We start from the raw sequence: 108,401 nt of genomic DNA on the forward strand, positions 1-108,401 counted from the left end.
CAGGAATTCGTCCAGAGCCTGGGCCTCTCGCCCGAGGCCGAGGCGCGGCTGCTCGCCCTCACGCCCGGCAAGTACACGGGCATCGCGGACCAGTTGGTGGACCACCTCAAGTAAGCGGCCCCTCGGGCACAAGAAGTACGACGGCGGCGCCAGGTCCTTGAGGGCCCGGCGCTTTCCTTCTGGGTTCGTCGGCCCGGCGGCATCCCAGCTCGCCGCCGGATGCGAAACTGGAGTCATGAAGCTGCTCCTCATCCGCCACGGACAGACCCCTGGCAACGTTCTCGGCCAGCTGGACACCGCCCACCCCGGGCCTGGGCTGACAGAACTGGGCCAACGCCAGGCCGAGGCGATGGCACGGTCACTGGCTAACGAGCCCATCGCTGCCCTGTACGCATCAACCCTCGTGCGGACACAGATCACGGCCGCGCCGTTGTCCCGACTCCACGGGCTTGAGGTTGAAGTCCTGGACGGGCTGCACGAAATCGAAGCCGGGGAACTGGAGAAGCTGACCGACCACGAGTCGCACATGCGCTACATGGGCACGGTGTTCGCGTGGGCAGCCGGTGACCTGGACCGCAGAATGCCGGCGGGCACGGACGGCCACGAGTTTTTCGAGCGGTACGACACCGCCATTAACCGGATTGCCGAGCGCGCGGTCAGCAACGGGGGCTCCGCCGTCGCCGCCGTCGTGAGTCATGGAGCCGCCATCCGCACCTGGACAGGGCTCCGAGCCGCCGGCGCCGACCATGACTTTGCGGCCCGGCATGTCCTGTCCAACACCGGCATCGTGGCCCTGGAAGGGGACCCGGATGCAGGTTGGAAGCTGATCCACTGGGACGGGAGCCCGGTGGGCGGCCTCGCTCTTGCGGATCCGACCGCGGAGGACCCTACCGGAGGCGCCGCATAGCCGCTCGGAAACACTGGACGGCGTGTGGCGGGGCGTCCATGATGAAACCAGGCATGAGGCTTCCCCAGAGGACCACGAAGCGTGGTGCCAGCCCTTGCCGTGGAGGCGCAGTGGAATGTCACGCGAAACCGCGCCGGCCGCCCGGGACGGGGCTGCCGGTCCGTTCGAGGTCAACGAATCCTTCCTCGCGGACTACTACGAGCACATCGCGGCGGAGGACCTTCAGGACTACAGCCCGGAGACCCTGAACCGGCGGGCCCGATACCACGCGGAACTGGCGGGCATCCGCGCTCCCGGACAGTCCGTCGTCGGGGTCCTGAATGAAACCGATGCGAGCATCGTGGTCATGGTCGCCGACGACATGCCCCATCTGGTGCACTCGGTGACGGCCGAGCTGACCAGGGAAAGCGCGTCGATCCGGCTGCTTGTGCACCCAACGTTCCGGGTACGGCGGGACCCTGAAACGCATGCGTTGCTGGACGTCGCGCATGGGCCGTCCAGGGCCGGACTGACAGCGGCGAACGCGGGCCACTCGGAAATCCCGGACGTCCGCCCGGACGAGCCGGGTGGGGACCAAGAGCGGACCACAGAGACCTGGGTGGCCGTGGAAATCGGCAGGCTGCCTGGGGACTCGGGCGCCGAGGAAGTCATCGCGAACCTCCACGGAGTGCTGGCCGATGTGCAGGCAGTCGCCGAAGACCTCCCAGCCATCCATGCCCAGGTGACGGCCGCCGTCGGCTCCGTTGATGGATTCCCCAGCGGCACGGTCCCGGCCCCGGATCAGCTCCGTGAACTGCTGCTCTGGCTGGACAACGGCAACTTCGTGTTCCTCGGGTACAGCGAATATGAGCGCACGACGGCGGGCGCCCGGGAGGCGTTGCGGGTGCGGGCGGGCGCAGGGCTGGGGCTGCTCCGGGAGGACCGGCCGGAAGGCGGGACCGGTCCGGCCTCCGGCGCACCTCACATAGTGGAGTCCGGGGAGGCAAGCCTCCACAGCCCGCGGGCACTCACGCTCGCCACCTCGGATCTGCGTTCCTCGGTCCCCCGGCCCGCCTACCTGGACGAGATCCGCCTTAGGATCTTCGACGATGGCGGAGCCGTGGCCGGAGAGCGGCGCTTTGTGGGCCTGCTCGCCCCGGGCGCCACAGGCCAGTCGGTACGCCGCATTCCGGTGGTTCGGGACAAGGTCCAGGCCGTGCAGGAGCGCCTTGGCTTCGAGCCTGCCTCGCACCAGGGCAAGGAACTGCTGGCGGTGCTGGAGTCGTTTCCCCTCGACGAGCTGTTCCATATGGAACAGCTCGATCTGGCCCAGCTGGCCACGGAGATCCTGCGCCTGCAGCAGCGCCGCCAGACGCGGCTTTTTCTGCGGCCGGACAGCATCGGCCGCTTCATGTCGGTCCTGGTTTTCCTTCCCCGGCGCCGCTACAACACTGCGGTCCGGCTCAGGATCGAGCAGGAACTCAGGCACGCCTTCAAATCCCCGTCCATCGAGTTCGAGGTCCGGCTGGGCGACTCCCCGATGGCCCGGGTGTTCTTCCGGATCCTGCTGGGCCCCGGGACGCCCGCGCCCGACGTCGACCCCCTGGAGCTGGAGCGGCGTGTAGTGGCGGCAAGCCGCTCGTGGACGGAGGGCCTGGACGAGACCCTCCGCGACCGATTCCCCGCAGAGGAGGCGGCTCAGCTCTCGACACTGTGGTCGGGCTCGTTTCCGCCGGGCTACCGTGCAGACCACGACGCCGAGGACGCCGTCCGGGATATCGCGGGCTTCGAGGAATTCGACCTCGACGGGACGGGCGGGCGGGCGCTGGACGACCCCCTCCTGACGGTCTACGTCCGTCCGGAAGCCTCGCGGCCTCTGGCAGAGGATGCACGGATGCGGCTCTACCTGACCAGGGCCCAGAGCCTCACCCAGTTCCTGCCCTTCCTCCACAATCTGGGGCTTGAGGTGCTGGACCAGCGCCCCTTTGAGCTGCGGCGCAGCACCGGCCATGGGCTCTTCCTGTACGACGTCGGGCTGAAGTACCCTGCCGGCATCGATCCTTTGGGGACCGCCGGCCTTCTGGCGGACTCGTTCCGCGCAGCCATGCGGGGAAACACCGAGTCTGACGGTTTCGACGCCCTGGTGATCAGGGAAGGGATCACCTGGCGGCAGGCCGTCATCCTGCGCAGCTACGCCAAGTACCTGCAGCAGCTGGGAACCCTGAATTCCTATGGCTTCATGGCGGACACGCTGCTTTCGAACACGCGGGCCACGCACGCACTGCTGGCGCTGTTCCATGCCAAGTTCGTTCCCGGCATTGATTGGACCCGGCGACTCCGCGACACGGCGGCCACGAGGAAGGAGCTGATGGCCGCGATCGAGGAAATCCCCAGCCTCGACGCCGACCGGCTGCTGCGCACGTTCATGAACCTGGTCGAAGCGACCCTGCGCACCAACTACTTCCTGGACAAGCCCTACCTGAGTTTCAAGCTCAGCCCGGCGGCAATCCCCAACGCACCGCTGCCCCGGCCCAAGTTCGAAATCTGGGTCTATTCGCCGCGGGTGGAAGGCGTGCACCTGCGCTTCGGAACGCTGGCCCGCGGCGGCCTGCGCTGGTCGGACCGCAGCGAGGACTTCCGGACCGAAGTCCTGGGGCTGGTCAAGGCCCAGAACGTCAAGAACTCGGTCATTGTGCCCACCGGGGCCAAGGGCGGCTTCTATCCCAAACGGCTTCCGGACCCTGTGATTGACCGGACCGCATGGATGGCCGCGGGTCAGGAGAGCTACCGGATCTTCATCCGGGGCATGCTCGATCTCACGGACAACCTGCTCAGTTCCGGAAGCGGCAGCACGGTGGTGGCCCCGGCTGGCGTGGTCCGGCACGACGGCGACGATTGCTACCTGGTGGTGGCCGCGGACAAGGGCACGGCGGCCTTTTCGGACACGGCCAACGAGGTGGCCCACGAGTACGGCTTCTGGCTCGACGACGCCTTCGCCTCCGGCGGGTCTGTGGGCTACGACCACAAGGAAATGGGCATCACGGCCCGCGGCGTGTGGGAGTCCGTGAAGCAGCACTTCAGCGAATTGGGCCTGGACACCCAGCACGAGGAATTCACGGTGGCGGGCATCGGCGACATGAGCGGCGACGTGTTCGGCAACGGGATGCTGCTCTCGGAACACATCCGCCTCGTAGCAGCCTTTGACCACCGGCACATCTTCCTGGATCCGACCCCTGACCCGGCGGTCTCCTACACCGAACGCCGGCGGCTGTTCGGGCTGCCACGCTCGTCCTGGGCCGACTACGATGCGTCCCTCATCAGCGACGGCGGCGGCGTCTACTCCCGGCAGGCAAAAACCATCCCGGTCAGCGAGCCCGTCAGGGCCGCCCTCGGCCTCGAGAAAGGGCGGACGTCCATGTCGCCCCAGGAACTCCTGCAGGCCATCCTCCGTGCACCCGTGGACCTGATCTACAACGGCGGCATCGGCACCTACATCAAGGCCTCCACCGAGACGCACGCGGTGGTGGGCGACAAGGCCAACGACGCCATCCGCATCAACGGAAACGAGCTGCGGGTCCGGGTCATTGCTGAAGGCGGGAATCTTGGCATCACCCAGCGGGGCCGGATCGAGGCCGCCTTGGGCGGGGTCATTATGAACACCGACGCGATCGACAACTCCGCCGGCGTGGACTGCTCCGATCACGAGGTCAACATCAAGATCTTCGTGGACACGATGATCGCGGCGGGGCGGATGCAACGGGACGAGCGGACCGGGTTCCTGCGTTCCCTAACCGATGAGGTGGCCCGGCTCGTCCTGAAGGACAACACCGAGCAGAACGCCTTGCTGGTCACCGAACGCCAGCTGGTCCTGAACTGGAGCCCCGGGTTCGAGCGGACCATGGACTGGCTGGAAACCACGGCCGACCTGGACCGGAACCTCGAGGGGCTGCCGAGCGCGACGGCCCTGCACGCCCGCCTGGAGCATGGGGAAGGTCTGACCTCCCCCGAACTGTCCGTGCTGGCCGCCTACGCCAAGATCGAACTGGCCCGGGATCTGAACGCCAGCGACCTCGCCGACGACCCCTGGTTCAAGCAGACCCTGCACGACTACTTCCCGCGCCAGATCGTGGAACGCTTCGGCGCCGAACTGGACAGGCATCCGCTGCGCCGCGAGATCGTGGGGACCGTCATGGCCAACGACATCGTCAATATTGGCGGTATTACCTTTGCCTTCCGCGCCATCGAGGAAACGACGGCCAGCCCCGCCGCCGTCGCCAGGGCCTTTGTGGTCCTGCGGGAGGCCTACGACCTGGATTCGATGGTGGCGGCCCTCGCGGCGCTTCCACCGGGCTACCCCAGCGAGCACGGCAGCGGCATTGCCCTGCACATGCGCCGGCTACTGGACCGGGCCACCCGCTGGTACGTAACCCATGACCACAGGGACCAGCCGATCGCCGAGGCCCTGGCCCGCATCAAGCCGACACTCGACGTGCTGCGGACGAGCACTTCGCACTACCTCCGGAGTTCCGATCTCGACCGAGTACAGGACCGCCAGACGCACTGGGACAGCGTCAATTTGCCGCCGGAGCTCAGCAATCGGGCATCGGACATGCTGGAAAGCTTCGCGCTCCTGGACATCTCGCTGATTTCGGAACAGGTCCAGGAGCCCGTCACCGCGATCATCGACGTGTACTACGCGATCTTCGAGCGCATCGGGGTGGCCCACTTGTTGCTGCGCATCACGGACCTGCCCCGGGCGAACTACTGGGAAGCCCTTGCCCGGGCGGCGCTGCGCGACGATGTCTATTCGGCCGTCGCCGACATGACCACGTCCGTCATGAAGTCCACTCCGCAACAAGCTGCAGGAGTCGATGCGGCGGAACGGGTCGTGGCCTGGGAACGCGGGCACCAGGAGCAGCTGGCCCGGATCAAGGACACGTTTGCTGAAGTGACCAAACCAGGGGACGTGGACATCGCTTCGATCTCCGTCGCCCTGAAGCTGCTGCGAACCTTGGTCCGCCGGTAGCCCGAAGTTCTCCGGACGCTTACGCCAAAGAAACACTCTGGTAACCGTGCCGTCTTAGGCTTGATCTGCATCACCCTTCGGCGAAACGAGGCAGTCATGCAGACCAATCCGCGGCTCAACATCAGGTCCGTCACCTGGGCCAACCCCGTGGGCGCCAATCTGCGCAGGGCCCAGCAGGCGGAACTGGACGCCCGCTTTGGTACGCCTGACCACGAACCAGGGATCCCGCCGTCGGGCGCTGACTGCGCCGTGTTCCTCGTGGCGTACGACAAGGGCTCGGGACAGCCCGTGGGCTGCGGCGGACTCAGGCTCCTGGACAGCGTCACGGCCGAAATCAAGCGTCTCTACGTGCTCCCCTATACGCGCGGTTCGGGCGTGGCCAGCTCCATCCTGGCGGCCCTCGAAGCCGAGGCGCACAAGCAGGGCATCACACGCATCAAGGCCGAAGCAGGCTCGGCGCAGCCGGACGGCCGGAACTTCTACGAGAACTCCGGCTTCGATGCCGTCCCCAACTTTGGCGCTTACGTGGGAGTGGAGCACTCGTACTGCTACGCCAAGGCCATTGACTCGCACAGCGCCGCCCACACTGCCATGGCCTGAGCCAAATCCGGGCGGCCGCCCGTTATACAACAACCGGTACGACGTAACGTGCGCCGCGGCACGCTAACCTCGCCATATGGAATCCACTGACATCACCTTCCGCACGCGCAAATGGATCCGGCCGGAGGACCTGAATGCCAACGGGACCCTTTTCGGCGGAAGCCTGCTGAAATGGATCGACGAGGAAGCGGCGATCTACGCCATCCTCCAGCTTGGCAACGGCCGCGCGGTCACAAAGTACATCTCGGAGATCAACTTCGTGAGCTCCGCCGTGCAGGGAGACCTCGTGGAAATGGGACTGACAGCAACGCGCTTCGGCCGGACGTCACTGACCATGCGCGCCGAAGTCCGCAACATGATCACGCGCCAAAGCATCCTCACCATCGAAGAGATCGTCTTTGTGAACCTCAGCCCGGGCGGCAAGCCCGAGCCCCACGGCTACACCGAAATCACGTATGAGCGGGACCGGATTCCCACGCACCACCTGACCGAGACCCTCATTCAGGACTGACGACGGCGGGACGCGCCAGCCATCCGTGACTGACACATCAGAACCACGTTCCTCAACGTTCACGGCCAGTTAATGAACCGTGCGCTGGATGTTCCCTTGACCGGACAAGACTAATCAGCCGGGCTGTTTATCAAATCGATAGCATTTATCGCCCTTATCTGAACAGTCCGCCTATAGGCTTGCCGGAATATGCTCCGGTTCGTTCCAGTGAAGAAATGAGTCCTGATCGTGCGTAAAGTCCAAACCCTGGCCGCCGCCGTCCTCGCCATCACCCTGCTTGCCGGTTGCGGCGGAGGAACACCCACCCCTGCGGCCTCGGGTGGTTCCTCGTCCGCGCCGGCCGGTGGTTCCGGCGAAACCCTCGTGATCTACACGAACTCCAATGGGGAGGGCCGTGGTGAATGGCTGACTACGGAGGCCGCGAAAGCGGGTTACAAAGTCGAAGTTGTGGGTGCCGGCGGAGCGGACGCCACCAACAAGCTGATCGCCGAAAAGAACAACCCGATTGCTGATGTGGCGTTTGGACTGAACAACATGTACTTCGCACAGATCAAGGCAGCGGACGCCCTTGAGGCCTACAAACCGTCGTGGGCGGGAGAAATTGACCCAGCCCTGGGTGACGGCGAAGCCTATTGGCCGCTGGTAAAACAGGCCATCCTCCTGGGCTACAACTCAGACAAAGTCACCGCAAACGCCGCTCCCAAAGACTGGACGGACCTCTGGACCAGGGACGAATTCAAGGACCGCTACGAGCGGGTCACAGGCATGGGCACAGCCACGGCACAGCTGGTGTTCGCCGGTATCCTCACCCGCTACAAGGACGACTCCGGTGACCTCGGCATCTCCGACGAAGGCTGGAAGCAGGCTGAGCAGTACTTCCAGCACGGCAGCCCCGCGGTGCCCAAGACGGATCTTTTTGCCCGCATAGCCAGCGGCGAAGCGGACATGGGCCAGATGCCGTCGTCGATCATCGCCGAACGTGAGAAGACCTTCAAGGTCAATGTTGAGACCGTGAAGCCGGCCGTCGGCGTTCCCCTCGCCGTCGAGCAGGTTGCCCTCGTCAAGGGAACAGACAAGAAGGAAGAAGCCCAGAAGTTCATCGACTGGTTCGGCAGCGCTGAGGTGCAGGGCGCCTGGGCCAAGCAGTTCAATTCGATGCCCGTGAACAAGAGCGCCGCAGCGCAGGCCAACCCTGACGTGGTGGACTTCTTCGCCGACCTCAAGCAGCAGGACATTGACTGGGCATTCGTCCAGGAAAACATGGGCTCGTGGGTGGAGAAAATCGAACTGGAATACATGCAGTAATCGTCCCCATACTCCCAGTCCCGCTCAGACAGGTTCACTATGATCCGCTTGGACAACATCGAAGTCACGTTCGGCGATTTCACTGCCATCCCCAACCTTGACCTCCATGTCAGGCCGGGAGAATTCTTCACCCTGCTGGGTCCATCCGGCTGCGGCAAAACGACAGCGCTCCGCACGCTGGCAGGGTTCATTGAACCCTCCAAGGGCACCGTGAACGTGGACGGGAAGAACGTCACGAAGCTGCCCAGCGACAAGCGCCAAGTGGGCATGGTGTTCCAGAACTATGCGCTGTTCCCCAGCATGAGCGTGTGGGAAAACATCGCGTTCGGCCTCCGCGTCCGAAGGGAGAAATCAGCTGAAAGCGACCGCCTTGTGCGCGACATCGCGCATCGTGTGGAGCTCAGCGATGAACAGCTGCACAAGAACGTGGCGGAGCTTTCGGGCGGCCAGCAGCAACGCGTGGCAGTTGCCCGTGCCCTGGTGCTCAAGCCCAAGATCCTGCTCCTGGACGAACCGCTGTCCAACCTGGATGCGAAGCTCAGGCACCAGTTGCGCCAGCAGCTCAAGGACCTGCAGAGCGAGTTCGGGATCACCACGGTCTATGTGACACACGACCAAGATGAGGCCCTGGCCATGAGCGACCGGGTGGCCGTCTTCAACAAGGGCGTGGTGGAGCAGGTGGGCACACCCCAGGGCATCTACGACCAGGCGGCCACAGAATTTGTCTGCAATTTCATCGGCGACAGTTCCGCACTCACCCCCGAGTTCATGGCCGAAGTGAACCGGATCTCCGGCGCCGGACTCAGCCTGGCAGCGAACTCCTACATCCGCGTGGAAAAGGCATCCCTGACGCCGCCCGCGGATGGACGCGCCGCCGTCGGCCTGTCCGGGAAAGTGGTGTCACGTACCTACCACGGCCTCCACAGCCGCTATGTTGTGCGCAGCCACGGCGCGGAGATCCGGCTGCTGGTCAAGGAGGACGGCGGTGTGCGCCCGGAAGCCGGCACCGCGACCACCCTTTACGTCCAGCCCGGACACATCCTGCAGTACCACGAGGACAGCGGCAAGGCGCTCGGCAGACTGGACCAGGCAGTATCCCTGCCATGAGCGCTGCGTCCGCCAAAGGTATGGTCCGCTCTCCGTTTGTCCTGGTCGTGGGCGTGATCCTGACCTGGTTCATTGCGGCGTTCCTGGTGTGGCCCAACCTCAACGTCCTGATTGCCACCTTCTTCCCGGACGGCAGCTTCTCCGGCCGCGCCGCCGAAAAGATGTTCTCCTCGCAGCGGGCCATGAAGTCACTGGGCAACAGCTTCCTGCTGGCCGTGGCGCTGTCTGTCACGGTCAATGTTGTGGGGATTTTCATTGTGCTGGTCACGCAGTACTTCAGGATCCGCGGATCACGAATCCTGTTTTTGGGCTACGCCTCCACGTTCATCTACGGCGGGATCGTGCTGGCCGCAGGTTACAAGTTTATTTACGGGGACAAGGGCATCGTCACATCGCTGCTTGTGAGAGTGTTTCCCGCCATGGATCCGGCGTGGTTCTCCGGCTTCTTTGCAGTCCTGGCAGTGATGACGTTCGCCACCACCACCAACCACATGCTGTTCGTAGCCAACGCGCTTAAAGGTGTGGATTACCAGACCATCGAGGCCGCCAAGAACCTCGGCGCGTCCGACTGGACCATTCTGCGCCGGGTTGTCCTTCCCATGCTCAAGCCCACTCTGTTCGCCGTCACCATCCTGTCCTTCCTCACCGGCCTGGGTGCCCTCAGCGCCCCCCAGGTGCTGGGTGGCAGGGATTTCCAGACCATCACTCCCATGATCCTGACGTTCACCAACAGCCCCACGTCCCGGGACCTGGCCGCCCTCCTGGCCGTCATCCTTGGCGTGGCCACCATGCTGATGCTCGCGGTAATGTCACGGCTGGAAAAGGGCGGCACGTACTTCTCGGTCTCCAAGGTTTCGTCGGCCCTGCAGAAACAGCCGATCAGCAACCCGTTGGCCAGCACCGTCGTCCACACCATCGCCTACCTGCTGTTCGCGGTCTACACGCTGCCGGTGGTGCTGATTGTGGTGTACTCGTTCGCCGATGGTGCGGCCATCCAAACCGGGCAGATTTCCTTCGGCAGCCTCACGCTGGACAATTACGCGCGTGTCCTGACACAGCAGTCGGGGCTCCGGCCATTTATCGTCAGCGTCGTTTACAGTGCCCTCGCCGCCATCATCGCGGTGGGCGGGCTGCTGTTTGTGGCCCGGCTGCTGCAAAAGTACAAGAACTGGGTCACCACGGTTTTCGAGTACTTGCTCCACATCCCCTGGATCCTGCCTTCGGCGCTCCTCGCGCTGGGCCTGATCATCAGCTATGACCACCCCAATCCGATGGTGGGCGGTGCGGTGCTCACGGGCACCACAGTGATCCTGCTGATCGCGTTCGTGACCGTCAAGATCCCGTTTACCCTCCGCATGCTTAAGGCATCATTCGCCTCCGTGAACTCATCACTGGAGGAAGCGGCGGCCATCATGGGCGCCAAGACCCTTTACGTGTTCCGCCGCATCCTACTGCCATTGGTGCTCCCGGCCGCTGCCGCCATTGCGGCCCTGAATTTCAACAGCATGCTGGACGACTACGACACCGCCATCTTCCTGGCCCACCCGCTGGTCCAGCCCCTGGGCCTGATCATCAAAGCAAACACCGATGGCGCCGAAGGCGTGGCCGGCGTGGCCAACACGTTCGTGTACACAGTGCTGCTGATGGTCATCACCGGATTGACGATGTACTTGGTCTACGGCCGAACCAGCAGGCGCCGTACCACGCAGAAACGCCCGCGCGGGATCCCGGGGACCGCACTGGTTCCGGGGTCGTCGGTCGACGTTTCGGGCGACAAGGAGCCAGCGGCTCCCATGCGCTGACCGGCTGGCGGAACAGTGCCCGACGGCGGCGGGGCAAGGTCCGCAGGACGGGCGGCAGCCGCGTCCTCAGGACGTACGGCATAAGATCGATAGCCGAACCCATTGAAAGGACCCTCTTGGCCAAGCTCTACTTCCGCTACGGCGCCATGAACTCAGGAAAGTCCACCGGACTCCTGCAGGCCGCCTTCAACTACGAGGAGCGGGGCCAGCGTGTCCTTCTCGCCAAGCCCGATGTGGACACCAAAGGCGATACCGACATTGTGTCCCGGCTGGGCATGACGCGGTCCGTGGACTTCCTGATCTCCGCCACCACGCCCGTGCGTGAGCTCTTCGCCGCCCACGCGGCCGGCGATGACCCCGATGCCCTGCTGGAGCACATGGACCAGAAACCGGTGGCCTGCCTGCTGGTGGACGAGGCCCAGTTCCTGACCCCGGACCAGGTGGATGACCTGTTCCGCATCGCCGTCCTGGACAACGTGCCGGTACTCGCCTACGGCATCAGGACAGACTTCCTGACCCGCGCCTTCCCGGGATCGCGCCGGCTGATGGAGGTCGCCCACACCCTGGAAGAGCTCAAAACCATTTGCCGGTGCGGGCGCAAGGCCATCTTCAACACCCGGCGCGTCGGCAACGAGGTGGTGTTCGACGGCGACCAGGTGGCCATCGACGGCCAGGACGTCTGGTACGAATCCCTCTGCGGTTCCTGCTATCTCGAGGAATCCGGCGGCCGCCTGGGGTCCTGAGTTTGCCGCCGCAGCCTGTTCCCACAATCGGAACGGCAGGGCAACGCCGCCGAAACACCTCCCTGTGATCCTTGAGGCATGAAGCCCACTGCAAGGAAACGTGCCGCGGCTGATTTGAGCTGTGAAGTCTGCGGCCTGATGCCGGAACCCACCAAGACCCGCCTGACCTTGGCCAACGTGGCCGTTATGCTCCCCATCGAACTGCTGGTCCACGCCCTCGTCGTGGAAACGCACCTGCCCTATCTTGCCAAGGTGCTGGTCCTCACGCTCACCGCCACCGTGCTGGTGATCTGGGTGGCGGAGCCCTCCGCCGCCCGGATGCTCCGGGGCTGGCTGCACGCGCCGGCGCTCCGGCACCACCGGAAGCTGGGCAGCGCACCGGCGTTGTGGCGGGCGCGCACGGCGCTCCAGGACCACCCGGGGTCGCTGCAGAAAATCACCCGTGCGCTGGCCCGCCTGGACACCAATATCCTCAGCATCCACGTCCACCCGGTTGCCGGCGGTGTGCTGGACGAGTTTGTGCTTTCGGCGCCGGGGAACCTCAGTGAACGGCACCTGCTGGAGGCACTGCACGACGGCGGCGGCTCGGGTTCGCGCGTCTGGCCCACCACTGCCCTGGCCATGGCTGACGGCCAGACGAAGGCGCTGAGCCTGGCAGCCCGGATCGCCGACGCCCCGGACGAGCTGCCGCTGGCAGTCGCCGAACTGCTTCGCGCCCGCATCCTCACCCCCGCCGAGGCCACCCTGGAAGCGGACGACGCCGGCACCCGCCTGAAGATCCCCACCGCCTGGCACGGACCCATCACCTTCGCCCGTCCCGGCGAACCGTTCACACCCGCCGAGTCAGCCCGCGCGCACCGGCTCGCCGAGCTCGCCGAAATCCTCTCGCACCGCCCGGCGCCCTCCCAAGTGACTGGCATTTAATGTCGTCATTCCCGCGTTTGACGACGTTAAGTGCGAGCTAGTTGGGATGGGTTACATCCGGATGGTCAGCGCGCCGGGCTCAATCGTCATCAGGACGTGCTTGCCGTCGCCTTCGTGGTCGCCGTCGAGCTGGTAATCGTCGTTGTGCTCCAGCGTAATTTCCACGGATTTGCCCTGGTAGTACTCCACGGAGGTGTCTTTACCGCGGCCCTTGCCGATCATGCCGGCGATCACGGAGAGCCAACCCCAGCGTCCATGGTGGGGTGCCAGCACCGCCACGTCCAACAGGCCGTCGTCCATCTTGGCTTCCGGGAAGATCTCCATCCCGCCCTGGACCTTGCCGCAGTTCCCCACCATCACGCTGCGGACCCCGCGGCGCACTACCGTTTTGCCGTCGAGGACGATGGTGGCCTTCACCGGTTTACCCGGCAGGTTGCGGATGCCAGCGTCCACGTAGGCCAGCCAGCCCACCTTGTCCTTGAGGTCCTCATTGGTGTCGGCCATGATGGTGGCGTCGTATCCCACGCCGGCCATGACCAGGAAGACCTGCTCCTTGTCCGGATCATTGCGGACGGCCCGGACCACGTCGATCTTCCGCTCCGTGCCCGCCAGTGCCCCGGCCATGGCCCCGTCAAAGTCCGTGACGTCCATGCCCAGGTTCCGGGCCAGGAGGTTTCCCGTGCCGAACGGAAGCAACCCCAGGGGCACGTCCCCGCCGGAGAGGACCTCAGCCACACACCGCACTGTGCCGTCGCCGCCGGCGGCAATCACGACGTCGGCCCCTTGCTTGAGTGCCTCCTTCGCCTGGCCGACGCCAGGGTCCTCCTTGGTGGTCTCCAGCCAGATGGGATCTCCCCAGCCGTTCTCCGAGCAGTGCTTGGCCGCCAGGGCACGCACGTCGATGTCCACCGGCTTGGCAGGATTGATGATTATGGCCGGGCGCTTGAGGGAAGTGGAGCTATCGGTCATGGTTTCCTTCGCTGACGTGGGAATTGGCCTTGGGGGACAGCGTACTTCGCTACAGCGCCTTCACGGCGCCCAGCACCTTGGCCAGGGAATCCTTGGCGTCGCCGAACAGCAGGGAGGTCTGCGGTTCGTACAGCAGCTCGTTCTCGATCCCCGCGAATCCTGGCCGCATGGAACGCTTCAGGAAGATCACCTGGCGGGCGTCGGCAACTTCCAGGATGGGCATGCCGTAGATCGGCGAGCCGGAGGACGTCTTCGCTGCCGGGTTCACCACATCGTTGGCGCCCACCACCAACGCGACGTCGGCCATGCGGAACTCGGAGTTGATTTCGCCCATCTCCTTGAGCGATTCGTACGGCACGTTCGCCTCGGCCAGGAGCACGTTCATGTGCCCGGGCATGCGGCCGGCCACGGGATGGATGGCGAAGTCCACCTCGATGCCGCGGGCTTCGAGGGCCTGGGCCAGCTCGGCCGCGGTGTGCTGGCCCTGCGCCACCGCCAAGCCATAGCCGGGCACAATGATCACGCGCTGTGCGTAGCCCAGGAGCACCGCCACGTCCTCCGCGGTGGAGGACCTGACGGGACGTTCGCTCACGGCGGTGGATCCCGCCGTCGAACCTCCATTGAAGGCGCCGAAAAGGATGCCGGCCACGCTGCGGCCCATCGCGGCGGCCATGGCCCTGGTGAGGATGGTACCGGAGGCGCCCACCAGCGTGCCTGCCACCACCAGCAGCACGTTGCCCAGCACCACGCCCGACGCCGCCACGGCCAGGCCGGTGAACGCGTTCAGCAGAGAGATGACGATTGGCACGTCAGCGCCGCCCACCGGCAGCACCAGCAGTGCGCCGGCTGCCAGGCCCAGCACCATCAGCAGCACCGCGAGCGCCAGGGAACCGGTCAGGACGACGGCGACGGCGGTGCCCACCGCTGCGAGCAGCACCGCGGCCATCACCGCGGGGAGGCCGGGAAAAACGATGGGCCGGGTGGTCATCAGCTCCTGGAGTTTGGCGAACGTGACCCCTGATCCCGCGAAGGAAACGGCCCCCACCAGGAGGGTGAACACGATGGCCAGCCGGACCCAGGGGTCGGCGGTGTGGCTGAGTTCCAGCAGCGCCACCAGGGCTGCGGCACCGCCGCCCACGCCATTGAACAGGGCCACGAGCTGGGGCATCTGGGTCATCTGCACCCGCCGGGCCACCGGTGCCGCCACCGCGGTCCCCACCGCGATGGCGCCGATGATCCAGGGGATGTTGTCCAGCCGGGCGGAAAGGAACACCGTGACGACGGCGAGCAGCGCCCCGAAGGCACCGATCAGGTTGCCGCGGCGGGCCGTCCGAGGGGAACTGAGGCCGCGGAGCGCCAGGATGAAGAACACCGCGGCGGCGAGGTAGAGGAGCGAGGTCCAGACCGGGTCGAGGAGGGTCACTTTGCCTCCTCCCTGCCGGTGGCTTCCTTAGCCGGGGCTTCCTTTCGGGCGACGTCCTTGCGGGCCCGGAACATGTACAGCATCCGGTCCGTCACCACAAAGCCGCCCACCAGGTTGGCGGTGGCCAGCACCACGGCCAGCAGCGCCACGGCCAGGATCCACGGGTCCGCAGCCTGGCCGGCCACGATGATGGCGCCCACCAGGATGATGCCGTGGATGGCGTTCGCGCCGGACATCAGCGGAGTGTGCAGGGTGCTGGAGACCTTGGAGACCACCTCGAAGCCCACAAACACCGCCAGCACCGTGACCGTCAGCAGGCTCATGCCGTCCATCAGATTCCCCCCTCGTGAATGAGTGCCGCCAAAGCCTCGGCCGTGGGCAGGTGCCGCACCGCGCCGTCGTGCGTGAGGCAGGCGCCTGCGATTACGTCGTCGTCGAAATCAGGGGCCACGGTGCCATCCCGGACCATCAGCGCGAGCAGGTTGGCAACGTTCTTGGCATACAGCCGGGACGCGTCCTGCGCCATCGCGGACGGGGCGTCCTTCAGCCCCACCAGGGTGACGTGGCCCTGCCCGTCCGCGGTGGGCACCAGGATGTCCTCGCCGGGAACGGCGCCCTCCACGTTGCCGCCGGACTCGGCGGCGAGGTCGACGACGACGGAACCGGGGCGCATGCCCTGCACCATTTGGCGGCTCACGAGGAGCGGCGCGCGCCTGCCCGGGACGGCCGCCGTCGTAATCAGGACATCCGCCACGGCGACGTGCGGGGCGAGGAGTTCACGCTGGAGTGCGCCGCGGTCGGCACTGAGTTCGCGGGCGTAGCCGCCCGAGGCCTCCGCCGTTTCCAGATCCAGCTTGATGAACGTGCCGCCCATCGAGGCGACCTCGTCGGCGGAGGCGGGCCGGATGTCGTTGGCAGAGACGCGGGCGCCGAGCCGTTTCGCCGTGCCGATAGCCTGCAGGCCGGCAACCCCGGCGCCGAGCACCAGCACCCGGGCCGGCGGGACGGTGCCGGCTGCGGTCATGTACAGCGGAAAGAAGCGCGGCAGCCGGATGGCCGCCTCCAGCACGCAGCGGTAGCCGGCCACCAGGGCCTGGGAGCTGAGCGCATCCATGGACTGGGCGCGCGAGATGCGCGGCACCAGTTCCAGGGCGAAGGCGGTGACGCCGGCCTCCACGAGCGCCTGCACAGTGGCCAGCTCCGACGACGGCGAGGCCAGGCCAACGGTGACGGCGCCCCTCTTCAGGGCTGCCGCCGTCGGGGGTTCCAGCGGGCGGACGTGGACCAGGACGTTCAGTTCGCCGGGATCCAGGTCCTGGACGACGCGGGCGCCGGCGCCGGCGTAATCGTGGTCTGAGTGGCCGGCGGCGGCACCTGCTCCTGCCTCGATCAGGACGTCCAGGCCCAGCGCCGCCAGCTGCTTGACCGTTTCCGGCGTGGCGGCCACACGCCGCTCACCCTCATGACGTTCCCGCGGTATGCCCAGTTTCAAACCGCCAACTCCCTTACGGACGTAGTTGGCTCGAGTCTATGACCCCTTGCGCGAACTGGCAGCTAATTCCCTCAGATTCGCGTTTTGAGGGTATCTGCTGCCTGTTCGCGCATCGGTGCCGTGCAGTTGGTGCCGAGAGGCTACCGACGGGCGGTCAGGTCCGCCGAGATGAGCTTGGCCGTGGCCACGATTTCGCGGGCCACGGCGGCGAGGTACGCTTCCGGGTCCGGCTGGGCCGCCACCGACTGGGCCTGGAGGGACACGTTCACCGCGGCCACCACCTTGGTTGGCCCGTCGTACACGGGAGCGGCAACGGACATCAGCCCGATCTCAAGCTCCTGATCCAGCAGGCACCAGCCCTGGGCGCGCACGGTGTCCAGCACCGCCAACAGCTCGGGGACAGTGCCCAGCGCGCCCGGCGTCAGCGGTTTGATCTCCGCCGCTGCCAGGTAGTCCTTGAGCCCGGCGGGCGGCAGTACCGCGAGCAGCACCCTCCCCATGGACGTGGCGTAGGCCGGGAAGCGGGTGCCCACGGTGATGCCCACGTTCATGATGCGGCGCGTGGTCACCCGTGCGATGTAGGCGATGTCCGTGCCGTCCAGCACTGCCGCGGACGTGGACTCGCCCAGCTTGAGGGACAGTTCCTCCAGGTGCGGCTGCGCCAGCTGCGGCAGGGACAGCCCGCTGAGGTAGGCGTAGCCGAGCTGCAGGACCTTGGCCGTGAGCGCGAATGTTTTGCCGTCGGTCCGGACGTAGTCCAGCTCCACGAGCGTGTGCAGGAAGCGCCGGGCCGTGGCTCTGGTCAGGTCCGTCCGGGCCGCCACCTCGGTGAGGGTCATGACCGGGTGGTCGGTATCAAAGGCGCGGATCACGGCCAGCCCGCGCGCCAGCGACTGCACGTACTGGTCGCTCGCCTGCGGGGCGGCCCGTGAGTCTGCGGGTGCGTTGGTCATGGTTACCAATCCTATTCGGCGCGAAAGGACACTTGCGGCCCTCCCGACCGGCGCGAAAGGACACTTGCGGCCCTGGAAACGCCGGTCCTCGGGGGCTTAAGTGTCCGTTCGCGCCGGGGTGGGGGTTAGAGCACGACGGCGGCGGCTGATTTGAGCGGGACGGGCACCAGTTCCTGGAGCTCCTCGAAGGTGCAGCCGAACGTCTCGCGGACAGTGACGCCGTCGGGCCCTGTCAGGAAGACCGCCTTGTCGGTGTACACGCGGGTCACGCAGCCGACGCCCGTGAGCGGGTACGAGCACGCTTCCACGATCTTCGAGGCGCCCTCGCGGGTCAGGAGCGTCATCATCACAAACACGTCTTTGGCGCCGGTGGCGAGGTCCATCGCGCCGCCCACGGCGGGGATCGCGTCGGGGGCGCCGGTGTGCCAGTTGGCGAGGTCGCCGGTGGCGGAGACCTGGAACGCGCCGAGCACGCAGATGTCCAGGTGGCCGCCGCGCATGATCGCGAACGAGTCCGCGTGATGGAAGTAGGACGCCCCCGGCAGCTCGGTGACGGGGATCTTACCGGCGTTGATGAGGTCGCCGTCGATCTGGTCCCCGGTGGCAACGGGACCCATGCCCAGCATGCCGTTCTCCGTGTGGAGCGTGATGTTCTGCTCCGGCTTGAGGTAATTGGAGACGAGTGTGGGCTGCCCGATGCCGAGGTTCACAAAGGAGCCCGGCGCGATGTCACGTGCCACGAGTTCGGCGAGTTCGTCGCGGCCCAGGGGCTTGTCGCTGGCCTGGATGCTGGCCTGGCTGTTGGTCTGTGCGCTCATTTCAGGCCACCTTCACGATGCTGTTGACGTAGATTCCGGGGGTGACCACGTTTTCCGGGTCGAGCCCGCCGGTGGGCACGATCTCGGACACCTGGACCACCGTGTGCTTGGCGCCGGCGGCCATGATGGGGCCGAAGTTCCGGGCGGTCTTGCGGTACACGAGGTTCCCCACGCCGTCGGCCTTCAGGGCCTTGATCAGCGCGACGTCCGCGTGGATGGGCGTCTCGAACACCTGGCCGCGGCCGTCGATGATCCGGGTTTCCTTACCCTCGGCCAGCATGGTGCCGTAGCCCGTGGGCGTGAAGAACCCGCCGATGCCTGCTCCGGCAGCACGGATCCGCTCGGCCAGGTTGCCCTGCGGCACCAGCTCCAGCTCGATCTCGCCGGCGTGGAATTTGGCGTCGAAGTGCCAGGAATCGGACTGCCGCGGGAAGGAGCAGATCATCTTCTTCACCCGGCCTTCCTTGATCAGCAGCGCGAGGCCCTGATCGCCCTGGCCGGCGTTGTTGTTCACCACGGTCAGGTCCGTTGCGCCGCAGTCCATCAGCGCGTCGATCAGTTCGAACGGCTGGCCGGCGTTGCCGAACCCGCCGATCATTACGGTGGAGCCGTCCTTGATGCCGGCGACGGCCTCGTTTACGGAGTCAACAAAATTCAGCATGTTCCTTAGCCCTTTCCGGCCGTGACGTTTTCGAGGACGACGGCGAGGCCCTGGCCCACGCCGATGCAGATCGCGGCGACGCCCCAGCGTTCCCCGGAGGCCTGCAGGGATCGGGCGAGGGTGCCCAGGATGCGGGTGCCGGACGCGCCGAGGGGGTGGCCCATGGCGATCGCGCCGCCGTGCCGGTTCACGATTCCGGGGTCGATGCCCCAGGCGTTGATGCAGGCCAAGGACTGCGCGGCGAACGCTTCGTTAAGTTCGACGGCGCCCACCTGGTCCCAGCCGATGCCCGCCTTCGCGAGGGCCTTGTTCGCCGCCTCCACCGGGGCGTAACCGAAGAACTGCGGATCGTTACCGTGCGCGCCGCGGCCGGCGATGCGGGCCAACGGTTCCAGCCCGAGCAGCCCGGCGGCGTTCTCGGACCCGATCCACGCCGCGGAGGCGCCGTCGGACAGTGGGGACGCGTTCCCGGCGGTGACCGTGCCGTTCTCGGTCCGGAACACGGTCTTCAGCCCGGCGAGCTTCTCCGCCGAGGAGCCGGCCCGGATACCCTCGTCCCGGACCAGATCGGTGCCGGGGACCGGGGCCACCAGATTGTCGTAGAAGCCCTCGTCCCACGCGGCGGCGGAGAGGTTGTGCGAGTTCGCGGCGAACTCGTCCTGGGCCTCCCGGGTCACACCGTACTTCTCGCGGAGCCGCTCGGTGGCCTCGCCCAGGGAGATGGTCCACTCCTTCGGCATGGCCTTGTTCACCAGGCGCCAGCCCAGCGTGGTCGAAGCGAGGGTCATGTCCCCGGCCGGGTACGGCTTCTCCGTCTTCGGCAGCACCCACGGGGCCCGGGACATCGACTCGGCGCCGCCCACCAGCATCAACTCGGCGTCGCCGGCGTTGATCTGACGCGAGGCGATGATCGCCGCATCGAGCGACGAGCCGCAGAGCCGGTTCACGGACGTGCCCGGAATCGAGACCGGCAACCCGGCCAGCAGCGTGCCCATCCGGGCGATGTTGCGGTTCTCCTCGCCGGCGCCGTTGGCGTTGCCGAACACGACCTCGTCGATGCGCGCGGGATCGAGCCCCGGGGCGCGCTTCACGGATTCCTTGATCACGTGCGCTGCGAGGTCATCCGGGCGGACACCCGCGAGGCCGGAGCCGAACTTACCGAACGGGGTGCGCACGGCGTCGTACACAAAAGCCTGGTTCAAAATGCTCCTCTAATTCTGTCTGGTTCCCCAACTAGGTCGCAGTTAACGTCGTCATTCGCGCGAATGACGACGTTAACTGCTAGTTAGTTGGGGGTGGGGGCGTTGGGTGGGGTGGGGGCGTCCAGGTCTTGGAAAACCTGCTGGGCGGTCTTGAAAGCTGTGTTGGCCGACGGAACACCGCAGTAGATGGCGGTCTGGAGCAGGATTTCCTTGATCTCGTCCCTGCTCAGGCCGTTGGTGAGGGCCGCCCGGATGTGCATGGCCAGCTCTTCCCAGTGCCCGTGCGCCACCATCGCGGTGATGGTCACGGCCGAGCGCATCTGGCGGGAGATGCCCGGCCGGGTCCAGATGCCACCCCACGCGATCCGCGTGATCATGTCCTGGAAGTCCTCGGTGAACTCGTCCTTGTTGGCATTGGCCCGGTCCACATGCGCGGCGCCCAGCACCTCGCGGCGGACCACCATGCCGCCGTCGTAAATTTCCTGGCTGGTGGCATCCGGCCGGACCACGCCGTTCCGTTCAGCCCCGCTGATATCCGGCGCGCTCACTTGGCTGCTCCGCGCGATTCGCTCCAGGTGATGAGGCTCCGCAGCAGTTCGGCAACGTGGGCGGGTGCCTCGGCGGGGGCAAGGTGCGCCACGCCTTCGAGGGTGACGGCGTTCGCAGTGCCACCCCCGGCGGTGATTCCGGCAACAATTTCTTCCGCGAACGACGGCGGCACAACAGTATCCGCCGCGCCCGCCACCGCCTGCGTGGGGACTGTGATGCTGCCGAGTTCGGGGCGGACGTCGTAGCCGGCCAGGGCTTCGCAGCAGAAAGCGTAGCTGAAGCGGTCGGCGTCACGGAGTGAGTGCAGGAGCCGGCTGCCCAGGTCCGGTTCCCGGTCCATAAATCCGGGGGCAAACCAGCGCTCAGCGGAGCCCTGGATGACCACGGGCGTGCCCTGGCCGCGGACGAGTTCCGCGCGGTCCAGCCAACCTTCGGGCGTGCCGATCTTGGCGCCGGAGCACTGGACTGAAAGGCTCTTGAGGCGTTCGCCGTGCTTGATGCCCAGCTGGAGGCCGGTGGCGCCGCCGAGGGAAACCCCGGCGTAGTGGAAGGCAACGCCTGGGGCGATCGAGTCCACCAGGTCCACCACGGAATCCGCCAGGCCCGCGACGTCGAACGCCTCGGTGGCGGCCGGTGAGACGCCGTGGCCAGGCAGGTCCCAGGCCACCACATCGTAGTCGTTGGCCAGCAGTGCCGCGGTCCCGCTCCACAGGATGGAGGAAGTGCCCAAGGATGGCCCCACTACCAACAGGGGACGTTCGCCGAGGGCCCGTTGGGGCGAAAGCAGAACTGCCTTCAGGGTCGGTTTAGCCACGGTTGGCTCCGTTCTGGGTAGGTGTTGAAAAGTCGGGGTAGGCGGCCAGGATCCGGCGCGAGATCTCGGCTGCCTGGCCCAGGTAGCTGGCGGGCTCCAGGAGTTCGTCGAGCCGCAGATCGGTGAGCACGCCCGCCGGGACGGCCTCGCGGAGCAGCCGGCGGTAGGTGGCACCCTGTTCGGCGGCGGGCGCCTGAAGCGTCCGGTCCACCACGGCTTGCAACTGCTCCTTGCCGGTTCGGCCATCCTTCTCAGCCAGCAGCGGGGCAACTGCGGCGCCCACGCCTTCGGCCAGGAGCAGCGGTAGGGCAAGATCCAGGTGGCGGCGAATGGCGTCGGGGAAAACCTGCAGGCCTTCGGCGAGCTCCCGGAGGTGCCCGGCCGCGCCGAGTGCCAGGCGGAGGAGCTGGCGCAGGGCCGGCCATTCGGTGTGCCAGGCGGCGTCGGGGCGTTCGTCGTTGAAGTTGGCGGCAGCCAGATGCAGCTGGGCCACCAGCTGGGGCGCCTGGAGGGCGGCGCTGCGGATGAGGACCGACAACACCGGGTTCTGCTTCTGCGGCATGGCCGAGGACACGCCGCGTCCGGCGGCGCGCGGTTCCGCGAGTTCGGCCACCTCGGGCCGGCTCAGGAACAGGACGTCCGTGGCGATCTTGCCGGCGGCGTCCAGCACGGAGGCCAGCGAATTGCCGAGGGACGTCACGGGCAGCCGGTTGGTGTGCCAGGGTGCCACGGCTGGCGCGAGACCCAGCTGCTTGGCCAGGGAATCCGCAAGAGTAAAGGGGGTGGCGGACGTGCCGGCGGTCAGCACAGTGCCCGCGGCCAGGGTTCCGGCCGCCCCGCCGAACTGCACCGGGAACTGCACGTTGCCCAGCTGCCGGCCGGCAGCGGCGAGCCCATGGAACCACTGCGCCGCCCGCAGCCCGAAAGTGAACGGAAGCGAGTGCTGGGTCAGGCTCCTGCCCACGCCCAGCGTGTCCGCATGCTTCGCCGACAAGGTGGCGAGCGCCGCCGTCGTGCATTTCAGATCCGCCAGCAGCGCCTCAACGGTGTTGCGCGCGAGCAGCATCAGGGCCGTGTCCAGTACGTCCTGGCTGGTCAGCGTGGTGTGGACCGCCTTCAAGGCACCCACCCGGCCGGCATCCAGCGCGGTGACGTGCTTTCGAAGGTCTGCCAGCAGCGGGATCACCGGGTTGCCGCCACCCTGGGCCCGGAGCGCGATACCTGCTGCGTCGTAGCGTCCCGCCTCGGCGGCGGAGGCCACGACGGCGGCGGAACCGGCAGGCGCCAGGCCCGCCTTCTCCAGCGCGGCGGCCCAGCCGGACTCGACGGCGAGGATCGCCGCCAGCACGGCGCGGTCACCGGTCAGCGCCGTCACGAGGGGCGACGCCGAGACGGGACTCAGCAGGCCGACGTCGCCGTCGGCCGCGCTTCCGAAGTGGCCGGTGCCTTCCATGCCGGCAGCGTCCGTCACTGGAAGTCCAGGAAGACTGTTTCGCCCTCGCCCTGCAGGCGGATGTCCCACGTGAGTCCGCCGTCGGGATCGCGGCGGGCAATGAGGGTACGACGGCGGTCCGGGTCCAGGGAGCTGAGCAGCGGGTCCTTGGCGAGGGCTTCCTCGTTCTCCGGCAGGTATACGCGGGTGAACAGGCGGTTCATCAGGCCGCGGGCAAACACGGCCACGGAGATGAAGGGCGCGGATCCAGGAGCGGTGGGTCCCGGATTCACGGTGGTGAAGGTGTACACGCCGGAGTTACCCACAGCGCTGCGGCCCCACCCGGTGAACGTGTAGCCGTCGCGGACCAGGGAGCCGGTCCGCTGCACGATCTTGCCCTCGGCGTCAGGCTGCCAGATCTCCAGGATGGCGTCCGGGATCGCTTCGCCTGAGCCGTCGTACACGGTCCCCTGGAGGCGGATGGAACCTGCCGAGCCGGGGGCCAGGAGTTCATTGTCCTTCGCGTACGGCAGGGCGTAGCCGTAGAACGGGCCGACGGTCTGGCCGGGGGTGGCAACAAGTTTGGTGGTAGTCACGTTATTCCTCGTCTCCTGCTGCGCCCAGCGCTTCGTTTTCGGTCCAGGTCCGCTTGGACCCTGTCAGTACGATGTCCCAGTTGTAACCGAGCGCCCACTCGGGCTGGGTCAGGTCGTGGTCATAGGTGGCCACGAGGCGGTCACGGGCGTCCTGGTCCACGATGGACTGATAGATGGGGTCCAGCGGGAACAGCTGGTCGCCCGGGAAGTACATCTGGGTGACGATGCGCTGGGTGAACTCCTGGCCGAAGAGCGAGAAGTGGATGTGCGCCGGGCGCCAGGCGTTGAGGTGGTTCTTCCACGGGTAGGCGCCGGGCTTGATGGTGGTGAACCGGTAGGAGCCGTCCGGGCCGGTGATGCAGCGGCCCACGCCGGTGAAGTTAGGGTCCAGCGGTGCCGGGTGCTGGTCGCGCTTGTGGATGTAGCGGCCGGACGAGTTGGCCTGCCAGATCTCCACGAGCTGGCCGGCCACGGGGCGGCCGTCCCCGTCCAGGACCTTGCCGGCCACGATGATCCGCTCACCCTGGGGTTCGCCGTTGTGCTGGATGGTCAGGTCCGCTTCCAGCGCGTGCACGTCCTGGTGGCCGAAGGCCGGCGAGTACAGCTCGATGGTTTCCGGGTCCGCGTGATGCAGGCTCTTGGTGGGGTGCCGGAGGATGCTGCTGCGGTAGGGGGCGTAGTCCAGCCGGGGCTGGGTCTCGGCCGGGGCGCCATCCTTGAGCGCACGCGCGTAGGCATCGCCCATGGCGTTAATCTCTGCACTGAGATCCTGCTGTGTCTCCACTGCGGCCTCCTTTTCTGTGGTTGTTGCTGCTGGTTATTGCTGCTGAGTGGTGTTGGTGGTGCTGTCCTACCGGTGCTGCAGGTGGTCGTACTGCACCGCGTGCCGCACGGGGGCATTCGGAGCGCCGTAGCCGTCGTAGGCGCCGCGGCGTTCCACCATTTCGAAGAACACACTGCCCACGGTGGCGGTGTAGAAGTGCAGGAATTCGCCGTCGGCGTCCCGGTCGTACAGCAGGTTCAGGTCCTGCAGCGTGGCCAGGAAGTCCGGTGCCAGCCCGAAGCGTGCGTCCAGGTCCTCGTAGTAGTTCGCCGGGATCTGCAGGAACTCCAGGCCGCGGGCCTTGCAGTCCGTGGCGGTGGCGACCAGGTCATCCACGGCGAAGGCGATGTGCTCCTGGTACGTCTTCCGCTGGCCGGCGCCGGAACCGTCCTGCTGCGTGAGCGGTGCCAGGTTCAGCACCAGCCGAACCGAGCGGTCGCCCGTGACCATCACCTGCGAGCGGACCAGGCCGGTGGGGCTGGGCACCTCCGCGAACGGCTGCGGCGCCAGGGCGAGGGCGCTGGTGTAGAAGAGAACGGCTTCGTCAAAGTGCTGCCACGGCTGGGCGAGGTTGACGTGGTCGATCACCGCCGCGCCGTTGGCCGCCGGCACGTCCAGCCCCTCGCCGAATTCGCTCGTCCAGGCAGCGGTGCCGTCCGGGCTGCCCTGGCACAGGAAGATCTCCGTGGAGTCCGGGGCGGCGAAGCCCTGGAACACCTCCTCGTTGGCCTGGCTTTTGCGCGGGACCGCGGGGGCCTTCAGCTGCTGGGCCCGGGCGGCGGCAATCACCGGGGAGGCGACGTCGAACCCCAAAGCCGCGATAGCAGGTGACGTATTCCCGGAATTGTCCGCCAGGTTGTCCCCGGACACGGGTGCCGCCTCGTTGACGATCACGCGGGCGTGGCCCATGGTCCACAGCTGCACGTCCTTGGTGCGGTGCCGGCCGTTGAACTCAAAGCCGAGCTGGGCCAGTACGGTTTCCAGTCCCTTGGTGTCGGCGGCCCTGACCTCGGCGAAGTTATAGCCAGCCGGCTCGGCCACCTGCGGGAGTGTGGCCAGTTCCATGGGATAACGACGGCGGGACGCGGCCGGGGTGCCGCCCGCGCCGGTGCCCGTCCCGGCGTCGGAAGCAGCATCCAGCCATTTGGCGCTCTGTTCCTCAAGCCAGATGAGCGAGCGCATGGCATCCACGGCGGTGCGTTCCACGTCCGACTGGCGGAAAACGTCGTTAAAGATCTCCAGCGACACGGGGCCGCTGTACCCCGCCCGGACCACGTGGCCCATGAACTTGGCGAGCTCGAACTGGCCCTCGCCCGGGAAAACCCGGTAGTGCCGGCTCCAGGAGAGGACATCCATGGAGAGCTTGGGGGCGTCGGCCACCTGGACGAAGAAGATCCTGTCCGCGTTGAAGGCCTCGATGGGGGCGGTGTCCCAGTTGCGGGACAGGATGTGGAAGGAGTCCAGGCAGGTGCCCAGGTTGGGGTGGTCCACCGCTTCCACCAGCCTGTGGGCGTGCTCGTAGTCGCTGACGTACTTGCCCCAGGCCAGGGCCTCGTAGGCAACCTTGACGCCATGGTCCCCTGCCAGCGCAGCCAGGTGGCCGAGCTGTTCCACCCGGAGGTCGTCGCTGTCGATGCTGGCGGTGGCCACGTTGGAGCAGACCAGGATGGTGTCCATGCCCAGCCGCGCCATGAGTTTGAATTTGGCTTCGGCACGCCGGAGATTGGCGGCCAGAAGGTCCCCGGACACGCTGTCGAAATCACGGAACGGCTGGTAAAGATCCAGCGTGAGGCCAAGGTCGGCCGCCATCTTGCGGACGTCCTCGGGCGTGAGCGGCGACGTAACCAGGTCCTGTTCGAAGATTTCAATGCCGTCAAAGCCCGCGATGGCGCAGGCCTGCATCTTTTCCTTCAGGGTGCCGGACAGGCAGACCGTCGCGATTCCGGTGCGCATCAGGCAGCCACCTCTTCCTTGGCCACAAGCTCCAGGAAGTGGCTGCGCATGCGGTCCGCGTTGGCTTCGAGTCCCGTGAAGATCCGGAACGAGTCAGCCGCCTGGCCCACGGCCATGCGGCCGCCGTCCAGGACCTCACAGCCTAGGGCGCGGGCGCCGCGGACCAGTTCGGTATCGATCGGGCGGTAGACGATGTCCGCCACCCAGTGCCGGGATTCCAGCAGGTCCAGGTCCAGCGGGACGCCCGGGTGGGCGGCCATGCCTACGGGTGTGCAGTGCACCAGACCGTCGGCCAGCGGCATCAGCTGCGGCAGCTCCGCCGTCGTACGCGCTGTGACGGTGCTGCCCGGGAAGAAGCCGGCCAGCTCTGCGGCGCGTGCCTCGCAGCGGGCGGGGTCAACATCCACCAGGTCCAACGCCTTCACGCCGGCGGTTAGCAGGGCGTAGGCGACGGCGGAACCGGCACCTCCCGCGCCCAGCTGGACGACGCGGTCCAGCCGCGCGCCCGGAAGACCGGAGGCCAGCGCGGCGGCGAAGCCAGAGAAATCGGTGTTGTGACCGATGAACCGGCCGTCCTCGATGACCACCGTGTTGACGGCACCGAGCCTGCGGGCATCCGGCGAGACCTCGTCCAGGTGCGACAGCACAAGCTGCTTGCACGGATGGGTGATGTTCAGGCCGTTGAAGCCGAGGCTGCGGGCACTCTTGAGCAGGTCCCCCACAGCCTCACCGGGCAGTCCGAGCTCCAGCAGGTCGATGGGGCGGTAGAGGTAGCGCAGGCCCTGCACATCGCCTTCGCGTTCGTGCATGGGGGGAGTGAGTGACGGCATCACGCCGTCGCCGACCAGTCCCACAAGGTAGGACTCAGTTCGATTGCTCATCCGGGCAGCTCCTTCGATACGGCACCCGGCGGGCGGCGGTGCTCGAGGCGGCCGCGGCGGGTCGGGTGATAGGGATTACAGTACAACACTTGTTCACTTCTCGCACGCTTGTTCTACATACGAACAAATTCACCGCTGCGGCAGGCGGGCGGACAGCTCGGCCGCCGCCTCCTGCAGCAGGGGCACGTGGGCCAGCAGGGCTTCCAAGCTGAGGCGGAAGACCGGGACGGCCGTGGCCAGGGAGGCGAAGGCGTGGCCCTGCGAATTGAGCAGCGGCACAGCCACCGCCCGCATGCCGTTTTCATTCTCCTCATCCATCACCGCATACCCCTGGCGGCGGACCTTCTGGATCTCCGCGCGGAAGGCAGCCCGGTCCGTGATGGTGTGCTCGGTGAGCGGCTCCAGCTCAAGCTCCTCGAGCAGGGCTTCACGCTCCGCATCCTCGGCAAAAGCCACCAGGGCCTTGCCCACGGCAGTCGCGTGCAGGGCGCCCAGGTGCCCGGGGTCGCTCGTGACGCGGAACATCTGGGGGCCGTCCACCTTGTTGACCGTGAGGTGGTGATGGCCGTCGCGGACGCTGAGGATGGTGGCCTCCCCCGTCTGCTCGGTCATGCGACGTAGGACCGGTAGCGCCGTGCCGGCAAATCCGTGATGGTTGGAGACGCGCTGCCCCAGCTGGAAGATGCGCAGGCCCAGATGGTAGCGGCGGCCGTCCGGCTCATAGTCCACAAATCCGTCCCGCGTCAGGGATCCCAGCAGGCGGTAGGTGGTACTGAAGGGGAGGTCGGCGCGGCGCGAGATCTCCGCGGCGCTGGCGCCGCGCGGCTCGTCCCCCAGCAGGACCAGCAGGCCCAGGGCCTTGCCCACCATGTCCGTGCGGTCGCCCTTGGGCGCCTTTGGCTCAGCGGCGACGTCATCGGGCGCTGTGGTTTGATTCACACTCATATGACGATGTTGCCACATCGTGGGAACTATTTCTAGATGGTGATTATTTTCTTGACAAGTGACAGTGCTCACAGCCATCATTGCTATATCGCACAAGTAGCTCCCACCATGTGGCTACTGGACAACGTCGTCACATCTAAGGAACTCCATGAGCCAGACACTTCCGACCGCCGGGCCGGGCACCGTTGCCCCGGCCGGGACGCCCAAGAAAGCAGCCCTCGCCAGCTTCCTGGGCAGCGCCGTCGAATACTACGACTTCTTCATCTTCGGTTCCGCCGCCGCCCTGATCTTCCCCACCGTGTTCTTCCCGGACGCCGGGGCCAATGCGGCCGTTATGTCCTTCGCCACCTTCGGCTTCGCGTATGTGGCACGGCCGGTGGGCGCCGTCATCCTGGGCCACTTCGGTGACCGGGTGGGCCGGCGGAAGGTCCTGATGTTCACGCTGCTGCTGATGGGCGCCTCCACGTTCCTCATCGGCTGCCTGCCCGACTTCAACACCGTGGGCTGGTGGGCTCCGGCACTGCTGGTGCTGGCAAGGCTTTGCCAGGGCCTCTCCGCCGCAGGTGAGCAGGCCGGGGCGTCATCCATGACGCTGGAACACGCGCCGGACAACCGCCGCTCGTTCTTCACCTCGTGGACCCTCACGGGCACCCAGGGCGGCCAGATCCTCGCCGCCCTCGTGTTCATCCCCGTCCTTGCCCTCCCGGACGAGATCAAGTACGGCATCGGCTGGCGCATTCCGTTCTGGCTCAGCGCCGTGGTGGTGCTGGTGGCATTCTTCATCCGGCGCACCCTGCACGAACCGCCGGCTTTCGAGGAAGCCCAGAAAACCGCCCAGATCTCCAAGCTTCCGGTCGCCGATCTCCTCAAGGACCACTGGCGCGACGTGCTCCGCGTGGTTTGCTGTGCCTTCATCGCCGCCGTCTCCACCGTGTTCGGCACCCTCGCCATCAGCTACGCCAAGACCGTCGCCGGTGTTGACGGCACCACCACGCTGTGGCTGGTGGTCGGCGCCAACCTGGTGGCACTCGGCACCCAGCCGCTCTTCGGCATGCTCGCCGACAAGATCGGCCGCAAACCGGTCTTCATCTACGGTGCCGTGGCCAGCGCCATCCTGACCCCAGCGTTCCTGCTCAGCCTGGAATCCGGCAGCGTTCCGCTGATGTTCCTCGCCGCCATCGGCTTCTTCTCCTGCGGTTACGCAGCATCAAACGCCGTCTGGCCGTCCTTCTACGCCGAGATGTTCAGCACCAAGGTCCGCTTCTCCGGCCTGGCCATCGGCACGCAGCTCGGGTTCCTGATGGCAGGTTTCGCCCCGGCCATCGTGGCAGCGATGGGCGGCATCAGGCCCGGCGGCTGGGTCCAGATCAGCATCTTCACCGCCGTCATCTGCGGCATCGCGGCCATCTCCGCCCTGACGGCCAAGGAAACCTTCAACGTCCCCACCAAGCAGCTCGGCCTGAAGTGACGCACTAGCCCAATTTTGAGACCGGAAAGCCCGCCATTCCCTCGAGTGGCGGGCTTTCCTGGTGAAGAATGGGCCACTCCGGCAGCAAGAAGTACGACGGCGATGTGTGGCTTGGGTGCCTAGGGCCGGCCGGTCTCCAGGACCGACGCCAGGTCGAAGCTGACCGGCTCCTCCAGCTGGGCGTAGGTGCAGGACTCGGGATCCCGGTCCGGCCGCCAGCGGTTGAACTGGGCCGTGTGCCGGAACCGGTCGCCCTCCATGTGGTCGTACCTGACCTCCACCACCAACTCCGGCTTCAGCGGAATGAAGGACAGGTCCTTGCCCGCGCTCCACCGGCTGCCCTCCGCGTTCCGCGGGGTCCGATCGCCTTCCTCCTGCTTGGCCCAGGCCCAGGGATGTCCGTCGAAGTCCGTGACCAGCGCCTGGAGTTCCTCGAACAGCTCCTGCCGGCGCTTCATCGGGAAGGCGCCGATCACGCCCACGCTGGCCAGGCCGCCGTCGTCCTTGTACAGGCCAAGCAACAGCGAGCCGATGGCGTCCGGTCCGCTTTTGTGAACGCGGTAGCCGGCCACCACACAATCCGCCGTGCGTTCGTGCTTGACCTTGAACATCACGCGTTTGTCCGGCTGGTAGCTTCCCTCCAGCGGCTTGGCCACAATCCCGTCCAGGCCGGCGCCCTCGAACTGCTGGAACCACTGCTCGGCAGTGGCCTTGTCCTGGGTCGCCGCCGTGACGTGGACGGGAGCCTTGCTGCCCGCAAGCGCCTGCTCCAGGGCGGCCCGACGCTCGGCGAAGGGCCGGCCGGTGTAGTCATCGTCGCCCAGGGCCAGCAGGTCAAAGGCCACAAACTTGGCGGGCGTCTGTTTGGCGAGAAGCTTCACCCGGCTGGCGGCGGGGTGGATGCGCTGCTGCAGGGCGTCGAAGTCCAGCCGGTCACCGGATGCCCCCACCAGGACAATCTCGCCGTCCAGCACGCAGCGGGGCGGCAGGTTCTCCTTCAGCCCCTCGACGAGTTCCGGAAAGTACCGGGTCATGGGCTTTTCGTTGCGGCTACCGATCTCCAGCTCATCGCCGTCACGGAAAATGATGGACCGGAACCCGTCCCACTTGGGCTCATAGCTGAGGGCCCCGTCGGGCATTCCGCTCACGGCCTTGGCAAGCATGGGCGGGACGGGAGGCATCACGGGAAGTTGCATAGTGCCCATTCTTGCCCGGGAGGTCCCCCGGCGGTAGGCCTGATCCGGTAAAACCCCAGTTGGGAGCCCGCTCCTGCCTGCACCACGGGTGCGGCGCATGATGCTGCTGTGAAAAGATCAAGCATGCGCCCCATGCAACACTCCAGTAAGCTCCAGAACGTCCGGTATGAGCTCCGCGGGCCCATCCTCCAGGCTGCCAAGAAAATGGAGGCCGAGGGGCACCGGATCCTCAAGATGAACCTGGGTGACACGGCACCGTTCGGCATGGAAGCGCCGGAGTCGGTGGTGGTGGACATGATCCACCACCTGCGGGGCGCCCAGGGTTACAGCGATTCCAAGGGGATTTTCTCCGCGAGGACGGCCATCTCGCAGTACTACCAGACTCGCGGCCTGATGCAGATCGGCGTCGAGGACATCTTCATCGGCAACGGTGTCAGCGAGCTCATCTCCATGTGCCTGCAGGCCTTTATGGAAAACGGCGACGAAATCCTGGTTCCTGCACCCGACTACCCCCTGTGGACGGCAGCCGTGACCCTGACTGGCGGCAAGCCGGTGCACTATCTCTGCGACGAGGCCGAGGACTGGTGGCCGGACATGGCCGACGTCGAGGCTAAGATCACCAGCCGCACCAAAGGGATCGTGATCATCAACCCGAACAACCCCACGGGTGCGGTGTACCCCCGGTACATCCTGGAGCAGTTCGCGGCCCTGGCCCGGAAACACAACCTGGTCCTGTTCTCCGACGAGATCTACGAAAAGGTGCTCTACGAGGACGCCCAGCACATCCACACGGCTTCGGTGGCAGAAGATGTGTGCTGCCTGACCTTCAGCGGCCTGTCCAAGGCCTACCGCATGCCCGGGTACCGGTCAGGCTGGGTGGCCATCACCGGTCCGCTGGCCGCCACCGCCGGATACCGTGAAGGACTGGAGCTGCTCGCCTCCCTGCGCCTGTGCCCCAATGTGCCCGCCCAGCACGCGATCCAGACCTGCCTGGGCGGCTACCAGAGCATCGAGGCCCTGGTGAAGCCCGGCGGCAGGCTGCGCGAACAGCGCGACCTCGCGTACAGGCTCCTGACGGCAATTCCCGGCGTAACGTGCGTGCCCGCCGCGGGGGCCATGTATCTGTTCCCCCGTCTGGACCCGGAACTCTACCCTGTCACGAGCGACGAACAGTTTGTCCTTGACCTCCTTCAGGACCAGAAGATCCTGGTCTCCCACGGCACCGCTTTCAACTGGCCGGCACCGGACCATTTCCGTTTTGTGATCCTTCCATCGGTCTTGGACATCGAAGAAGCCGTACGCAGGATCGCCGCGTTCCTGGCCATGTACCGCAGCCGTGTTGCGGCCTGACCTCCCGTCGGGCAACCGCCGGCACCGGAAACCGGCACGGCCCGGAGAACTAACCGGCACCTAACGTTGAGGAAACCAGGGCGCAACATTGCCCGGCCACACTGGAAGTGCCGGCATTCGCAGGCACCAGCTCCAGCCAGGAGGCCCCCATGTTGAAGGAAGCCAAAGCCCATGTAACAAGAGTCCGCGCCCTGGACCAGCTCCACCGCGGCGACGAAATCGAGGCCCGCCTCTCCGTAGGCCCCAGCTACGACGACGTGGTCATCCGCCGTGGCCTGGTCCAGGAGACGGCCCCGGGAATCGGCGTTGTCTGGATCATGGACCATCACACCGGCTCGCGGAAAGCGATCAATACGGACGAATGCAGCGTCTGGCGGATTGCCTGACCCCGTTTCGGGCCAGCGGGCGCAGTCAGTCAGAACTGCCCGCCGGACCGCTCACGAGAGTTCTCGGCCTTAACCTCCGGCCACCGACTGGATGACCAGCACCTCCTGCCCGGGCGACACCTCGGTTTCCAGGCCCTGGAGCCGGCGCACCTCGTCGCCGGCCACGTAGATGTTCACGTACCGGCGAAGAGCTCCGGTTTCGTCCCGCAGCCGCCTGGCCAGCACTGGGTAACCCCCGGTCACCGAATCCAGCAGGCTTCCCACCGTCACCGTCCCGTCGGCGGGCGCAGTCAGGATGGACTGCCCGCCGGCCAGGGGCTGGAGGATGCTGGGTAGTACCACGCTGATGTCAGGCACCGCGGGCTGCCGCCGTTTCCGGAACCGCCAGTCCAGCCGCGGAGACCACGGCGGCGCGGACACACAGGACGTCGGGGAGATGGCTGACAACCTCCACAAACGTCTCCCCTTCATCCGCGCTGGCGTACACCGTGCCGCCGCGCGTTCCGAAGTAGACGCCGGCCGGCTCGGATGCATCCACGCCCGCGGCGTCGCGGAGGACGCTGTTATACTCCCCCTTGGGCAGGCCGGTATCCAGGCGCTTCCAGGTGGCCCCGGCGTCGTCCGTTCGGTGCACGGCAAGCTTCCCTTCGGGCGGGATCCGCTCGCCGTCGGCCTTGAGCGGCACAACCCAGGCGGTTCCTTCCCGCCGTGGGTGCGTCAGCATCACAAAACCGAAGTCGGCAGGAAGTCCCTCGGCGATGGAGTTCCAGTTTTCGCCGTTGTCATCTGTGCGGTAGACGCCGTGATGGTTCTGCGCGTAAAGCCGTCCTTCCACTGCAGCATCCGCCGCGATCTTGTGAACGCATTGGCCGAACTCAGGATTGGGGTCCGGCATGAAGTAGGCCGAAATACCCTTGTTGCGGGGCTCCCAGGACGCACCGCCGTCGAGCGAGCGGTACACACCGCCGGTGCTCATGGCGACGTGGACGTTGTCCCCGGCCGGGTTCACCACGATCGAGTGGGCGGCGGCGCCGCCGTAGCCCGCACCCCATTCGCTGCGATGAGGATGGTCCCAGAGCCCGCGGTTGAGTTCGAAATGCTCTCCGCCATCGGTGGATTTCCAGACCGAGATCGGTTCGGCCCCTGCCCACACCACTCCTGGCCGCGACTCTGCATCCGGGTAGATCTGCCAGATGCGCTCCACTGCCGCGCCGGTGTCTTCGGGAAACGTTATGGCGCCCTGTTCGGGTTCGGTCCAGGTGGCGCCCAGGTCATCGGAATGGGCCACGGTAGGGCCCCAGTGCTCGGACCTGACGCCCACCATGATCCGTGTACGGCCGTCCCGCGTGTCGATCCCGATGCTGGGGATTTCGCTCATCAAAAAATGCGGGCCGGAGAAGGACCATTTCTTTCGGTCCTGGCTGGTGGCCAGCCAGAGGCCTTTTTTGGTCCCGATCGCTAAGACAATGTTCTCTGCGGTTGCCATGCACCCCATGCAACCACCCCGGCCGGAGGGCCGCAACGCTTTTCTTCGCTATGTGGACTGGCCCGGCGTGGCCGGACCGCGCCCTGTCAGTCGACGAATTCGGACTGCGTCTCGATGAAATCCCAGTCCGCTTCGGTGAGCACGGCCACCGGGGTATCCGGATGCGGCCCGCCGGCTTCGGCGATGCCCTGCAGCACCGGCAGCGGCAGTTCCTCCGCACGGAGGTTTTCCCGCAGCCACTCCTTGGTTTGCAGGTTCAGATCCAGCCACCACATGTAAATTTCCATGCCGGTCACGCACCTTTCGTATGCTCCAACGTTAGGCTCCGCCCTGTCCACGTTCAAGGGTGGCCACAATCCGGCAGCGCTCCCGGTTCCGCGTACACGCAGGTAACGCCGCAGGTCAACGGGGTAGAAAGATGAGTACCCGCTACTCGCGACGACACCCCTCCGCCGCCCCTAGCCTGAAGTCACAAAAGCAAGCTGACCATGCTGTTGGGGCATTCGGGGCCGCCGCTACCCCTCGCTGACATGGTCCTTTTCTGACAAGTCTGGGGAGAAAACAATGAAACGTACCTTTGCAACACTGGGGGTTGTGGGGCTGGTATTGCTCAGCCTCCCGGCCCCGGCCAGCGCGAATGAAAAAATTGACATTTGCCATAACGGCAAGATGAACGGCGTCAATTACACCGCTGCCTCACTGACTGGCCACAGCGGTCACAGCGGCGACATCATCCCACCCAACGAGTTTCTGCCCGCCGGCTTGAACTGGACCGTTCAAGGGATGGCGGACTTTGCCAACCTCTGCGAATCCGTGACCCTCCCACCTGTGGTTGACCCACCGGTTGACCCACCGGTTGACCCACCGGTGGATCCTCCAGTTGACCCCCCGGTCGACCCACCCGTCGATCCCCCGGTAGACCCACCGGTCGACCCGCCGGCAGCGGTGACCGAGGCCGCCGGCGCGGTCACTCCGGCAGCGAAGTCGCCCGCCCCGAAGGCAGCAGCCGCAAAGGCGCCCGCCGCGGCAGCAGCCGCTGTCAGCAAGGGCACCAACCAGGGCTTCAACGCACAAACCGCCGCGGGCGGAACAGATGAAAGTACTACCTGGCTGGCCGGTCTGGGCGTCCTGCTGGGTGCGGGCGCTGTGGTTGCAGTGCGTCGCAAGTCCCGGACGGAATCGCCGACGGCGGGCTAACGCCGCCAGCGCATCCGGGGGCTGTTACCGAGGGCGTCCCGCCAAATCCTGGCGGGACGCCCTCGGCGCAATTTCAAGCCGTCGCACCCACCACCTTCTGAACGCATAGGCTCCTGAACGCAAAGGAACATCATGGCCAAGCACTCCGGCACTCACGGCGTCCTCGGTGGCGTCCTGCGTGTCCTGGACGGCCTGCGCGTCCGGGGGTGGAATCGTGGAGATCTGGCAATCCTGCTGTGCGGAGTCCTGGGTTTCCTGTCCCTCACCTTCGGCGCACCCCTGCTCAATCACGGGGACGGCGCGATCCCCACAGCTGAAGTGTCGGCACCATCCCGGGCCACGCCGTCGTCCGTTCCTTGGCCGCTGTCCGCCACGGGTCAGGCCCCGGGGGCAGCTCCGCAGGTGGCAACCGCCACAGAAACCGCCGTTCCCCTCCCGGCCTTGCCGGATGCCTCCGCACCCCTGCGTATCCTCTATCCTGCTGCGGCAATCGACACGGCCGTCCACCCCCTTGAACCGGACGCGTCGGCCGTCGCCACCCGGACTGTGGAGCCGCCCACCACCATGGACGGGTATTGGCTGACGCCGTTCGGTACTCCGGGCAACGGGTCGGGCAACACCACGTACATCATCGGGCACAGCTGGGAGGGCCGGGACGCCCCGTTCAACCACCTCAGCTCAGCTGCCCTCGTTGGCGACACGTTCGACGTCGTCACCGCAACCGGCACCATCCATTACCGCGTGGACAGCGTCACCACGTACCTCAAGGACAGCCTCAAGGACAGCCCCATCTGGGACATGGTGCCCAGCCGTGTGGTCCTGATCAGCTGCTACACGGAAGACCCTTGGGGGAAAAACGTGGTGGTCTCGGCATCGCCCGTTGCGGCCTGACACGTCCACGCGCCGCACACGGCCCTGTTCAAGGGGCGCCGTGCAGGCACAGAATGGCCTTATGAGTCCAGAACGTTTCAGTGGCCCGCCTCCACTCCTGGTCGGCGTGTTGCCCGATCAGCATCCCGAGGTGCTCAAGACCGCAACATCTCTCGCGGCCCGCCTGTCAGCGCCGTTGCTGTTCGCCTACGTTGACGAGGCCAGCTATCTGGTGGAATGGGATCCCGCCAGATCCGCGCACCGGCTGTCGCTGCACCCGGACAAGGACGACGACGACATCCGCTCCGTCACCACGGAACTCAGGGGGGTGATCGCGGAAGCCGTGGCCGACGCCGCGGCGTCGGGCGCCCCCGTGGATTGGACCCTGCGGACCCTGGCGGGGGATCCGGGCCGCGCCCTCGCCCGGCTCGCCGCGGAAAGCAACTCCCCCATGATCATCGTGGGAACCTCGGAGCGGGGCCTGACCCACCGGATCTCCGAGATGCTCAACGGGTCAGTGGGACTCTGGCTCACGCACCATCAAAGCCGGCCGGTGCTGGTTGTTCCCTACCGGAGGCCAGCGCACCAGGACGAGGCCTAAGCCGGGAGCCCGAGCCGTTTTCGGGTGACCGAAATAATAAAGCGAAAGTACTTATTCGAGGTGGTAGCGGACGGCCATACTGGCAAGTAAGCTAATTCAAGCAGAACGATCCGGCCGCAACGGCCGGATGAATCTGCCCAAAAGCTGCTCCGGAGTGCGTATCCCCCAATAACGCACTCCGGAGCTTTTTTGTGCCCTTCCATAACCACACCGGGGTTATGGGAGGGTCCCGGGCTCGTGGAGCGCGCCTCCGATTTTTGATACCCCTAGGGGGTACTTGCCATATACCCCCATGGGGTATATGTTTGCAGCATGGAACCTTTGCAGGACACCTTGACCACACACATCGTCGCTGATCCGGCGCCTCCGCATGGCTACACCGCCAACAAGGAGGCATACCTGCGCAGGCTCAAACGCATCGAGGGCCAGGTCCGCGGCATCGCCCGGATGGTGGATGAGGACAAATACTGCATCGACATCCTGACCCAGGTCTCCGCGGTCACCAAGGCGCTGCACGCCGTGAGCCTCGGACTTGTGGAAGAGCACATCGGCCACTGCGTGGTGGGCGCCGCCGGGGAACCCGATCCCGCCCTACGCGCTGAGGCCATAGACGCCAAAGTCAAGGAAGCTACAGAGGCCATCGGCCGCCTCCTGCGCTAACCGTCCACAAACCACCCATTCACGGCCGGCCACCGCCGGCCACACTCAAGGAGCCAGCCATGAGCACCACCTCCACCACCGTCAACGTGTCCGGCATGACCTGCGGCCACTGCGTTTCGTCCGTCAGCGAGGAACTCGAATCGCTCGCCGGGGTTGAAACGGTCGACGTCGAACTCAACGCCGGCGGCATTTCCACCGTCACCATCACCTCAAGCCAGGAGTTGTCGCCGTCCGAGATCGGCGAAGCGGTAGCCGAAGCCGGCTACCTGGTTGTTGCCAACGACGCGTAACGCCGTCCGATTCGGGGGATCCATCATGAGCACAGACCATCTCCATCACCAGCCCCAAACCCGGGTGGTTGAACTGGACATTGAGGGCATGACCTGCGCCTCCTGCGTGAACCGCGTGGAAAGGAAGCTCGGCAAACTCGACGGCGTCGAAGCGTCCGTCAACCTGCCGCTGGAATCCGCCCACGTCACCGTCCCGGCCGGCATCACGGACCAGCAAATCGTGGACACAGTCAACGCCACAGGCTACAAAGCAAAGCTCCGCGTGCCGCGCTACCCGAGCCAGAGCCACCCCGTCCACGGGCCCGACGCGCTCGGCGCCCTGCCCGCAAGCGCCGACGTCGGGGGCTTGCGGCAGCATGCGTCTAAGCGAGGCACGAGCGAGCATGCCGAGCAAGTCGCCGGTGGCGGCGCGCAAGGTGACCACACGCAACACGGCGGCGCCGAAGGCGGCGCGCAAGGCGACCACACAGACCACATGTCCCACGGTCCCGCCGCCGCCCAGCTCCTGCCGCGGCTGATCGTGGCGGCTTTCCTGACGCTCCCAGTCCTCGCGATTTCGATGGTCCCAGCCCTGCAGTTTCCCAACTGGGGCTGGGTGGCCGGGGCTTTGGCGCTTCCGGTGGTCAGCTGGGCGGCCTGGCCCTTCCACCGCGCGGCGGCCATCAATGCGCGCCACCTGGCATCCACCATGGACACGCTCGTCTCCCTCGGCGTCGCCGCTGCCTACGTCTTCAGTCTCTGGCAACTGGCCCTGGACCCCCTGATGACCGAGCACCCGGCCATGGAGGGAATGGAATCCGGTGGCCTGTACTTCGAAGTGGCCGCCGTGGTCACCACGTTCCTGCTTCTGGGACGGTTCCTTGAGGCCAACGCTAAGCAGAAGGCCGGCGATGCCCTCAAGGCGTTGCTGAACCTCGGCGCCAAGGACGCCACCATCCTGCATCACGGATCCGAACACAAAGTCCCCGCCGATCAGCTCCGAGTGGGCGACGTTGTGGTGGTCCGCCCCGGCGAGAAAATCGCCACGGACGGCGAGGTGATTGACGGCGTGTCAGCTGTGGACGCCTCCCTCCTGACCGGCGAATCCGTTCCCGTTGAGGTGGAGCCCGGGAGCAAAGTCACCGGCGCCACCATCAACACTTCCGGCCGGCTGCTGGTCCGGGCCACCCGCGTGGGCTCCGAAACCACGCTGGCGCAGATGGCCCGGCTGGTCTCGCAGGCGCAGACCGGCAAAGCCCCCATCGCCCGCCTCGCCGACCGGATCAGCGCCGTCTTTGTCCCGATCGTGCTGGCCATCGCTGTGCTCACATTTGGGCTGTGGCTCGCGTTCAGCGGCCTGGCGATTGAGCCTGCCGAGCTCAGGGCCGCCTTTACCGCCGCGGTTACCGTCCTGGTCATCGCGTGCCCGTGCGCCCTGGGCCTTGCCACTCCCGTGGGACTGCTCACCGGAACCGGCCGGGGAGCCCAACTGGGCATCCTGATCAAGGGCCCGCAGGTCCTCGAAGACACCCGTACCGTGGACACCATCCTGCTCGACAAGACCGGCACCGTCACCACCGGAAAACTCGCCGTGGGCGGCACGCTCGCGTTTGACGGTTACCAGGGCACAGACGTGCTGCGGCTCGCCGGCGCCGTCGAGGCGGCTTCGGAGCACCCGATCGCGCACGCCATCGCGGCCGCGGCCGCTGAGGCACAAACCGGGCACGACGACGGCGGGCGGCTCCCCGCCGTCGAACACTTCCGTTCGGCACCCGGCGGCGGAGTGGTGGGAACCGTTGAAGGGCGCGTGATTCTGGCGGGCCGCACCGGCTGGCTCACGGAGAACGGCGTCAGCCCTTCCGGCGAGCAGCTGGAGGCGCTGGCCGAGGCGGAAGCCACCGGCGCCACGGCCATCTGGGTGGCGGTGGACGGTACCCCTGCCGGAATCATCAGTCTCCGCGACACCGTGAAGCCGGGATCCGCGGAGGCTGTGGCAAAGCTGAAGAAGCTCGGGCTGCGCCCCGTCCTGCTGACCGGGGACAACGCGGCGGTGGCCGCGCAGGTCGCTGCCGCCGTCGGCATATCCCCTGACGATGTTTATGCAGGGGTTCTGCCCGCCGGGAAAGTGGACGCCGTCCGCCAGCTCCAGGCAGGCGGGGCCATTGTGGCGATGGCCGGCGACGGCGTGAATGACGCCGCCGCACTGGCCCAGGCTGACCTGGGCATCGCCATGGGATCCGGTACGGATGTGGCCATCGAGGCGGCGGACCTCACCGTCATGGGCAACGACCTGGGACAGGTGGCACAGGCCATCGAATTGTCCCGGCGGACGCTGGCCACCATCAAGACCAACCTGTTCTGGGCGTTCTTCTACAACGCCGTCGGCATTCCTGTGGCCGCCCTGGGCCTGTTGAACCCGATGCTTGCCGGTGGCGCGATGGCGGCGAGTTCCGTCCTGGTGGTGGCCAACTCGCTCCGGCTGCGAAGCTTCGGCAAGTAGGCAGCGCCCACCCCAACCAGGTCGCGCTAACTGTCGTTATGGACGCTCAAAACGACTGTTGGCGCTACTTACTTTGAGGGGAAGCCGCTCAGGCGGTGCCGAAGCGCACGGCCGCGCGGGCCCTGGCCTTGGCGGCCTCTTCGTCCCGGTGTTTGGCGGGAGCGTGGGTGACCAGCGAATCCAGCAGGTGCTGGGTGATGTGGGCGATCTCGTGCACCGCCGCCTCGAAGGCGTCTTCGTTGGCCTTGGACGGCTTGGTGCTGCCGCTGACCTTGCGCACATACTGCAGCGCGGCGGCATGCACTTCCTCAGACGTGGCGTGCGGTTCAAAGTTGTGGAGGGTTCGGATATTCCGGCACATAAGCCCATGCTAGGCTCTGGAACGCTTGGGATCGACCCCCAGCCCTGGCCCGCATGGGCAGCGGTGCCCATCGACAGTGTTTTGGGGCGGGGATAGGTTCTAGGTGATGGATCTTCCGGATGAGCCGGGGGCCGCTGGGGATGCCGATCTGGATCGGATCCAAGACAACGAGGAGAAAACTGATGGCTATTTGGGGCGCAGATGTAGAACAGCTCAGGACTCTGGGCAGCAAGCTGCAGGCCGGTGCCGGCGAGATCGAGCAGCAGCGAGCCAACCTCTCCCGCGTGCTGGACAGCACCAACTGGGAAGGCCCGGACGCCACCCACTTCCGCGGCGAATGGTCGGGCACGCACACCGCGGCCCTGAACCAGGTCATCCAGGCGCTGAAGGATGCCGGCCAGAAGGCCACCAAGAACGCCAACGAGCAGGACCAGGCTTCACGCTAACCGCAGAAGCCCAAACGCGGGGGCCCGGACACAACACAGTGTCCGGGCCCCGCGGCAGTTAACGGCCGGGCACGGCGGCGGTGCCACCGGGCTGTGGCGCCTGCCCTTCAGGGCAAGTCCTTCAGGGCAGGGCAGCCGGCACTCAGGGCACAGGTTCGACGTCGTTCGCGTGGTCCAGCGGGGCGGGCGTCCCGGCAGTGGTTGCGGCGGCGCCGGTGGCTGACGCTGGACCGGAGCGCATCTCGTCCAGCCGGACCAGAACCACCCCGCCGACGATCAGGACGCCGCCCAGGAGCTGGATGGCGCCGGGCAGCTCACCCAGCAGCAGCCAGGCCCAGGTCACGGCGAACAGCACCTCGGTCAGCGAGACGAAGGACGCAACTTTGGAGCCGAGGGCGCGGGCAGCGACTATGCCGGAAACGTACGCCAGGACTGTTGCCAGGATCACCAGGCCACCCAGGGAGACCCACCAGGGCGTGATCCAGGGGCCGAGCCTGGTATCCGCGGTATTGAAGGTCATGGGAAGCAGTCCCGTGGCGGCCGCCAGCCACATAACGGCTGCCCCCACCAGCAGCCCGGCGGATGCAAGGACGATGGGCGGCAGGGAATCGTTTTCCTTGGCCGTGATGAAGAAGTAGATGGCAAGGCAGACGGCAGCGGCCAGCCCCCACAGGACCCCGACGAAGTCGATCTTGACCGTTCCGGTGAGGTCCAGCACAAGGATCAGGCCGCCGAGCGACAGCACCGTTCCACCGAACGTCAATGCACGTGGCCGCTTCTTGCTGGCTCCCCATAGCCAAAGCACGATGAGGACCGGAGCCAGGTATTCAAGCAACAGCGCTACGCCCACGGACAGGCGGGCCACGGCATTGAAGTAGAACAGCTGGCAGGCAGCCACGCCGATCAGGCCGAAAAGACCGATGGTGACCCAGTTGTCGCGCAGCTGGTACCAGCGTCCGCGCAACGCCAGGACGGCAGGAACCGCAAGAATCAGCGCGGCACCGGTCAGGCGGGCCGTCACGGCGGCGCCGGGGGACCAGCCGGTTTCCAGGAGCGCTTTCGCGAACGAGCCGGAGAGCCCGAAGACGGCAGAGGAGAACAATGCGATTCCAAGGCCGGAGCCAAGGAATCCGCCCGCGGCTGCGGGGTTAGGGGCGGCAGACACCGGCGCCTCCTGTCAGGAGTAAAGTGGGGTAATGGTCCTGACACTACGCCCGCTCCCAGTAAGGAGTCAAGATGGTCTTTGCCCCTGACACCGAAATAGCCCTGCGCACCGTGGTCAACCTCATCAACACCGCCGCCAACGGCCGGGAATCACTCGCCACGGTGGCGGACCTGGATCACTTCCTTCACGCCGAAGCGTTCAGCGGATCCCGCGCCGGCGATGCGGCGGAAGTGGCGAGCGTCCACGAACTGCGCAGCCGGCTTGCCGCCCTGTGGACCGCCGACGAAGACACTGCCGTGGCGGGCGTCAACCGCCTGTTGCGTGAGGCAAACGCACTGCCCCAGCTGATAAAACACGACGAGTGGGACTGGCATCTGCACGCCACAGCCAGGGATGCGCCGCTGGCAGAGCGCATGGGGACCGAGGCTGCGATGGCCCTCGTGGACGTCATCCGGAGCAAGGAGATGGACCGCCTGCTGGTGTGCGAGGCCGAGGACTGCGATGCCGTGGTGCTGGACCTCAGCCGCAACCGGTCAAAGCGGTATTGCGATACCGGGAACTGCGCCAACCGCGCGCACGTGGCAGCTTACCGCGCGCGGCAGGCCACTGTCCGCTAGGAGTTGCTGGAGCCTGGGCTCTCAGCATCCGGAGACTCAGGGGCGGAGCCGGCCTGGCTTGGGCCGTGTCCCCCGAATCCATGCGACGGCTTCCGCGCGGAACTCAGGTTGACGCCGGATCCCTTGCCCAGGTGTTCGGCGTTCTCCTTGTGGCTCATGGCCAGCATGGCGGCGATCACCAGCGTGACGATGAACGCGATGCCGGCGCCCGTGAAGGCGAGGTCGAACCGCGGGGTCTTCTGACTGCCGCCTGAGGCGAAGATCAGCACCGTAACGAAGGCGAGGACGGCCCAGAACGCGGAGAACATCAGCGGCCCCTTCACCGAGGTCCGCAGCTTGCGCGGTTTTCCTGGTTTCTGGTCTGCCAAGGTAGTTCCTCTCCTACAGCCATGCCGAAGGGCGTGCTGGTTCGAATGTGTGCGGGGTTGTTCCGGGCGCGTTTTCTACGCCGGGTAGAACCTTTCGCTTCTAGTTTACGGCTTCGGGGAGGCGGGCCGGGAATCGTGCCGCAGCGTCAGTCCGGAGAGGACCCACAGCACACCGGAGATGATGGCCCCGCCGCCAGCGACGCCAAGGAGGGCATGGGCTCCGAGGCTGATGAAGAAAGGCAGGATGGCCGCCGTGCCCAGCCCGATGATGCCCGAGGCCAGCCAGTCGCGGGCCAGCACGTGCCGGCCGCGGTACCGGAGTCCGCAGTACAGCTCCACCGCTCCGGCCATTCCAAGTCCCACCGCGGCGACGACGCCGAAGACCCGGTCCCCGTGAAGCAATGCCAACGCAACACCTGCGCCTGACAGGGCGGCCCCTGCGGCGGAGAGGATTTTGCCGGGCATGCTGTCACGCTGGTAGCCCGTCTTCGGGATGGCCCAGAGCAGCAACAAGCCCGTGACCAGCAGATACAGCCCGCCCGACCAGCCCATGACCTGGACCGATGGTCCGGCCCAGAAAATTGTCACGGCGCCGAACATGAGCGCGGCCACGGCCCGGAGCAGTACCGGCTTCCACAGGTCTGCCTGCTGGGCGGTGCCTGCGGGAGAATCCGTGGGTGTCAATGGTTGGTTCACCGGTCCAGTTTAGTGGCCACCGGCCCTATGGCGAACCCAGCACCATCCAGCGGTCTGACCGCGCGCGCAGGCCAAGCGTCAGGGCCCGGGCGGCCATATAGCCCAGCGCGAAGGCGGCCCACAGCCAAACGAGGCCTGCAGCAGCGGACATGCCGGAGACAGCAACGGCCGCGAGCATGGGGACGTAGACGGCGAGGTTGACCACGCCCGCCAGCGCCAGGTACTTGGCGTCACCGGCGCCGATCAGCACGCCGTCCAGGACAAAAACATAACCGGCAAGGGGCTGGCCGGCGGCCAGGATCCACAGGGCGTAGGTCAGCACGGACTGCACGCCGGCGTCGGACGTGAACAGCGCCCCCGCCCAAGGCGCAGCGACGGCCAGCAGGGCTCCCGTGACCGCGCCGAATCCGACACCCCAGCGGATCATGGTCCGGGTCAGGTGCCGCGCCCGGACGGGGTTGGATGCGCCGAGCTCCTTGCCGATCAGGGCCTGGGCGGCAATCGCAAGGGCATCGAGGGCAAAGGCGAGGAACGAGAAGATGGTCATTGCCAGCTGGTGCGCGGCCAGGTTGACGGCACCTTGTCCCGTCACCACAAAAACCGTGGCCAGGATAGCCACGCGCAGGCTCAGCGTGCGGAGCATAAGCCACGAACCGACCCGGGTCATCGCACGGATCCCGCTCCAGTCGGGCCACAGGCTGATGCCGTGCCGGGCGGCATTCCGCCGGACCATCACCAGATAAACGGCCGCCATGGCCCATTGCGCCACGCTGGTGCCTGCCGCCGAGCCGGCAACGGACCAGCCCAGCCCGTAGACCAGCCACAGGTTGAGGACAATATTCAGGGCAAAACCCGCGCTGGCCACGAGCAGCGGCGTCCTGGTGTCCTGCAACCCGCGGAGGACACCGGTGCCCGCGAAAATGAGCAACATGGCCACCAGGCCGGGCATGGACCAGCGGAGATAGTCAACCGCGAACGAGCGAACCTCACCCTCCGCCCCCATCAGGGACACCAGCGGTTCAGCGGCCCAGAAACCGGCCACCGCCAGGCCTATGCCCAGCAGGAGTGCCAGCCAGACGCCGTCGCGCCCTGCGGCGAGTGCCTTGCCCAACTGGCCGTGTCCCATCGCGCGGGCCACCGCCGGGGTGGTGGAGTACGCGAGGAAAACCATCAGGCCGACGGCGGTGTGCAGCACGGCGGAAGCGAGCCCCACGCCTGCCAGCTGGGCCACGCCGAGATGGCCCACGATGGCCGAGTCCGCGAGCAGGAACAGCGGTTCGGCGATCAGCGCACCGAACGCAGGAACGGCAAGCCGCAGGATTTCCTGGGCATGGCTGGCGGGACGCTGGACGGCAGCCGGGGCGGATTGGTTGGGCACCGTTTCAGCCTAACGGCCGGCACCGACCACCTGGCGGCGCTGCTTCCGTGACGCCGGAAGTCGTGACAACGAACACAACCCAACGGAATTACTTGACACTTCAACCAATTGTGCAGAACACTTGAAGCATGAACCAGTCACGCCTCACCACCACCGCCCTGACCGTCCTCCGCGTTGCCCTTGGCTTCCTCTTTGCTGCCCACGGCTGGCAGAAGTTCAACGAGTGGACCATCGCCGGCACCCAGGCCGCGTTCGCCCAGATGGGCGTGCCCGCCGCCAACGTGTCAGCGCCCTTCATCGCAGGCCTCGAGCTGATCGGCGGCATCGCCCTCATCCTCGGCGTCCTCACCCGCGTGGTGGCCGCCCTGCTGGCCGTGGACATGGTCGGCGCCCTCTTCCTGGTGCACGCCCCGGCCGGAGTTTTCGCCGACAAGGGCGGGTACGAACTGGTGTTGCTCCTGGGCGCTGCGGCCCTGGCACTCGCACTCATCGGCGCCGGCCGCATTTCCGTGGACCGCGCCGTGTTCGGCCGCATGAACAACAAGCTGGCAGTCCTCGCGTAACGCGGACTCCCTCAAAGAAAACGTAACGCCCGACGGCGGACAGGCACCCAGGTGCCGGTCCGCCGTCGGGCGTTAACGTCCTTAGCGTCAGTACGTCAGCCGGTAACTCCGGTCAGTTCGTTGGCCCCGCGCTCCAGGGCGGCACTCCGGACCACCGCTCCCAAAGTCAGGTCAACGGCGTGGATGGTGGAGGTGGCCGGCTCCGTGACGTAGGCCGTTGAGCCCTGGACGAACAGGTTGGGGCGGGGATCCTGCCAGGCATCCGGCTCTGTCCACGCGCCAACCACGGGAATGGCAGCGGTGACCTCGCCCGTCGTCGGATCAATCACATGAAGCGCCCCGTCAGTACCTAGGACGGCGCTGAACAAGGGACAATTCGGAGCGGCAGGTTTCGCTTTTGGACTCGTTCCGGGGCCTTGGGCGGCTCGTTGGGGGCATCGATTCCGGGCGCCGGAATTCCGGTCATGAATTTTGCGGGCCTTGCCGGGCCGTCCATAGCTCCCGTCGGCGCGGATCGGGGCCGGGGGCCGGGGCGGCCCCCCATTTTGGGTGCTATCCCAGGGCCCAGGCCCCGTTTTCGCCGGTGAGGCCTAGTTTCAGCAGTCGCCGAAGGTTCAGTGCGGCTGTGCGGACCTGCAGCCAGGCGTTGTTCTTTTCCACGCCCCGGTATCGCAGGCGCCGGTTGCCTCCGGCGACCAGCCAGCCGATGGATCTTTCCACCAGGGGCCGGTAGGCCCGGTAGTCGTGCCTGAATGCTTCCTGGCGGGCGGCGGCGCGGTGGGCGCGCTGGCGGGCGTGGTGGACGGTGATAACGACTTTCCGCCCGCCCTTGGCCTTCGTGCATTGATCCCGCAGCGGGCACGCCTTGCAGGCGGTGCCGAAGTTCACGTTGCCCCGGGGGCTGATCGTGCGGACCTCCCCGGCCGGGCAGCTGAGCGTGTTCTTTGCTTCGTCGTGGGTGAAGTCGTCCAGGTCGTACCCGCCTGGCACGGCCGGGCGCAACGGCTTGGGCTTGACCAGGCCCTGGTGCCCGGCCGTATCGAGGGTCTCGAGCATGGGACCGGAACCGTAGGCCGAGTCCCCGAGCACCTGGTAGTCCACGGCGTCGTCTTTCATGGTCGGGTCCGTGCCGAGCAGGACGATTCCGGCGTCCGCGTCACTGGAGCCGGGCCCGGCGGCCCGGGTCATCACCGCGGAGGTGTACAGCCCGGTCTCCGGCTCCGCGACGATGTGGCCCTTGAAGCCGTCCATCATCACCGAGCGGGACTTGTGCGCGTGCCGGGCCTCGGTGTCCACCGTGGAAACGATCCGGTCCGGGGCGACCTTCCGGGCGATCCGCCACCTCCCGTCGGTGCCGTCGGAGCCCTCGGCCGGCTCCACGTCCTGCCCCGCCACCAGCGCCAGCAGCACGTACGCCTGATACTCCGGGGACCTGTCATCCAGGGTGGCGGGGTCCACCGCGGCCAGCAGCGCCAGCGCGTCAGTGACCAGCCCGGAAATCAGTTCGTCTTTTGCTTCCTTGTCATCCCAGGCGATATCCGGCTTCCCCACCCGCGTGTAGTCATAGGAGGTCGCGTGGACGGCCATGAGTGTCGCGCCGTGCTCCATGGCCTTGCCGAAGCGCCGGATCACGGCAATGAGCTGGGTGATGGTGTCCTGGCGGGCCACCGCGTCCTGGAAGACCGTCGAGTCCACCGCCCGGCGGTGCCGCCCGGCCAGGACCCCGGTGGCGGTAATGACCTGGGCGACAGCCTCCATGATCCGGTGCGGGTTCTCGCTGGTCCGCAGCCGGTTGCGCCAATGGACCAGGGCGGTGGGGTGGAACGCGGCCTCCGTCAGCCCGTACCCGCAGGCGGCCTTCCAGCGCAGATCGTACGTCAACGCCTCCGCGGCCGCCCGGTCCGACAAGCCTTCCAGGGCCTGCAGGACCAGGACCGTGCCGATCACCGAGGCCGGGATCGAGGGCCGGCCCCGCCGGGAGGGAAACAGGTCCTCCATCATCGAATCCGGAAACAGCCGGCCCCGATGCTCCGCCAAAAAAGCGTAGGCACCGCCCGGAGCCAACAACTCCCCGGCCAGTGCCTCCACATCCAAATACCCGCGCTGGGCCGCCTCAATACCTTGCATGTACCCAGTCTTAACGACCACGACCCGAAGTCCAGCAGGCGCGCCTCAACCCACCCACATTGTTCAGCGCCGTCCTAGCACCAGAGCCTCACCGGCCGGACCGCGGCCCAGGGAGCGGAAGGAATAGCTGGCACCCAGGTCCACCAGCTGCAGCGTCCCGGTGTCGGTGTTGACCAGCGAGATCCGAGTGGGCCGCTCCAGGTCGGCATCCCTGTCCACCTTGTAGTCGCCGAGGATCACGGGAGATTCGTGGCTTCCGGCCTGGTTGCCCATCCGGCCATAGGGGTCAGGGCTTGTCACCTTGGTGAAGGCGCCGTCGCGGTAAACCAGCATGCCGTCCTCACAGCCCACCACCACAGTTTCATGGCCCGCCACGGCCTCGCCATGCACGCCGGGGCACTCCTCGTTGCGGAGCAGTTCACTGCTCCCCTGCCCGCCGTCACCGGCCGGTGCACTCAGCAGGGCCAGGCCATTGCGGCGGTCCTCGTTGCCGAGGGTGACCAGCAGCTTGCCATCCTCCAGCGGGATGGCGACGCCGTGGTGGGCGTCAGGTGCGGTGTACGTGGTGGTCGCGGGCAGGCCGGTCTTGAGTGCGTCAGTCAGCGCGGCCGGATCGAAAACTTCCACCTTCCCTGACCCGTCATTGAACAGCGCTGTCTTCCCGGCATCGTTGACCACATGGCCGGCCTTGTTGGCGCTGAAGGCCCGGTCCGTCAGCCGAGGCGCGGCGGCGTAGGAGTGCCCATGGTCGCCGTGCGCCTCAGTCCACACGCCGGCATCGAAGACGCGGAAGGAATCTCCGGTGGACACTAGGATGTGCCGGGCGTCGCCCGCCGGACTGAGGCGGTTGAATCCGTCCAGGGGCATATCCGCCACCGGCTTTAGCGTCTTGGCGTCGAGGACCGTAATGCCCGTCTCGTGCGTCAGGACCAACCGAGGGGACGGGGCCTGGGTTTCCTTCGCCTGCCCTGCTGGGGCCGCGGCGGACGTGCCGGCCGAGTCAGTGTCTGCGCTTGGCGACGGTCCGGAGCCCGTTCCCGGGGTAGCCCCGCACGCTGCGAGGAGCAGTGACGAAACCGCGAGGACTGCCGGCAGGGCCTGCGGATGGGAGCGCATGAGGCCGGGATGCTTGTGAGCGTTTGTCATATTGCTAACGATAGTCATTATCATTAGTGATGCAAGTTGGATGACCTCGGATGGACCTTCAGTCCGGCATCGCCTACAACCAGCCGCCGCACCCCAGCTTCTTCATTGGGTTGGGCATGGAACTGTCCGCACAGCCGGACATTACCTACACCGGCGCAAAGTAGCGCCATCCACAGACAGAACTGCCCTGTCCGTCCCAAAAAGGCGGGCGGGGCAGTTCCTGTTGCAGGTATGTGTCAGCCCCGACCCTCCGGTAACACCGCGCCTCAGTATGATCGCAGCATGACTGAGACCGCGGCCAATTCCGTAACCCTCCGTTTCCTGGCTGCCCCCACCGATGTGGGCCACAGCGGCTCGGTGGATGCGGGGACCGTCCTCGAATGGGTGGACAAGGCCGCGTACGCTGCCGCCGTGGGCTGGGCCAAGTCCTATTGCGTCACCGCCTACGTGGGCAACATCCACTTCGCGGACCCGGTGAACAGCGGCGACATGGTGGAGGTGGAGGCCACCATCGTCTACACGGGACGCTCCTCGATGCACATCCGGACCGTCGTCTCGTCCAGCGATCCCAAGGGCGGGCCGGCCACGATGCGCAGCCAGTGCATGGTGATCTTTGTGGCGGTCGGCGACAACGGCAAGCCGATACCCGTCAAACAGTTCGAACCGGTCACGGCGGCGGAGATCGAACATCGGGACCACGCCCTGGCCCGGATCCAGGTCCGTGAACGGATCGTCGAAGCCATGAACGCCCAGGAATATACCGACGCCGGCACCGCCGAACGCGTGACGCTGCGGTTCATGGCCGCCCCCACGGACGTGAACTGGGGCGGGAAAGTGCATGGCGGAATCGTGATGAAGTGGATCGACGAAGCCGCCTATGTCTGCGCGTCCCGCTACTGCGGCATGGACACCGTGGCGGTATTCTCCGGAGGCGTGCGCTTCTACCGGCCCCTGCTGATTGGCCATGTGGTGGAGGTCGAGGCCAGGCTGGTCTACACCGGGACCAAAGGCATGCACATCGCCGTACACGTGCGCTCCGGTGATCCGAAGGGCAAGGAACTGAACCTCACCACGTATTGCCTCACGGTCATGGTGGCCCGCGACGCCGACGGCAACTCAGTGCCTATCCCGGCCTGGGTGCCGGTCTCGGCGGAGGACAAGCGGCTGCATGCCCACGCCCGCGAACTGCTCGAAATCCGTGGAACCGCCCCGGGGAACCGACTGCCCAACCACATGCTGAAGCAGGGCTAAGCCAGCCCCGCTACATTCGGAAGGGGCCTAGAAGCCGCCGCCTCCGGCGTCGGCCGCCATGTTGGCGAAGCGCGAGTAGTGGCCCTGAAACGCCACCACAATGTCCCTGGTGGGGCCGTTACGGTGCTTGGCGATCAGGATGTCCGCCTCGCCCGCACGCGGGGATTCCTTGTCGTAGACGTCCTCACGGTGCAGCAGGATGACCATGTCCGCATCCTGCTCGATGGAGCCGGATTCACGGAGGTCAGAGACCATGGGCCGCTTGTCCTGGCGCTGCTCGGAGCCACGGTTGAGCTGCGACAGGGCGATGACCGGGACCTGGAGTTCCTTGGCCAGCAGCTTCAGCGCACGGGAGAACTCGGAGACTTCCTGCTGGCGTGACTCCACTTTCTTGCCGGAGCTCATGAGCTGCAGGTAGTCCAAGATCACGAGCTTCAGGTCATGCTGCTGCTTGAGGCGGCGGCACTTGGCCCTGATTTCCATCAGCGACATGTTCGGGCTGTCATCGATGAAGAGCGGGGCATCATTCATCCGGCCCATGGTGGTGGCGATCTTGGACCATTGCTCGTCCTTGATGGTGCCCTTGCGTAGGTCCTGCAGGCCGATGGTGGCCTCTGCGGACAACAGGCGCATGGCGATCTCGTTCCGGCCCATTTCGAGCGAGAACATCACAGTGGCCAGGTTGTTCTTGATGGCCGCCGAGCGGGCGAAGTCCAGGGCAAACGTGGACTTACCAACTGCCGGACGGGCGGCGATGACGATCATCTGCCCCGGGTGCAGTCCATGGGTGAGTTCATCGAGTTCGTAGAACCCGGTGGGGACACCGGTCATGCCTTCCCCGCGGTGTCCGGACGCTTCGATCTCGTCCACCGTGGATTCCATGACGTCCTTGAGGACCACGTAGTCCTCGGCTGTGCGCCGTTCCGCCACGGCGTAGACCTCCGCCTGGGCCTGGTTGACCAGGTCCTCCACCTCGCCGTCGGAACCGTATCCCAGCTGGACGATCTTGGTTCCCGCGTTGACGAGCCGGCGCAGAACCGCGCGCTCCGCCACGATCTCGGCGTAGTAGCCGGCGTTGGCGGCCGTGGGGACGGTCTGGATGAGCTCGTGCAGGTAGGCGGGGCCGCCAATCCTGTTGATCTCCGCGCGCTTGGTCAGTTCGTCCGAGACGGTGACCGCATCCGCCGGCTCACCGCGCCCATAGAGGTCGATGATCGCCTCGTAGATGGTCTCGTGCGCAGGCCGGTAGAAGTCCTGGCCGCGGAGGATTTCCACAACGTCCGCGATGGCGTCCTTGGACAGCATCATGCCGCCGAGGACGGACTGCTCGGCGGGAATGTCCTGTGGTGGCTTACGGCTGCCTTCTGACCCGCGGGTACCCTCGATCGAGTCCAGGTGCGTTACTGACAAAGCTGCCGTCCTCCATAGTGTGCCGCGTCTTGATGCGGCGAGTAAGTCATTTACCTGCAAGGTGCCGTCCTGCGGGACCTCCACGGGACGGCATACGTTCAGGTCTATCAGCGGCCTCCGACAATGAAGCCCGGCGGGCCCGATTGAAGTCTGTGCAACTTGGAGTCTGCGCAACGCGTGGGAGTTATCCACATGTTCCGCAAGTTATCCACAGAATGCGCCGCAGCGGCGGGACCGAAGGCCTCCACTGCGGCGACAGCACATGTCCGCGACGGCGTCATGGCGCCCCAAAAGCAGGTATCCCGCAACGGTAGCCGCCACCGCCCCAGCGTCCAAGCCGACCAACCCGCAGTGCTGTGGATAACCTGTGCACTAACGGGCATAGCTTGTGCACAGCCTGTGGGTGAACCTGTGGAAACAAAAAAACTTTTGCCGCATACAGGCTTCTGACCTGCGAAAACGTTCGTCGAGGATGTGGACTAAATTCTTTTTTTCCTAACCTTCATCCACAGCTTGCGGCGCGGCGCTGTTGAAAGATCCGGCTTTCCGAGCGTCTCCACCGGCGATTCATGCCCTCTTAGTGATGCGTCGCACACCTGCCGGCATCTTTTGACGCCGCAGCGAATCGGCTGTATGCAACGGCAGGAATGTGCTGTGGATAACGGGCATCTGGGCATAAGCTCTGACTATGGGCGATGTACTGATGGCGTTTTTGCCGGCCGGCGTGTTGGCGGCAATAATATGGGCATTCACGACAGCCCTCAGACCACGTGATTCCGGGACCTCCGACGCCGAGAAGTACCAGCAGGACCTGGCCAGGCGCTCTGCGGAGCACTATGCCGAGCAGGTGCGCGTGGCAACAGCAGTGCGTGCCCGCCTGGAAGCCAACACCCGGCCCAGCCAGAACGAACAGCAGCAGTCACAGCAGGAAGACCATGCCCGGGCAGCACGGCGCGGGCAGTCCGGAGCGGGCGCCAGCCAGTATGGTTATGCGGCGCTGCCCGGCGGGATTCTGGACCCTCAACTTGCCATGCAGTTGCAAACGATGGCGCACGACGGGCACAAGATCCAAGCCATCAAACTCCTCCGCCAGGCAACCCAGACGGACCTGGCCACAGCCAAAAAGTATGTAGATCGGCTTTAGAAATGGAATCGCTCGTGATCCCCGTTATTATCCTCGCGGTCGTGGCCGCCGGTGTCGCACTGGCTGCCCGGGCGGTCAGCAGGCGTCAGGCGGCCGTCAAGCAGGCCGGCACAGCCCCTGCGCCGGATCCGGTTGAGGTGGCCCGCCTGGCCGCTGCCAAGCTCTCTGAGGACCAGCACCGCAGGCTGTACGCGCTGATTGCCCAGGGACAGGCGATGGCGGCCATCAAGCTGTACTACGAGTCCACAGGGGACGGCCTGCGGGCATCCAGGGACGCAGTGGGGGCGTTGGCCGCCCATCCGCAGCCCTACCGCAGCCCTGCGGCTGAAGCGGCGGAGGCAGAGCCCGACGACGACGACACGCCCCAGCGGTTCCCCTACCGCTACCGCGCCATTGCCAGCAAGGGCGACGTCACCCGTGAGGTCAGCAGCAACATGCTCAACGACGAGATCTACGGCCGCATCCGCACGCTGGCGCGCAGTGGCGACATCGAAGGCGCCGCCACTGCCCTGACCAAGCACTCGGACATCTCCCTGAAGCAGGCACGCGAGTTCATCGCCCTTCTGGACGACTAGGGTTTACGGACGCCTAGGCTCCTGGGCCCCCAGGGTGCTCAGCCGCGGCACAGGGCGCCGTCCGGCTGTCAGAAGTCGAAGATGTCGCCCAGCCAGCCTTCCTTCTTTTTGGGCCGCCGGCGGTCGTGGTCGCGGTCATACCCCGGCTTGTCGTACTTCCGGTCGTCGTAGCGCGGCTGGTCGTAACGGGGCTGCTCGTACCGCGGCTGCTCGCGGCGGGGTTCAAAGTTCGGATACAGCGGGGGCGGAACCGGGGCAGCGACAGGCGCCGCGGCCGCCGGGCGCGGCGCCGTAGGAGCGCTCCCGCCCATGGCGTCGTTGGCGCGGTCGATGATCTTGTCCAGCTCACCGCGGTCCAGCCAGACGCCGCGGCACTGCGGGCAGTAGTCGATCTCGACGCCGCCGCGTTCGCTCATGATCAGGTCAATTGAATCCACAGGACACTTCATGTTCCGGTCAACGACCGGGGAGACCGAATAGTTCGTCAGCCGGAATCCCCGGCGCTGACGGGAGGAATTTTGCGGACGGCCACGGACGGGCCCGCCTTAGCGTCCGCCGGAAATGCCCGCCAGGAGCTGCTCGAACGGCAGGGACTCCAGGGCTGTCGGCTTGCGGTTGGGCTGCTCTCCCGCGAGGAGGGCGGCAAACTCAGCCGCCGCACGGTCGATCCGCGACGACAGGGGCGAGCCGCCGTCGTCCGTGTTTCCCCAGTCCTGGGGGCCTGCGAAAACGGCCGTAGCGGCCATCCTGGTGCGCAGGTAGCTGAACAGCGGGCGCATGGCGTACTCGAGGACCATCTGGTGGCGGTCCGTGCCGCCGGTGGCGCCCAGCAGGACAGCCTTCCCGTCCAGGGACTTCGGGTCCAGGACGTCAATGAAGGACTTGAACAGGCCGCTGTAGGAGGCGCTGAACACGGGGCTGACGGCAATGATGCCATCGGAGGCCTCCACGCCGGCAATGACATCCGCCAGGCGCGGGGCCGCATAGCCGGTGACAAAGTTGTTGGCGATGTCCACCGCGAGGTCCCGGAGCTCAACAACCTCAACCGTCACTTCGAAGCCGGCATCGGCGAGGCGGTGCTCTGCAGCCGCGGCGAGCTGGTCGGCGAGCAGCCTGCTCGAGGACGGCACGCCCAGGCCGGCGGACAGTACGGTGATGCGGCGGGTTTCCACTGTGGACTCCTGAGGTTCGGTTCAGACCATGTTACATGTGTTTGCATGTACCTGGGTAACCAGCGGCTGTCCGCGTTTATTCCACGCGCTCTAGAGCACCACTGTGCCGCTGATGCACGTGGTGGAACTGCCGCCCACCCAGACGTCCTCGCCGACTGCGTTCACGTGGACGCGCCCCGCCCGGCCCAGCACCGTGCCCTGCGCCGCCGTATACGAAGACGGCGCACGGCCACTGCCGATCAGCCACTGCGCAGCGCCTGCGTTGAAGCTCCCCGTGACGGGGTCCTCCACCATGGCGTCGCCGGGGATGAACGTGCGGATCTCGAAGTCCACGTCCCCGTCCGGCCCGTGCGGTCCCACGATACCCACTTTCAGATCCCCCATGGCGGCAAGGTCCGGCTCGATGGCCAGGACCTGCTCGGCGGATTCGAGCAGGACGCCGATCCATTGCGGGCCGTTGACCAGCCACGATGCGTCCAGCAAAGCCGCCTCGGGCAGCCGCAGCCCGGCGGCAAGCTGCGCCAGGGTGGCCTCGTCCACGGGACCGGAGCGCGTCAGTAACGGTGCTGCGAAAGCCAGCCGGCCGCCATCGCGCTTGATCCTGACCAGGCCCGCGCCGCATTCCTGGACCACCACGCCGTCCTGCTTCGGCACGCCGCCTGCCTCCAGCCAGGCATGCGCGGAGCCGAGCGTGGGGTGCCCCGCGAAGGGGAACTCCTCGCTGCCGGTGAAGATCCGCACCCTGTAGTCGGCGCGAGGGTCGGTGGGCGGCAGGAGGAAGGTGGTTTCGGAGAGGTTGGTCCAATTGGCGAAGTGCTGCATCGTCCCGCTGCTCAGGCCTTCGGCATCGACCACGACGGCGAGCGGGTTGCCGAGGTACGGCCGCTCGGAGAAGACGTCGACTTGGTGGAATGGGCGGGTGCGCAGGGCTTCTGAAGTCACCGCTGCAGGCTATCACCGGGTGCTGTCAGGCCGGCCCTGCGTCTGCGAAACTACCAGCATGGCGGAGAACAAGACCCAGCCCACCAACGTGCCTGTGGAAGAATTCCTGGCCGCGGTGGGGCACCCTGTGCGGCGCGCGGACGGCTTCGAGTTGCTGGACATGATGCATGAGGTCACCGGCCAGGAGGCCTTCATGTGGGGTCCGACGATCGTGGGGTTCGGCAGCTACCACTACAAGTACGAGAGCGGGCGGGAAGGCGATGCGCCCGCCGTCGCGTTCTCACCGCGCAAGGCGAACCTGGTGCTGTACGGCCTCACGGAAGGACCCGACGCCGACCGGCTGCTTCCCGAACTCGGCAAGCACAAGACGAGCGTCGCCTGCCTCTACATCAACAAACTGGACGACGTGGACCGTGGCGTCCTCGCCGAGATGATCCGCGCAGGCTACGGCTACATCATGGCCGAGGTGCACCAGCCCGAATAGCCCGCCCAGATGGCAGTTGACGGCAGTCCCGGGCGCCGGCACTGCCGCCACCTGCCATGTCGGGGCAGCCCAGGGGCACAGAAAACCCCCGCTGCCGGTGACGGCAACGGGGGTTTTCGTGCAGTTTGAGGCTGCGTAACCGGAAAGGGTTACTTGCCGCGCGTAGCGTCCCTGAAACCTCGCAAGCTCGGTTTCAGGGAACCCTGCTACTTGCTGGCGACTACGTTGAGTTCGATCACAGCGGCAACGTCAGCGTGAAGACGGACGTTGGCCTGGTAGGAACCAACCGACTTGATGTGAGCCGGCAGTTCAACCTTGCGCTTGTCGATGCGGCCAAGGCCAGCGGCCTCAACAGCGTCGGCGACGTCGGCCTGCTTGACGGTGCCGAACAGGCGTCCGGTCTCGCCAGCCTTGACGACGAGCTTGACCGGCTTGGCGGAGAGTGCAGCGGCCTGCTTCTGAGCATCTTCCAGGGAAGCGTGCTCGCGGGCGGCACGGGCAGCCTTGATGGACTCAACCTGCTTCTCGCCACCCTTCGACCAGGTCAGAGCGAAGTTGCGGGGCAGCAGGTAGTTACGTGCGTAACCGTCCTTGACCTCGACAACGTCGCCAGCAGCACCGAGACCGGTTACTTCGTGGGTCAGAATGAGCTTTGCCATGTTAGTCAGTCCCTTCCTTAGCCGCGGCCAGCGCCGGAGTAGGGCAGCAGTGCAACTTCGCGGGCGTTCTTGATTGCCTGGGCGATCTTGCGCTGTTCCTGCACCGTGACGCCAGTGACGCGACGGGCGCGGATCTTTCCGCGGTCGGAGATGAACTTGCGCAGCAATGCTACGTCCTTGTAGTCGATGACAGTGATGTCAGCGGCCTTCAAGGGGTTGGACTTTGGTTTGGGCTTACGGAGTTCAGCCTTAGCCATCGTGGAGCTCCTATTCTATGGAGCCCGTGGATATTGATCCACGGGATGGTGGTGGTCCGCCGGCGGCAGCCACGTCAGGTGCCTTGCGGCACCTTCGGCGGTCCCGGCGTCGGGCCTAAATGATTGGTTTAGAAGGGAGGCTCGGAATCGGGGCCGTTGCCCCAGCCGCCGCCTGCGTTGGATACACCGGGCGTTGCCCAGGGATCCTCCTGTGCAGCCTGCTGGTTGCCGCCACCGAAGCCGCCACCGGAGTTGCCGCCCTGGTTTCCACCAGAGTTGCCGCCTCCGAAGCCACCGCCGCTGTTGCCGCCGCCGAAGCCACCCTGACCACCCTGGCCGCCGGAGCGCTGGGTGCGGTTGACCTTGGCATTGGCGTAACGCAGGCTCGGGCCGATTTCATCGACTTCGAGCTCGATAACGGTGCGCTTTTCGCCTTCTTTTGTTTCGTAGGAACGGCTCTTCAAACGGCCGGAAACGATCACGCGCATGCCCTTGGTGAGGGACTCGGCAACGTTCTCGGCTGCTTCACGCCATACCGCCGCGCGGAGGAACAGGGTTTCCCCGTCCTTCCACTCATTGGACTGGCGGTCAAAGGTGCGCGGGGTGGAAGCGATGGTGAAGTTCGCTACTGCCGAACCTGACGGTGTGAACCGCAATTCCGGGTCATTGGTGAGATTACCGATGACCGTAATAGTGGTTTCGCCTGCCATCTACTGCCTCCTTGTTCGATCCTGGGTGAAGAATTCGATCCTGCGGGGTAAAGAATGAAAATAGGAGCTGAAATTACTCAGCAACAACCTTCTGCTCTTCGGGGCGGGTGATCTTGGTGCGCATGATGGTCTCGTTAAGAGACAGCTGGCGGTCAAGTTCCTTGGCGGTGTCAGGCTTGGCGGTGAAGTTCACCACGGCGTAGATACCTTCGGACTTCTTCTTGATTTCGTAAGCCAGTCGACGACGGCCCCAGATGTCAACCTTTTCGATGGTTCCACCATCGTTAGTGATGACGTTCAGGAACTTCTGAAGCGACGGCTCAACGGTACGCTCTTCGACCTCGGGGTCGATGATTACCATCAGTTCGTAAGGACGCATATGTGAACCCACCTCCTTTGGGCTAAGCGGTTACGGCATTTCCGTAACAGGAGGTTCATTTGCGATGCCGTGCGATGCCCAGCCAACAGAACGGAGGCAGGGCGCAGCACAGACTTCAATATCTTAGTGCATTTGGACCGGATAGGCGATTCGCGCTTGACTCAAGGCTAAGCGCCCTGGGGCGGAGGAGGAAGCCGGTGAGCGGCTATGTGGAAAACCCGGGAGGCCAGGGGGGCCAGCGTCACCCCACGCACGCATTTGGGCGGCCGACGGCGGGACTTCCGCACCGTTGCAGGGGACCGGTCCCCTGTGCCGGCCAAGAGTCTGCCCAGCGCGACAGGATCCGGCTCCGGTTAGTGGCATAAAATCTCTGGTGCCCGCAGCGGAACAGGTCTATATTGGCAAGAACGGCTGGGTACCGTTCTGGACGCAATGAGGCGGCCAGGAAAGCCGGTCCGCGTGTCGCGCAAGCGGCTGGACGGACCCAGGATTTTGAATAGAGCAAGCAGTTCGGTCTCCTTCTTCGATGGATGGGGACCACATGTCTTTAATAGGCCGAAGCAGGGAATTGGACCGGATACTCTCCGTAATCCGGGGTCCTAACGATTCAGCCCTCAAGGTGGTGGGCAGGCGCGGGACGGGTAAGTCAGCCCTTCTCTCCGAGATTCCCCGCCTCTCCGAGGTCCGTACCGTTTTCCTGACAGCGAGTGCATCAGAGTCCGACTGGCCACTCTCGGGCCTCACCGCGCTCCTGACCGGCATCGATGACCCCGTCCTCAACCGCTTCGCCGACGAACTGCTGCGCGATTCCACTGGCGCGATGGACGTCCCCACTGTCTCCACCCTGCTGCTCAACGGACTGCACCAGCGCTCGTCGTCCCGGACGGTCATTGTCATCGATGACGCCGACCAACTGGACCCCAGCAGCCAGGCGGTGATCGGCTACTTGGCGCGCCGGCTGACCGGAACGGACATGGCGCTGTTCATGAGCGTGCGGGAAGAGTTAGCCGATAGCCCGTTCGCATCCCTTCCCGCCCTCCAACTGGCGCCGCTGAGCTACAACGACACGGTCCGCATGCTGGAGGCCATTCCGGCCCGGCAGACCGCGACGGCGGCGGTCCACGCAGTCGCCGCTGCCACCCAAGGGAACCCGCTCGCCGCCGTCGAGCTTTTTACGCTGCTGCTGGAACGTGTGGCAGACGGAAAATACGCGCTGCCGGTTCCACTGCCCGGCAAGGGAAGCTTCGAAGCCGAGTTCGCTGCCACCGTGGGGGGACTCTCGCCTGTCGCGAGGCAGGTCCTTGACCTGCTTTCGCTGTCCTGCCGCAGCGATATCGTCACCTTGGAAAGAGCCTATGACCAGCTGTGGGGCGGAATCGATGAACTGCTGGCACAGGGCATGGTGGGCAGGTCCGGGCCGCATCTGAGGATCCAGGACCAGTTGCTCCGGGGCTACGTGTATGCGGCCATGACACCGGCAACGCGGACCGCCAGCCACCGTGCCATGGCGGCAGCGGCGGAGCCCACGGATCCCTACGCCCACCGCTGGCACCTGAGCTTCACCGCCTTGGAACGGCAGACCCCGTTTGGGCTGCTCCGCTTTGCCGTTGACCTAATCCGGAGCGGCGAAGTGCCCTTCGCCGTCGAATACGTTGAACGGGCCCTGACCATCAACCCGTGGGAAGCGGAGACCGCCGCGAGGCTCACCACCGTGGCCGAACTGCTGCTGAACCGCGGTGAATTCGTCTACGCCAAGCGCTACCTGGACTGGGCGCAGCGCGTGACGCGGAACCCTGCCCTGATCCTTCGGCTGACCGGACTCGCCTTCGAGATCCAGTTCATCCAGGGCGGCACCGTGCGCTCCAGCATGGTGCTCCGGCTGGTGAAGGAGTTCGGGCAGCACGATCCGGCCTTCGCTAGCCGCCTGCTCGTGGCCGGTGCGCTCTATTCTGCGGACCGCTGGGAGCTTGCGGATGCCACCAGCCTGCTGCGGTGCGCGGAGGAGTTCAAGGACCACGCCTCACCGGACTGCCTGGCCCTCGCGGAGAGCGCCAGGCAACTCATCGAAGCGGTCAGCGGGACACCGGAGGAGATCGGCCCCAAGCCCGACGGCGGGAACGAAACGGTTGCCACCCTTCTGGTACAGGGCCGTGCGCTGAGCTATGCCGAACACCATCTCGCCGCCCAGGAGGCCTTTGCCCGGGTACAGACCGTCCTGGAGCCAAACACCGTCAACTGGCGGGAAACCGCGAAGTTCCTCGCAGTGGACAACGAAATCCGTGCGGGGAACGTCCGGAAGGCGGTGAAACTGATCGAAGATCTTGAGCTCGCAGAACCGGAAACCAAATACCACCGCGGAATGCGGCACGTCTACCGGGTCTGGCGGGCCAACGCGATCGGAAACGAGGAACTCGCCCGCGCCTACGCGACGGACGCCCAGCACTTCTCAGGGGCGGAAAGCCACCCTGCGATTACGGCTCAGCTGGCCGCGTGCCAGGGGCATTTTGCCCTCATGCGGGGAAACCTCGCCAAGGCCTTCGCGCAGCTGTCGCGGGCAGGGGAGATAGGTCAGGCTTTCAGCAACCCCACGCTGCTCCGCTGCGATTCCGATCTGGTGGAAGTCCTGGTCCGGCTGGGCCGGCACAGGGAGGCCGCCCAGGCGCTGTGGCACCTGGAAAGCCAGGCAGTTGGCCTGCGTTCGCCCTGGCTCATGATGGCTGTTGCACGGAGCCGGGCGATGCTGGCCGACGGTGAGCAGTCGCTCCAGTTGTTCAGTGACGCCCTCGCCGGCAAAAACCCCCAGGAATCACTGCTGGAACGCGCCAGGACATTGCTGTGCTACTCCGAACGTCTCGGCGCCTTCGGCCGCCTCCGGAGCGCCCGGGATGGCCTGCTTCGAGCGAAAGTGATGTTCGAGGAAGCCGGGGCCCGCGCGTGGGCCCAGCACGTCGACTCGCTGCTGCTCGACGAACGTGTGGAACCGGCAGGTGCCCCCGGCAACCCCGCGATCCTGATGCTTGCGGACCACGAACGTGTGCTGGTGCGCATGGTGGCCCGTGGGATGCGGAACAAGGAAATCGCGGCCACCCTGTATGTCTCGGTCCGGACCGTGGAAGTGCGCCTCACCTCGATTTACCGGAAACTCGGAGTGGAATCACGTGCCCAGCTGACAGCCCTCGCAACAGGCAAGGAAGCCACTCAGGCCAAGGAACAATTCGTCCTTCCCGTCCTCTAGGACACCGGCCGGGGCACCGGCCGGGGCACAGGGCACTGCAGGTACCCGCAGTTCCCGCACTGTTCCCTGCCGGTGCCCACACAACCGTCTGCTTTTCCCGCCGAAACGTCTTGCATCCCGCTAATTTTGCAGTACGGAATGCACAGAGCCCGGCAGCGAAAAGTGGGAAGGACGCGGACATGAGAACCGTCGCCAGAAAGGCCGGTGCCAAGTGACAGCGGAAACCGTCCTTGCCCGCATCAACATCATGGAACCCTGGCTCGGCGACGACGAAACCCGCGCAGTGGCGGAGGTCCTCGCCTCCGGCATACTGACACAGGGGCCGAAAGTGAAGGCGTTCGAAGCGAAGTTCAGCGCCCTGCAGGAGGTGCGCCACGCCGTCGCGACCTCCAGCGGAACAACCGCGCTGCACCTGGCGCTGGTGGTGGCCGGCATCGGTCCCGGCGATGACGTGGTGGTTCCGTCGCTGGCCCTCATCGCAACCGCCAACGCGGTGACGTATGTCGGTGCGCGGCCGGTGTTCTGCGACGTGGATCCGGCCACCGGCACCGTGACCGCGGCTGCGGTCCGGGCGGCCCTGACCCTGGACACGCGGGCCGTGATCGTGGTGGACCATGCTGGTGTTCCGGCTGACCTGGACCCCGTCCGCGAGCTGTGCGACCGTCTCGGAATCACCGTGATCGAACACGCCGGCTGCGCCGTCGGCTCGGAATACAAGGGCAGGCCCGTGGGCACGGGGGCGGACATGGCCGTGTGGTCGTTCCACCCGGACAATGTGCTGACCACGGGCGAGGGCGGCATGCTGACAACCCACCGGGCGGACTGGGCCGCACGGGCGCGGAGCCTGCGCGGCCACTCCCTGAACGTGCCGGCGGCAGACCATCGCCGATCCCGCACGGCCGCGCCGGAGGTGTATGTCGAGGTCGGATTCGACTACCAGATGACGGATCTGCAGGCCGCCGTCGGCATTGTGCAGATGGGCCGGCTGGGCGAGATCGTGGCCCGCCGCCGGGAGATCGCAGCACGCTATGAGGCAGGGCTTTCCGGCCTGGCCGGTCTCCGGTTCGTGGCCGACCCACCGTACGGAACCACCAATTTCCAGTCCTTCTGGCTCGAGGTCCTCCCGGACTTCGCGACCGACCGCGAAGGGCTCCTGGCCCGCCTGGCCGATGCCGGAATTTCGGCGCGCCGCGGCGCCATAGCGGCACACCGGCAGCCTGCCTACCGGTGGCGCGATACTGGCAACGCAGGGCTCCAGAACACTGAACGGCTGACGGACCGGACCTTAGTTCTCCCGATTTTCCACGGCCTGGACAACGTGGGCCTGAACCGGGTCATGAACACCGTACGGGCGGCCGCCGTACGCCGGTGAGGCGCTGGTTCCGATATTCCTGGCCTCGGGGAAGTCCCGGGAAGACGTGGTGGAACGGCTGGCCGCCCTGGCCGGGGCAGCATCCTCCTGAAGAACGTGACGCTGACCGCCTGTAACGCTCGGGGCCCATGTTGTGGCCTGCCGTCCGTGACTTTGACGCACGACGACGACGTGGCGGACTTCGCGACCGTGGACATTGGGGGCGGCAGTCTTGAGCAACGTGCCCGACGGCTAAATCTGGGTGGGCGTCCCTGCCACCCATTGACCAGGCCTATCCAGGCCCGAATCCGGGCAGATTTCATGCAACCACGCTGCATCGACCACTACGTCGTCGTCCGTAAAGGCGACGATGTCGCCTTCAGCATGGCGGAGGCCGCTCCTCGACCGGGCTAAGTTCGTCGACGCGTTCGCTTACTGGACATCCCTCCACGGGGCGCCCACCAGGGCAGTCCCGGACAGCGGTCGGCCTTCGACGTGGGCAATCCGGCGTCCGCGTACGTACCCTGCGGCAGTGCATGCCAGGACTGCAATCACAGCTCCAGCCCGGCCCAGGCCCTGGGGATTGTCCCCCCGTCCCCAATCGCGCATTCCCGCAAATACGGCCCGTGGCAGGACGCTGCGCACGTAACGCCGTTCCGGGCCCAGCGCACGTTTGTGGCCTACGATCCGGCTGACCTGGGCCTTGGAGATCCCTTCGGACCAAGAACGCGACAGCATGTAGCGCAAGGTTCCCCTGTCCGCCGGTACGTGGTGGCGGACCAATGCCGCGGGTTCGTAGACGATCCGCGATCCGGGTGCGCCCATCTTCGAGCGGATGCAGATCTCGGTCTCTTCGCAGCCAAGGGGCAAGGTGCCCTGGCGTCCCAGCGAAAGGTTGAAACCGCCAACCTGGCGCAGGACTTCAAGCCGGAAGGACATGTTTGCGCCAATGACATTCCGGACCTCGGAAGCCACCTTGGGCATTCCCCGGTGGCTGCATCCAACGATCCAGTCGAGCTCTTCACCGAAGTAGCCCGGCCGGCCCGTTTCCCACACCGGTTCGACGCGTCCGCCGACGGCCAGCACGTCAGGATCGTCGTACATGGCAAGCAACCGTTCAAGCCAGTCCGGCGCGGCCTCGGCATCATCGTCAAGGAAGGCCACAATGTCTGAGTCCGCCAAGCCGACGCCGGTGTTGCGTGCTCCGGAAAGCCCGCGGGGCCCGGTGCTCTCCACCACGGTCACGTCATCGACAATCTCGATGAGCCGCTCGTAGAGGTCCTCGTTATGGTCAATCACCACCAGGACTTCCTGGGGTTCGACCGATTGGGCCCGGACGGACTCTATGACGTCCAGCAACCGGTCCCAACGCCTTTCGGTGTAAGCACAAATGACGATCGACACGCTCGGGCGTCCAAAACGATCCAGCATGCTAGCCTCCCCGAACAAGGGAGAGAACCGTCTGCGGATCGGTAGGCGTCCGCGGAACACTGACATTTGCGTATGCATACTTCACCCGCCTGAGGGCCTCAGGCCTGGCGCCGGCGGTGGGGGCCTCCCACATGGTGCATTCGCGTGCCAGCGTGCCCAATACCCGCCACCCATCGCGGAAAGTCTGCAGATTCGACGCGCCGGAGATGCGATCCAGCTCCAGGCTGGGGACTTCGGCAATCTTCAGACCCGCCTTGGCAGCGCGGACAATCAGTTCGGTCTCAATTTCAAAGCCGTCCGATTCCAACTGCAGGATCTCCAGGCATTCGCGTCGAAACGCGATATAGCCGTAGCAAAGGTCGGAGTAATTGCTGTGCAGGACCGCATTTGCCAACCTGGTCAGCGCGCGATTGCCGGCCCTCCTCAGACGGGTGAGGTCTTCGGACCCTCCCCCGGTGACATGGCGTGAGCCCTTGACGAAGTCGTAGTCGTGTTGAAGCGGGGAAACGAACCAGCCAATCTCCTGCGGATCCATGCTCCCATCCGCGTCCAGCATGACGATGATGTCTCCCGAGGCTGCAGCAAACCCGGAGCGAAGCGCCACGCCCTTTCCCTTGCGCTGCTCATTGACGATGACAAGGTTGTCGCGGATTGCCTGGGCTACGCCCACCGTATTGTCGGTGGAACGGCCATCGACGATCACAACCTCGTCCACATACGAGGGAATCCGACGAAGGACCCACGGAATATTCTTCGCTTCGTTCAGGGTTGGGATGACGACGCTGACTGTGGCCCTGGCGGCTTCTATAGCCGGCATCGAGAATGTAATTGGGAGCTGGGTGGAAATGGACAAATACCTCACCACTTCATGACGATTGCGGATTTAGTCAACTCCGCGTCCGACCGGGGAGTCGGGCGCGGCATTAGCGTTTTATCCGGTCATGGGTCTAGTCTCTGGCCCCAGCTCTCATTTAGCCTTTGACTCTTGCCGTGAGGAAGAGCCTATGGCTGGCCCCACGCGGCTGTCACCAGTAGTAGGTACTCGCTTTTAAAGAGCGCTTCCGCTGGCTGTTGGTAAGTACAGGGATTTACCAACGCGTGAATTCTTTAGGTACGGGGGATACCAACGGGTGAATTCTTTAGGTACGGGGGATTAAGACCACCGAAATGATTAGGTACCGGGCTTTCATTGTGCGCCTCAATGCGCGGTCCTACGCTGGGTGCCTGACAGGGCTTCTGCCGTCGTTTCCGGGGTCGACGCATATACGGAGCTCACGCGTGACATCCAACGACGCAGGAGATCAGCCATGAAGAATAGGCCCGTCAAGTGGCTAAGCCAGGCACTCGACCATAATACCCATGTTGCCAGGACTTCCTGGCCTGGCGTAAGGCGGGGAGATGGTCGCTCGGCCGGTCTTCGTCTACGCGGGTCGCGGAATCTGCGGCTCCATGCACTGCTGACAGCGCTGCTGCTTGCGCTGGGCGGTGTCCTGGTGGTGCCGGTTGCGGCGTCGGCTGCTCCGGGTGATGTGGGAGTTGAGGGTCCGTCGCATTCGGGGACGGGGACGCCGACGGGTTCGAAGCGGGCGACGAGCGGGTTGTGGTTCAACGACGGGGTCTGGTGGGGGAACCTGTGGGACACTGCCAGCTCGGATTTTCATATTTTCCGGTTCAATGCCGCGGCGAGATCGTGGGTCGATACGGGTGTGGCTACGGACACGCGGGCGAACACTCATCATGACGTGTTGTGGGACGGGACGACGTTGTATGTGGCGAGCTATCGGTTCGTCAACGACGGTGTGCCGGCTGAGCCGAACTTCCCGACGACGATGCGGCGTTACAGCTACAACTCGAGTACTAAGACGTACTCGCTGCTGGCGCAGAGTCCTACAAACATCAACAACTACCGCGTTGAGGCCCTGACCATCGATAAGGACTCGACTGGTCGGGTGTGGGCCACCTGGCAGCAGGCGAACCGAATTTATCTGAACGTCACTGGCACGGATGGCAAGACCTGGGGGACGCCGTTCCAGCATCCGTCGTCGTTGAGCAACGTGTCTGTGGACGACACGTCGGCTGTGATCGCGTTCGACGGGAACAAGATGGGTGTGATGTGGAGCCGGCAGGTCGGTGGCTCCGCCGAGGGCATGTACTGGAGCTACCACGTCGACGGAGCGTCGAACACCGCCTGGACCACTCCTGTGGCGGCGGTGTCGGGGCAGGGCAGCAGCGATGACCATATGAACTTGAAGTGGCTGGACTCCTCGGGTGACCGGGTTTTCGCCGCCGTCAAGACGTCGTTCACGTCGGCGCCTCAGCCGCTGATCCAGCTGTTGGCATTGAATGGCACGACCTGGTCAGCACACACGATCGCGCCTGTGTCGGAGTGCCCGAACCGGGTGATCGTCTTGATTGATGAGAGCACGCAGAGGCTGCGTACCTTCGCTACCTATCCGAAGCCGAGTGGCACAACGAACGCTGGTGTCTGCACTACGTCGGGGGGTGCGATCTACGAGAAGTCCTCGCCGCTGAGCAACATCAACTTCACCACCGCGAAGACGGCTCGTATCGTGGACGCCGACCAGTATGTCCACAACGTGACGTCGACGAAGCAGAACCTCAACAGTGCGGCGTGGGGCACGGCCAACAGCGGTCTGCTGTTGCTCGCCGATGTGAACGCCACAAGCCGGTACTGGCACTCTTACGACCCCAGCGGCGGTGGTGGTGATACGACGGCTCCGACGGTGACGGTTACGTCTCCGGCTGCTGGTGCGACTGGTGTGGCGGTGACGGCGAACGTCACGGGGACGTTCTCGGAGGCGCTGGATACCTCGACCGTCACCTCGAGCACGTTCACGTTGAAGGAAGGGACGACGACGGTGCCGGCCGCTGTGACGTACAGCAGCGCGGGCAACGTTGCGACGTTGAACCCGAATGCTGATCTGGCGGCGGATACGACGTACACGGCGACGATCGAGAGCGGCTCCAATGGGGTGAAGGATCTTGCCGGCAACCCGCTGGCGACGGACAGGACGTGGACCTTCACCACGGCTCCCGCGGGTGGTGGTGATACGACGGCTCCGACGGTGACGGTTACGTCTCCGGCTGCTGGTGCGACTGGTGTGGCGGTGACGGCGAATGTGACGGGGACGTTCTCGGAGGCGCTGGATGCCTCGACGGTCACGTCGAGCACGTTCACGTTGACGGGGCCGACGGGGACGGTGCCGGCCGCTGTGAGCAGCGCGGGCAACGTTGCGACGTTGAACCCGAATGCTGACCTGGCGGCAAGTACGACGTACACGGCAACGATCAAGGGCGGCTCCAGTGGGGTGAAGGATGTTGCCGGCAACGCGCTGGCGACAGACAGGACCTGGACCTTCACCACGGCTGCCGCGGGCGGCGGCACGCCGGAAACGATCACGCTCACGGCCACCGCTGACAGCTATGTGACAAGCGCTGCGCCGGGGACGAACAATGGCACAAGCACCGTGCTGGGTGTGGACAACAGCCCCGTGGAGGTCACGTACCTGAAGTTCGACCTGTCAGCGTATGCGGGCAGGACCATCCAGAGTGCGACGTTGCAGCTGCGCAGCGCCGGGAGCGGGTCAACAGGTACGCAGAACATCAAGCTCGTCGCCGATGACAGCTGGACCGAGGGCACGTCCAGCAGCCCGGCCCTCGGCACCAGCATCGGCACCCTCGGCCCGACAACCACCAACACCACCTACAACATTCCGCTCACGGTCAGCGGACTGACCGGTGAACTCGGCCAACAACTCTCCCTGGGCATGGACACCACCAGCGGTGACGGCCTGGACCTCAACTCCAAGGAAGCCGGCAGCACGCTCGCACCCAAGCTCATCCTCACCCTCGGCGGTGGCGGTGGTGGTGATACGACGGCTCCGACGGTGACGGTTACGTCTCCGGTTGCTGGTGCGACTGGTGTGGCGGTGACGGCGAATGTGACGGGGACGTTCTCGGAGGCGCTGGATACCTCGACGGTCACGTCGAGCACATTCACGTTGACGGGGTCGACGGGGACGGTGCAGGCAGCTGTGAGCAGCGCGGGCAACGTTGCGACGTTGAACCCGAATGCTGATCTGGCGGCGAGTACGCCGTACACGGCAACGATCAAGGGCGGCTCCAGTGGGGTGAAGGATGTTGCCGGCAACCCGCTGGCGACAGACAGGACCTGGACCTTCACCACGGCTGCCGCGGGCGGCGGTGATACGACGGCTCCGACCGTGACGGATACCTCTCCGGCTGCGGGGGCGACTGCTGTGGCCGTGACGGCGAACGTGACGGGGACGTTCTCGGAGGCGATGGATGCCTCGACGGTCACCTCGAGCACGTTCACGTTGACGGGGCCGACGGGGACGGTGCCGGCCGCTGTGAGCAGCGCGGGCAACGTTGCGACGTTGAACCCGACTGCTAATCTGGCGGCAAACACGCCGTACACGGCAACGATCAAGGGCGGCTCCAGTGGGGTGAAGGATGTTGCCGGCAACCCGCTGGCGACAGACAGGACCTGGACCTTCACCACGGCTGCCGCGGGCGGCGGCACGCCGGAGACCGTCACGCTCACGGCCACCGCTGACAGCTATGTGACGAGCGCTGCGCCGGGGACGAACAATGGCACAAGCACCGTGCTGGGTGTGGACAACAGCCCGGTGGAGGTCGCGTACCTGAAGTTCGACCTGTCGGCGTATGCGGGCAGGACCATCCAGAGTGCGACGTTGCAGCTGCGCAGCGCCGGGAGCGGCTCAACGGGCACGCAGAACATCAAGCTGGTCGCTGATGACAGCTGGACCGAGACTGGGATCACGTACAGCGGCACCCCCACCCGTCCGGCCCTCGGCACCAGCATCGGCACCCTCGGCCCGACAACCACCAACACCACCTACAACATTCCGCTGACGGTCAGCGGCCTGACCGGTGAGCTCGGCCAACAACTCTCGCTGGGCATGGACTCCACCAGCAGCGACGGCCTGGACCTCAACTCCAAAGAAGCCGGCAGCACGCTCGCACCCAAGCTCATCCTCACCCTGGGCTAGGCCAGGCAGGAAGAGGACCAGACTGGCCGGGACTGCATCCGTAAGGATGGGGTCCCGGCCATGATTGGGCAGGTAGAGTTCCCGGTCCAGCAGGGTGCGAACCGAGGAATTAGTTAGTCATGGCTTCGAGACCCGCTGTCAGTCTGCATTCCGCCAGAAACGGGACGGAATTCCCACGTATAAGAGCCGTCAGCCTTGAGGCTCATCCGTAGGTGACCCCATGTGTCGCTAAACTTCCGTTGCACATAAGAGGGGTCGCTGGTGAACGCCCGGAGGCCGATTCCACCAGTGGACACCTGAAATTGTTGCATCCCGTCCGCAACGCACTGGTCCTCGTTGTTAATCGGGCAGGTCCGCTCATAATTGTGCTGTGAGCCGGACAGCAACACACGAACGCGGTTCGCCCAGAACACGTCAATCCACGGCTTCGCCTTAGAGAAGCGGGTATGGCTCGACGTGTTGCTGGTGAAATACGGATCATGGTAGATAACCGCCAGATGCTTTCCAACGGCCTTCGCCGCTTTCAGGTCGGCGTCCATCTCCGAGGTCATCGCCTGCGCCCGCTTAGCGTTATAACGCCATGTGGCCGTAGGCGCTACAAGAATGTGCCAGTTGCCCTTGTCGAACGAATACCATTCAAGAGCGTCTTGGAACCGTACAACATCAGAGTTAGTTGCGCTCTTCACCGTGGACACGCACTGCCCATCCATGTACCGGTCAAAGTCGTCATTCTCGCCGGGTTCAACATCATGATTCGGGCCAGCGGTCCAGTACGTCTTGGCCTTAGCCGGACCCCACAACTGGTCGTAAGCCCCGAGCGCGGTACAGGTGCCCTTGTCATACTGGAAATCGCCCAGCGCAAGGAAGTTGTCCAGCGAACCGTCGTTGAGACCGGCGATGATACTAGCCGCGTTCTTACCACTGTGCGACGTGGCCGACGTGTTACCCGCAGGGTTTATATCCCCGGTGGCGGCGAACTCAAACGACTCATCGGATGGCGGCGGCGGGGGAGGGGGAGTAGGATCGCCAGCCGCATAGACGCGAACCCAATCCACTCGCATCTCGCCAGCGCCGTTATCAGTGCCGTCTGGGACCCAGTCCAGTTGTAGCGTCTGGTGCATCGAACCGGGAGGCTGGTGCGCGGGGTTGTTGTCCTCAAACCACTTCACCCCATCGACGTAGCCGACGAACCCATTCGGGGACCAGTCAACCGCGTAGTTGTGGAACTGACTAACGTCCAGAGCCTTGGACGCCGACGTCACCGTGTCCGAACATCCAGAGTGGTGGAAGAACTTGATGAGGTTCCAGTCACCCATCGTCTCCGCGTAGTTAACTTCGCCGTCACACGGCCACTTCCCACTATCCGGCCACAGGATCGACACCATGTGGTACTCATTGTCACCCGAACCCGCCGCGCGGACCTCCCACCGGCCGTACTTCTGGCGCGCAAACTTCGCGCTCATTCCAGCGGTGGCGCCCTCCGGTGTTCCAGTCATGACCATTTTGGAACCGTCTACCGTGACCTGCTGGGGACTCCGAATGCCATTCCCCGCGTGGCCGGCACTGTTGTACACGGACCACTTCGCGGCGTCCGGTGCCCCGGTATAGTTGAATTCGTCGCCAGCGGTCGGCGTGCCCCAGTTCAGATCTGTCGCAGCCGAGCCTGTCGTTGGCGTAGTAGGTGTCGGCGTGGCTGATGCTGATGTGGCGGCCGGCGCCGCCGTCGTCACTGGCGGCTGAGCTGAAGGGGCCGAGCAGCCGGCCAGGAAGAGTGCCGCCACCACAAGGGCGACCAAGTGTTTACCCATACGTCAGATGATAAGGGCAACCCTGTCTCAAACCACCATACGGCGCAGCTCGGGCTATTGCGGCCTGGCGGACAGCGCTGAAGCCTGCCGGTAAGAAGGCCTGCCGGTAAACCGAGTGTCTACGATGCCGTCCGGAAGAACAGTTCCGTGACGGTGGCCAGCCGGTGCGGGTCCGCAACACCGCACAGCTCCCTCGCTGAATGCATCGAGAGCAGGGGCACGCCGACGTCGACAGTCCGGATCCCCAGGCGCGTGGCGGTCAGCGGGCCAATGGTGGAGCCGCAGGGCATCACGTTGTTGGACACAAATTCCTGGTACGGCACCTTCGCCTCGCCGCACAGCCTGGCCCAGAATGCCGCGCCGGGCGCGTCGGTCGCATACCGCTGGCTGGCGTTGATCTTCAGCAGCGGGCCGCCGTTCAGGACCGGGTGGTTGGCTGGATCGTGCCGCTCCGGATAGTTGGGGTGGACCGCATGGCCCGCGTCCGCGGAAACACAGAACGACGCCGCCAGCGCCTGCCGCCGCTGGCTCACCGTTGCGCCGAGGCCATCGGAGATCCGCACCAGCACGTCCTCGAGGACGGGCCCGCACGCGCCGGAACGGGAGTTGGAACCGATTTCCTCGTGATCGAACGCCGCGAGGACGGCGATCGGCGCACCGGCTCCCGCAGCACCGGCAACGGAAGATGCACTATGCGCGATCAGCGCCGCCAGCCCGGCATGCGTCGCGGAAAGGTTGTCCAGCCGGCCGGAAGCGAAAAACTCACCGTTGGCCCCGAAAACCGCAGGTGCCTGCGTGTCTGCAATAACGACGTCGTACCCGCCAATCCGCGCAGGATCAACGGAGGCGCCAGGCACATGGGACGCCAAAACACCCAGCAGGTCAAAATCGGCCGGATCGCCCAGGCCCCACACCGGGTTCATGTGCCGCTGCTTGTCCAAGGTCAGGCCGTCGTTGACTGCCCGGTCAAGGTGGATGGCCAGCTGCGGGAAGCGGAGCATGGGCCCGGTGGCAGTGAGGTGTTCGGTACCGTCCAGCATAACCAGCCGGCCCGCCAGCTGAAGTTCGCGGTCCAGCCAGGAGTTGAGCAGCGGTCCACCGTAGACCTCCACCCCGGCCTGCAGCCAGCCGAAGGCTCCCGTGGTGGGCTGGGGCTTGAGCTTGAAGGACGGGGAGTCCGTGTGCGCGCCGAGGATGTTGAACCCGGTGGTGGGGCCGGCGCCTTCCGGGACCACCCAGGCGATCAGCGCGCCGTCGCGGACCAGGTAGAACGAACCAGCCCCGCCGGCCCAGGGCTCACGCTCGTCCAGGCCCGTGAACCCGGCTTCGCCCAGCCGCCGGGCGGCCTCGTGGACAGCGTGGAAGCTCGACGGCGATGCGCTGACGTACGCGCCAAGGTCCTGGATATGGTCAATGGCACTGGAGGCGGCGGCACTGGAGCGTGAAGGCATGGTTCCGAGTCTAGATGGTCACATTGAGCCCGGCGGTGTAGCCGGCGGAGGCCGATCCGGTCATGGTGGCCAGCTGGTAGATGCCGCCGTCGTCTCCGAAGACGTTGTCCGACTGCAGCGTGGTGCGGGGGAAGTTCCGCGCGCTGGTCTCATAGCCGGCCATGGCATAGACCTCCTTACAGGCTGCGTCAGTCAGGGCGATCTGCGATACCGCCAGCACCTGTCCGGCGGCGGTGGCGTTGCCCATGGATTCGAATACCTCGAAGTGGATGTGCGGCCAGCGCCCGGAATAGGCTCCGGGGAAGACGGACGTGAAGGTGACCTGGCCGTTGGCGTCCGCTTCCTGGACGCCGCGGAGATAGTTTTCGTTGGACAGGCCCGAATCGTACATGGAGTACCTTCCGTCGCGGTCGCAGTGCCAGGCGTACACGGCCGCACCGGCGAGGGGCACGCAGCCGTTGGCGTTGTCCAGCAGGGTCAGGGTGAACGTCAGCGGCACGCCTTCGGCCGTGGCAGACCCGGTTCCGAAGCTTGAGGTGATGTCCTGCCGCACCACGCCGGAGGCTGCAAGGACGTTGGGCCCGTTGGAGCCGTCACCCGGGAACGGACCTGCCGTTTCCGCGGGGATCTCCACGCCGCACTCCGCGATCGCCCGGGTGAGCGTGGGGCTGGCGGTGGGAGCCGCCGTCGTGGTGGCCGCAGAGGCGGCGGCTGAAGCGCTCTCGGTGGCGGCCGACGTCGACGTGCCGGCTGTGGTGCCTGACCCGCCGGGGGTGCACGCTGCCATCGCCGCTGCCGCACCGCCGGCGCCGAAGATCATTCCGAGGGAACGGCGGCTGATCATGGTGGACAGATCAAACTCAAGGCCGCGGTCGTGGTTGGGGTGGGGAAGGTGGTTGCTCATGGCTCCATCCAACGCGCCCCGCCTATCCCCTGCATAGGCCCTTCCTGTGCGGAACCTGTGCGTCAGTCGGCCGCGCCAGCGTCAGTCGTCCGCGCCAGCGTCAGTAATCAGGATTGCTGGGGACCACCAGGCCAGTCTCGTAGGCGTAAACCACTGCCTGGACCCGGTCGCGCAGGTGGAGCTTGGTCAGGATCCGGCGGACGTGGGTCTTAACCGTTGCTTCGGAGAGGAAATACCGGTGCGCAATCTCGGCGTTGGAGAGGCCCTCCGCCATGGCTTCGAGCATCTCGGTTTCGCGCGGCGTGAGGTCTTCGAGCAGGGAATCCCGCGGCGCGGCGGAGGGGGCCGGCACGGCTGCGCCGCGGACATAGGTTTCCAGCAGCCGCTGCGTGACACGCGGTGCCACCACGGCATCCCCGCTGGCCACCACCCGGACGGCGCTGACCAGGTCCGACGGCGCCACGTCCTTGAGGAGGAACGCGGACGCGCCTGCCTGGAGCCCCGCGAAGGCGTATTCGTCCACATCGAAGGTGGTGAGGATGATGATCCGGGCGCAGGATCCGGAGGCTGTGATGGCGCGGGTTGCCTCGATACCGTCCAGCACGGGCATCCGGACATCCATCAGCACCACGTCGGGTTTGAGGTCCCGGACCAGCCGGACCGCCTCCGCACCGTCGGAGGCCTCGCCCACAATATGCAGGTCTTCCTCGCCCTCGAGGATGAGGCGGAACCCCATCCTCAGCAGCGGCTGGTCATCCACCAGCAGGACGGTTATGAGTTGGTTATCAGTCACGTGTGCCTTGCAGTTGGGATGGACGGGTGTGGGGTTTCCGCGGGCTCGTCGGCCGGCCAGCTCAGGACGGCACACACGCGCCAGCCGCGGCCGCGCCGCCCGGCCACCACCGTGCCTGCGTAGATGCGCGCCCGTTCGGCCATCCCCGCCAGCCCCTGGCCGGAACCGGGCCCGACGCCGGAGCCTGGGAGTCCTGAACCCGGCCCGCCGCCGTCGGAGGCGCCTGGGCCCGGGACTCCCGCGCCGTCGTCGAGCACTTCAATGGTGACGGTGGAACCGTTCCGGACGATGCCGACGTCCACCCGACCCAAGGACCGGCCGTAGCGGAGCACATTGGTCAGTGACTCCTGCACAATCCGGTAGACCGTCAGCTGGAAGGCCGCGTCGTCGGGCAGCGCCGGGCCGGTGTGCGAGTAGTGCAGCGGCAGGCCTGCGGTCCGGAAGCCTTCCAGGAGCTTGGCCAGGCTGTCGCCGGAGGCGAGGGGCTGCCGCGGCGCCGTCCCGCCGGCGTCGTCCCGGAGTACACCCAGGACACGCCGCATGTCAGCCAGCGCGGTCCGGCCGGTCCGGGACAGTTCGCCGAGCACCTCACCGGCGCGGTCGGGACTTTTCCGGACCACGACGGCGGCGCCATCGGAGAGGCTGACCATCACCGTCAGTGAGTGCGCCACGACGTCGTGCATTTCGCGGGCGATCCGGTTGCGTTCGTTGACGGAGGCCAGGCTGGCCGTCCGCGCCACCCACGCGGCGATCTCCTGCTCATGCTCCCGCCGCTGCCGCACCGAGATGCCGATCCCGGTGGCGATGACGTTGGACAGGGCGATGGTGGCGCCGGTGGCGATGCTGGTCAGGAGGTGGAAGTCGCCAGGATTGCCGCCGGCGTCGTGGACGAAGGAATTCTCCATGGGACCGACAGCGGCCAGCAGGTACAGCAGGGCCAATGGCGCGGTGGCGGCGGCCATGGCCACCAGCGCGAACCGGCGCGTGTGCACCACGGCCACGGCGTAAAGCGAGAACCAGAGCCCCGCCGACGCATTCGAGCCCCACGGGTGGAGCAGCGTGACCGCCACTTCCATGACCGCGACGAAGGCCGTCAGCGCCACGGAGTGGGAGCGCCGGAAGAACAGCGCCCCCGCGACCACGAAGAGGAGCGCCGCCGCCAACCAGGCGCCGGACAAAATCGCGTCCACCGCTGTCGGCGCCACCAGCAGCGCATAGCTGAACACCACCACTCCGTCCATCACCCGGGGATGCTGGTAAAGGTAGCGCCGGAGCAGGCCCCGGCGCTTGGCCGTGATTTCGGCAAGGGACGCGTCGGCCTGGCTGGCCGGCGCGTCCCTGACGAGAGCCGCTTCATTCATGCTTTGAGCCTAGTGTCCGCCTAGACGTCGCGTTTCTTGAGCACAATCATGGCCGGCACCAGGAACAGCAGAACGTAGCCCAGGAAAATCAGGCCGCCCTGCCAGGGATCGATGACGCCGTCGGTGTGGCCGATGGCGAGGAACCGTCCGCCGGCGTCGCTGGGGAGGTACTGCGGCACGTACTTCCAGAAGTCACCGGGGATGAAGGTCATAAAGCTCGCCGCGATGGACAGGACGAAGAACAGGCCCACCAGCACGGTGATGCCGCCCGCGGAATTGCGCAGCAGTGCGCCCAGGGACAGGCCGATCAAGGCCACCCCGGCAACGTAAAGGCCGCCCGTGAAGACGCTGTAGAGCACCCCGTCCGTGGACCAGTCCAGGTCCAGGCCCAATCCCTGAAAGACCGGCATGGCGATCAGGAACGTGGCCACGGCGGCGATGGTGGTGATGACGTAGGAGATCACGGCGAGCAGGATCGCCTTGGCCACAAAGGCCGGCGTGCGGCGCGGGACGGCGTTCATGGTGGAACGGATCATTCCGGTGGCGTATTCGGAGGAGATGAACAGGACGGCCAGCGAGCCCAGCACCAGGATGCCGATCTGCAGGCCGGCGTTGGGCAGGTTGTACAGGTCGAAGCCCGATCCGGGCGGGAAGGTCTGGGCCATCATTTCCGGCGTCAGGGTCTGGCCCTGGTCCCTGGCCTGCCGGGCCATTTCATCCAGGAAGGAGAACCGGATCAGGACCGCAAGGGCCCCGACGCCGATAATCGCCACGAGAGTCAGGAGCAGCAGGATGCGGGTGGACATCAGGGAGAACAGCTTGATCCATTCGGACCGAAGCACGCCGGCGAAGGTCACGCCCTTGGTGCCGGCGCTGGAACGGACCCGGGAAGTCTGGGTATCAGTCATGGTGGTCATCGTCCTTACTTTCCTGCCGTTGCCGGGGCGGTTTCCGGGGCGAACTCGCCGGCGGGTCCACCGGTCAGGTGTGAGTGGTATTCCACTTCGTCCTTGGTGAGATCGAAGTAGGCGTCTTCCAGAGACGATTGCTGCGGAGTGAGTTCGTACACGAGCACCCGGTTGTCCAGTGCCACCTGGGCGATCTGGCGTGCGTCCAGGCCCGTCACTTCCAGGGTTTCGGGCTGGCCCTGGTCCACGGTCACGCCATCGCCGGACAGCAGGGCTGACAGCTGGGTGGCCGCGGACGTGCGGACCAGGGTCTTGGCCTGACGGGTTCCCGCAATGATGTCCTGCACGGGGGCGTCGGCAATGATCTTGCCGCGGCCTATCACAATCAGGTGGTCTGCCGTCTGGGCCATTTCGCTCATGAGGTGTGAGGACAGGAAGACGGTCTTGCCCTGCCCGGCGAGGTAGCGGACCAGGTTGCGGACCCACAGCACACCTTCCGGATCGAGGCCGTTGACCGGCTCGTCCAGGATCAGTGTCTGCGGATCGCCAAGAAGGGCGTTGGCAATGCCCAGGCGCTGGCCCATGCCCAGCGAGAACCCGCCGGCCTTCTTCTTGGCCACCGCCTCCAGGCCGGTCATCTCGATGACTTCATGGACTCGGGACGTGGGAATGTTGTGCGTAGCCGCCATGGCCCGGAGATGGTTGTAGGCGCTACGGCTGGTGTGGACCGCCTTTGCGTCCAGCAGCGCACCCACCTCGTGCAGGGGGGCCTTGTGATCGGCGTAGTGCAGGCCGTTGACGGTGACCGTGCCCGACGTCGGCCGGTCCAGTCCCATGATCATGCGCATGGTGGTGGATTTGCCGGCACCGTTCGGGCCCAGGAAGCCCGTTACCTGCCCTGCTCTGACGGTGAAGCTGACGCCGTCAACCGCCGTTTTGCTGCCGTAGACCTTTGACAGGCCTGTTGCCTCAATCATGGAAATGTTCCTTAGGACAGCAGCCTGGTGGCTGCGGGATGCGGGGAAGTTTTCGTGTGTACGCTCCACGCTACCGACGGCACGGCCGGATTTCGCCGGTCTCAGGGATGATTCAGGGGCGAATCAGGGTAGTCCGCACGGATGATTACGGGTCCCCTCCGCGACGCAGCCTTAGGTGCGGGGCGAGTAGTACGTCAGGGCTCGCGGTTCCACCCGGATCCGGACGCTGCGCACGCCAGCCAGCGCCTCGCCGTCGACCGCCAGTGCCAAGGGGGAGCCTTCCGACTCAATCCGGACCTCCGCGGCCTCCCGCAGGTGGGTGATCCGGGAGGTCGCCACCGTGCCGGTCAGCACCGACCACAGGAGCCGGAGCCGGGCAAAGGATTCGTCGGCGGTGATCATGCGGACATCCAGGACGCCATCGTCCAGCACTGGCCGCGACAGGGGCGCGTGGTCCCGCGGGTAGTAGCGCCCACGTCCGTTGTAGGCGATCCAGAGTTTGTGCCGGACACCGTCCACGGTCAGGGTGGTGGGCGTTCCCGCGGCGAAGGTCCGGAACATGGCCACCACGCCGGCCAGCGGTTTGCCGAGGGCTGGCTGCAGCTGCTCCCTGCGCCGGACCAGGTTGGGGTACAGGCCGATGCTGGCCGTGTTGAGCATGAGCAGGTCAGCTGTTTCCGGGTTGTCCGCCAGCCCGCGCTCCACGGTCACAATGCCGACGTCGGCCCGGGCGGCTTCACCCGCGGCTGCGGCTGCCACGGCGTCCTTGAGGTTGGCAGTCCCCGCGTCCCGGGCGAAGTGGTTAAGCGTTCCGCCGGGGAGCACCAGCAGGGGAAGGGAATCTTCGACGGCGGCCGCGGCCGCGGTGCCAACGGTTCCGTCGCCGCCCCACACGCCCAGGGCCCGGGTGTCCGGGCGGGAAGCAGTGGCCTGGACGGCGTCCTCCAGGCGCTCTCCCAGCTCGACCGTTTTTATATGCGCTTTTGGGAATACTTCCTGGAGGGCGTCGGCCGTTTGATCCGTGAAGGAGCCGCCCAATGTATTCACCACAATGCTGAGACCTTCACCGCCCGGCAGCTCAGGGGCCTGGGCTGCGGTGCGGGACACTCCGGGAAAAGGTGGGCGGACGGGCCACCACTTCCGGGTCACCAGCGCTGCCCCTGCGCCGATCGCCGAACCGAAGAACACATCCGATGGCCAGTGGGCCCCCGTGTGGACACGGGAGTAGGCCACCCCCAGTGCCGCCGGCGCAAGTGCCGCACCAACAACCGGCTTGACCAGCCCGGCGCCGAGCGCGAATGCGATGGCGGAGGCGGAATGCCCCGATGGCATGGACGAGCTGGTGGGCTGCGGATGGACGAACCGGAAAACCGGCAGATGCTCAGGGAGCGGCCGTGCCCGCGGCAACAGGGTTTTGAATACCACGTTGGTCACAGCCGATGCCACCGCTTGGGCGATCAGACCATGCAGGGCGGCCCGACGGGGCTTGCCGGGAAACGCGGCCATGATCGCCGCTGCCCCGATCCACAGTTTGCCGTGGGTGGCGGCGGCGGAGAGACGGCGGAAGAGCTCATCGTGGTTTCCTCCCGGGAACGACGACACGCCGCGGACCAGGCGCCGGTCCACGCGGCTGATCCATCCCGGACCCTTGCGCCACGCTCTGTACATCTACCCACCCTAATACCGGCGGGGCCTCCCTATTTGGAGGACAGCGGCTTGGAGGACAAAGGCTTGGAAGGCAGGGGCCTCGCGGCGCCGGCAAGGAGGAGCGCCACCAGGATCGGGGCGAGGATCGCGAGGAGCGCCAGATGGATTCCCGTGATGTCGCCCAGGTAGCCCAGCAGCGGCGGGCCGGCGAGGAAGGAAACATACCCCAGGGTGGATACGACCGAGACCCTCGCCGCTGCATGCTTCGGATCGTCGGCCGCGGCGGACATTCCCATGGGGAAGGCCAGCGCTGAGCCCACGCCCCACAGCGCAGCACCAACCCCGGCCAGCCAGATGTTCCCGGCGAGCACAAAAAGGCACAGACCCACCGTGGCCGCGGCCATGCTGGCCCGGAGCACTGCGACCCGTCCGTAGATGTCGATCACGCGGCCGCCGAAGAGCCGCATCGCCGTCATCGCCAGGACAAACAACGCGAACATCAGGGCGCCGGTGGATTCCGAGGTACCCAGGCCGTCAACGGTGGCCTTGGCGATCCAGTCGTTTCCGGCGCCTTCGGTGAGGGTTGCACCCAGGACCACAACGCCTATCAGCAGGGTACGGCTGTCACGCCAGGCCGATGGCCCCTTCACGGCCGTCGGTTCACCCTCGACCGGAGCCGCCTGGGCCGCGTGGGGGAGGAAATAGCGGGGCGCCACGAGGGCTACTACCACCACCACACCGGCGATGGCCAGCAAGTGCATTGGCAGGCGGACGCCGATCGTTGACAGGCCTGCCCCGATCAGCGCCCCCACAAAGGCGCCCCCGCTGAAAGCAGCATGGAACTGGGGCATGATGGTGCGCCGAAGCTTGTGCTCGACGTCGGCCCCTTCAATGTTCTGGGAAACGTCCCACAGCCCGACGCCGATGCCGAAGAAGAACAGCGAAACGGCAGTGCCCGGGACCGATTCGGCCGACAGGGAAAGGGCAATGCCCACCGCGGCCAGGGCTGACAGCAGGGCGCCTGCCCGCACCGCGTTGGCGGTGCCGATCTTTCCCACCACAAGTCCCGCCGTCGGAAGGGCCAGCAGTGAGCCAACGGCGATGCACAGCAGAAGCGTGCCCATCTGGCCGGAGGTCAGGTGCAGCGTTTCGGTGACGGCGGGGATCCTGGCGGCCCAGCTGGCAAAAACGAAGCCGTTGATTCCGAAGACCACAAAAGTGGCGGCGGCGGCTGCCCTGAGGGACGGTCCGGCCGCCGTGTTGGTGATGTCAGTCTTCATGCTCGAATGCTAGCAACCGAAGGCCACTTAACCACTTTGCCTGCCTCCACCCCGGACGCTCTCTCACCTTTGGCCGGAAAAATGCCAACGCTCTCTCACTTTCTTGAGGCAAGTGAGAGAGCGTTGGCGAATCGGGCCCTATAAGTGAGAGAGCGTCGGGGTCAGCGGGCGCGCTCAACCCGCTTTTCGTCCCACACGGGCTCAGCGGATTCGTAGACGCGGCCGTCGGACCCGAACACCAGGAACCGGTCGAAGGTGCGGGCAAACCAGCGGTCGTGCGTGACGGCCAGGACGGTTCCCTCGAAGTGGTCGATGGCCTTTTCCAGTGCCTCGGCCGAATGCAGGTCCAGGTTGTCCGTGGGCTCATCCAGCAGCAGGAGCGTGGCGCCGGAGAGCTGCAGCAGCAGGATCTGGAACCGCGCCTGCTGGCCGCCGGAGAGGGACTCGTACTTTTGCTCCGACTGCGATGCCAGGCCGTAACCGTCCAATGCGCCGGCGGCGGCCTCGCGTCCCAGGCCGGACCGGTGCTCGTCGCCCCGGTGCAGGATCTCCAGCAGGGTCTTGCCCAACAGGTCGGGCCGGACGTGGGTCTGGGCAAAGAAGCCGGGGCGGATACGGGCGCCGAGTTTCACGGTGCCCTCGTGCGGCACCTCGGCGATCTCGACGTCGGACACGGGGAGGTGTTCCCGTTCCGGGTCCGTTCCACCGGTGGCGAGCAGGCGCAGGAAGTGGCTCTTGCCGGAGCCGTTGGAGCCGAGCACACCCACGCGGTCACCGAACCACACCTCGGTGTTGAACGGCTTCATCAGCCCGGTCAGTTCCAGCCTTTCAGCCACGATGGCACGCTTGGCGGTCCGGCCGCCCTTGAGCCGCATATGGACGTTCTGCTCGATCGGCAGTGCCTCGGGCGGCCCGGCCTCCAGGAATTTCGCCAGCCGGGTCTGGGCCGCGTGGTAGCGGTTGGCCATGTCGGAGCGGAACGCCGCCTTGTTCTTGTACATGTTGACGAGTTCCTTGAGCTTCACGTGCTCCTCGTCCCAGCGTTTGCGGAGCTCCTCGAAGCGGGCGTTCCGGTCCGCGCGGGCGTCCACGTAGGAGCCAAAGCCGCCGCCGTGCACCCAGGCACCGGCGCCGTTGATGCCCGGTTCGAGGGTCACGATGCGGCCGGCGGCATTGTTCAGCAGCTCGCGGTCGTGGCTGATGAAGAAGACAGTCTTTTTGGACTCGTTGAGCTTGTCCTCAAGCCAGCGCTTGCCGGGCACATCGAGGTAGTTGTCCGGTTCGTCCAGGAGCAGGAGTTCGTCAGGTCCCGCGAACAGTGCCTCCAGCACGAGCCGCTTCTGCTCGCCGCCGGAAAGGCTCGACGCCGGGCGGTGCTGTGCGCGGTCAAAAGGCAGTCCGAGGGCGGCCATGCAGACCTCGTCCCAGACAGTCTCGACGTCATAGCCGCCGGCATCTCCCCAGTCCACGATCGCCTGCGCGTACCGCATCTGGGTGGGTTCGTCGTCGTGCTCCAGCATGGCAAGTTCAGCCTCGTCCACCTCCCTGGCAGCGGCGGCGAGGGCCGGCGGGGCAGCCGATACCAGCAGGTCGCGGACGTTGGAATCGTCCCGGACCTGGCCCACGAACTGGCGCATGATGCCCATGTTTCCGGAGCGCCCGATCACACCTTCGTCCGGAACGAGGTCGCCGGAAATGATCCGGAAGAGGGTGGTCTTGCCCGTGCCGTTGGGTCCGATCAGGGCGGTTTTCGTACCGTCCGGGACCTTGAAGGTCACGCCGTTGAGCAGCTGCGTGCCATCGGAAAGGAAGTAGTCAATACCGGAAATGTCTATGTGGGCCACGCCAACAATCTTCCCACGGCCGCCCCACCCGGGTTTTTGTCCAGCTAATCGGCCCCTGCCGCCACTTTGCGCGCATTAGCTGGACAAAAACTCCGGCGGGTCAGCCGGCGGCAGCCAGGAACTGCTTGAGCAGCGGCCCGGACGTGGTGGCCCCGAGGCCGCCGTCCTCGACGAACACCGCCACGGCCAGGTCACCGTGGACAGCGACAATCCAGGCGTGTGTCCTGGGCGGGGTCTCCTTGCCGTACTCCGCCGTGCCGGTCTTGGCGCCCACGGGCGCGCCCGGAACGGTCGACAGGAAGCCCGCGTGGCCGGACGTGACCACCGCCCGCATCATGTCGGACAGTTCCGCGGCCTCGGCGGCAGTGATCGGCTGGCCGGACGCCTGGGACGGCGCTTCTGGCGTAACGGTCGACGACGGCGATGCGCCCTCCGCCGTCGCCGCGCCCGAGCTGTCTGCCGCGGCAGCGCTGGCGTCGGGATTCAGGACCAGCTGCGGTGAGACGGGGGATCCCTTGCCCACGGAGCCGGCCATGATGGCCGCCGCCAGTGGGGACATGAGCACTTTGCCCTGGCCGATCATCGAGGCAGCATGTTCGGTTCCGGCAGCCTCGCCCGGAACGGACCCGAGGAACGCCGCGGCACCCAGCGAGGGGGCCTCCACGGCCACGCCCATGGCGACGGCGGCAGCCTCAAGCTGGGCCTGCGTGACAGTGTCGCGCGCAGCGATGAACGCCGTGTTGCACGAGTGGGCAAAGGCATCGCGGAGTGCCACCGACCCCAGTGAGGTTTCCGGGTAGCCTTCCGCGTTCTTGAACGTCCGGCCGTCCACGGTCAGGGTGGGTGTGCACTCCACCTTCGAATCGGGCGTCAGGCCGTTGCGGATCATGGCGAGCGAATCGACGATCTTGAAGGTTGACCCGGGCGCGTACTGGCCCAGCATGGCGGTGTTGTAACCGTTGCTTCCCGGGCCGGAGGCTGCCGCGAGAACGGCACCGCTGGAGGGGCGGAGCGCCACAATGGCCGACGCCGGGCCCACCTCGGCGAGCGTGCTCTCGGCGAGTGACTGGAGGCTTGGATCCAGCGTGGTTTTCAGGGACGTGCCGGGGGTCGGGGCCATCTCGAACACCACCCTGCGGGGATCTGTCCCCGCGGCCTGGATCTGTTCGCGGGTCAGGTCTGCCCGATGGGCACGGATCACCACGGCGTCGGTGCCCCGGAGCTGTGCGTCGTACTGCTGCTGGAGCCCGCCGATGCCGGTCACGTCACCGGCGGTCAGGACGCCGTCGGACGCCTCGATCTGTTCCGCCGTGGCCTCGCCGACGGTGCCGAGGACTGCCCTTGCGAACGTGCGGCTGGCTGCCAGCGGCTGGGTTTCCGGGATGGCGCGGGCGCCGGGGATGGCCGTGATCTGCGCGTCGGTGACGGTGCGGCCCTCATCGCGGAGGGTGATGGCCCGGACGAAAGCCTCGGCCCCGGAGGCCGCAACCTGTTGGGCGTAAGCGGCGGGATCCACACCCACCAGTTCGGCCAGTTTGGTGGCTGACGCGGCGGCGTCCGCGGATCCCAGAAGCAGTCTGTCGATCCCGACGTTGACCACGGGACGGTACGTGACCAGCTTCGCGTCGCCGGCGCCCAGGATGTCGGCGCGCTGCGGCGACTGCGTGCCCTTGCTGAGGATTTCGTTGTCGGCGAGTCCGGGAACCAGGACTGCCGGGTTCCAGACCGCCATCCAGTTGTCCCCCGACTTCTTGAACTCTGCGGAGACCGTGTACTTCCACTCGCCGGTGCCGATTTTCCAGGTGTAGTTCAGCGGAACGGTTGCAGTGTCGCCGTCCAGGGTGAGCTCGCCGGCCGCCACGGTGGGCTTGTCCGGCTCCAGGGCCTTGAAGACGTCCTGGACCTGTTGCTTGGCCACCCCGGAGTCTTTGCCGTCAAAGGCGACCGAGCCGACGTCGAGCGCGGAAAGAGCGGACGCAAACTGCTTAGCCGCGCTTTCGGCACCCCCTCTGCCGTCGTCGCAGGCAACCAAGGAGGCGCCGAGAATGAGTCCAGCTATGGCAAGTGACAGTTTCTTTGAGTTCCCCACGGCGCTATTATGCCCCGATTTGGAGAGCGCTTACTGTCACCCGTTCCGCGCGAACGGACAGTTGAGGCCCCACCGCCGTGCGCGAAAGGACACTTAAGCCCCCGCCGACAGAGGCTTAAGTGTCCTTTCGCGCCGGGTTTAGAGGCCGAGTGAAGGGACCCCAAGACCAAACATGTCCTTTAGGGCATGTTTCGCGGCGAAGTACCCTGGCATCCCCGTGACGCCGGGACCGGGCGGCGTGGAGGACGAACAGAGATACACGCCGGGCATCGGCGTCCGCCACGGAACGCTGGAGACGATGGGGCGCTGGACAAGTCCGCGCACGTCCATGATGCCGGCGCTGAAGTCACCGCCCACGTAGTTCCGGTTGTAGCTGGCAAGTTCCGCCGCCGTGGTCACGTGGGTCTGCAGCACAACGTCCCGGAACCCGGGCGCAAAGCGCTCCAGCTGCGCGGTCACGGCCTCGCCCATGTCCCGGGTTGATCCGGCAGGTACATGGCAGTACGCCCAGAGGATCTGCCGCCCGGCCGGCGCCCGGCCAGTGTCGAAACGTGATGGCTGGGCCACCAGGACATAAGGGCGTTCCGGATGCTTCCCCGCGGAGACTTCATTCTCGGCATGTGCCAGCTCCGCGCGGGTCCCGCCGACGTGCACCGTGCCGGCGTCGCCCAGTTCCTTGGCCGCCCAAGGAACGGGACCGGACAGGATGAAGTCCACCTTGCAGGAACCATTCCCGTAGCGGAACGCCTCCAAGGCTTGCCGGTACCTGGCCGGGAGCCTGTCGCCCGCAATGTTCAGCAGACCCCGGGGGGCCACGTCCAGCAGAGTGGCCCGCGCGCCGCGGAGTTGTTGGAGGCTCTCGACCGGCGCTCCCGTATGGATCACCCCGCCATGGGCACGGATATCGGCTTCCAGAGCGGCCGCGATGGAGGCCGATCCGCCAAGCGGAATCGGCCAGCCTTGGGCGTGGGCCAGTGCAGTGAGCATAAGCCCCGCACCGGCAGAGGCCAGCGAGGGCAGCTGCGAGACCGCATGCGCAGCCACTCCGCTGAGCAGTGCAGGCGCAAGATCCTCATTGAACCGCGAGTTCCACAGCCGCGATCCCTGCTCAAGTGTCCGCAGCCCGAAGAGCGTCGCCGCCAGGGGATTCCGGGGGATTCTGAGCAGCTGGTGCTGCGTCAGATCCATCACGCCGTCAATGCGGCTAACGAGCGGGCCAAGAAGCCGGCGGTAGGCGCCGCCGTCCCTGCCCAGGTCGTGGACCGTCCGTTCGAGGCTGTGGTAGCCGAGCGCCGCCCGCCCACGGTCCAGCGGTGATCCGAACGAAAGCTCAGGGACCACCAGGTCTATCCGGCGTGCCAGTTCGAAGTCACGGAAGAAGCGGGAAGCCAGCGCCATGGGGTGCACGGCCGAGCAGATGTCATGGAAGTGCCCCGGCTGTATCAGTTCGGCGGTGCGGGTGCCGCCTCCGATGGTGTCTGCCGCCTCGTGGACTTCGACGGAGAGGCCGGCGCGCGCCATCACGGCGGCTGCAGCCAGCCCATTGGGTCCGGACCCGACGACGGCGACGTCAGGCATGATGTTTCGTCCGCCAGGGGAGCACCGCGCGTGAGGGATGGCGGGGGCTGAAGCGCAACCACTCCGGCGCTCCGTCGAACGGCCCTCCCTGCGGATCATCAAGGTGATGGCGGCGGACCGGATCGTAGTCCGGGTCATAGATGTCCCACACCACCCGGAACATCAAATATGCCGTTGCAAGCATATGTGCTGCCACTGCCAGGACGTAGTAGGGCATGTCAATATTGTGCTGCGTCGGGCCCTGGCTGGTCACCTGGCCCAGGTACATCCAGACGGCTGCCCAGTGCAGGCCTTCAACGCCCTGCCAAATGAGAAAGTCCCGCCACCGCGGCCGGGCCAGCGCCACCAGCGGGATAAGCCACAGGACATGCTGTGGCGAATAGACCTTGCTGGTCAGAATGAAAGCACCCACCAAGAGGAACGCCAACTGGGCCAGCCTCGGCCGTCGTGCTGCTGTCAGCGCCACCGCGGCAATCACGGCGCAGGCCAGCAAGAACGCGGCCAGGGCCAGCCAGTTGATGGTTGCGGGATCCAGCACGGGCCAGCGCAGCCGCCGGGCCACCAGGTTGTAGGCGAACCATAATGACCCGTAGCCGGTTTCCCTCGTCTCGGTGAAGCTGAAGAAGTACCCCCAGCCGGACGGGTTGGCGACCACAACAGGAACATTAACCGCCAGCCAGGCCGCTGCGCTGGCGCCGGCCGTAACCAGGAACCCGCGCATCCGCCCGGTCCGCAATGCCAGTAGGAGGATGGCACCGAGAACCAGGGCGGCGTAAGGCTTGGTCGCTGCGGCGAGGCCGATCAGCATGCCGGCCAGGACCAGCCTGTCGCGCGAAAAACACAGCATGCCCAGCGCCAACAAGGCCACGGCCCACATGTCCCAGTTGATGGCTCCGGCCAGCACGATGCCAGGTGCCAGCGCCACCATGGCCGCATCCCAGGGGCGCCGCTGTGACATCCGGGCCGTAGCCAGCACGGTGACAATCCATACGGCTGCAACCAGCGTGGCATTAACGTCGAAGTAGCCGAGGATCCGCGCTTCGCTGGCGCCTGAGCCCGGGATCAGCCAGGCAGTCACTCCGGCAATGAATCCCATCAGGACAGGGTCTTCAAAAACAGATCCCGGGCTCAGAACCGAGAAGGTGCCGTCTCCCAAACCGCGGTTGCGGAAAAACTCCGGGAAGTCGGAATAGCAAGTGGAATAGAACTGACCGGGGCTCGACCAGCCGTTCGCCCGGCAGTAGCCCTTGATGGCGATGCCGGCCAACGCCGCCAGCACGGTCAGGATGATCAGGACGCGTTCCACGGTAAAAACGCCGGGGGAGATGAGGCCCGGCGCCGACCGGGCACCCATCGGCCCGCCGATCAGTTCCGTGAAGTTCTTCAGCAGCAGGTCGCTGCGGCTCGGAACAACCAAGCGGGCGCGCCGTGGGTGCGCCGGTGGCTTCGTTTCCTGCATGTCTGAGAGCTTACCCGGGACGTGCGCTGCCGGACCGTGGACTCCATACTCGGGCCCCGCCTCAGTTCATGCCGCGCATGTGCTGGTGCAACAGGACGAAAACGTCTTCGCGTTGCCGGTCCAGAAGCTGCCCGTTGAATTCCCGTCGGTCATCCCGGACAGGTCGGTCATCAGGCATCCGCAGGAAGAATAGTGCTTTCTTGATTCTCTTGATCATGGTGGTCACCTCCTTTCGATGCAAAATTGGGCATGACAAATAAGGCCATTTAATATCGGAGCAATAACGGCATAATTAGGCAGGCAAATGCCCGGTGGTTATGAATTGTTCGCAAAATGCGAAGAAAGACCCTGTTGCAGCGGCGGTGCAGACCCCAACAAAGAAGCTGGGTTCCGAACTATGGGGATGCCGCGTCGCCGCGAGGACGAGCCCTGAAGCTACGCCGACACGAGACGATCAGCAGGCTCCGCCTAAGGCGAGCCATCCGAGGAGGAGGGGCCTGGATATACCTTCATTGCATGTGGCGCCGCCGCGGGGCGGGATCAGTTGCAGGAAGGCTAGGAGGCATTCACTCCAATAAAACGGCGCGCAAAAGCATCAGAGGCCGGGGTGGCGGTGACGGTCATCATCCATCCGCTAGTCAAAGTAATCATTTTTCCCAACCTCCTTTTCTGTTATGCCGCTGCCTCGGCTGACTGGCCGGGCAACGCGCGCCGCGACCCCGGCAAAGACGCTCTGGGGTCTGGAATAAAATTACCCTACGAATAGCGCAATGCGCCACCTAATTCGCAAAGTTTTTCAAGAAAGTTTATGAATGCGCCTTCAGAGTCCCCAGCGGACAATGGCCGGGGTCCGCTTATCCCAGCCGAGCGTGCAGACTTTCGCGGTTCCCAGGATGAAATGGCGGCCTTCTGCGGGCGCCAGTTCCAGCCAGCGCGCGGTAAGGATCCGGGAGAAATGCCCGTGCGCCACGATCAGCACGTTGTCCAGCCCGGATTCCAGCACGCGGGCCACAATCTTGTCGGCGCGGGCTGCCACTTCGTCCAGGGATTCACCGTTGGGCACACCGTGGGTCCAGATCAGGTAGTCCGGGTTGTCCTTGCGGATCAGGTCCGAACTGATGCCCTCATAGTCGCCGTAGTTCCATTCCACGGCCAGCGGCTCGTGCTGCGCGTCCGGGAATCCGGCCAGCTCGGCTGTGCGCCGGGCACGGCGCAGAGGGGACGTCAGGACCAGGTCGAAGTCCACCTGGTCCAGGACCTTGCGGGCCTCCACGGCCTGCTGCTCGCCTTCCACGGTCAGGGGCAGGTCGGTGAGCCCGGTGTATTGCCCGCTCTTGGACCACTCGGTCTCACCGTGGCGCAGGATCCAGAGCTGGGGGCGGGGCGCGGTCATCGGGTAAGTCATTTGGACTCCTCGTTCGGGGAATGTTCGACGGCGGCGGGGGACTCTTCTGCTTCCGGAACCGTGGGTGCCGCCTCGGGCTGTTCCGCCCACCAGCCCAGCAGCCTCGCTTCGGCGTCCTCCGGCTGCAGCGGTCCGAGTTCCATCCGTTCCTCGAGGAGGAACTTGTAGGCACGGCCCACCACCGGACCAGGCTTCAGGTTCAAGAGGGCCATGATTTTGGCACCGTCCAGATCGGGCCGGACCGCATCCAGGGACTCCTGCTCGCGCAAGGTAGCGATCCGGTCTTCCAGGTCGTCGTAGGCGAAGGCGAGCCGTTCAGCCTTGCGCTGGTTGCGGGTGGTGACGTCCGAGCGGGTCAGCCGGTGCAACCGCTCCAGCAGCGGGCCGGCGTCCGTGACGTAGCGGCGGACGGCGGAGTCGCTCCAGCCGGCGTCACCGTAGCCGTAGAAGCGCATGTGCAGTTCCACCAGCCGGGCGACGGCCTTGATGGTGTCGTTGTCGAAGCGCAGGGTCTTCATCCGCTTGGCCGTCAGCTTGGATCCCACCATGTCGTGGTGGCGGAAGCTGACCGCGCCGCCCGGTTCGAAACGCCGCGTAGCCGGCTTGCCGACGTCGTGCAGCAGCGCTGCGAACCGCAGCACAAAATCGGGGCCCGGCACGGCGCCGTCGGCGTCCGTTTCCAGGGCAGCTGCCTGTTCCAGGACCTGCAGGGAGTGCTGGTAGACGTCCTTGTGGCGGTGGTGCTCGTCAGATTCCAGCCGCAGGGCGGACACCTCAGGCAGCACGAACTCGGCGAGGCCGGTGTCCACCAGGAGGTCCACACCAGCGCGGGGGTGGACACCGCAGATGAGTTTGACCAACTCATCACGGACCCGTTCAGCCGAGATGATCTTGATCCGCTCGGCCATCTGGCTCATGGCCAGCCGCACGTCGTCGTGCACGGAAATACCCAGCTGCGAGGCGAACCGGGCAGCGCGCATCATGCGGAGGGGATCGTCGGAGAAGGAGGCCTCGGGTGAACCGGGCGTCGCCAGGACAGAGGCGTTGAGGTCCCGGACGCCGCCGAACGGATCAATAAGTTCAAGGGAGGGGAGCCGCAGCGCCATGGCGTTGATGGTGAAATCGCGGCGCAGGAGATCGTCGGTGAGGGAGGTGCCGAAGGCCACCACGGGCTTGCGGGACTCGGGATCGTAGGCCTCGGCCCGGTAAGTGGTGATCTCGATCTGGAAGCCGGCCTTCCGCATGCCGATCGTCCCGAAGGCGCGGCCGATCTCCCAGAAGTTGTCCGCCCATTTCTTGATCAGGGCAACTGTCTGGTCCGGGTTGGCGTCCGTGGTGAAGTCCAGGTCCGGCGAGGTGCGTCCCAGGAAGAGATCCCGTACCGGACCGCCCACCAGGGACAGCTCATGGCCGGCGTCGACAAAGCGCTGCCCGAGCTCCAGGACCACCGGGTCCACCTGGAAATCGACGGTGTTGGAATCAGTCTTGTGATGTGCGTGCGCCATAGTTACTTAAGCTTGTCAGAAACCAGCGGCTTGGCAGGCCAAAATCTCCTCAAGATCGCGCCTATTCGCGCACAGCCCCTCAAAGTGCGTCATACGCGGTCCATCTTGATGTCATGTTCCAGTCATCATGATCGGACAAGAGTCGTTAGAGTGGACTCCATGGCCCATCCCGTACCGAGCGCTCCCGGCAGGAGGACAAACGCACCGTTGCCGTCGGCAATTGGTGCCCACGTCGCGCCTGCCTTGCACTCGGCCCCGGCCTCGCTGCCCACGGTGGAGGAAATTTCCGCCGGCGGCGTTGTGGTGGACACATCCGACGGCGACCTAAGAGTTGCGATCATTGCCCGCCTTAACAGGGGCGGACGGCTGGAGTGGTGCCTGCCCAAGGGCCATCCGGAAGGCAAAGAAGACAACCAGCAGGCAGCAGTCCGCGAGATTGCCGAGGAAACCGGCATCGAAGGCGACATCCTGGCGCCGCTGGGCAGCATCGACTACTGGTTCACTGTCAGCGGGCACCGCGTCCACAAGACCGTGCACCACTATCTGCTGCGCGCCACCGGCGGCGAACTCACCATCGAAAACGATCCGGACCACGAAGCCGTGGACGTCGCCTGGGTCCCCATCAAGGAACTCGCACGGAAGCTCTCGTTCCCCAACGAGCGCCGCATCGCGGATCTGGCCCGGGACGTCCTGCCCGAACACCTCTAAGGCCGTCTCCGCTGGAGCCGCGTATATGCCTTCACCGGCATACAGCCCGTCCATTGCGGTACAAAAGGCGTCCGGGTGAGACGATGAACTCGATGTCAGCTACCAATCCCCCCTCCGACAAGGCAGGCCGCGCAGCCCCGGGCGAAACCGCGAGTGAAACCCGGTCCAGCGCCATCATGGCTGCGGGCACCCTGGTGTCCCGGTTCCTGGGCTTCGGCAAGACCTGGATGCTGGGTGCCGCGCTGGGCCTCGGTTCCACGGTTAACGACACATTCATCAACGCCAACAACCTGCCCAACCTGATCTTCCTGCTGGTGGCCGGTGGTGTGTTCAACGCCGTGCTGGTGCCGCAGATCATCAAGGCGAGCAAGGCCCCGGACAGGGGAGCGGACTACATCAGCCGGCTGCTGACGCTGGCCGTGCTCCTGCTGCTTGGCCTCACCGCGCTGGTCACGCTCGCTGCTCCGTGGGTCATTGAGTTGACCACGCAGGGTTATTCGCCGCAGCAGAAGGCCCTGGCGGTTGCGTTCGCCTTCTGGTGCCTGCCCCAGATCTTTTTTTACGGTCTCTATGCCCTGCTGACGCAGGTCCTCAACGCCAACGGTGCGTTCGGGCCTGCCATGTGGGCCCCCATCCTGAACAACCTGGTGGCCATTGGCGGCCTGGGTATGTTCATCTGGATTTTCGGCGAAAACGCCATGAATCCGCACACGCTGGACAACTGGGGCCCGTCCCAGACCCTGCTGGTGGCCGGGTTCTCAACAATTGGCGTTGTGGCCCAGACAGCCATCCTGCTGATCCCGGTGATCCGCCTGAGGCTGGGTCTCCGGCCCCGGTTTGGGTGGCGCGGAGTGGGCCTTGGCCAGGCAGCGAAGCTGAGCGTGTGGACGCTCCTGACGGCCGCCGTCGGGCAGTTGGCGTTCCTGTACGTCATGCGCATCGCCACAATTCCCGGTGCCGAGCGCCTCCGGCTGCAGGAGGCGGGGGATCCGGCGGCGGAGATGCTGCCCGGCAACGCTGTCCTGGAGGTGGCCAGCCAGCTGTACCTGCTGCCGCACTCCATCATTGCGCTCTCGCTCGCCACTGTCCTGTTTAACCGGATGACCCGCGCTTCGCAGGATGGCAACCGCGCGGAACTCCGCGAGGCCCTCTCGCATGGCCTCCGCACCATGGCGGTGGCCACCGTCTTTGGCGCGCTGGCACTCTTCGCGCTGGCCGGGCCGCTGGGCATGTTCTTCTCCGGTGGTCCGCGCCAGGACGGCGTGATGCTGGCCCAGACGCTCACCATCCTTGCGCTCAGCACCCCGTTCATGAGCGCCAACTTCATGATGTCGCGGGTTTTCTACGCCAATGAAGACGCCCGCACGCCCTTCCATATCCAGCTGCTGCTCGCGGTGGTCTACGTGGCCGGTGCCTTTGGGATCCAGTTCCTGCCGGTGGGCCAGATCATTTATGCCATCGCCCTCCTGTACATGGTGGGCAACATTCTCTCGGTGATCATCAGCGCCTACTTCCTGCGACGGCTACTGGGCCACCTCGACGGCCCGCGGATCGCCAACTCGTATATCCGCATGGGCTATGCGGCGCTTGGTTCAGCGATCGCCGGCGCCGGGGCCCTGTGGCTGATGGGCAGCTACAGCGCGGACGGCTTCGCCTGGAGCGGCCGGCCCGCTGCCTTGGTGACGGTCATCGTCGTCGGACCCATCATGTTGGTTGCCTACCTCTTCCTCCTCAAGATCTTCCACGTCGCAGAACTCCGCGACCTCATGCGCCCGCTGCTGGGGCGGCTGGGGCGCCGTACCGGACCGTCCGGCGGCGCCGGGGGAACGCCGCCGTCGGCCGCGGGTGCCGACGTTTCCGGAACGGAACGTCCGACGCCGGAACGCGCCACGGTCGCGGTGGACACCGGCCTGATTCCTCGGATCTCCGGCGAATTCGATGCCGTGTCATTCCGCGCAGGACCCATACCGGAACCCCAGGCATCGCCTTCGGCGCCGTCTCAGAGCGTCCGCGGGGAAACTGACAGAGTCGCTGACGGGGGCGCTGAACCCGCCGAGGGATACCTTCCCGCCGAGGACGTGCCCGGCACGGCGCGGGGCGGGCTGCTGCGCGACGAGATTCCCCTTCCCGGCCGGCGCACGTTCCAGGGCAAGGCCGGACAGAACCCCCATTTCAGGCCACGACGGCCTCGAAAAAAGTGATCTTCGCGCGGTTTTTGGCTGCCTGTCGACCACGACGGCCATGGCCGATCGGCTAGGATCGACAGTGAACAGGGGTAGTTGCAGGCAAGCGCAGACCGGCTCGCCGGCCGGCTTTTGACCGGTTTCTGACCGGCGGTGGCATCATCTACGCCGGCATTCCCGGACAGTCTAGGAGGAACAAGTGTCCCACCCGATCGACGTTGGATCAGTACTCGGCGGCCGCTACAAGGTCACAGCCACGGTATTGACCTCACACGACCAGGATCTGGTGCTGGACGGGGTGGACCAGGTTCTCAACCGACCGGTCAGCATTCTGGTCGCCGGCCCGGACAACACCGAACAGGTGGCCCAGAGCGCCCGCGAGGTGGCGACAGGTGAGCGACCGGGTACCGTCCAGGTCCTGGACCTCGGGGTCACCGAGGCCGCCACGTACCTCATCACCAACCACACGTCCGCGGCAGACCTGTTGGACCTCGTGGTTGCCTCCCACGCGCCTTACGTCGAGCCGTTCTTCACGGATACCCTTGGCAGCGAAATTTTCGGCCAGGTCCGTTCCCACGAACCGGAGCCGTACGAGGACGAAGAGAACGTCGACGCCGGGTACATCAACTACTCGGACAATCACCCCACTAAGGTTGACTCATACCGGTCTGCCGCGCCGGTTGTTCCTCCGCTGGTACCCCCGGTCATTCCTGCCCGGCCGCCACTCCGTCCGGCAGTCCGTCCGGCGTCGGGATCCGCCAGGACTGGAGCTGCTGGGGCAGGGGCCGCCGCTGGCGCCGCTGCGGCGCATCAGCAGGTGACAGCACCGCAACCGGTGCAGGCTACGGAGAACCGGTCGGTTTCCGGGCCGGCAGAGCCCAAGACGGGCGCGGGATCCGATTCGCCCAAGGTTTCTTTGTGGTCCGAGGACGACTACTCCAACGACTCCCAAGACGCCGGCTACGACGAACCCGTGGTCTCCCGAGGGCCGGAGCGCTCCGATCGCGCAGCGGGCGCGTTCCCGTCGCTTGCCCGGAAGGTGTCTCCCGCGGCCGCGGTACCGCCTTCCGGCGGGACGGATGACTATTACGACGACGACGAGCCCGAGCGTGAGCCCCGCTCCATGCGCTGGCTGGTGGGCGGGCTGCTTGCCGTGGTGCTGATTGCAGGGCTGGTCTTTGCGGTCACCAACCTGGGCAGTCTCTTCAAACCGGCCCCCCAGGCGGGCGCATCCTCGGCTTCGACGGACTCCACCCAGCCCAACACGGGGCCGACTTCCCCGAACCCGAGCTCCGCACCGCCGGCAGCACCGCCTGCCATCGACAACATCACCCGTCAGGGGGATTTTGACTTCGCAGCCACCTACGACGTGGATCTTGTGAAGGCGTTTGACGGCAACGCAGCCAGCTATTGGTCAGACATGGAGTTTGCCACCGAGGGCTGGGGCGGTCTAGCAAGCGATGGTGTGCCGTTGTTCGTCAAGCTGAAGAATCCGGCCACCGTTTCGTCCATCTCCCTGACTCAGCTCGGAGCCTCGGGCGGTAACCTCAGTGTCTTCACCAATGACCGTCCGTCACTGGACGGCGCCAAGCTGGTGGGGAACAACAGCTTCACTTCAACGGATCTGACCATGCCGCTGGCCGAACCGGTGCAAGCGCAGTACGTGATCGTGTCCATCAAGGCGCTGCCCAAGCTGGCCGCCCCTAAGACCCGCTACGGCTTTGGCATCCGCCTGGCGGAGATTAAGATCCAGTAGGGCCACACCAGCGTCCTGCCCATTGAGCCGCGGCTGTTCTGCCCGGAGCATTGCTCCGCAGTAACAGACGCGGCTCAGCTGTCTTCAGACGGTAATCTGGAAGGACGTCCCGTCCAAGTGACGGGGTTATGGCCACTGCTGGCTCCTCCGTTCGCGCGGCGCCCGGAATATTCACCACCAAGATTCAGTTGTGCCATGTGGCCGGCCGCAAAAAGCCGGCGCATCGACTAAGGAAGAGGTTCACCGTTCAGTGAGCAACGCAGAAAACACCGCGTCCGAAGTACGTGATGTCATCATCGTCGGCTCGGGCCCGGCCGGGTACACGGCCGCTGTCTACACGGCGCGCGCCAACCTGAAGCCTTTGCTTCTGGCCGGATCAGTCACGGCCGGTGGCGAACTGATGAACACCACCGACGTCGAGAACTACCCAGGCTTCCCCGAAGGCATCATGGGGCCGGACCTCATGGAGAATTTCGAGAAGCAGGCAGCCCGATTCGGAACCGATATCCAGTTCGAGGACGTCACCGCACTGGATCTCGACGGTGACGTCAAGACTGTCACTATCGGCACCGGAGAGACCTTCCGGGCGCGGGCGATCATCCTCTCCACCGGATCCGCTTACCGTGAGCTGGGCCTCCCGAACGAAAAGCGCCTCTCCGGCCATGGCGTCAGCTGGTGTGCAACCTGCGACGGTTTCTTTTTCAAGGACCAGGACATTGCGGTCATCGGCGGGGGAGACTCGGCGATGGAAGAAGCCCTCTTCCTGACCAAGTTCGCCAAGTCCGTCACGGTTGTGCACCGCCGCGACACCCTCAAGGCTTCCAAGATCATGGCAGACCGTGCCCTGACCCACGACAAGATTTCGTTCATCTGGAACAGCTCCGTTGACGACGTCATTGGAGCGGACAAAGTCACCGGGCTCAAGATCAAAAACCTGCAGGACGGCACCGTGTCTGACCTCGCCGTCACGGGCGTCTTCGTTGCCATCGGAAACGACCCCCGCACCGACCTGGTCAAGGACTCTTTGGAGATCACGGCGGCCGGCACCATCGCCGTCGAGGGCCGGAGTTCCAAGACCAGCATCCCGGGCGTCTTCGCCGCCGGCGATGTTGTTGACCCCACCTACCGCCAGGCCATCACAGCCTCCGGTTCCGGATGTGTTGCTGCTATCGACGTAGAACACTACCTCGCAGACCTTCACGCGTAATTCGCGTAACCGCCATTCGAAGAGAGAGACAAGGTTATGAGCAACGCTAAAGACGTAACAGATGCAAGTTTTGGTGCGGACGTTCTGTCCGCCGACAAGCCCGTGATTGTGGACTTCTGGGCTGAATGGTGCGGCCCGTGCCGGAAGCTGGGACCCATCCTCGACGAGATCTCGGTTGAATACAGCGAGAAGGTGAACGTCGTCAAGGTCAACGTCGATGACAACCCCGCCATCGCCGCCGAGTACGGAATCACGTCCATCCCCGCCGTATACCTCTTCCAGGACGGCCAGGTGAAGAGCACTGTTATCGGTGCAAGACCGAAGCAGTTCTTCGAAAAGGAATTTGCGGACGTCCTGTCCTAATCATGTCGGGACTCCGGTCCAGCATGACCAGTTACACCGGTCTGTGGCCACTGCTTCCATGAAGCGGTGGCCACCGGCCTTTAATGACCAGCCAGTCGACGCTTGACCATGTAGCATCAACCTTGATTTGTTTCTTTACTTCACTGATTCCTCGTAGCTGCTCCTGGATACCAGTGCCCGGATGAGGAGCATGCCATGAGGCGGTTGGGCTGCGAACTCCGTCCAGTCGCCCCGCCTCCATCCCAAAGGCGGGGTTCCAGATTCGAAATTCTTGTTTCACGTGAAACATCGACGGTCGGGATGCGGCGCCTCGTTGTCGGCTTGCTGTTCACTTGCGGGGCGAATGACGCATGTCAGTGCGCCTACTTCGCAGGATGTGCCGTCTGAGTGGCGATTCAGCTGAGATGCCCAAAGAACAGAGGCGCCGAAGGAACGCTTCGGTTTACCAACAGTAGACCAGCTGTTCACACTTTCCATACCGCTACGAATTCTCATTCCCACGGACGCGAACCCCGGTCTCTGTTTCACGTGAAACATTGATTCACGTGAACCATCGACGACCTCCAGGACAACCGACACAAGGCGTCCCAACGTTCGCACAGGGGCAAACTCTCCGTCGATGTCAGCTTTGGTACTTGTTCCATCCGAGTAGCGTTAGCGAACGACGGAACCGCTCCGATTCGGTTCAGCTCAGTTCAGTTCAGTTCAGCTCAATTCAGTTCAGTTCAGTTCAGTAACGGTCCAGTTCGCCGACAAGCACCGACTACTCTGGCGAAGGCATCGACCGTAGATCAATGACAGTAGATCAATCAATGCCATCTTCTGCTTACAACCTTCCGCCGTCGCGACCGTCTTCCTTTGCACACTGATGCGTATCCCGCGATATGTTTCACGTGAAACAATGCCCAATCCAAGCAGGAAACTGCTGCTTCCCGCCACTACGTGCCAGCCCGCTGGCACTACCGGGAATACTGACATGAATCACGTTCTCGGGATGTAGCCGTATTGCGTCCATAGGCTGCGGACAGCATCCGGGTCACACCCAGAAATTCGATCGAACCCTAAGCAAAAACCAATTGAATCAGGTGGACTGGGCACCTTTGCGACCATTTTCAGAATCCCTCGGAACCAAATATGGACTGGAGCATCGAATTGCCGGAAACACGCTGGCCGGGCCAACGTTCCAGTCTCGCTGGTCGACTTGGTTTGAATCAAACGCCGATACTCGCAACTGGCCACTCGAGACGCCGCAGTTCCAAGATTTGGGGCAAACTCAACGCCGGTGGTCGGGAGCCAGCGCTGGTAAGGGGAGTCGGGCGCTGGTCGGGGCAAGCCGGGCGGCTGCCATATTCCGAGGATCCGATCAATTGGAGTCAATCCACGATTTCAAGGGCACAGTCCTCCCGAAAATGACGGCCAGCCCGGAAACGCGCACAAACCGATGCGCCAAACCGCGGCACGGTGGCAACCTGCCTCGAAGGTAGCCTGTTCAGTGGAAACCTGGACTGTTTCAGCAGTCCAGGTTTCAAGAGTCCAGTCTTGTCCACCGCATGTCGACGACACAGCCACGTGCAACTCAAGATGCAGCGACCCCGCGGGGGCATACTCGGGCTACGTTGAAAAAGCGACCAATAGAGATAAGTCGCCGTCGGGCGGATTGGGGTCCGTAGGCCTGAAAACTCACGACGCCTCTCAGACGACACGTCCGGCCTCCGGTGAGGATTTGGCCGGCGCCCGGAGAGGAACCGTCGCGCATTCCGGCCTATGTTCGCCGCGCTGGTGGGGCCCCATACGTGCTCATGGTCGCATTGTATGTTGTGTCCATTCATGCGGATGGCCAAAGGAGGATGCACACGCGGAGATTGTCCACGCCTGATATGCTCTGGCCCGCGCCCAACAACCGCCCCGGCACACGCACCACACGCATGTTGCGGCTTCAACCCTTGCACAGCGACCGCGCCAGTCTCAATGGCGCCATACCCGGAGACCTCCTGCGCGCCACGATTGCGTGCCGGCAAAGGGCTGCACGAGGATACATATGCCTTTCCACGCCGCACTGTCTCGTGAAACGTGCCCGGGTCGGGCGATGGTTCCGTAGATGGCAGACTCGAACGTACTGTTTCACGTGAAACGAACTGAACAAAAATTGGTTCATGTCATCCCTGGATGGAATGCCCAAAACACCGGCTCCAGAATGTGCTGGCTGCTCGCCTCTGCAGCCAGCTGCACGATGGCCGCGACGCCACCTCAAGCCCCTTGAGCCACGACCGGTGACTCGCGCACCCGCACATCGCCCACGCATAAGAGGCCACATTATTCACGCCGCAGATACCCTCTAAACCGCCGGCATCCTCCACTCCCGCCACCGGCCCTTGTGCATACCTGTGTGAGGGAACCTCAGTCCGAGCGCTGCAGGCTGCTGCGCCGGTGGGAGACCGTCAGCCTCCACCGGGGATGAAAGAAGATGGCCGCCGCGTAGCTGCCCGTAGTCCAAATAGGATCTGTGGCTTCCACACCACACATCCCAAGTCGCAGATCCCTACAGCTGTCGTCCAGTCAGCGAAGGACGGTACCAGAGTCGCCTAGTTCGGTCATCAACAAGTCAGTCCACGCTACAGTTTCCGACCAGGGCGGCCACCACTAGACCACACGACCAATAGGCCACGCGTCGATGGGATGCGCGTCAGAAGAAAGCGCCGGGCACTCAGCATCAGTGTTGGCAGGTCATGAATCAACTGGCCTATGCCTGTGTTCCGGGTCAGACGCCGGAGCCCGAGATGCCCGATTAGCTCCACATGCACAGACCTCGACCGGGTGATTGATGTGAGTAGATGACGTTGGCGTATTCATCCGAAGCGTGACTGTCCGGTTCGACTGCCGGGTTCCATGGGCTAATTTCACAGGGTTTCGAAGTTATCCCCAGATGTTATCCACAGGCTTATCCACCGGCCAGTAGATCGTGGATCCAGTGCCGCTGGTACTCGGCTCGAGATCAGGAGACACTCCCAAGTCCGAACTTCTTCCGGAACGCCTACCACGGATGAGGCGCGTGATCACGTTGGACTGGCGGTATCGCCGGAAATCGAACTATTAGCGTCGCTTTCTACCCCAATTTCGAGCCTCGATGGGCCTTCGTATTGTTTCACGTGAAACAGGACGGCAGAGGCCATCTCGCGCACGTGCGGACTGCTCGTTTCTGGATGTGCTGGCGTGGGCCAAATCTCTTCGTGATGGCCACCACCACGCAATCTATCCACAAAGTTATCCACAGTGATATCCACCACGCTATTCACACCCTAAGGACTCGGGCCTATGTCGGCTCCAACTGACGTCGTGGTGAGTTGGCCTCGCCCCCCAGGGTAAATGACGCCCTGGACTCACAAACCTTTCATGCCGCATTCTTGCCCATTCTCCAAACTGCTTCCGGTCTGGAGAGGCTGAACCACCTCAGAACGGGCAGTGCTCTGGGGCGATTTCCATGGCCTAGCTACCCGTTCGGGACCTCAACTTTCCGAGCAATCCTGTCTGTCACAAACTGGCGAACAGCCAGACGACCCAGTCCTCCACCAGCAAACTCGTTCCCCTCCCGGAGACTCCGAGACTGGGCCTTTCTGTCTGCTGCACGATCACTTCCCAGAGGGGCGGAGCCAAATCGAGGAGGTGCTCCAGGAACGCACTGTGAGGAGTTGCCCCAACGTCCTGCTGTGACGGCCTGGAGTAGTGCGGTCCGGCTCGGGGATGGTGATCCCGGATGCGGCCGCCGGCGACCCTATTGGCCAGCCCAGGGGATTGATATGGATTCCTCGGATCAGTGCGTATCGAGGCGCCCTGCAGTCTCCATTCCGCCGCAGCATCCCATCGCCGCAGCACACTGTTCGGCGCTAGGCCCGTTGGGGATGCCAAGATCGTACCTGCCCGACCGCCCGACTGCCCGACCGCCCGACTGCCCGACTGCCCGACTGCCTTCCTGCCTTCCTGCCTTCCTGCCTTCCTGCCTTCCTGCCTTCCTGCCTTCCTCACACGATGCTACCGATGCTACGGAGCGCCGGCGTGCGGCCCTCATCGCAGCCCTAGCCCGTCCCTTCTGAGCTGCCCAAGCCCGGTGATCGACCCTAGGCGTCCAGCTCACAGCTCCTCTCGGATCGGCCTGGAAGCGTTCTGTTCAGGCTCGCCGCCCGCCGGATGGAACGTGGGCGCCAAGGTCGGGCTACGACGGGCGGGGCCATGCTGTGGCCTCCGGCCATGGCCCTCCATTCGATGCTGGCTCCCAGGACGCCTTGCCAATGTCCCCTGAGCGCCTGGGCCGGCGTCCCCTGCGCCTTGGGCGGGGGTCCGCTGCGTCGGCAGCATGTGGCGTACCGCAAACCGTCACTATCGGCGAGGGGAGTGGGGCACCGTCATCCTCGTTGCGTGACGAGCATCATCGGCTCCAAGCCGTGAACTCCAGAGATTGGGCCCGTCTGTTCCCCCCGGCGATCGAGATGGGAGGACCGGCCTGCGGGATTCTCAAACCGAGACGCAGCCCGCTCCCTGGCGCCGTCAAGACATTCGGCCCAAGGGGCCATGCAGGTCACAGCACACTGGACTCGTCCCGATGTTTCACGTGAAACCATGTGCAGGACTACCGCGTGTGGAGGACTACCGCGCGCAGACCGGGCCTGATCTGCAGTCCAACTACGAGTAGCTCTGCCAGCGTCGGCTGCGCGTGAAGCCTCTCGGATGCTGCAAAGCAGAATTCACTTCACCGCATCCGCAACCACACTTCGGGTGTCACATTGGCTACATCAGTCGTTGAGAGCGTAGACCACACCAACCTCATGATCCCATTAGCCGGATCCGTCGCCCAGACCCCTCACTCGGCCCATTTGCTGTTTCACGTGAAACAGTCGCCGGGAGGCGCCTTCCCCATCTGAACCAGACCCTGTCCCAGCTTGGAGGCCAAAATCCGCCGTGCCCACAAGTCCGCGGTGAAGACATCCATCCTGGCTCATCCCCATATTCGACGAAGCAGACGGGGGACGGGGCCGACACCTGCACGGGTACGTGCGCTGCACACTAACCACATGGAATAGAACGGGGCAAGGCCAACGAACACGGCATTCCCGCCAGCTTCGTCGGTCCGGCCTGCACCGACTGATTGAAGATTAGCCCGAATCAGGCCTTCTTCAACCGCGTTGGCGCATCGGAATGCACTGGATGCACTGGATGCACTGGATCCACTTCATTATGAGTCGCATCAGAGTGACCAGGGTTCCGTCGAATCGACACTCCGGCCTGATTGCCAACTTGAGAGCTCGCGACTATGCCACCTGCGTTTCGGCCAGTGCCAATCTCCAGCGGGACCGCAATCCTGACGCTACAGAAGTCCACCGCTGCCGCGGGAACACAACCATAGACGCCAGTCATTGGAGGAGTCCTAGGCCTCGGACGGTCCCAAGTCCGCGTCTCACCACCTAGAAGTATTTCATCGGGCTCAGGCGGTATGCCATGTCATGCGACCCGCGGGCTCTGGATTTCGGGCACTTCAGCTCCACCGTGTACGCAGCCAGTATCAACTCCAGAATGTAAAGATGGCAGCTGTGCAGACACAAGAAGGGCCTGTTTCACGTGAAACAGGCCCTTCTTTGAAGAGACAACGCTAGTTTTCAGATCCTGGCGCAAGAACTTCCATGATGCGGTTCAGGTCTTCAACACTGGCAAATTCAATGCTGACGCGCCCCTTGCGGACGCCCAGGGAAATCTTGACGTTGGTGTCCAGGCGGTCGGACAACGAGGATGCCAGATAGTCCAGTCGCTCGTGGCGGGCTCCCGGACGAGGGATGTTGTTCTTGGCAGGCTTCGCGGGGTCCTGGTAAAGAGTCACGGCTTCTTCGGTTGCCCGAACAGACATGCCTTCGGCCACGATCTTCTGGGCGAGGCGTTCCATGGCTGCTGCATCCGGCAGGGCGAGCAGCGCACGCGCGTGGCCAGCGGAAAGAACGCTGGCCGCCACACGACGCTGAACCAGGGGCGGAAGTTTGAGCAGACGCAGCGTGTTCGAAACCTGGGGACGTGAACGGCCAATGCGGTCCGCAAGCTGCTCGTGAGTGGTTCCGAAGTCTTCGAGCAACTGCTGGTAGGCCGCCGCCTCTTCGAGCGGGTTCAACTGGCTGCGGTGCAGGTTCTCCAACAGTGCGTCCCTGAGGAGGTCGTCATCCGTGGTGTCCCGGACGATGGCAGGGATGGTCGCCATCCCGGCCGCCTGTACTGCCCTCCAGCGACGCTCACCCATCACCAGCTCGTACGGTTCTCCACCCTCTTCGGTTGAAGTACGAACCACAATTGGCTGGAGGACGCCGATTTCGCGCACGGAGTGGATGAGCTCCGCCATGTCATCATCATCGAAGACTGAGCGGGGCTGTTTACGGTTCGGATGGATGTCGGTGACCGGAATCTCGGCAAAGCGCACGCCGGGGACTTCCACAAGATCAACGCCGTTATCCGGCGTACTGCTCTGGGTTTCAGGTGCCTCGGATACAAACACGCCTGTCACGGCGTCTTCGGGAGCGCGCGCACCGTCCACCGCCGATACAGCTGTACGGCCATTTGCCGGAGCTTCCGCAGGAGCCTTGGCCGGAGATTTTGCGGCCGGCGGCTTGTCGGCTGCCTTGGCGGGCGCCTTCGCGGGGGAGGAGGTTCTCGGCGTGGCTGCTTTCTTCGTTACCGATGCGTCGTTGGCCTGACCCGGCGAAACCGACTCGGAAGCAACCGCCTCGGAAGATGCGGAAGCATCCGAAGCTCCACCACCATTCCCCGAAACATCGTCAGAGGAAGCGACTTTCTTACGGCCTTCCGGGAAGAAGAGATCCACCGGCCGCGACACAGCGCTGCCGTTGCCCGACGCACTACCGGCGGAACTTGGAATGAGTGCGCCAAGACCGCGGCCTAGGCCACGTCGCTTTTCGCTCATGGATAAATCCCTCCGATGGAAGAGCCAGGCATTGCCGGACTCCGGTTGTTGCAGTTCTTGAAGATTCTAGCGTTCAGCGATTTCGGCTGCGGCTTCCAGGTAAGACAGGGCGCCACTGGAGGAAGGATCGTAGGTCATGACGGTTTGCTGGTAGCTCGGGGCTTCTGAAATCCGCACGGAGCGGGGGACCACGGCACCAAGGACCTGCTCGGGGAAGTGCAGGCGTACTTCCGCTGCCACCTGGGCTGCAAGGTTGGTTCGGCCGTCGTACATCGTGAGGAGAATGGTGGACACCACCAGGTCGGCATTCAGGTGCTTCTGGATCATCTCAATGTTTTTGAGGAGCTGGCTGAGGCCTTCCAAGGCGTAGTACTCGCACTGGATGGGGATCAGAACCTCACCGGCTGCACAGAAGGCATTTACCGTCAGCAACCCGAGACTCGGCGGGCAGTCGATGAAGATGTAGTCGAGGCGTTCTTCGCCGTTCTTCGCCCGGGTCTTGGCATAGACATCGATCGCCCTGCGGAGCCGCTGTTCACGGGCCACAAGCGAGACAAGCTCAATCTCCGCGCCGGCCAGGTGAATCGTGGCAGGAGCACAGATCAGGTTGCTGATGTCCGGGCAGGGAGCCACCACGTCGGCAAGCGGGAAATCGTTGATCAGGACGTCGTAGATGCTGTCCACATCGGCATGGTGCTCGACGCCGAGGGCGGTGGAGGCGTTGCCCTGGGGATCGATGTCAATAACCAAGACGTTCAGGCCGGCCGCGGCCAGGGCAGCGGCAATGTTCACGGTGGTGGTGGTCTTGCCTACCCCGCCCTTTTGGTTGGACACCGTGAAAACACGGGTCTTCTCCGGCTTGGGAAGTTTCCGGCCAACCAGCCGTTCGCGGCGCCTGGTCTCGTGCGCCAGTTCCCGGGCAATAGGACTGGAATCGTCCATGGTGTCCATGACGTTGATCCTGCCACCCGTTGTTGTTTCACGTGAAACAGAGGCAAGAATTGCCATATCTGCAAGCGGATTCGGGTGACCTTCCCCTCGTCCCGGCGCGGAACCCATGCCCAAGCCAGCAACTGATCGTGCTGACCCCAAAGACACAAACGGGGGTATCCGTTGTGTGGAGGCTTCGCTACTGGTCACTGGGACACACTCACTCTCGTTCGGCTTTTTGCTGCCGTTGTCTAGCCTAACCGCTTCGCCCTGCAGACCAAGGCCACCGGGCCCGGACTAGGAGATCTTTCGGGACTTGTTAACGACGATCCGTACCACCGTAGTGGGCTCCTCCAGGAGGTTTTCACCGACAGTCACTACAGAGGTCTGGACGCCCCCGAGTTTCCGGATGACCTTCGCTGCTTTTTCGATTTCCTCGCCTGCGCTGCGTCCCTTAATGGCCACAACCTCGCCCTTGCCGGCAAGCAGGGGGATGGTCAGGCCGGCGAGGTTGCTCAGCGCGGAAACAGCCCGGGCAGTCACAACATCAGCGTCCACCATGCCGACTGCCAGTTCCGCGCGGGTCCGCATCACCGTGACGTTCGTCAGGCCCAGATCGTCCACCACTTCCTGAAGCCAGATCACCCGGCGTTCCAGCGGTTCGATCAGTGTCAGTTGAAGGTCCGGCCGCGCGATGGCGAGGCAAAGTCCGGGAAGACCGGCACCGCTTCCGACGTCGGCAACATGGCTGCCGTGCGCGATCTCGCTTTCGATGACGGCACAGTTAAGGACGTGCCGGCCCCACAACCGTGGGATCTCGCGCGGCCCGATCAGCCCGCGTTCCGTTCCGGACGTGGCCAAGTGCTCTACGTAGCGTTTGGCCAGGTCCAGGCGGTCACCGAAAATCTTCTCGGCCGCCAGCAATTCTGCTGCCGTGATGTCAACCATGATTAGCGGTTCAGCATTCTCTAGTCTGCGGATACAACGATGTGACGCCCGGCGCCTTCGCCCTCGGACTCGCTGACGAGGCCCAGGTCAGCGACGGCGTCGTGCACGATTTTGCGTTCGTAGGCACTCATCGGCTCCAGTGCCACGGCTTTACCGGACTCCTTGACTGAAGCTACCGCCTCCTCGGCGATCTTCTGGAGGTGGCCGGCGCGCTGCTGACGGTAGCCGTTGATGTCCAGCACCAGGCGTGAGCGGTTCTCCGTTGCGGAGAGGACAGAAAGCCGGGTCAGTTCCTGAAGGGCTTCCAGGACTTCGCCGTCTTCGCCGACGAGGCTGTTGAGACCATCCGTTTCGTCCTCGGCAACGATGGAGATGTATGTGCGGCCGTTCCGGACTTCGATGTCTATGTCGCCGTCGATGTCCGCGATATCAAGGAGTTCCTCCAGGTAGTCGGCGGCAACGTCGCCTTCCTCTTCGAGGCGGCTGGCAGCGGATCCCTTGGTGGAAGCATCGGCGTCAGTCGCTGATTCGTCCTGATCGTCAATGATCTCGTCGGAAAGGGCGTGTTCGGTGCTTTCGGCTGACATTACTTTTTCTTCCTGTTCTTACGCTGGGGCTGGACGCGCTGTCCCTTTTGCTCGATGATCGCAGCTGCGGCAGCTGCCTCTGCTTCGGCGTCGGCCTTTTTCCCGCCCAGGATGGGCAGGGCCGGCAGGCCCTTGGCCGCGCGGCGCTCGGCGAGTGCCTTGGCGGCGGGGGATCCCGGCGTCGGCATGCGGCGGATGACGAAGAACTGCTGCGCCATGGTCCAGAGGTTGGTGGTGGTCCAGTAGATGAGGACACCGATGGGGAAGTTGATGCCACCCACGCCAAACACGATGGGCAGGATGTACAGCATCATCTTCTGCTGGCGCATGAACGGGCTGGCCATGGCCTCTTCAGACATGTTCTTGGCCATGATCTGCTTCTGCGTGATGAACTGCGAGGCCGTCATGGCCAGGATCATCACGATCGATAGCGTCCACACGGCCACCACGTTGCCGCCCGGGGGCGTGCCGTGAAGCAGGGTTGCCGAAAGCGGGGCACCAAAAATGCTTGAATCATCGAACTGGACCACTTGCTCGTGGCTCATGGCACCCATGGTCTTGCCCTGGGTACGGGCGGCCGTGATGCCGGACAGAACCTGGAAGAGCGCGAAGAAGAACGGCATCTGGATCAGCATGGGCAGGCAGGCCGAGAACGGGTTGGTTCCATGCTTCTTGTACATGGCCATCTGCTCCTGCGCCATTGCCTGGCGGGAGAGCTGGTCGGTCTTGCCCTTGTACTTGTCCTGCAGCTTCTTCAGGTCCGGCTGCAGGAGCTGCATGCCGCGCTGGGCCTTGATCTGCTTGACGAATACCGGGATCAGCGCGGCCCGGATCACCAACACCAGGCCGATGATGGACAGTGTCCAGGTCCAGCCGGAAGCTTCCGGCAGGCCGATGGAGCTCAGGCCCTCATGAAAACCCACCATGATGATGGACACAAGCCACTTGAACGGAAACATGATTGTTTCAAAGAAGTCCATACGATATCCCTATTCGTCAGGCCGCAAGGCGGCCTTCTCCATCAGTCTGAGCAGCCAGGTACTTGTCCGGGTTGTTCAGCACAACAATTGTGGGGGTCCGGTGTTCGGGCCAGTGGCGGTGGCCGGCGGGGACATGGTCCACACCACCGGCATTCCACGGATGGCAGCGCACAAGGCGACGGGCCGCAAGCCAGCTGCCCTTGACTGCCCCATGGACAGTGATCGCCTCAAGGGCGTACGCCGAGCAGGAAGGAAAGAAACGGCACACCTGGCCATACAAGGGAGAAATCACCTTGCGGTAGGCCATCAGCAGCAGAATAAGAATGTTTCGGGGCAGGTTCCAGAGGAACGTACCCACGGCGGCAGCAACAGGCTTGAAGTAGTGGACGACGGCGGCAGTTACCTTACGCACGCTGTGTCCCTTCCTGTGTTGTACCGGTTGAACCGTTTACAGCAGCCCGCGGAAGGCGGCTGCCCAACCGGCTCATGGTTGATTCCAGTGCGGCGTTGTAGTCCGCCAGCAGTTGATCCCAGCTGGCGGCAGCGGACGCAGGCAAAGCCCGGACCACTATGGCGAACCCGGTACCGTACTCGCGCAGCGAGGCAGCACCGGCTTCCCTCAGTCTCCTCTTAACGAGGTTCCTGACCACAGCGTTCCCGACACCTTTGGAAACGATGAACCCGATCCGGCTGGGTTCGTCGGCAGCAATAGCTGCCGCATATAACACTACGTTCCGGCGTCCATTGCGGACACCGGAACGTACAGTTGTTGAAAAATCGGTTGCAGTCCTCAAACGGTTGCGGGTGGCCAGCACCTTAAACTCGCAAAGAAAAGTTGACCGACGAGTCAGTTATCTAGGCCGACAGTTCGGTGCGGCCCTTGCCACGACGGGCTGCCAGGATGGCGCGGCCGGCACGGGTACGCATACGAAGGCGGAAGCCGTGCTTCTTGGCTCGACGGCGGTTATTCGGCTGAAAAGTCCGCTTGCTCACGTTAGTTACTCCAGTGGATCAAAGGTGCGCCCACCCGATCAGTAAAAGGGGAAGAACTGGCCGACGCTAAGTTTTGTATATGCACGCTTCCCCCGGCTGCTCAAACGCGGTGCGTCGGAGAGATTCAGATGGGGCCAAAAAGCGTACACAAAGGACTTCACAACGTTAGGGCAAAATGCCTGCCAGAGTCAAACCGGAGAACCCCTGGGTCCCTGTCCCCGGCTGTGGTTAACCTGGCCCCACAGCCTGTGGATGAAGTGGCTCACAAGGCCTGTTTTCGAACCACAACGGTGTAATTATCCACAAGCTACTTCCCAGCTATCTTCTGGCCTTTTGATCCCCTAGAGTGGCTCAGTAGCCGATTATCCACGGACTGTGCATAACCCTGTGGATGAAGCTGAACCAGCATCCTGGTTCGGGACTTGGGGCTGCACGTAATGCAGACACGCAAGTTTTGAGGAACTGATTG

At 65.2% G+C, this 108,401-nt stretch carries 96 protein-coding genes (1 of these 96 only partly in view); 34 read left to right on the forward strand and 62 right to left on the reverse strand.

What is annotated here, in order from left to right; genetic code table 11:
• The 10 genes from purB to AC3IT0_RS21960 all read left to right on the forward strand — a co-directional run.
• Positions 1-114 carry the end of an adenylosuccinate lyase gene (gene purB, locus AC3IT0_RS21915; protein WP_489321732.1) on the forward strand. 1,329 nt of this gene lie to the left of the window's left edge, so 114 of the gene's 1,443 nt are visible here — the last part of the coding sequence; its start codon lies beyond the left edge, outside the window; the stop codon is at positions 112-114.
• A 121-nt stretch (positions 115-235) separates the two neighbouring features.
• Entirely contained in the window at positions 236-907 is a 672-nt protein-coding gene (locus tag AC3IT0_RS21920; RefSeq protein WP_489321733.1) for a histidine phosphatase family protein, read from the forward strand.
• 115 nt (positions 908-1,022) lie between these two features.
• Positions 1,023-5,912, forward strand: coding sequence for an NAD-glutamate dehydrogenase (locus AC3IT0_RS21925; protein WP_489321734.1), 4,890 nt, complete (start codon positions 1,023-1,025; stop codon positions 5,910-5,912).
• A 96-nt stretch (positions 5,913-6,008) separates the two neighbouring features.
• Positions 6,009-6,512: a GNAT family N-acetyltransferase gene (locus AC3IT0_RS21930; protein ID WP_489321735.1), complete on the forward strand. Its 504-nt coding sequence runs from the start codon at positions 6,009-6,011 to the stop codon at positions 6,510-6,512.
• Positions 6,513-6,588: 76 nt separating this feature from the next.
• On the forward strand, positions 6,589-7,023 hold the full coding sequence (locus AC3IT0_RS21935) for an acyl-CoA thioesterase (RefSeq protein WP_489321736.1): 435 nt from the start codon (positions 6,589-6,591) through the stop codon (positions 7,021-7,023).
• A 228-nt stretch (positions 7,024-7,251) separates the two neighbouring features.
• Entirely contained in the window at positions 7,252-8,328 is a 1,077-nt protein-coding gene (locus AC3IT0_RS21940; RefSeq protein ID WP_489321737.1) for an extracellular solute-binding protein, read from the forward strand.
• A 39-nt stretch (positions 8,329-8,367) separates the two neighbouring features.
• Positions 8,368-9,435: an ABC transporter ATP-binding protein gene (locus AC3IT0_RS21945; protein WP_489321738.1), complete on the forward strand. Its 1,068-nt coding sequence runs from the start codon at positions 8,368-8,370 to the stop codon at positions 9,433-9,435.
• Positions 9,432-11,237 (forward strand): ABC transporter permease, encoded by a 1,806-nt coding sequence (locus tag AC3IT0_RS21950; protein WP_489321739.1) that lies wholly within the window; start codon positions 9,432-9,434, stop codon positions 11,235-11,237. The genes AC3IT0_RS21945 and AC3IT0_RS21950 overlap by 4 nt, the downstream gene beginning before the upstream one ends.
• A 116-nt stretch (positions 11,238-11,353) precedes the next feature.
• A complete protein-coding gene (locus AC3IT0_RS21955) occupies positions 11,354-11,980 on the forward strand; it encodes a thymidine kinase (RefSeq protein ID WP_489321740.1) in 627 nt (208 codons plus the stop codon).
• Positions 11,981-12,058: 78 nt separating this feature from the next.
• Positions 12,059-12,904, forward strand: coding sequence for an amino acid-binding protein (locus tag AC3IT0_RS21960; protein ID WP_489321741.1), 846 nt, complete (start codon positions 12,059-12,061; stop codon positions 12,902-12,904).
• 51 nt (positions 12,905-12,955) lie between these two features.
• Here the strand turns inward: AC3IT0_RS21960 and AC3IT0_RS21965 are convergent, their stop codons facing one another.
• The 16 genes from AC3IT0_RS21965 to AC3IT0_RS22040 form a co-directional block, all read right to left on the reverse strand.
• Positions 12,956-13,873, reverse strand: coding sequence for a diacylglycerol/lipid kinase family protein (locus AC3IT0_RS21965; protein ID WP_489321742.1), 918 nt, complete (start codon positions 13,871-13,873; stop codon positions 12,956-12,958).
• Positions 13,874-13,922: 49 nt separating this feature from the next.
• On the reverse strand, positions 13,923-15,296 hold the full coding sequence (locus tag AC3IT0_RS21970) for an NAD(P)(+) transhydrogenase (Re/Si-specific) subunit beta (RefSeq protein ID WP_489321743.1): 1,374 nt from the start codon (positions 15,294-15,296) through the stop codon (positions 13,923-13,925).
• Positions 15,293-15,628: an NAD(P) transhydrogenase subunit alpha part 2 gene (locus AC3IT0_RS21975; RefSeq protein ID WP_489321744.1), complete on the reverse strand. Its 336-nt coding sequence runs from the start codon at positions 15,626-15,628 to the stop codon at positions 15,293-15,295. The genes AC3IT0_RS21970 and AC3IT0_RS21975 overlap by 4 nt, the downstream gene beginning before the upstream one ends.
• Positions 15,628-16,788, reverse strand: a complete 1,161-nt coding sequence (locus tag AC3IT0_RS21980) for a Re/Si-specific NAD(P)(+) transhydrogenase subunit alpha (RefSeq protein WP_489321745.1) — start codon at positions 16,786-16,788, stop codon at positions 15,628-15,630. Before AC3IT0_RS21980 ends, AC3IT0_RS21975 begins: the two co-directional genes overlap by 1 nt.
• Positions 16,789-16,928: 140 nt before the next feature.
• Positions 16,929-17,741: an IclR family transcriptional regulator domain-containing protein gene (locus AC3IT0_RS21985; RefSeq protein WP_489321746.1), complete on the reverse strand. Its 813-nt coding sequence runs from the start codon at positions 17,739-17,741 to the stop codon at positions 16,929-16,931.
• 125 nt (positions 17,742-17,866) lie between these two features.
• Positions 17,867-18,559, reverse strand: coding sequence for a 3-oxoacid CoA-transferase subunit B (locus AC3IT0_RS21990; protein ID WP_489321747.1), 693 nt, complete (start codon positions 18,557-18,559; stop codon positions 17,867-17,869).
• 1 nt (position 18,560) lies between these two features.
• A complete protein-coding gene (locus AC3IT0_RS21995) occupies positions 18,561-19,220 on the reverse strand; it encodes a 3-oxoacid CoA-transferase subunit A (RefSeq protein ID WP_489321748.1) in 660 nt (219 codons plus the stop codon).
• 5 nt (positions 19,221-19,225) lie between these two features.
• The gene (locus AC3IT0_RS22000; RefSeq protein WP_489321749.1) at positions 19,226-20,422 is read right to left on the reverse strand and encodes a thiolase family protein; all 1,197 of its coding nucleotides are present in this window, start codon (positions 20,420-20,422) and stop codon (positions 19,226-19,228) included.
• An 83-nt stretch (positions 20,423-20,505) separates the two neighbouring features.
• The gene (gene pcaC, locus AC3IT0_RS22005; protein ID WP_489323870.1) at positions 20,506-20,955 is read right to left on the reverse strand and encodes a 4-carboxymuconolactone decarboxylase; all 450 of its coding nucleotides are present in this window, start codon (positions 20,953-20,955) and stop codon (positions 20,506-20,508) included.
• Between the two features lie 11 nt (positions 20,956-20,966).
• Positions 20,967-21,785 (reverse strand): alpha/beta fold hydrolase, encoded by an 819-nt coding sequence (locus AC3IT0_RS22010; RefSeq protein ID WP_489321750.1) that lies wholly within the window; start codon positions 21,783-21,785, stop codon positions 20,967-20,969.
• Entirely contained in the window at positions 21,778-23,238 is a 1,461-nt protein-coding gene (locus AC3IT0_RS22015; protein ID WP_489323871.1) for a lyase family protein, read from the reverse strand. The genes AC3IT0_RS22010 and AC3IT0_RS22015 overlap by 8 nt, the downstream gene beginning before the upstream one ends.
• 14 nt (positions 23,239-23,252) lie before the next feature.
• Positions 23,253-23,813 carry a protocatechuate 3,4-dioxygenase subunit alpha gene (gene pcaG, locus AC3IT0_RS22020; RefSeq protein ID WP_489321751.1) on the reverse strand — a complete coding sequence of 187 codons (561 nt, stop codon included), beginning with the start codon at positions 23,811-23,813 and terminating at the stop codon, positions 23,253-23,255.
• Position 23,814: 1 nt separating this feature from the next.
• Positions 23,815-24,597, reverse strand: coding sequence for a protocatechuate 3,4-dioxygenase subunit beta (pcaH, locus tag AC3IT0_RS22025; protein ID WP_489321752.1), 783 nt, complete (start codon positions 24,595-24,597; stop codon positions 23,815-23,817).
• A 66-nt stretch (positions 24,598-24,663) separates the two neighbouring features.
• On the reverse strand, positions 24,664-26,589 hold the full coding sequence (locus tag AC3IT0_RS22030; protein ID WP_489321753.1) for a bifunctional sugar phosphate isomerase/epimerase/4-hydroxyphenylpyruvate dioxygenase family protein: 1,926 nt from the start codon (positions 26,587-26,589) through the stop codon (positions 24,664-24,666).
• Positions 26,589-27,470 carry a shikimate dehydrogenase gene (locus AC3IT0_RS22035; protein WP_489321754.1) on the reverse strand — a complete coding sequence of 294 codons (882 nt, stop codon included), beginning with the start codon at positions 27,468-27,470 and terminating at the stop codon, positions 26,589-26,591. Before AC3IT0_RS22035 ends, AC3IT0_RS22030 begins: the two co-directional genes overlap by 1 nt.
• A gap of 129 nt (positions 27,471-27,599) precedes the next feature.
• The gene (locus AC3IT0_RS22040) at positions 27,600-28,415 is read right to left on the reverse strand and encodes an IclR family transcriptional regulator (RefSeq protein WP_489321755.1); all 816 of its coding nucleotides are present in this window, start codon (positions 28,413-28,415) and stop codon (positions 27,600-27,602) included.
• 148 nt (positions 28,416-28,563) lie between these two features.
• Between AC3IT0_RS22040 and AC3IT0_RS22045 the strand changes: the two genes are divergently transcribed.
• Positions 28,564-29,883, forward strand: a complete 1,320-nt coding sequence (locus AC3IT0_RS22045) for an MFS transporter (protein ID WP_489321756.1) — start codon at positions 28,564-28,566, stop codon at positions 29,881-29,883.
• Between the two features lie 119 nt (positions 29,884-30,002).
• Here AC3IT0_RS22045 and AC3IT0_RS22050 read toward each other — a convergent pair whose 3' ends face one another.
• Complete coding sequence (locus AC3IT0_RS22050; protein ID WP_489321757.1) at positions 30,003-31,079, reverse strand: ATP-dependent DNA ligase; 1,077 nt, start codon at positions 31,077-31,079, stop codon at positions 30,003-30,005.
• A 123-nt stretch (positions 31,080-31,202) separates the two neighbouring features.
• Here AC3IT0_RS22050 and AC3IT0_RS22055 point away from each other — a divergent pair, with 123 nt between their 5' ends.
• Together AC3IT0_RS22055 and AC3IT0_RS22060 are read left to right on the forward strand one after the other, a co-directional pair.
• Entirely contained in the window at positions 31,203-32,429 is a 1,227-nt protein-coding gene (locus AC3IT0_RS22055; RefSeq protein WP_489321758.1) for a pyridoxal phosphate-dependent aminotransferase, read from the forward strand.
• 149 nt (positions 32,430-32,578) lie between these two features.
• Complete coding sequence (locus tag AC3IT0_RS22060; protein WP_426989018.1) at positions 32,579-32,815, forward strand: hypothetical protein; 237 nt, start codon at positions 32,579-32,581, stop codon at positions 32,813-32,815.
• A gap of 69 nt (positions 32,816-32,884) precedes the next feature.
• Here the strand turns inward: AC3IT0_RS22060 and AC3IT0_RS22065 are convergent, their stop codons facing one another.
• From AC3IT0_RS22065 to AC3IT0_RS22075, 3 genes are all read right to left on the reverse strand, one after another.
• Positions 32,885-33,172: a MoaD/ThiS family protein gene (locus AC3IT0_RS22065; protein WP_485836871.1), complete on the reverse strand. Its 288-nt coding sequence runs from the start codon at positions 33,170-33,172 to the stop codon at positions 32,885-32,887.
• Positions 33,165-34,310 carry a WD40/YVTN/BNR-like repeat-containing protein gene (locus AC3IT0_RS22070; protein ID WP_489321759.1) on the reverse strand — a complete coding sequence of 382 codons (1,146 nt, stop codon included), beginning with the start codon at positions 34,308-34,310 and terminating at the stop codon, positions 33,165-33,167. Before AC3IT0_RS22070 ends, AC3IT0_RS22065 begins: the two co-directional genes overlap by 8 nt.
• Positions 34,311-34,387: 77 nt before the next feature.
• Positions 34,388-34,588 carry a hypothetical protein gene (locus AC3IT0_RS22075; protein WP_489321760.1) on the reverse strand — a complete coding sequence of 67 codons (201 nt, stop codon included), beginning with the start codon at positions 34,586-34,588 and terminating at the stop codon, positions 34,388-34,390.
• Positions 34,589-34,970: 382 nt separating this feature from the next.
• Between AC3IT0_RS22075 and AC3IT0_RS22080 the strand changes: the two genes are divergently transcribed.
• From AC3IT0_RS22080 to AC3IT0_RS22105, 6 genes are all read left to right on the forward strand, one after another.
• Entirely contained in the window at positions 34,971-35,498 is a 528-nt protein-coding gene (locus AC3IT0_RS22080) for an LPXTG cell wall anchor domain-containing protein (protein ID WP_489321761.1), read from the forward strand.
• A gap of 132 nt (positions 35,499-35,630) precedes the next feature.
• Positions 35,631-36,389: a class F sortase gene (locus AC3IT0_RS22085; protein ID WP_489321762.1), complete on the forward strand. Its 759-nt coding sequence runs from the start codon at positions 35,631-35,633 to the stop codon at positions 36,387-36,389.
• A 61-nt stretch (positions 36,390-36,450) separates the two neighbouring features.
• On the forward strand, positions 36,451-36,969 hold the full coding sequence (locus tag AC3IT0_RS22090) for a universal stress protein (protein WP_489321763.1): 519 nt from the start codon (positions 36,451-36,453) through the stop codon (positions 36,967-36,969).
• Positions 36,970-37,281: 312 nt separating this feature from the next.
• Complete coding sequence (locus AC3IT0_RS22095) at positions 37,282-37,629, forward strand: metal-sensitive transcriptional regulator (RefSeq protein ID WP_489321764.1); 348 nt, start codon at positions 37,282-37,284, stop codon at positions 37,627-37,629.
• Between the two features lie 59 nt (positions 37,630-37,688).
• Positions 37,689-37,919, forward strand: a complete 231-nt coding sequence (locus AC3IT0_RS22100; protein ID WP_058930688.1) for a heavy-metal-associated domain-containing protein — start codon at positions 37,689-37,691, stop codon at positions 37,917-37,919.
• Between the two features lie 25 nt (positions 37,920-37,944).
• On the forward strand, positions 37,945-40,398 hold the full coding sequence (locus tag AC3IT0_RS22105) for a heavy metal translocating P-type ATPase (protein WP_489321765.1): 2,454 nt from the start codon (positions 37,945-37,947) through the stop codon (positions 40,396-40,398).
• Positions 40,399-40,486: 88 nt separating this feature from the next.
• Here the strand turns inward: AC3IT0_RS22105 and AC3IT0_RS22110 are convergent, their stop codons facing one another.
• Complete coding sequence (locus tag AC3IT0_RS22110) at positions 40,487-40,759, reverse strand: DUF2277 domain-containing protein (RefSeq protein WP_104062916.1); 273 nt, start codon at positions 40,757-40,759, stop codon at positions 40,487-40,489.
• A gap of 182 nt (positions 40,760-40,941) precedes the next feature.
• On the opposite strand from AC3IT0_RS22110, the gene AC3IT0_RS22115 reads away from it, so the two are divergent.
• Positions 40,942-41,205 (forward strand): WXG100 family type VII secretion target, encoded by a 264-nt coding sequence (locus AC3IT0_RS22115; protein ID WP_489321766.1) that lies wholly within the window; start codon positions 40,942-40,944, stop codon positions 41,203-41,205.
• A 142-nt stretch (positions 41,206-41,347) separates the two neighbouring features.
• On the opposite strand, the gene AC3IT0_RS22120 is transcribed toward AC3IT0_RS22115, so the two are convergent.
• Positions 41,348-42,370, reverse strand: a complete 1,023-nt coding sequence (locus AC3IT0_RS22120) for an EamA family transporter (RefSeq protein ID WP_489321767.1) — start codon at positions 42,368-42,370, stop codon at positions 41,348-41,350.
• A gap of 71 nt (positions 42,371-42,441) precedes the next feature.
• Here AC3IT0_RS22120 and AC3IT0_RS22125 point away from each other — a divergent pair, with 71 nt between their 5' ends.
• Complete coding sequence (locus AC3IT0_RS22125) at positions 42,442-42,987, forward strand: CGNR zinc finger domain-containing protein (protein ID WP_489321768.1); 546 nt, start codon at positions 42,442-42,444, stop codon at positions 42,985-42,987.
• On the opposite strand, the gene AC3IT0_RS22130 is transcribed toward AC3IT0_RS22125, so the two are convergent.
• From AC3IT0_RS22130 to AC3IT0_RS22140, 3 genes are all read right to left on the reverse strand, one after another.
• Positions 42,984-43,355 (reverse strand): hypothetical protein, encoded by a 372-nt coding sequence (locus tag AC3IT0_RS22130; RefSeq protein ID WP_489321769.1) that lies wholly within the window; start codon positions 43,353-43,355, stop codon positions 42,984-42,986. The genes AC3IT0_RS22125 and AC3IT0_RS22130 overlap by 4 nt on opposite strands.
• Positions 43,356-43,460: 105 nt before the next feature.
• On the reverse strand, positions 43,461-44,051 hold the full coding sequence (locus tag AC3IT0_RS22135; protein WP_489321770.1) for a hypothetical protein: 591 nt from the start codon (positions 44,049-44,051) through the stop codon (positions 43,461-43,463).
• A 25-nt stretch (positions 44,052-44,076) separates the two neighbouring features.
• On the reverse strand, positions 44,077-45,429 hold the full coding sequence (locus tag AC3IT0_RS22140) for an MATE family efflux transporter (RefSeq protein ID WP_489321771.1): 1,353 nt from the start codon (positions 45,427-45,429) through the stop codon (positions 44,077-44,079).
• Between the two features lie 128 nt (positions 45,430-45,557).
• Here AC3IT0_RS22140 and AC3IT0_RS22145 point away from each other — a divergent pair, with 128 nt between their 5' ends.
• Positions 45,558-45,992: a DoxX family protein gene (locus AC3IT0_RS22145; protein WP_489321772.1), complete on the forward strand. Its 435-nt coding sequence runs from the start codon at positions 45,558-45,560 to the stop codon at positions 45,990-45,992.
• 95 nt (positions 45,993-46,087) lie between these two features.
• On the opposite strand, the gene AC3IT0_RS22150 is transcribed toward AC3IT0_RS22145, so the two are convergent.
• From AC3IT0_RS22150 to AC3IT0_RS22160, 3 genes are all read right to left on the reverse strand, one after another.
• Positions 46,088-46,321: a hypothetical protein gene (locus AC3IT0_RS22150; RefSeq protein ID WP_489321773.1), complete on the reverse strand. Its 234-nt coding sequence runs from the start codon at positions 46,319-46,321 to the stop codon at positions 46,088-46,090.
• Between the two features lie 223 nt (positions 46,322-46,544).
• Positions 46,545-48,119 carry an IS1182 family transposase gene (locus tag AC3IT0_RS22155; protein WP_489319853.1) on the reverse strand — a complete coding sequence of 525 codons (1,575 nt, stop codon included), beginning with the start codon at positions 48,117-48,119 and terminating at the stop codon, positions 46,545-46,547.
• Between the two features lie 63 nt (positions 48,120-48,182).
• The gene (locus tag AC3IT0_RS22160; protein WP_489321774.1) at positions 48,183-49,265 is read right to left on the reverse strand and encodes a hypothetical protein; all 1,083 of its coding nucleotides are present in this window, start codon (positions 49,263-49,265) and stop codon (positions 48,183-48,185) included.
• Positions 49,266-49,547: 282 nt separating this feature from the next.
• Here AC3IT0_RS22160 and AC3IT0_RS22165 point away from each other — a divergent pair, with 282 nt between their 5' ends.
• Positions 49,548-50,516: an acyl-CoA thioesterase gene (locus AC3IT0_RS22165; protein WP_489321775.1), complete on the forward strand. Its 969-nt coding sequence runs from the start codon at positions 49,548-49,550 to the stop codon at positions 50,514-50,516.
• Between the two features lie 27 nt (positions 50,517-50,543).
• Here AC3IT0_RS22165 and dnaB read toward each other — a convergent pair whose 3' ends face one another.
• Complete coding sequence (gene dnaB, locus AC3IT0_RS22170; protein WP_489321776.1) at positions 50,544-51,926, reverse strand: replicative DNA helicase; 1,383 nt, start codon at positions 51,924-51,926, stop codon at positions 50,544-50,546.
• A gap of 688 nt (positions 51,927-52,614) precedes the next feature.
• Here dnaB and AC3IT0_RS22175 point away from each other — a divergent pair.
• Both AC3IT0_RS22175 and AC3IT0_RS22180 read left to right on the forward strand, forming a co-directional pair.
• Positions 52,615-53,070 (forward strand): hypothetical protein, encoded by a 456-nt coding sequence (locus tag AC3IT0_RS22175; protein WP_489321777.1) that lies wholly within the window; start codon positions 52,615-52,617, stop codon positions 53,068-53,070.
• A gap of 2 nt (positions 53,071-53,072) precedes the next feature.
• A complete protein-coding gene (locus AC3IT0_RS22180) occupies positions 53,073-53,645 on the forward strand; it encodes a hypothetical protein (RefSeq protein ID WP_489321778.1) in 573 nt (190 codons plus the stop codon).
• Positions 53,646-53,713: 68 nt separating this feature from the next.
• Here AC3IT0_RS22180 and AC3IT0_RS22185 read toward each other — a convergent pair whose 3' ends face one another.
• From AC3IT0_RS22185 to AC3IT0_RS22195, 3 genes are all read right to left on the reverse strand, one after another.
• Entirely contained in the window at positions 53,714-54,082 is a 369-nt protein-coding gene (locus AC3IT0_RS22185) for a TFIIB-type zinc ribbon-containing protein (RefSeq protein WP_489321779.1), read from the reverse strand.
• A gap of 108 nt (positions 54,083-54,190) precedes the next feature.
• Positions 54,191-54,817 carry a CE1759 family FMN reductase gene (locus AC3IT0_RS22190; protein ID WP_489321780.1) on the reverse strand — a complete coding sequence of 209 codons (627 nt, stop codon included), beginning with the start codon at positions 54,815-54,817 and terminating at the stop codon, positions 54,191-54,193.
• Between the two features lie 90 nt (positions 54,818-54,907).
• Positions 54,908-55,759: a PhzF family phenazine biosynthesis protein gene (locus AC3IT0_RS22195; protein ID WP_489321781.1), complete on the reverse strand. Its 852-nt coding sequence runs from the start codon at positions 55,757-55,759 to the stop codon at positions 54,908-54,910.
• 58 nt (positions 55,760-55,817) lie between these two features.
• Here AC3IT0_RS22195 and AC3IT0_RS22200 point away from each other — a divergent pair, with 58 nt between their 5' ends.
• A complete protein-coding gene (locus tag AC3IT0_RS22200; RefSeq protein WP_489321782.1) occupies positions 55,818-56,243 on the forward strand; it encodes a DUF1801 domain-containing protein in 426 nt (141 codons plus the stop codon).
• A gap of 206 nt (positions 56,244-56,449) precedes the next feature.
• Here AC3IT0_RS22200 and rplI read toward each other — a convergent pair whose 3' ends face one another.
• From rplI to rpsF, 4 genes are all read right to left on the reverse strand, one after another.
• Complete coding sequence (gene rplI / locus AC3IT0_RS22205) at positions 56,450-56,902, reverse strand: 50S ribosomal protein L9 (RefSeq protein ID WP_489321783.1); 453 nt, start codon at positions 56,900-56,902, stop codon at positions 56,450-56,452.
• 17 nt (positions 56,903-56,919) lie between these two features.
• Positions 56,920-57,159, reverse strand: coding sequence for a 30S ribosomal protein S18 (gene rpsR / locus AC3IT0_RS22210; RefSeq protein WP_003800144.1), 240 nt, complete (start codon positions 57,157-57,159; stop codon positions 56,920-56,922).
• 128 nt (positions 57,160-57,287) lie between these two features.
• Entirely contained in the window at positions 57,288-57,869 is a 582-nt protein-coding gene (locus AC3IT0_RS22215) for a single-stranded DNA-binding protein (RefSeq protein WP_252575441.1), read from the reverse strand.
• 73 nt (positions 57,870-57,942) lie between these two features.
• Positions 57,943-58,248, reverse strand: a complete 306-nt coding sequence (gene rpsF, locus AC3IT0_RS22220) for a 30S ribosomal protein S6 (RefSeq protein WP_011693941.1) — start codon at positions 58,246-58,248, stop codon at positions 57,943-57,945.
• Between the two features lie 568 nt (positions 58,249-58,816).
• On the opposite strand from rpsF, the gene AC3IT0_RS22225 reads away from it, so the two are divergent.
• Positions 58,817-61,483, forward strand: coding sequence for a LuxR C-terminal-related transcriptional regulator (locus AC3IT0_RS22225; protein WP_489321784.1), 2,667 nt, complete (start codon positions 58,817-58,819; stop codon positions 61,481-61,483).
• Between the two features lie 211 nt (positions 61,484-61,694).
• Positions 61,695-62,855 (forward strand): DegT/DnrJ/EryC1/StrS family aminotransferase, encoded by a 1,161-nt coding sequence (locus AC3IT0_RS22230; RefSeq protein ID WP_489321785.1) that lies wholly within the window; start codon positions 61,695-61,697, stop codon positions 62,853-62,855.
• A 411-nt stretch (positions 62,856-63,266) separates the two neighbouring features.
• Here AC3IT0_RS22230 and AC3IT0_RS22235 read toward each other — a convergent pair whose 3' ends face one another.
• Complete coding sequence (locus AC3IT0_RS22235) at positions 63,267-64,265, reverse strand: glycosyltransferase family 2 protein (RefSeq protein ID WP_489321786.1); 999 nt, start codon at positions 64,263-64,265, stop codon at positions 63,267-63,269.
• Position 64,266: 1 nt separating this feature from the next.
• Complete coding sequence (locus AC3IT0_RS22240; RefSeq protein WP_489321787.1) at positions 64,267-65,118, reverse strand: glycosyltransferase family 2 protein; 852 nt, start codon at positions 65,116-65,118, stop codon at positions 64,267-64,269.
• Between the two features lie 745 nt (positions 65,119-65,863).
• On the opposite strand from AC3IT0_RS22240, the gene AC3IT0_RS22245 reads away from it, so the two are divergent.
• Positions 65,864-69,319 (forward strand): Ig-like domain-containing protein, encoded by a 3,456-nt coding sequence (locus AC3IT0_RS22245; protein ID WP_489321788.1) that lies wholly within the window; start codon positions 65,864-65,866, stop codon positions 69,317-69,319.
• A gap of 113 nt (positions 69,320-69,432) precedes the next feature.
• On the opposite strand, the gene AC3IT0_RS22250 is transcribed toward AC3IT0_RS22245, so the two are convergent.
• The 16 genes from AC3IT0_RS22250 to AC3IT0_RS22325 all read right to left on the reverse strand — a co-directional run bounded on the left by AC3IT0_RS22250 (position 69,433) and on the right by AC3IT0_RS22325 (position 90,328).
• A complete protein-coding gene (locus tag AC3IT0_RS22250) occupies positions 69,433-71,127 on the reverse strand; it encodes a family 16 glycosylhydrolase (protein WP_489321789.1) in 1,695 nt (564 codons plus the stop codon).
• A gap of 119 nt (positions 71,128-71,246) precedes the next feature.
• Positions 71,247-72,578 (reverse strand): M18 family aminopeptidase, encoded by a 1,332-nt coding sequence (locus tag AC3IT0_RS22255; RefSeq protein ID WP_489321790.1) that lies wholly within the window; start codon positions 72,576-72,578, stop codon positions 71,247-71,249.
• Between the two features lie 10 nt (positions 72,579-72,588).
• Positions 72,589-73,482, reverse strand: coding sequence for an intradiol ring-cleavage dioxygenase (locus AC3IT0_RS22260; RefSeq protein ID WP_489321791.1), 894 nt, complete (start codon positions 73,480-73,482; stop codon positions 72,589-72,591).
• A gap of 100 nt (positions 73,483-73,582) precedes the next feature.
• A complete protein-coding gene (locus AC3IT0_RS22265) occupies positions 73,583-74,218 on the reverse strand; it encodes a response regulator (RefSeq protein ID WP_489323872.1) in 636 nt (211 codons plus the stop codon).
• 53 nt (positions 74,219-74,271) lie between these two features.
• On the reverse strand, positions 74,272-75,636 hold the full coding sequence (locus AC3IT0_RS22270; RefSeq protein ID WP_489321792.1) for a sensor histidine kinase: 1,365 nt from the start codon (positions 75,634-75,636) through the stop codon (positions 74,272-74,274).
• A gap of 20 nt (positions 75,637-75,656) precedes the next feature.
• Complete coding sequence (locus tag AC3IT0_RS22275) at positions 75,657-76,544, reverse strand: ABC transporter permease (RefSeq protein ID WP_489321793.1); 888 nt, start codon at positions 76,542-76,544, stop codon at positions 75,657-75,659.
• Positions 76,545-76,558: 14 nt separating this feature from the next.
• Entirely contained in the window at positions 76,559-77,521 is a 963-nt protein-coding gene (locus tag AC3IT0_RS22280) for an ABC transporter ATP-binding protein (protein WP_489321794.1), read from the reverse strand.
• Positions 77,522-77,692: 171 nt separating this feature from the next.
• Positions 77,693-79,189 carry a bifunctional phosphatase PAP2/diacylglycerol kinase family protein gene (locus AC3IT0_RS22285; RefSeq protein WP_489321795.1) on the reverse strand — a complete coding sequence of 499 codons (1,497 nt, stop codon included), beginning with the start codon at positions 79,187-79,189 and terminating at the stop codon, positions 77,693-77,695.
• Between the two features lie 29 nt (positions 79,190-79,218).
• Positions 79,219-80,448 (reverse strand): MFS transporter, encoded by a 1,230-nt coding sequence (locus tag AC3IT0_RS22290; protein ID WP_489321796.1) that lies wholly within the window; start codon positions 80,446-80,448, stop codon positions 79,219-79,221.
• Between the two features lie 161 nt (positions 80,449-80,609).
• Complete coding sequence (locus AC3IT0_RS22295) at positions 80,610-82,292, reverse strand: ABC-F family ATP-binding cassette domain-containing protein (RefSeq protein ID WP_489321797.1); 1,683 nt, start codon at positions 82,290-82,292, stop codon at positions 80,610-80,612.
• Positions 82,293-82,392: 100 nt separating this feature from the next.
• Positions 82,393-84,381, reverse strand: a complete 1,989-nt coding sequence (locus AC3IT0_RS22300; protein WP_489321798.1) for a penicillin-binding transpeptidase domain-containing protein — start codon at positions 84,379-84,381, stop codon at positions 82,393-82,395.
• A gap of 138 nt (positions 84,382-84,519) precedes the next feature.
• The gene (locus AC3IT0_RS22305; protein ID WP_489321799.1) at positions 84,520-85,959 is read right to left on the reverse strand and encodes a phytoene desaturase family protein; all 1,440 of its coding nucleotides are present in this window, start codon (positions 85,957-85,959) and stop codon (positions 84,520-84,522) included.
• On the reverse strand, positions 85,952-87,418 hold the full coding sequence (locus tag AC3IT0_RS22310) for a glycosyltransferase family 87 protein (protein WP_489321800.1): 1,467 nt from the start codon (positions 87,416-87,418) through the stop codon (positions 85,952-85,954). The genes AC3IT0_RS22305 and AC3IT0_RS22310 overlap by 8 nt, the downstream gene beginning before the upstream one ends.
• A gap of 61 nt (positions 87,419-87,479) precedes the next feature.
• A complete protein-coding gene (locus AC3IT0_RS22315) occupies positions 87,480-87,644 on the reverse strand; it encodes a hypothetical protein (protein WP_489321801.1) in 165 nt (54 codons plus the stop codon).
• 594 nt (positions 87,645-88,238) lie between these two features.
• Positions 88,239-88,823: a histidine phosphatase family protein gene (locus tag AC3IT0_RS22320; RefSeq protein WP_489321802.1), complete on the reverse strand. Its 585-nt coding sequence runs from the start codon at positions 88,821-88,823 to the stop codon at positions 88,239-88,241.
• Entirely contained in the window at positions 88,820-90,328 is a 1,509-nt protein-coding gene (locus tag AC3IT0_RS22325; protein ID WP_489321803.1) for a CCA tRNA nucleotidyltransferase, read from the reverse strand. The genes AC3IT0_RS22320 and AC3IT0_RS22325 overlap by 4 nt, the downstream gene beginning before the upstream one ends.
• A 207-nt stretch (positions 90,329-90,535) precedes the next feature.
• Between AC3IT0_RS22325 and AC3IT0_RS22330 the strand changes: the two genes are divergently transcribed.
• From AC3IT0_RS22330 to trxA, 5 genes are all read left to right on the forward strand, one after another.
• Entirely contained in the window at positions 90,536-91,036 is a 501-nt protein-coding gene (locus tag AC3IT0_RS22330) for an NUDIX hydrolase (RefSeq protein ID WP_489323873.1), read from the forward strand.
• Between the two features lie 92 nt (positions 91,037-91,128).
• Complete coding sequence (gene murJ / locus AC3IT0_RS22335; protein WP_489321804.1) at positions 91,129-93,237, forward strand: murein biosynthesis integral membrane protein MurJ; 2,109 nt, start codon at positions 91,129-91,131, stop codon at positions 93,235-93,237.
• Between the two features lie 181 nt (positions 93,238-93,418).
• A complete protein-coding gene (locus tag AC3IT0_RS22340) occupies positions 93,419-94,975 on the forward strand; it encodes an ABC transporter substrate-binding protein (protein ID WP_489321805.1) in 1,557 nt (518 codons plus the stop codon).
• Positions 94,976-95,225: 250 nt separating this feature from the next.
• Positions 95,226-96,182 (forward strand): thioredoxin-disulfide reductase, encoded by a 957-nt coding sequence (gene trxB / locus AC3IT0_RS22345; RefSeq protein WP_489321806.1) that lies wholly within the window; start codon positions 95,226-95,228, stop codon positions 96,180-96,182.
• A gap of 36 nt (positions 96,183-96,218) precedes the next feature.
• Entirely contained in the window at positions 96,219-96,545 is a 327-nt protein-coding gene (gene trxA / locus AC3IT0_RS22350) for a thioredoxin (protein ID WP_111908381.1), read from the forward strand.
• 5,638 nt (positions 96,546-102,183) lie between these two features.
• Here trxA and AC3IT0_RS22355 read toward each other — a convergent pair.
• From AC3IT0_RS22355 to rpmH, 8 genes are all read right to left on the reverse strand, one after another.
• On the reverse strand, positions 102,184-103,494 hold the full coding sequence (locus AC3IT0_RS22355) for a ParB/RepB/Spo0J family partition protein (protein ID WP_489321807.1): 1,311 nt from the start codon (positions 103,492-103,494) through the stop codon (positions 102,184-102,186).
• Positions 103,495-103,560: 66 nt separating this feature from the next.
• Positions 103,561-104,634, reverse strand: coding sequence for a ParA family protein (locus AC3IT0_RS22360; protein ID WP_489321808.1), 1,074 nt, complete (start codon positions 104,632-104,634; stop codon positions 103,561-103,563).
• Between the two features lie 87 nt (positions 104,635-104,721).
• Positions 104,722-105,372 carry a 16S rRNA (guanine(527)-N(7))-methyltransferase RsmG gene (gene rsmG, locus AC3IT0_RS22365; RefSeq protein ID WP_485837613.1) on the reverse strand — a complete coding sequence of 217 codons (651 nt, stop codon included), beginning with the start codon at positions 105,370-105,372 and terminating at the stop codon, positions 104,722-104,724.
• A 20-nt stretch (positions 105,373-105,392) separates the two neighbouring features.
• Positions 105,393-105,959 carry a Jag family protein gene (locus tag AC3IT0_RS22370; RefSeq protein ID WP_489321809.1) on the reverse strand — a complete coding sequence of 189 codons (567 nt, stop codon included), beginning with the start codon at positions 105,957-105,959 and terminating at the stop codon, positions 105,393-105,395.
• Positions 105,959-106,939, reverse strand: coding sequence for a membrane protein insertase YidC (gene yidC, locus AC3IT0_RS22375; protein WP_489321810.1), 981 nt, complete (start codon positions 106,937-106,939; stop codon positions 105,959-105,961). The genes AC3IT0_RS22370 and yidC overlap by 1 nt, the downstream gene beginning before the upstream one ends.
• A gap of 16 nt (positions 106,940-106,955) precedes the next feature.
• Positions 106,956-107,351 carry a membrane protein insertion efficiency factor YidD gene (gene yidD / locus AC3IT0_RS22380; protein WP_489321811.1) on the reverse strand — a complete coding sequence of 132 codons (396 nt, stop codon included), beginning with the start codon at positions 107,349-107,351 and terminating at the stop codon, positions 106,956-106,958.
• Entirely contained in the window at positions 107,344-107,754 is a 411-nt protein-coding gene (rnpA, locus tag AC3IT0_RS22385) for a ribonuclease P protein component (protein ID WP_056342732.1), read from the reverse strand. The genes yidD and rnpA overlap by 8 nt, the downstream gene beginning before the upstream one ends.
• 40 nt (positions 107,755-107,794) lie before the next feature.
• Positions 107,795-107,932, reverse strand: coding sequence for a 50S ribosomal protein L34 (gene rpmH / locus AC3IT0_RS22390; protein WP_003800212.1), 138 nt, complete (start codon positions 107,930-107,932; stop codon positions 107,795-107,797).
• Positions 107,933-108,401 lie beyond the last annotated feature (469 nt).

It is taken from the genome of Pseudarthrobacter sp. KH_020_B, from assembly GCF_057840185.1.

What these genes read in the sequence shown, in the direction of transcription:
- AC3IT0_RS21930 (WP_489321735.1), top strand. Translation starts at nt 6,009, where the DNA reads ATGCAGACCAATCCGCGGCTCAACATCAGGTCCGTCACCTGGGCCAAC.
- AC3IT0_RS21920 (WP_489321733.1), top strand. Translation starts at nt 236, where the DNA reads ATGAAGCTGCTCCTCATCCGCCACGGACAGACCCCTGGCAACGTTCTC.
- AC3IT0_RS22265 (WP_489323872.1), bottom strand. Translation starts at nt 74,218, where the DNA reads ATGGGGTTCCGCCTCATCCTCGAGGGCGAGGAAGACCTGCATATTGTG.
- rpsF (WP_011693941.1), bottom strand. Translation starts at nt 58,248, where the DNA reads ATGCGTCCTTACGAACTGATGGTAATCATCGACCCCGAGGTCGAAGAG.
- AC3IT0_RS22275 (WP_489321793.1), bottom strand. Translation starts at nt 76,544, where the DNA reads ATGACTGATACCCAGACTTCCCGGGTCCGTTCCAGCGCCGGCACCAAG.
- AC3IT0_RS21925 (WP_489321734.1), top strand. Translation starts at nt 1,023, where the DNA reads ATGTCACGCGAAACCGCGCCGGCCGCCCGGGACGGGGCTGCCGGTCCG.
- AC3IT0_RS22145 (WP_489321772.1), top strand. Translation starts at nt 45,558, where the DNA reads ATGAACCAGTCACGCCTCACCACCACCGCCCTGACCGTCCTCCGCGTT.
- AC3IT0_RS22030 (WP_489321753.1), bottom strand. Translation starts at nt 26,589, where the DNA reads ATGCGCACCGGAATCGCGACGGTCTGCCTGTCCGGCACCCTGAAGGAA.
- AC3IT0_RS22055 (WP_489321758.1), top strand. Translation starts at nt 31,203, where the DNA reads ATGCGCCCCATGCAACACTCCAGTAAGCTCCAGAACGTCCGGTATGAG.
- AC3IT0_RS22235 (WP_489321786.1), bottom strand. Translation starts at nt 64,265, where the DNA reads ATGCTGGATCGTTTTGGACGCCCGAGCGTGTCGATCGTCATTTGTGCT.
- AC3IT0_RS22270 (WP_489321792.1), bottom strand. Translation starts at nt 75,636, where the DNA reads ATGAATGAAGCGGCTCTCGTCAGGGACGCGCCGGCCAGCCAGGCCGAC.
- AC3IT0_RS22215 (WP_252575441.1), bottom strand. Translation starts at nt 57,869, where the DNA reads ATGGCAGGCGAAACCACTATTACGGTCATCGGTAATCTCACCAATGAC.
- AC3IT0_RS22160 (WP_489321774.1), bottom strand. Translation starts at nt 49,265, where the DNA reads ATGACAAACGCTCACAAGCATCCCGGCCTCATGCGCTCCCATCCGCAG.
- AC3IT0_RS22035 (WP_489321754.1), bottom strand. Translation starts at nt 27,470, where the DNA reads ATGAGCAATCGAACTGAGTCCTACCTTGTGGGACTGGTCGGCGACGGC.
- AC3IT0_RS21935 (WP_489321736.1), top strand. Translation starts at nt 6,589, where the DNA reads ATGGAATCCACTGACATCACCTTCCGCACGCGCAAATGGATCCGGCCG.
- rpsR (WP_003800144.1), bottom strand. Translation starts at nt 57,159, where the DNA reads ATGGCTAAGGCTGAACTCCGTAAGCCCAAACCAAAGTCCAACCCCTTG.
- AC3IT0_RS22155 (WP_489319853.1), bottom strand. Translation starts at nt 48,119, where the DNA reads ATGCAAGGTATTGAGGCGGCCCAGCGCGGGTATTTGGATGTGGAGGCA.
- AC3IT0_RS22290 (WP_489321796.1), bottom strand. Translation starts at nt 80,448, where the DNA reads ATGAAGACTGACATCACCAACACGGCGGCCGGACCGTCCCTCAGGGCA.
- AC3IT0_RS22325 (WP_489321803.1), bottom strand. Translation starts at nt 90,328, where the DNA reads ATGGCGCACGCACATCACAAGACTGATTCCAACACCGTCGATTTCCAG.
- AC3IT0_RS22200 (WP_489321782.1), top strand. Translation starts at nt 55,818, where the DNA reads ATGGCGGAGAACAAGACCCAGCCCACCAACGTGCCTGTGGAAGAATTC.
- AC3IT0_RS22045 (WP_489321756.1), top strand. Translation starts at nt 28,564, where the DNA reads ATGAGCCAGACACTTCCGACCGCCGGGCCGGGCACCGTTGCCCCGGCC.
- yidC (WP_489321810.1), bottom strand. Translation starts at nt 106,939, where the DNA reads ATGGACTTCTTTGAAACAATCATGTTTCCGTTCAAGTGGCTTGTGTCC.
- AC3IT0_RS22280 (WP_489321794.1), bottom strand. Translation starts at nt 77,521, where the DNA reads ATGATTGAGGCAACAGGCCTGTCAAAGGTCTACGGCAGCAAAACGGCG.
- AC3IT0_RS22090 (WP_489321763.1), top strand. Translation starts at nt 36,451, where the DNA reads ATGAGTCCAGAACGTTTCAGTGGCCCGCCTCCACTCCTGGTCGGCGTG.
- AC3IT0_RS22250 (WP_489321789.1), bottom strand. Translation starts at nt 71,127, where the DNA reads ATGGGTAAACACTTGGTCGCCCTTGTGGTGGCGGCACTCTTCCTGGCC.
- AC3IT0_RS22080 (WP_489321761.1), top strand. Translation starts at nt 34,971, where the DNA reads ATGAACGGCGTCAATTACACCGCTGCCTCACTGACTGGCCACAGCGGT.
- AC3IT0_RS22320 (WP_489321802.1), bottom strand. Translation starts at nt 88,823, where the DNA reads ATGACTTACCCGATGACCGCGCCCCGCCCCCAGCTCTGGATCCTGCGC.
- AC3IT0_RS21995 (WP_489321748.1), bottom strand. Translation starts at nt 19,220, where the DNA reads ATGCTGAATTTTGTTGACTCCGTAAACGAGGCCGTCGCCGGCATCAAG.
- AC3IT0_RS22285 (WP_489321795.1), bottom strand. Translation starts at nt 79,189, where the DNA reads ATGTACAGAGCGTGGCGCAAGGGTCCGGGATGGATCAGCCGCGTGGAC.
- AC3IT0_RS22175 (WP_489321777.1), top strand. Translation starts at nt 52,615, where the DNA reads ATGGGCGATGTACTGATGGCGTTTTTGCCGGCCGGCGTGTTGGCGGCA.
- AC3IT0_RS22085 (WP_489321762.1), top strand. Translation starts at nt 35,631, where the DNA reads ATGGCCAAGCACTCCGGCACTCACGGCGTCCTCGGTGGCGTCCTGCGT.
- AC3IT0_RS22105 (WP_489321765.1), top strand. Translation starts at nt 37,945, where the DNA reads ATGAGCACAGACCATCTCCATCACCAGCCCCAAACCCGGGTGGTTGAA.
- AC3IT0_RS22070 (WP_489321759.1), bottom strand. Translation starts at nt 34,310, where the DNA reads ATGGGGTGCATGGCAACCGCAGAGAACATTGTCTTAGCGATCGGGACC.
- AC3IT0_RS22115 (WP_489321766.1), top strand. Translation starts at nt 40,942, where the DNA reads ATGGCTATTTGGGGCGCAGATGTAGAACAGCTCAGGACTCTGGGCAGC.
- AC3IT0_RS22125 (WP_489321768.1), top strand. Translation starts at nt 42,442, where the DNA reads ATGGTCTTTGCCCCTGACACCGAAATAGCCCTGCGCACCGTGGTCAAC.
- AC3IT0_RS22060 (WP_426989018.1), top strand. Translation starts at nt 32,579, where the DNA reads ATGTTGAAGGAAGCCAAAGCCCATGTAACAAGAGTCCGCGCCCTGGAC.
- AC3IT0_RS21945 (WP_489321738.1), top strand. Translation starts at nt 8,368, where the DNA reads ATGATCCGCTTGGACAACATCGAAGTCACGTTCGGCGATTTCACTGCC.
- AC3IT0_RS22015 (WP_489323871.1), bottom strand. Translation starts at nt 23,238, where the DNA reads ATGGAAGGCACCGGCCACTTCGGAAGCGCGGCCGACGGCGACGTCGGC.
- AC3IT0_RS22165 (WP_489321775.1), top strand. Translation starts at nt 49,548, where the DNA reads ATGACTGAGACCGCGGCCAATTCCGTAACCCTCCGTTTCCTGGCTGCC.
- AC3IT0_RS22095 (WP_489321764.1), top strand. Translation starts at nt 37,282, where the DNA reads ATGGAACCTTTGCAGGACACCTTGACCACACACATCGTCGCTGATCCG.
- AC3IT0_RS21990 (WP_489321747.1), bottom strand. Translation starts at nt 18,559, where the DNA reads ATGAGCGCACAGACCAACAGCCAGGCCAGCATCCAGGCCAGCGACAAG.
- AC3IT0_RS22255 (WP_489321790.1), bottom strand. Translation starts at nt 72,578, where the DNA reads ATGCCTTCACGCTCCAGTGCCGCCGCCTCCAGTGCCATTGACCATATC.
- rplI (WP_489321783.1), bottom strand. Translation starts at nt 56,902, where the DNA reads ATGGCAAAGCTCATTCTGACCCACGAAGTAACCGGTCTCGGTGCTGCT.
- AC3IT0_RS21965 (WP_489321742.1), bottom strand. Translation starts at nt 13,873, where the DNA reads ATGACCGATAGCTCCACTTCCCTCAAGCGCCCGGCCATAATCATCAAT.
- AC3IT0_RS22075 (WP_489321760.1), bottom strand. Translation starts at nt 34,588, where the DNA reads ATGGAAATTTACATGTGGTGGCTGGATCTGAACCTGCAAACCAAGGAG.
- AC3IT0_RS22355 (WP_489321807.1), bottom strand. Translation starts at nt 103,494, where the DNA reads ATGAGCGAAAAGCGACGTGGCCTAGGCCGCGGTCTTGGCGCACTCATT.
- AC3IT0_RS22305 (WP_489321799.1), bottom strand. Translation starts at nt 85,959, where the DNA reads ATGCCTGACGTCGCCGTCGTCGGGTCCGGACCCAATGGGCTGGCTGCA.
- AC3IT0_RS22260 (WP_489321791.1), bottom strand. Translation starts at nt 73,482, where the DNA reads ATGAGCAACCACCTTCCCCACCCCAACCACGACCGCGGCCTTGAGTTT.
- AC3IT0_RS22050 (WP_489321757.1), bottom strand. Translation starts at nt 31,079, where the DNA reads ATGCAACTTCCCGTGATGCCTCCCGTCCCGCCCATGCTTGCCAAGGCC.
- AC3IT0_RS22310 (WP_489321800.1), bottom strand. Translation starts at nt 87,418, where the DNA reads ATGCAGGAAACGAAGCCACCGGCGCACCCACGGCGCGCCCGCTTGGTT.
- murJ (WP_489321804.1), top strand. Translation starts at nt 91,129, where the DNA reads ATGTCAGCTACCAATCCCCCCTCCGACAAGGCAGGCCGCGCAGCCCCG.
- AC3IT0_RS22180 (WP_489321778.1), top strand. Translation starts at nt 53,073, where the DNA reads ATGGAATCGCTCGTGATCCCCGTTATTATCCTCGCGGTCGTGGCCGCC.
- AC3IT0_RS22370 (WP_489321809.1), bottom strand. Translation starts at nt 105,959, where the DNA reads ATGTCAGCCGAAAGCACCGAACACGCCCTTTCCGACGAGATCATTGAC.
- AC3IT0_RS21950 (WP_489321739.1), top strand. Translation starts at nt 9,432, where the DNA reads ATGAGCGCTGCGTCCGCCAAAGGTATGGTCCGCTCTCCGTTTGTCCTG.
- AC3IT0_RS21975 (WP_489321744.1), bottom strand. Translation starts at nt 15,628, where the DNA reads ATGGACGGCATGAGCCTGCTGACGGTCACGGTGCTGGCGGTGTTTGTG.
- AC3IT0_RS22100 (WP_058930688.1), top strand. Translation starts at nt 37,689, where the DNA reads ATGAGCACCACCTCCACCACCGTCAACGTGTCCGGCATGACCTGCGGC.
- rsmG (WP_485837613.1), bottom strand. Translation starts at nt 105,372, where the DNA reads ATGGTTGACATCACGGCAGCAGAATTGCTGGCGGCCGAGAAGATTTTC.
- AC3IT0_RS22110 (WP_104062916.1), bottom strand. Translation starts at nt 40,759, where the DNA reads ATGTGCCGGAATATCCGAACCCTCCACAACTTTGAACCGCACGCCACG.
- AC3IT0_RS21985 (WP_489321746.1), bottom strand. Translation starts at nt 17,741, where the DNA reads ATGACCAACGCACCCGCAGACTCACGGGCCGCCCCGCAGGCGAGCGAC.
- trxA (WP_111908381.1), top strand. Translation starts at nt 96,219, where the DNA reads ATGAGCAACGCTAAAGACGTAACAGATGCAAGTTTTGGTGCGGACGTT.
- AC3IT0_RS22040 (WP_489321755.1), bottom strand. Translation starts at nt 28,415, where the DNA reads ATGAGTGTGAATCAAACCACAGCGCCCGATGACGTCGCCGCTGAGCCA.
- AC3IT0_RS21960 (WP_489321741.1), top strand. Translation starts at nt 12,059, where the DNA reads ATGAAGCCCACTGCAAGGAAACGTGCCGCGGCTGATTTGAGCTGTGAA.